The organism is Flavobacterium sp. 1355, from assembly GCF_017833415.1.
Taxonomy (GTDB): Bacteria; Bacteroidota; Bacteroidia; order Flavobacteriales; family Flavobacteriaceae; genus Flavobacterium.
In genome coordinates, this window is the sequence record NZ_JAFICC010000001.1 from 1 (window position 1) to 115,343 (window position 115,343).

At 34.3% G+C, this 115,343-nt stretch carries 102 protein-coding genes (1 of these 102 running past the window's edge); 49 read left to right on the forward strand and 53 right to left on the reverse strand.

The genetic code is table 11. The features are described from left to right. Positions 1-144 precede the first annotated feature (144 nt). From JOD96_RS00005 to rsfS, 7 genes are all read right to left on the reverse strand, one after another. The gene (locus tag JOD96_RS00005; RefSeq protein WP_209562216.1) at positions 145-924 is read right to left on the reverse strand and encodes a superoxide dismutase; all 780 of its coding nucleotides are present in this window, start codon (positions 922-924) and stop codon (positions 145-147) included. A 7-nt stretch (positions 925-931) separates the two neighbouring features. Continuing rightward, positions 932-1,201 carry an acyl-CoA-binding protein gene (locus JOD96_RS00010; RefSeq protein WP_209562217.1) on the reverse strand — a complete coding sequence of 90 codons (270 nt, stop codon included), beginning with the start codon at positions 1,199-1,201 and terminating at the stop codon, positions 932-934. Next, positions 1,202-1,855: a phosphatidylserine decarboxylase family protein gene (locus JOD96_RS00015; protein WP_116751145.1), complete on the reverse strand. Its 654-nt coding sequence runs from the start codon at positions 1,853-1,855 to the stop codon at positions 1,202-1,204. Then, positions 1,845-2,735 (reverse strand): phosphatidate cytidylyltransferase, encoded by an 891-nt coding sequence (locus JOD96_RS00020; RefSeq protein ID WP_209562218.1) that lies wholly within the window; start codon positions 2,733-2,735, stop codon positions 1,845-1,847. Before JOD96_RS00020 ends, JOD96_RS00015 begins: the two co-directional genes overlap by 11 nt. Position 2,736: 1 nt before the next feature. Then, positions 2,737-3,345, reverse strand: coding sequence for a lactate utilization protein B/C (locus JOD96_RS00025; RefSeq protein ID WP_209562219.1), 609 nt, complete (start codon positions 3,343-3,345; stop codon positions 2,737-2,739). Between the two features lie 116 nt (positions 3,346-3,461). After that, positions 3,462-5,387, reverse strand: a complete 1,926-nt coding sequence (gene ftsH, locus JOD96_RS00030) for an ATP-dependent zinc metalloprotease FtsH (RefSeq protein ID WP_209562220.1) — start codon at positions 5,385-5,387, stop codon at positions 3,462-3,464. Between the two features lie 15 nt (positions 5,388-5,402). Beyond that, on the reverse strand, positions 5,403-5,774 hold the full coding sequence (gene rsfS, locus JOD96_RS00035; RefSeq protein ID WP_007809313.1) for a ribosome silencing factor: 372 nt from the start codon (positions 5,772-5,774) through the stop codon (positions 5,403-5,405). Between the two features lie 93 nt (positions 5,775-5,867). Between rsfS and JOD96_RS00040 the strand changes: the two genes are divergently transcribed. Further along, the gene (locus JOD96_RS00040) at positions 5,868-6,596 is read left to right on the forward strand and encodes a biotin--[acetyl-CoA-carboxylase] ligase (RefSeq protein ID WP_209562221.1); all 729 of its coding nucleotides are present in this window, start codon (positions 5,868-5,870) and stop codon (positions 6,594-6,596) included. 135 nt (positions 6,597-6,731) lie between these two features. Here the strand turns inward: JOD96_RS00040 and JOD96_RS00045 are convergent, their stop codons facing one another. Beyond that, complete coding sequence (locus JOD96_RS00045) at positions 6,732-7,124, reverse strand: SRPBCC family protein (RefSeq protein WP_209562222.1); 393 nt, start codon at positions 7,122-7,124, stop codon at positions 6,732-6,734. 152 nt (positions 7,125-7,276) lie between these two features. Beyond that, positions 7,277-7,921, reverse strand: coding sequence for an orotate phosphoribosyltransferase (pyrE, locus tag JOD96_RS00050; RefSeq protein ID WP_209562223.1), 645 nt, complete (start codon positions 7,919-7,921; stop codon positions 7,277-7,279). A gap of 7 nt (positions 7,922-7,928) precedes the next feature. On the opposite strand from pyrE, the gene JOD96_RS00055 reads away from it, so the two are divergent. Then, a complete protein-coding gene (locus tag JOD96_RS00055; protein ID WP_209562224.1) occupies positions 7,929-8,555 on the forward strand; it encodes an NUDIX hydrolase in 627 nt (208 codons plus the stop codon). A gap of 1,061 nt (positions 8,556-9,616) precedes the next feature. Here the strand turns inward: JOD96_RS00055 and JOD96_RS00060 are convergent. After that, positions 9,617-11,344, reverse strand: a complete 1,728-nt coding sequence (locus JOD96_RS00060; protein ID WP_209562225.1) for a M14 family metallopeptidase — start codon at positions 11,342-11,344, stop codon at positions 9,617-9,619. 242 nt (positions 11,345-11,586) lie between these two features. On the opposite strand from JOD96_RS00060, the gene JOD96_RS00065 reads away from it, so the two are divergent. Together JOD96_RS00065 and JOD96_RS00070 are read left to right on the forward strand one after the other, a co-directional pair. Then, a complete protein-coding gene (locus JOD96_RS00065; protein WP_209562226.1) occupies positions 11,587-12,936 on the forward strand; it encodes a DEAD/DEAH box helicase in 1,350 nt (449 codons plus the stop codon). Between the two features lie 223 nt (positions 12,937-13,159). Next, the gene (locus tag JOD96_RS00070) at positions 13,160-13,606 is read left to right on the forward strand and encodes a hypothetical protein (RefSeq protein WP_209562227.1); all 447 of its coding nucleotides are present in this window, start codon (positions 13,160-13,162) and stop codon (positions 13,604-13,606) included. Positions 13,607-13,757: 151 nt separating this feature from the next. Here JOD96_RS00070 and JOD96_RS00075 read toward each other — a convergent pair whose 3' ends face one another. The 4 genes from JOD96_RS00075 to JOD96_RS00090 all read right to left on the reverse strand — a co-directional run bounded on the left by JOD96_RS00075 (position 13,758) and on the right by JOD96_RS00090 (position 16,900). Next, complete coding sequence (locus JOD96_RS00075; RefSeq protein WP_209562228.1) at positions 13,758-14,336, reverse strand: PhnA domain-containing protein; 579 nt, start codon at positions 14,334-14,336, stop codon at positions 13,758-13,760. 176 nt (positions 14,337-14,512) lie between these two features. Then, entirely contained in the window at positions 14,513-14,971 is a 459-nt protein-coding gene (gene coaD / locus JOD96_RS00080) for a pantetheine-phosphate adenylyltransferase (protein WP_209562229.1), read from the reverse strand. A gap of 111 nt (positions 14,972-15,082) precedes the next feature. Beyond that, the gene (locus JOD96_RS00085; RefSeq protein WP_209562230.1) at positions 15,083-15,775 is read right to left on the reverse strand and encodes a DUF421 domain-containing protein; all 693 of its coding nucleotides are present in this window, start codon (positions 15,773-15,775) and stop codon (positions 15,083-15,085) included. 153 nt (positions 15,776-15,928) lie between these two features. Further along, positions 15,929-16,900, reverse strand: a complete 972-nt coding sequence (locus JOD96_RS00090; protein WP_209562231.1) for a D-alanine--D-alanine ligase — start codon at positions 16,898-16,900, stop codon at positions 15,929-15,931. A 358-nt stretch (positions 16,901-17,258) separates the two neighbouring features. On the opposite strand from JOD96_RS00090, the gene JOD96_RS00095 reads away from it, so the two are divergent. Beyond that, on the forward strand, positions 17,259-17,882 hold the full coding sequence (locus JOD96_RS00095; protein ID WP_209562232.1) for a PASTA domain-containing protein: 624 nt from the start codon (positions 17,259-17,261) through the stop codon (positions 17,880-17,882). Next, the gene (locus JOD96_RS00100) at positions 17,872-18,915 is read left to right on the forward strand and encodes an RluA family pseudouridine synthase (RefSeq protein WP_209562233.1); all 1,044 of its coding nucleotides are present in this window, start codon (positions 17,872-17,874) and stop codon (positions 18,913-18,915) included. The genes JOD96_RS00095 and JOD96_RS00100 overlap by 11 nt, the downstream gene beginning before the upstream one ends. A gap of 170 nt (positions 18,916-19,085) precedes the next feature. Here JOD96_RS00100 and JOD96_RS00105 read toward each other — a convergent pair whose 3' ends face one another. The 10 genes from JOD96_RS00105 to JOD96_RS00155 all read right to left on the reverse strand — a co-directional run bounded on the left by JOD96_RS00105 (position 19,086) and on the right by JOD96_RS00155 (position 28,369). Further along, positions 19,086-20,327 (reverse strand): ATP-binding cassette domain-containing protein, encoded by a 1,242-nt coding sequence (locus tag JOD96_RS00105; RefSeq protein ID WP_209562234.1) that lies wholly within the window; start codon positions 20,325-20,327, stop codon positions 19,086-19,088. Positions 20,328-20,337: 10 nt separating this feature from the next. Then, positions 20,338-21,192, reverse strand: a complete 855-nt coding sequence (locus JOD96_RS00110) for a sulfurtransferase (protein ID WP_209562235.1) — start codon at positions 21,190-21,192, stop codon at positions 20,338-20,340. A gap of 10 nt (positions 21,193-21,202) precedes the next feature. Continuing rightward, positions 21,203-22,051 (reverse strand): ThuA domain-containing protein, encoded by an 849-nt coding sequence (locus tag JOD96_RS00115; RefSeq protein WP_209562236.1) that lies wholly within the window; start codon positions 22,049-22,051, stop codon positions 21,203-21,205. Between the two features lie 12 nt (positions 22,052-22,063). After that, the gene (locus JOD96_RS00120) at positions 22,064-22,453 is read right to left on the reverse strand and encodes a DUF1398 domain-containing protein (protein ID WP_209562237.1); all 390 of its coding nucleotides are present in this window, start codon (positions 22,451-22,453) and stop codon (positions 22,064-22,066) included. A 25-nt stretch (positions 22,454-22,478) separates the two neighbouring features. Then, positions 22,479-23,471, reverse strand: a complete 993-nt coding sequence (locus JOD96_RS00125) for an alpha/beta fold hydrolase (RefSeq protein ID WP_209562238.1) — start codon at positions 23,469-23,471, stop codon at positions 22,479-22,481. A 118-nt stretch (positions 23,472-23,589) separates the two neighbouring features. Next, a complete protein-coding gene (locus JOD96_RS00130) occupies positions 23,590-23,994 on the reverse strand; it encodes a hypothetical protein (RefSeq protein WP_209562239.1) in 405 nt (134 codons plus the stop codon). Between the two features lie 10 nt (positions 23,995-24,004). Then, positions 24,005-24,442, reverse strand: a complete 438-nt coding sequence (locus JOD96_RS00135; RefSeq protein ID WP_209562240.1) for an acyl-CoA thioesterase — start codon at positions 24,440-24,442, stop codon at positions 24,005-24,007. A gap of 69 nt (positions 24,443-24,511) precedes the next feature. Continuing rightward, the gene (locus JOD96_RS00140; protein ID WP_209562241.1) at positions 24,512-24,886 is read right to left on the reverse strand and encodes a hypothetical protein; all 375 of its coding nucleotides are present in this window, start codon (positions 24,884-24,886) and stop codon (positions 24,512-24,514) included. A gap of 10 nt (positions 24,887-24,896) precedes the next feature. Then, positions 24,897-26,648 (reverse strand): Na+/H+ antiporter, encoded by a 1,752-nt coding sequence (locus tag JOD96_RS00150; RefSeq protein ID WP_245188312.1) that lies wholly within the window; start codon positions 26,646-26,648, stop codon positions 24,897-24,899. Positions 26,649-26,680: 32 nt separating this feature from the next. Continuing rightward, complete coding sequence (locus tag JOD96_RS00155) at positions 26,681-28,369, reverse strand: WG repeat-containing protein (RefSeq protein ID WP_209562242.1); 1,689 nt, start codon at positions 28,367-28,369, stop codon at positions 26,681-26,683. A gap of 350 nt (positions 28,370-28,719) precedes the next feature. Between JOD96_RS00155 and dnaK the strand changes: the two genes are divergently transcribed. Beyond that, the gene (gene dnaK / locus JOD96_RS00160) at positions 28,720-30,606 is read left to right on the forward strand and encodes a molecular chaperone DnaK (RefSeq protein WP_209562243.1); all 1,887 of its coding nucleotides are present in this window, start codon (positions 28,720-28,722) and stop codon (positions 30,604-30,606) included. Positions 30,607-30,803: 197 nt separating this feature from the next. Here dnaK and JOD96_RS00165 read toward each other — a convergent pair whose 3' ends face one another. Beyond that, complete coding sequence (locus tag JOD96_RS00165; protein WP_209562244.1) at positions 30,804-31,406, reverse strand: transposase; 603 nt, start codon at positions 31,404-31,406, stop codon at positions 30,804-30,806. A gap of 179 nt (positions 31,407-31,585) precedes the next feature. Between JOD96_RS00165 and corA the strand changes: the two genes are divergently transcribed. The 12 genes from corA (at position 31,586) to JOD96_RS00225 (ending at position 52,343) form a co-directional block, all read left to right on the forward strand. Further along, positions 31,586-32,659: a magnesium/cobalt transporter CorA gene (gene corA, locus JOD96_RS00170; RefSeq protein ID WP_209562245.1), complete on the forward strand. Its 1,074-nt coding sequence runs from the start codon at positions 31,586-31,588 to the stop codon at positions 32,657-32,659. Positions 32,660-32,721: 62 nt separating this feature from the next. Then, positions 32,722-34,815: a phosphate acetyltransferase gene (gene pta, locus JOD96_RS00175; protein ID WP_209562246.1), complete on the forward strand. Its 2,094-nt coding sequence runs from the start codon at positions 32,722-32,724 to the stop codon at positions 34,813-34,815. A gap of 99 nt (positions 34,816-34,914) precedes the next feature. Further along, positions 34,915-36,099, forward strand: coding sequence for an acetate/propionate family kinase (locus tag JOD96_RS00180; protein WP_209562247.1), 1,185 nt, complete (start codon positions 34,915-34,917; stop codon positions 36,097-36,099). An 18-nt stretch (positions 36,100-36,117) separates the two neighbouring features. After that, entirely contained in the window at positions 36,118-36,543 is a 426-nt protein-coding gene (locus JOD96_RS00185) for a DUF3995 domain-containing protein (protein ID WP_209562248.1), read from the forward strand. Between the two features lie 69 nt (positions 36,544-36,612). After that, positions 36,613-39,357 carry a LuxR C-terminal-related transcriptional regulator gene (locus JOD96_RS00190; RefSeq protein ID WP_209562249.1) on the forward strand — a complete coding sequence of 915 codons (2,745 nt, stop codon included), beginning with the start codon at positions 36,613-36,615 and terminating at the stop codon, positions 39,355-39,357. 243 nt (positions 39,358-39,600) lie between these two features. Then, entirely contained in the window at positions 39,601-42,603 is a 3,003-nt protein-coding gene (locus JOD96_RS00195; protein ID WP_209562250.1) for a SusC/RagA family TonB-linked outer membrane protein, read from the forward strand. Positions 42,604-42,607: 4 nt separating this feature from the next. Beyond that, positions 42,608-44,068, forward strand: coding sequence for a RagB/SusD family nutrient uptake outer membrane protein (locus tag JOD96_RS00200; RefSeq protein WP_209562251.1), 1,461 nt, complete (start codon positions 42,608-42,610; stop codon positions 44,066-44,068). A gap of 71 nt (positions 44,069-44,139) precedes the next feature. After that, entirely contained in the window at positions 44,140-45,513 is a 1,374-nt protein-coding gene (locus JOD96_RS00205; protein ID WP_209562252.1) for a glucoamylase family protein, read from the forward strand. Positions 45,514-45,598: 85 nt separating this feature from the next. Beyond that, complete coding sequence (gene bglX / locus JOD96_RS00210; RefSeq protein WP_209562253.1) at positions 45,599-47,899, forward strand: beta-glucosidase BglX; 2,301 nt, start codon at positions 45,599-45,601, stop codon at positions 47,897-47,899. A 119-nt stretch (positions 47,900-48,018) separates the two neighbouring features. Further along, on the forward strand, positions 48,019-48,804 hold the full coding sequence (locus JOD96_RS00215) for a glycerophosphodiester phosphodiesterase family protein (RefSeq protein WP_209562254.1): 786 nt from the start codon (positions 48,019-48,021) through the stop codon (positions 48,802-48,804). 49 nt (positions 48,805-48,853) lie between these two features. Beyond that, positions 48,854-50,785: a family 43 glycosylhydrolase gene (locus tag JOD96_RS00220; RefSeq protein WP_209562255.1), complete on the forward strand. Its 1,932-nt coding sequence runs from the start codon at positions 48,854-48,856 to the stop codon at positions 50,783-50,785. Between the two features lie 169 nt (positions 50,786-50,954). Beyond that, a complete protein-coding gene (locus JOD96_RS00225) occupies positions 50,955-52,343 on the forward strand; it encodes a M20/M25/M40 family metallo-hydrolase (RefSeq protein ID WP_209562256.1) in 1,389 nt (462 codons plus the stop codon). Between the two features lie 66 nt (positions 52,344-52,409). Here the strand turns inward: JOD96_RS00225 and JOD96_RS00230 are convergent, their stop codons facing one another. From JOD96_RS00230 to JOD96_RS00305, 17 genes are all read right to left on the reverse strand, one after another. Beyond that, on the reverse strand, positions 52,410-52,709 hold the full coding sequence (locus tag JOD96_RS00230; protein WP_209562257.1) for a hypothetical protein: 300 nt from the start codon (positions 52,707-52,709) through the stop codon (positions 52,410-52,412). Between the two features lie 4 nt (positions 52,710-52,713). Beyond that, positions 52,714-53,166 carry a hypothetical protein gene (locus tag JOD96_RS00235; protein ID WP_209562258.1) on the reverse strand — a complete coding sequence of 151 codons (453 nt, stop codon included), beginning with the start codon at positions 53,164-53,166 and terminating at the stop codon, positions 52,714-52,716. 82 nt (positions 53,167-53,248) lie between these two features. Continuing rightward, positions 53,249-53,536 (reverse strand): YiiX/YebB-like N1pC/P60 family cysteine hydrolase, encoded by a 288-nt coding sequence (locus JOD96_RS22500; RefSeq protein WP_262898509.1) that lies wholly within the window; start codon positions 53,534-53,536, stop codon positions 53,249-53,251. Further along, positions 53,533-53,922 (reverse strand): YiiX/YebB-like N1pC/P60 family cysteine hydrolase, encoded by a 390-nt coding sequence (locus tag JOD96_RS22505; RefSeq protein ID WP_262898510.1) that lies wholly within the window; start codon positions 53,920-53,922, stop codon positions 53,533-53,535. The genes JOD96_RS22500 and JOD96_RS22505 overlap by 4 nt, the downstream gene beginning before the upstream one ends. Before the next feature lie 96 nt (positions 53,923-54,018). Then, on the reverse strand, positions 54,019-54,855 hold the full coding sequence (locus JOD96_RS00245) for a hypothetical protein (RefSeq protein WP_209562259.1): 837 nt from the start codon (positions 54,853-54,855) through the stop codon (positions 54,019-54,021). A gap of 22 nt (positions 54,856-54,877) precedes the next feature. After that, the gene (gene kdsA, locus JOD96_RS00250) at positions 54,878-55,696 is read right to left on the reverse strand and encodes a 3-deoxy-8-phosphooctulonate synthase (protein WP_209562260.1); all 819 of its coding nucleotides are present in this window, start codon (positions 55,694-55,696) and stop codon (positions 54,878-54,880) included. 275 nt (positions 55,697-55,971) lie between these two features. Next, entirely contained in the window at positions 55,972-56,301 is a 330-nt protein-coding gene (locus JOD96_RS00255; protein WP_209562261.1) for a hypothetical protein, read from the reverse strand. 22 nt (positions 56,302-56,323) lie between these two features. Further along, a complete protein-coding gene (locus JOD96_RS00260; protein ID WP_209562262.1) occupies positions 56,324-56,776 on the reverse strand; it encodes a 2-dehydro-3-deoxyphosphooctonate aldolase in 453 nt (150 codons plus the stop codon). 95 nt (positions 56,777-56,871) lie between these two features. Then, entirely contained in the window at positions 56,872-57,558 is a 687-nt protein-coding gene (locus JOD96_RS00265; RefSeq protein ID WP_209562263.1) for a lysoplasmalogenase, read from the reverse strand. 11 nt (positions 57,559-57,569) lie between these two features. Then, positions 57,570-58,841 carry a sterol desaturase family protein gene (locus JOD96_RS00270; RefSeq protein ID WP_209562264.1) on the reverse strand — a complete coding sequence of 424 codons (1,272 nt, stop codon included), beginning with the start codon at positions 58,839-58,841 and terminating at the stop codon, positions 57,570-57,572. Between the two features lie 65 nt (positions 58,842-58,906). Then, on the reverse strand, positions 58,907-59,182 hold the full coding sequence (locus tag JOD96_RS00275) for an ATP-dependent Clp protease adaptor ClpS (protein ID WP_209562265.1): 276 nt from the start codon (positions 59,180-59,182) through the stop codon (positions 58,907-58,909). A 35-nt stretch (positions 59,183-59,217) separates the two neighbouring features. After that, positions 59,218-60,051 (reverse strand): 50S ribosomal protein L11 methyltransferase, encoded by an 834-nt coding sequence (gene prmA / locus JOD96_RS00280; protein WP_209562266.1) that lies wholly within the window; start codon positions 60,049-60,051, stop codon positions 59,218-59,220. Positions 60,052-60,221: 170 nt separating this feature from the next. Then, the gene (gene tpiA, locus JOD96_RS00285; RefSeq protein ID WP_209562267.1) at positions 60,222-60,974 is read right to left on the reverse strand and encodes a triose-phosphate isomerase; all 753 of its coding nucleotides are present in this window, start codon (positions 60,972-60,974) and stop codon (positions 60,222-60,224) included. A 57-nt stretch (positions 60,975-61,031) separates the two neighbouring features. Then, positions 61,032-61,532, reverse strand: a complete 501-nt coding sequence (locus JOD96_RS00290; RefSeq protein WP_209562268.1) for a TlpA family protein disulfide reductase — start codon at positions 61,530-61,532, stop codon at positions 61,032-61,034. 313 nt (positions 61,533-61,845) lie between these two features. Beyond that, positions 61,846-62,466: an alpha/beta hydrolase gene (locus tag JOD96_RS00295; protein ID WP_209562663.1), complete on the reverse strand. Its 621-nt coding sequence runs from the start codon at positions 62,464-62,466 to the stop codon at positions 61,846-61,848. 136 nt (positions 62,467-62,602) lie between these two features. Beyond that, a complete protein-coding gene (locus tag JOD96_RS00300; protein ID WP_209562269.1) occupies positions 62,603-63,724 on the reverse strand; it encodes a BT_3928 family protein in 1,122 nt (373 codons plus the stop codon). Between the two features lie 81 nt (positions 63,725-63,805). Continuing rightward, entirely contained in the window at positions 63,806-64,345 is a 540-nt protein-coding gene (locus JOD96_RS00305) for a DUF1599 domain-containing protein (RefSeq protein ID WP_209562270.1), read from the reverse strand. A 256-nt stretch (positions 64,346-64,601) separates the two neighbouring features. Between JOD96_RS00305 and folP the strand changes: the two genes are divergently transcribed. Both folP and JOD96_RS00315 read left to right on the forward strand, forming a co-directional pair. Further along, on the forward strand, positions 64,602-65,441 hold the full coding sequence (gene folP, locus JOD96_RS00310; RefSeq protein ID WP_209562271.1) for a dihydropteroate synthase: 840 nt from the start codon (positions 64,602-64,604) through the stop codon (positions 65,439-65,441). 126 nt (positions 65,442-65,567) lie between these two features. Then, a complete protein-coding gene (locus JOD96_RS00315; RefSeq protein ID WP_209562272.1) occupies positions 65,568-66,200 on the forward strand; it encodes a hypothetical protein in 633 nt (210 codons plus the stop codon). 48 nt (positions 66,201-66,248) lie between these two features. Here JOD96_RS00315 and rlmH read toward each other — a convergent pair whose 3' ends face one another. The 3 genes from rlmH to JOD96_RS00330 all read right to left on the reverse strand — a co-directional run bounded on the left by rlmH (position 66,249) and on the right by JOD96_RS00330 (position 68,795). Continuing rightward, positions 66,249-66,722: a 23S rRNA (pseudouridine(1915)-N(3))-methyltransferase RlmH gene (gene rlmH, locus JOD96_RS00320; protein WP_026982293.1), complete on the reverse strand. Its 474-nt coding sequence runs from the start codon at positions 66,720-66,722 to the stop codon at positions 66,249-66,251. A gap of 163 nt (positions 66,723-66,885) precedes the next feature. Further along, a complete protein-coding gene (locus tag JOD96_RS00325) occupies positions 66,886-67,188 on the reverse strand; it encodes an antibiotic biosynthesis monooxygenase family protein (RefSeq protein WP_209562273.1) in 303 nt (100 codons plus the stop codon). Between the two features lie 191 nt (positions 67,189-67,379). Further along, positions 67,380-68,795 carry an adenosine deaminase gene (locus JOD96_RS00330; RefSeq protein WP_209562274.1) on the reverse strand — a complete coding sequence of 472 codons (1,416 nt, stop codon included), beginning with the start codon at positions 68,793-68,795 and terminating at the stop codon, positions 67,380-67,382. A gap of 52 nt (positions 68,796-68,847) precedes the next feature. On the opposite strand from JOD96_RS00330, the gene JOD96_RS22510 reads away from it, so the two are divergent. Further along, a complete protein-coding gene (locus tag JOD96_RS22510) occupies positions 68,848-68,970 on the forward strand; it encodes a hypothetical protein (protein ID WP_262898511.1) in 123 nt (40 codons plus the stop codon). A gap of 122 nt (positions 68,971-69,092) precedes the next feature. Here the strand turns inward: JOD96_RS22510 and JOD96_RS00335 are convergent, their stop codons facing one another. From JOD96_RS00335 to JOD96_RS00350, 4 genes are all read right to left on the reverse strand, one after another. Continuing rightward, positions 69,093-69,377: a GNAT family N-acetyltransferase gene (locus JOD96_RS00335; RefSeq protein ID WP_209562275.1), complete on the reverse strand. Its 285-nt coding sequence runs from the start codon at positions 69,375-69,377 to the stop codon at positions 69,093-69,095. Positions 69,378-69,383: 6 nt separating this feature from the next. Further along, positions 69,384-69,779 (reverse strand): OsmC family protein, encoded by a 396-nt coding sequence (locus JOD96_RS00340; RefSeq protein WP_209562276.1) that lies wholly within the window; start codon positions 69,777-69,779, stop codon positions 69,384-69,386. Between the two features lie 2 nt (positions 69,780-69,781). Further along, entirely contained in the window at positions 69,782-70,663 is an 882-nt protein-coding gene (locus JOD96_RS00345; protein ID WP_209562277.1) for a pirin family protein, read from the reverse strand. Positions 70,664-71,015: 352 nt separating this feature from the next. Beyond that, positions 71,016-72,116: a DNA alkylation repair protein gene (locus JOD96_RS00350; RefSeq protein ID WP_209562278.1), complete on the reverse strand. Its 1,101-nt coding sequence runs from the start codon at positions 72,114-72,116 to the stop codon at positions 71,016-71,018. 246 nt (positions 72,117-72,362) lie between these two features. Here JOD96_RS00350 and nadC point away from each other — a divergent pair, with 246 nt between their 5' ends. The 5 genes from nadC to priA all read left to right on the forward strand — a co-directional run bounded on the left by nadC (position 72,363) and on the right by priA (position 77,918). Then, the gene (gene nadC, locus JOD96_RS00355; protein ID WP_209562279.1) at positions 72,363-73,220 is read left to right on the forward strand and encodes a carboxylating nicotinate-nucleotide diphosphorylase; all 858 of its coding nucleotides are present in this window, start codon (positions 72,363-72,365) and stop codon (positions 73,218-73,220) included. Positions 73,221-73,311: 91 nt separating this feature from the next. Further along, positions 73,312-74,241, forward strand: coding sequence for a YihY/virulence factor BrkB family protein (locus tag JOD96_RS00360; RefSeq protein WP_209562280.1), 930 nt, complete (start codon positions 73,312-73,314; stop codon positions 74,239-74,241). Continuing rightward, positions 74,238-74,669 carry a DUF2147 domain-containing protein gene (locus tag JOD96_RS00365; protein ID WP_209562281.1) on the forward strand — a complete coding sequence of 144 codons (432 nt, stop codon included), beginning with the start codon at positions 74,238-74,240 and terminating at the stop codon, positions 74,667-74,669. Before JOD96_RS00360 ends, JOD96_RS00365 begins: the two co-directional genes overlap by 4 nt. An 18-nt stretch (positions 74,670-74,687) precedes the next feature. Continuing rightward, entirely contained in the window at positions 74,688-75,443 is a 756-nt protein-coding gene (gene bla-B1-FLAV, locus JOD96_RS00370; protein ID WP_209562282.1) for a subclass B1 metallo-beta-lactamase, read from the forward strand. A gap of 24 nt (positions 75,444-75,467) precedes the next feature. Further along, complete coding sequence (gene priA / locus JOD96_RS00375; protein ID WP_209562283.1) at positions 75,468-77,918, forward strand: primosomal protein N'; 2,451 nt, start codon at positions 75,468-75,470, stop codon at positions 77,916-77,918. On the opposite strand, the gene JOD96_RS00380 is transcribed toward priA, so the two are convergent. Then, positions 77,915-78,613, reverse strand: coding sequence for a LytR/AlgR family response regulator transcription factor (locus tag JOD96_RS00380; RefSeq protein WP_209562284.1), 699 nt, complete (start codon positions 78,611-78,613; stop codon positions 77,915-77,917). The two genes, priA and JOD96_RS00380, sit on opposite strands and share 4 nt — an antisense overlap. A gap of 177 nt (positions 78,614-78,790) precedes the next feature. Between JOD96_RS00380 and rpsF the strand changes: the two genes are divergently transcribed. The 9 genes from rpsF to ligA all read left to right on the forward strand — a co-directional run bounded on the left by rpsF (position 78,791) and on the right by ligA (position 100,587). Further along, entirely contained in the window at positions 78,791-79,132 is a 342-nt protein-coding gene (rpsF, locus tag JOD96_RS00385; protein ID WP_026729424.1) for a 30S ribosomal protein S6, read from the forward strand. 5 nt (positions 79,133-79,137) lie between these two features. Then, the gene (gene rpsR, locus JOD96_RS00390; RefSeq protein ID WP_002987043.1) at positions 79,138-79,434 is read left to right on the forward strand and encodes a 30S ribosomal protein S18; all 297 of its coding nucleotides are present in this window, start codon (positions 79,138-79,140) and stop codon (positions 79,432-79,434) included. Between the two features lie 69 nt (positions 79,435-79,503). Next, positions 79,504-79,944 (forward strand): 50S ribosomal protein L9, encoded by a 441-nt coding sequence (rplI, locus tag JOD96_RS00395; protein ID WP_209562285.1) that lies wholly within the window; start codon positions 79,504-79,506, stop codon positions 79,942-79,944. A 101-nt stretch (positions 79,945-80,045) separates the two neighbouring features. Then, complete coding sequence (locus tag JOD96_RS00400) at positions 80,046-83,240, forward strand: carboxypeptidase regulatory-like domain-containing protein (protein WP_209562286.1); 3,195 nt, start codon at positions 80,046-80,048, stop codon at positions 83,238-83,240. A gap of 92 nt (positions 83,241-83,332) precedes the next feature. Beyond that, entirely contained in the window at positions 83,333-83,806 is a 474-nt protein-coding gene (locus JOD96_RS00405; protein WP_209562287.1) for a DUF6495 family protein, read from the forward strand. A gap of 1,227 nt (positions 83,807-85,033) precedes the next feature. Next, positions 85,034-95,416, forward strand: coding sequence for a gliding motility-associated C-terminal domain-containing protein (locus JOD96_RS00410; protein WP_209562288.1), 10,383 nt, complete (start codon positions 85,034-85,036; stop codon positions 95,414-95,416). A gap of 45 nt (positions 95,417-95,461) precedes the next feature. Continuing rightward, complete coding sequence (locus tag JOD96_RS00415) at positions 95,462-96,394, forward strand: type IX secretion system membrane protein PorP/SprF (RefSeq protein ID WP_209562289.1); 933 nt, start codon at positions 95,462-95,464, stop codon at positions 96,392-96,394. A gap of 11 nt (positions 96,395-96,405) precedes the next feature. Next, positions 96,406-98,340 carry an OmpA family protein gene (locus JOD96_RS00420; RefSeq protein ID WP_209562290.1) on the forward strand — a complete coding sequence of 645 codons (1,935 nt, stop codon included), beginning with the start codon at positions 96,406-96,408 and terminating at the stop codon, positions 98,338-98,340. A gap of 240 nt (positions 98,341-98,580) precedes the next feature. Beyond that, positions 98,581-100,587 (forward strand): NAD-dependent DNA ligase LigA, encoded by a 2,007-nt coding sequence (gene ligA, locus JOD96_RS00425; protein ID WP_209562291.1) that lies wholly within the window; start codon positions 98,581-98,583, stop codon positions 100,585-100,587. 112 nt (positions 100,588-100,699) lie between these two features. Here the strand turns inward: ligA and JOD96_RS00430 are convergent, their stop codons facing one another. Next, a complete protein-coding gene (locus JOD96_RS00430) occupies positions 100,700-101,611 on the reverse strand; it encodes a bifunctional metallophosphatase/5'-nucleotidase (protein ID WP_209562292.1) in 912 nt (303 codons plus the stop codon). 48 nt (positions 101,612-101,659) lie between these two features. Further along, on the reverse strand, positions 101,660-102,439 hold the full coding sequence (locus JOD96_RS00435; protein WP_209562293.1) for a 5'-nucleotidase C-terminal domain-containing protein: 780 nt from the start codon (positions 102,437-102,439) through the stop codon (positions 101,660-101,662). Between the two features lie 46 nt (positions 102,440-102,485). Here JOD96_RS00435 and JOD96_RS00440 point away from each other — a divergent pair, with 46 nt between their 5' ends. The 13 genes from JOD96_RS00440 to JOD96_RS00500 all read left to right on the forward strand — a co-directional run bounded on the left by JOD96_RS00440 (position 102,486) and on the right by JOD96_RS00500 (position 114,870). Then, positions 102,486-102,998: a DUF6913 domain-containing protein gene (locus JOD96_RS00440; RefSeq protein WP_209562294.1), complete on the forward strand. Its 513-nt coding sequence runs from the start codon at positions 102,486-102,488 to the stop codon at positions 102,996-102,998. A gap of 16 nt (positions 102,999-103,014) precedes the next feature. Next, a complete protein-coding gene (gene dapA / locus JOD96_RS00445; protein WP_209562295.1) occupies positions 103,015-103,908 on the forward strand; it encodes a 4-hydroxy-tetrahydrodipicolinate synthase in 894 nt (297 codons plus the stop codon). Positions 103,909-104,032: 124 nt separating this feature from the next. Beyond that, complete coding sequence (locus tag JOD96_RS00450; protein ID WP_209562296.1) at positions 104,033-104,827, forward strand: outer membrane protein assembly factor BamD; 795 nt, start codon at positions 104,033-104,035, stop codon at positions 104,825-104,827. Between the two features lie 8 nt (positions 104,828-104,835). Continuing rightward, the gene (locus JOD96_RS00455; protein ID WP_209562297.1) at positions 104,836-105,153 is read left to right on the forward strand and encodes a DNA-directed RNA polymerase subunit omega; all 318 of its coding nucleotides are present in this window, start codon (positions 104,836-104,838) and stop codon (positions 105,151-105,153) included. Positions 105,154-105,160: 7 nt separating this feature from the next. Next, complete coding sequence (coaBC, locus tag JOD96_RS00460; RefSeq protein WP_209562298.1) at positions 105,161-106,369, forward strand: bifunctional phosphopantothenoylcysteine decarboxylase/phosphopantothenate--cysteine ligase CoaBC; 1,209 nt, start codon at positions 105,161-105,163, stop codon at positions 106,367-106,369. A 76-nt stretch (positions 106,370-106,445) separates the two neighbouring features. Beyond that, the gene (locus tag JOD96_RS00465) at positions 106,446-107,333 is read left to right on the forward strand and encodes a DUF4835 family protein (protein WP_209562299.1); all 888 of its coding nucleotides are present in this window, start codon (positions 106,446-106,448) and stop codon (positions 107,331-107,333) included. A gap of 53 nt (positions 107,334-107,386) precedes the next feature. Further along, on the forward strand, positions 107,387-109,039 hold the full coding sequence (recN, locus tag JOD96_RS00470) for a DNA repair protein RecN (RefSeq protein WP_209562300.1): 1,653 nt from the start codon (positions 107,387-107,389) through the stop codon (positions 109,037-109,039). A 12-nt stretch (positions 109,040-109,051) separates the two neighbouring features. After that, a complete protein-coding gene (locus JOD96_RS00475; RefSeq protein WP_209562301.1) occupies positions 109,052-109,573 on the forward strand; it encodes a hypothetical protein in 522 nt (173 codons plus the stop codon). A 19-nt stretch (positions 109,574-109,592) separates the two neighbouring features. Next, entirely contained in the window at positions 109,593-110,783 is a 1,191-nt protein-coding gene (fabV, locus tag JOD96_RS00480) for an enoyl-ACP reductase FabV (protein WP_209562302.1), read from the forward strand. A gap of 124 nt (positions 110,784-110,907) precedes the next feature. Then, on the forward strand, positions 110,908-111,906 hold the full coding sequence (locus JOD96_RS00485) for a glycosyltransferase (RefSeq protein ID WP_209562303.1): 999 nt from the start codon (positions 110,908-110,910) through the stop codon (positions 111,904-111,906). Between the two features lies 1 nt (position 111,907). Continuing rightward, positions 111,908-112,504, forward strand: coding sequence for a dephospho-CoA kinase (gene coaE, locus JOD96_RS00490; RefSeq protein WP_209562304.1), 597 nt, complete (start codon positions 111,908-111,910; stop codon positions 112,502-112,504). 59 nt (positions 112,505-112,563) lie between these two features. Continuing rightward, positions 112,564-114,150 carry a sensor histidine kinase gene (locus tag JOD96_RS00495; RefSeq protein ID WP_209562305.1) on the forward strand — a complete coding sequence of 529 codons (1,587 nt, stop codon included), beginning with the start codon at positions 112,564-112,566 and terminating at the stop codon, positions 114,148-114,150. A gap of 3 nt (positions 114,151-114,153) precedes the next feature. Next, the gene (locus JOD96_RS00500; protein ID WP_116754164.1) at positions 114,154-114,870 is read left to right on the forward strand and encodes a response regulator transcription factor; all 717 of its coding nucleotides are present in this window, start codon (positions 114,154-114,156) and stop codon (positions 114,868-114,870) included. Positions 114,871-114,944: 74 nt separating this feature from the next. Here JOD96_RS00500 and JOD96_RS00505 read toward each other — a convergent pair whose 3' ends face one another. Further along, on the reverse strand, positions 114,945-115,343 hold the 3' portion of the coding sequence (locus JOD96_RS00505) for an acyl-[acyl-carrier-protein] thioesterase (RefSeq protein ID WP_209562306.1). 342 nt of this gene lie beyond the right edge of the window; the window shows 399 of its 741 coding nt (coding positions 343-741); the start codon falls outside the window, past its right edge; its stop codon occupies positions 114,945-114,947.

The window sequence follows — 115,343 nt, forward strand, 5'->3', positions numbered from 1 at the left end:
TAGTGTAGTCTTTTTGTGTACGCTTTATATAGCGTAATTCTTGATCTTTTTCCATAATGATACTTTTTGTGTATCGCTATTTCAGGACTAGACATGATAGAAAGAAAAAAAGCTGATACTAAATGTATCAGCTTTTTTTATGATTTATACTTTTTTGACTTTCTTCAAAGCCTCTATATAATTTTCGTTTACTTTCTCCCAGTTAATGTGCTTATAAAAAGCATCAATATAGCTGCCTTTTCTGTTTTGATAATCAAGATAATAAGCATGTTCCCAAAGGTCAATTCCCATAATAGGGGTTCCTGGAGTCAATGCATTTTTCATTAAAGGATTATCCTGGTTTTCTGTAGTTGTTACCTGTAGTTTTCCGTATCTGTCAACAACAAGCCAAACCCAGCCAGAGCCAAATTGCTTTTCTGCCTGACCTTTAAATTGATTGGTAAGGTTATTAAAAGAACCGAATTCCTTATTAATTGAGCCTACCAGTGTATCCTTTGGAGTTTGCTCTTTTGGAGTAAGAATATTAAAGTAAAGCGTATGATTGTAATACCCACCAGCATTCTGACGAAGTTTGGCATTGCTAAGATCCATTTTTTTAAGAATGTCTTCAATCGACATATTTTCAAATTCTGTAGAAACAATTTCCTTATTCAGATTATTTGTATACGACAAATAATGTTTTGAATAATGTGTTTCTAAAGTTAGGGATCGTATCTCAGGAGCCAGACCATCGTATGAAAATGGCAGTTTTGTCAGAGCAAAAGAACCCGGTTCTGCTTTGACATCGTCAGGAGAACCTATTGTTATTTTCTCTTCTTTTGTTGGTAAAGGAACTTCTACAACTTCAGTTAGCTTATTGTCATTACAAGAAAATAATGCTAGTAATGAAGTTAAAATACTGAAGCGAACAATGCTTTTCTTCATAATAAAATTATTTTGATGTTAGTGAATTAATGATTTCGATATAGTGTTCTTTGGCCTCATCTATAGATATATGACTAATTTGCATCCAGGCATTTGTCTTGAAGGCATCGCGTAAATCAAAATTTTCAGATTGATTGTATACTGCTGTCCCAAAAGTTGCCTGTTTATAATAAGCATAAAGCCTTAGCTGCACATCTTGCGGCAGCGAAGCCTGAGTCATTTTCATTGCAATTTCTACAGCCTCAGAAAAACGGGTATCTAAATCTTTTATGGTCATTTAAGCTTTTGTAGCAATAATGGTTTTTCCTCCAATTGCTTTTTGGTTTAATTCCACATTAATCGGAGTACCTAAAGGTAAAAATAAATCTACTCTTGATCCAAATTTTATAAAACCTGCATCAGTACCCTGAACAACCTGCATTCCTTCTTGTGCATAATTCACAATTCGGCGTGCCAGGGCACCAGCAATTTGTCTGTATAAAACCTGTCCGAAGGTTTCATTTTCGATAACTACGGTCGTTCTTTCGTTTTCTTCACTTGCTTTTGGGTGCCATGCAACCAAAAACTTACCAGGGTGATATTTACTGAATTTTATAATGCCGTCCATTGCGTATCGCGTTACGTGCACATTGATTGGCGACATAAAGATAGAAACCTGTAAACGTTTGTCTTTAAAATATTCACCTTCATATACTTCTTCAATTACCACAACTTTTCCATCTACCGGAGCAAGAATATGATTACTTTCTCTAATAGCAATTCTTTTAGGATTTCTAAAAAATTGCAAAATAATAATCAAAATTACAACCGCTGCAATTTGAACAAGCATTCTAAGCCAAGAGATATCAATGAATCTATCAGCAATTAAAAGTACGGCTACAGTAAAAACAGTACCTAATAAAATTGACGGGCCACCTTCTTTATGAAACATAATATAAAATTTGATAAAATAAAAATATAATTGGTGCTACAAATATAACACTATCTAATCGATCTAGGATGCCTCCGTGTCCAGGCATTATGGAACCACTGTCTTTTACGCCTGCAATTCTTTTAAATTTTGATTCGATCAAATCTCCGATCGTCCCAAAAACGCTTACAATTATCGCAATAATAGTCCATATTAAAATAGATTTATTGCTAAAAGCAGGATTTGGCTGAATATAGAATTTTGAAATCAGAAAGCCCGCCAGTACAGCAAATACAACTCCGCCCAAAAATCCTTCAATTGTTTTTTTAGGAGAAACACGCTCAAATAATTTATGTTTTCCAATTGATTTCCCTACCAGATAGGCAAACGTATCGTTTGTCCAGATAAGAACAAATAAGCCAATAATAATCTTTGGATTATAAGCATTGGTACCAAAGGAAATTTTTACAATAAAAATAAAAGGAAGTGTAATATATCCCAATAAGTATAAGTACTTTGAAGAAATGCTTATTTCTTGTACAGAATCATAAAATAAGAACAAAATACATTTTATTGCTATTACAAGGGTAACAGCAAGAAGTACCATGTTTAATTCCTGAATATTGGTGATTAAATCGAAATCTGATTTAAACAAATCATTAAGAAAAGCAGTAGTTTGTTTGTTATAATGCCCAACCAGTACAATTGCAGAATACAATAAACTTCCAAATGAAATCGAAAAGATTTTATTCAGTTTTACTAAATTAGAAAATTCATAGATTGTTATAATTAGAAAAATACCAAAAAAAATAATAAAGCTTTCGGTAGAAAACAAAATAGAGGTTAATAGCAGAGCGATATAAACAGCACCAGAAATGGTTCTCTTCAGGGTTTCATTCATCTTAAAGATCTTCTAAAAGCAATAAATACAAGTTTTTAGCAACACTTCCGTATTGAGTAAAATCTTCTTCTTTAGCTTTTTCGAAATATTTTATTGTGGTGATATTGGTTGGATAGTCTCTTTCGTATTTGCGTTTAATAGCGCTAAGCCCATCACTTTTCATAGCGAGAATCTGGCTTGTTGTAGCTATTATTACAATATTTGCAGGTAATTCGTTTGGTTTGTCCTGTCTGATTTGCTTAGATGAAAATAATATAGATCCCTCATCAGCAATAAGATTTTCGCAGGTTGCCAGTAAAAATTTTGGATTTCTGGGAGAGAAATAAAGTAATTTGTTCTCGTCTAACAAGCTAAATAAACCTGGCTCATAACACAAAACTTCGTTTTCGAACCAATCATTTTCTTCAAGAATGTTTTCAAACTGTTCAGCAACTTCTTGTTTGTTTTCACAATACAAAAATTTACCACCATTTTTTTTAAAATTAAAAATGAATCTTTCATCGATCGATAAATGACTGTCCGGAGTTGTGGTATGTCCTCCATATTCGCTTACATGTTCTTCATCAGAGCCGGCGTCGCTAGAACCAAATATTTTTTTGAAAAAATTCATTTTTATATGAAATACTTTACATGTTAATTGAAAACGTTCAAAGATAAAAAAATCTTAATTCAAAAGACTATTTTGAATTAAGATTTTAAAAAATATTACATATTTGTTTGAATAATTTACGAAACGTATTCTTCTAAATTTTTGTCAAAAGTACGTTTTCCGAAAATTGTTTCTAAGTCATCTTTAAAAATAACTTCTTTTTCTATTAAGATATCAGCAAGCTGATTTAACTTGTCTTTGTTCTCTTCCAGAATCTGAATAGCTCTTTGGTATTGACCTTCAATTAATTCTGAAATTTCCTTATCAATAACTTTTGCAGTTTCGTCAGAATACGGTTTAGAGAAGTTATATTCGCTTTGTCCCGTTGAATCGTAATAAGTAACATTTCCGATTTTATCATTCAAACCATAAATTGTTACCATCGCACGAGCCTGACGTGTTACTTTCTCTAAATCACTTAATGCACCAGTAGAAATTCTGTCAAAAGTTACTTTTTCAGCAGCTCTTCCGCCCATAGTTGCACACATTTCGTCCAACATTTGATCTGTTCTCACGATTTGTCTTTCTTCCGGCAAGTACCACGCAGCCCCTAAACTTTGTCCACGAGGAACAATTGTCACCTTAATAAGTGGTGCAGCATGCTCCAACATCCAGCTTACAGTTGCATGACCCGCTTCGTGAATTGCAATTGCTCTTTTCTCTTCCGGAGTAATGATTTTGTTTTTCTTTTCAAGACCTCCAATAATTCTGTCAACAGCATCAAGAAAATCTTGTCTGTCAACTGCTGCTTTATTGTTACGTGCAGCAATCAAAGCTGCTTCATTACATACATTAGCAATATCAGCACCAGAGAATCCGGGAGTTTGTTTTGCTAAGAAATCAAGATCCAGACCTTCTACTTTTTTGATAGGAGCTAAGTGTACCTTAAAAATTTCAGCTCTTTCGCGAATGTCCGGTAAGTCAACAAAAATTTGTCTGTCAAAACGACCGGCACGCATTAAGGCTTTGTCAAGAACATCAGCTCTGTTTGTTGCAGCCAAAACAATTACGTTTGAGTTGGTACCAAAACCATCCATTTCTGTCAATAATTGGTTCAAAGTATTTTCTCTCTCGTCATTTCCGCCAGACATATTGCTTTTTCCTCTTGCTCTACCAACAGCATCAATCTCATCAATAAAGATGATGGCAGGAGATTTTTCTTTTGCCTGTTTGAACAAATCACGAACACGTGATGCACCAACACCAACAAACATCTCAACAAAATCAGAACCTGATAATGAGAAGAACGGAACCTGAGCTTCACCGGCAACAGCTTTTGCCAATAATGTTTTACCAGTTCCCGGAGGACCTACAAGTAAAGCTCCTTTCGGAATTTTACCTCCAAGATTCGTGTATTTTTCAGGGTTTTTAAGGAATTCTACAATTTCTTGTATTTCCTCTTTTGCACCTTCTAAACCGGCAACATCTTTAAAAGTTGTTTTAATATCTGTTTTTTCATCAAACAGTTTCGCTTTAGATTTTCCGATGTTAAAAATTTGTCCGCCTCCGCCTGCAGAGCCACCAGACATTTTACGCATAATGAAAATCCACACACCAATAATAATGATGATAGGAAGCAAGCTGATCAAAATATCACTCCAGTTATTTTTCTGTAAGAAATTAAAATCTTTTAGTTTTCCTGTAGCGACAGCTTTTTCAAGCTTAGTTTGAAAAATTTGATCGTTACCTATTTCCAAAGTATAATGAGGACCTTTATTTGGTCTTTCAAATATATCTTTAGCTACTTTTTTATTTGCTGCATCTTTTAGTGCAGCTGCTGTTAAATATACTTCAGCTTCAGCTTTATTATAAACGATAACTTTTTCAATTTGCCCTTTTTCTAAAAGTACGTTGAATTTAGAAGAGGTTAACTGAGCAGGTTCGCTTAAATTAGATCCTCCGGTAGCAAAACTTATAAATAAAAAAACTAAAAGTATTGCGGTATATATTAACCAGGGACTTATTTTAAATTTACTCGGATTTGGATTATTATCTTTAGCCATTAGAAAAATTTTTCTTTAGTATTTGTTTTCGATTGTAGTTATTTTGGCGTCACCCCAAAGGCTTTCGATATTATAGTATTCACGAATATGTTTCTGGAAAACATGTACTACGATATGCACATAATCCATCAGGACCCATTCTGCATTATCGGTTCCCTCTACGTGCCACGGTTTATCTTTTAAGTCTTTTGATACTGTTTTTTGAATTGAGTTTACAATGGCATTAACTTGAGTGTTAGAGCTTCCGTTGCAAATTACAAAATAGTCACAAACAGCCGTGTCTATCTCTCTTAAGTCAAGAATATCGATATCATTCCCTTTTACTTCTTCAATTCCTTTGATTATGTTCGCCAACAGAACATCATTATTAATAGTCTTTTTCGCCATGAATTATTTTATATGAATCTGTAAAGTTACCAAAATTTGTGATTATTTTTGAACCTTAACAAAATATTAAATTAAGTTATTTAAATTATTATAATGAAACTAATCAAACTCGATGCCATAGATTCAACAAATGACTTCTTAAAAGCACTGGCGAGCAACGACGAACTGGAGAATTTTACCGTCGTAACTGCTGAAAATCAGACAAAAGGCAAAGGGCAAATGGGAGCCAAGTGGCAGTCTGAATCGGGTAAAAACTTAATTATGAGTGCCTTGGTGAAAGATTTCCTGTTTGATAATGAAAAGGTTTTTGACCTGAATATTATAGTTTCATTAGCTGTAATAGAAACATTAAATTCGTTTGATATTTCTACTTTAAGTATAAAATGGCCAAACGACATTATGTCATACAATAAAAAAATTGGTGGCATATTAATCGAAAATACCATTAAAAGTGATGGCAGGATTGTGTCAGTAGTAGGATTAGGGCTCAATGTTAACCAGACAAATTTCGGAGAACTCCCAAATGCATCTTCTCTGGCATTAATTTCAGGAAAGACTTTTGACAAAGATGTTTTTCCGTTTTTAATTACTGAAAAAATCAAGGAAAAAATTGGTCTTTGGGAAACTAAATCAGCATTTTTTTGGGAGGAATACTTTAATCATCTCTTTAGAAAAGGTGTTCCGATGCCTTTTAAAAATTTAGAAAACCAAAACTTTATGGGAATTATTCAGGGCGTTTCTTCGGCAGGAAAAATTCAAATACTATTAGAAGACGATTCAGTTTCAGAATTTGATATAAAAGAGATTCAGATGCTTTATTAAGAAAAGGTGCTAAGGCGCTAAGGTCTGAGATGCTAAGTTTTTTGCAATTTATTAGACTAAACTAATTTATTTTCTTTTACTAAAAAAAGCCCGATCATTACAATCGGGCTTCCATTTATAAATGATAATTGTTAATTACAATTTTGTCATATTTGTTGCCAAGGTTTCAATAAATTTGCTGATTGGCCCTTTGATCATCATTGCCATCATAGCGTTAAATTCACCATCAAAAACCAATTGAACAGCACTTTCTGAATCAGAAACACTATCAATGTTAGAAACCAGCGTAAACGGAAGTTTATCACTTGCAGCGCCCAATACAATTTTGTTTGGAGCCGTTTTGTCTTTCATTTTTAATTTGATTTCCGGCATCCCTTTCAATCCAAAAATAAAAGCATCTTCGCCGATAACTTCAAATTTAGCAATATTATCCGGCATTAATTTTTCAAAATTCCTAACATCAGTCAGTAAATCAAATAACTCCTGAGCTGATTTTTGAACAGTAACTTTTGGACTTTCTAAGTTCATATGTATATTTTTATTATTTTATTGCAAAGCAAAATAAATCCCAATTTTTAATTCCAAAAAGAGCAAAGCGATTTTTAGAAATCTAAAATCTAAAATCTAAAATCTAAAATCTAAAATCTAAAATCTAAAATCTAAAATCTAAAATCTAAAATCTATTCCTGTCCCCAGGTAGACGGAGATTCATTCCATTCCTGCAAAGCAGACTGTTGATCTTCTGTAATATATTGTTTTTCTACAGCTAAGTTCAACAAATTGTCATAATTGCTCAGCGTATATAAATCGATATTAGCGTTTTTAAAGTTTTCTTCTGCAACATTAAAACCATACGTAAAAATCGCTGCCATGCCTTTAATATTAGCACCTTCATTGCGCAAAGCTTCAACAGCCATCAGACTGCTGTTTCCTGTACTAATCAAATCTTCGACTACCACAACGTTTTGGCCTTTTTGCAAAAAACCTTCCACTTGATTCTGTCTTCCGTGTTTTTTGGCTTCCGGGCGTACATATACAAAAGGCAATCCCAGGCTTTCGGCCACAAGAATACCAATTCCGATAGCACCAGTGGCAACACCGGCAATGACATCTGGTTTCCCAAATTGTTTTTCAATGTTTTTCGCAAACTCATCACGAACGTAATTTCTGATGGGCGGAAATGAAAGAATTAACCTATTATCACAATAAATAGGAGATTTCCATCCAGAAGCCCATGTAAAAGGATTTTCTGGATTCAATTTAATTGCATTTATTTGCAAAAGCAATTCGGCTGTTTTTTCGGCTGTATCTTTATTAAAAATCATACTACAAATGTATAAAGTTTTTGTAAACGACAAACCACTTTTTTTGACAAATGAAATCTCAAAGGAAACAGATTTTCAATTGTTCTTGCTTGAAAGTATTGATATAGAACAACTTATAGTTAAAATTTTTCAAAATAAAATTCAAAAAGCCTGTTTATACCATCCCGACGAAAGTGAAATAATGAAAACCCTAAAAGCCAAAATTCCGGTAAATAAAGCTGGCGGAGGATTGGTTTATAATAAAAAAGGAGAAGTTTTATTCATTTTCAGAAACGGAAAATGGGATCTTCCAAAAGGCGGAATCGAAAAAGGCGAGGAGATTGAAGACACTGCCATGCGCGAAGTCGAAGAAGAAACAGGCGTTGGAAAACTAAGAATTACCAATAAACTACAAAAAACCTATCACGTCTTTAAACGCAACGGCAAATACAAACTCAAAATTACGCACTGGTTCGAAATGCAATCAGATTTTGAAGGAATTCCGCACGGACAGGCAGAAGAAGGCATCGAAAAAGTAGCCTGGCTAAACCCTGTAGAAATAAAAGAAGCCTTAAAAAACTCCTACGAAAACATCAAATTGTTGTTTCAGGAAGAAGAAAATCCAATTTTAAAAATTCCAAACTCCAAAAATTAGGTTTAAAATTCGTTTTTGCGCTTGATAATCTGGGCGTGCCACCATCCCGATAAGAGGGCAAATTCACTTTACGCATATTCGCCCTCTTATCGGGATGCTGTCGGGCTTTCGCTGCTACTTCGGTAGCTTAGCTCTATCCCTCACGCGAGCTGCACTTTGAGTTAAATTTGCTTCAGGTTTAAAGTTTCAAGTTTTTTGCCAGTGTTTTTTTGTCATCCTGAGGAACGAAGGATCACACAAGAAACTCCGTATAGCAACTCTACAATACTTTATCGAGCTACTTTTGTGATCCTTCGTTCCTCAGGATGACAAAATTGTCTGTATTTCGTATGTTTAGATTCTCTGCTGTGTGGTTTTATGTTTTTGCCAGTGTTTTGTCATACTGAGGAACGAAGGATACACTAGAAATTCCGTATAGCAACTCTGCAATACTTTTGTCGGGCTACTTTTGTGATCCTTCGTTCCTCAGGATGACAAGATTGTCTGTATTTGGTATATTTAGATTCTCTGCTTTGTAGTTTATGTTTTTGCCAGTGTGTTTTTGTCATCCTGAGGAACGAAGGATCGCACCAGAAACTCCGTATAGTAACTCTGCAATACTTTGTCGAGCTACTTGAGTGTTCCTTCGTTCCTCAGGATGACAAAATTGTCTGTATTTCGTATGTTTAGATTCTCTGCTGTGTGGTTTTATGTTTTTACCAGTTTTTTGTCATCCTGAGGAACGAAGGATCACACTAGAAACTCCGTATAGTAACTCTGCAATACTTTATCGAGCTACTTGAGTGTTCCTTCGTTCCTCAGGATGACAAGATTGTTTGTATTTGCTATGTTTAGATCAGTCGCTAGCGCAGCCGTCAGGTTCGTGAATATTAAATTTATCTTATTCCGAATTATCTTGTACGACAGAAATTTGTAGTTCAATTGAAGATCTGTTTCAACTTTGTCAAAGTTTAAAACTTTGACAAAGTTCTACGCGTAAAGCTTTGCGATCTTACTTTTTTTGGGCACTCAAAATCAAAAAAATCTTAGCGAGCTTTGCGGTAAAAAAATGCGGTAAAATCTCAGAGCACTCGATAAACAGGATACTGCAAATGCGCCTTTTCATAATAAACAGAATGCTTATAAATCCAGTCCAACTGCGCTTCGGGATTTTTAGCAAATACAGCATCAGTTTGCTTTTTGGTTTCTAATTCAGCTTTTAATTGCGGATTATCGTTTAATAATTTAGCAGCTGTATCTTCAAAAATATATTCAGAATAATGTTCTTTTTGCTGTAAAATAGCATCAAAGAAGTTCCAGTTAAAAAACGAATCAACGCCTTCCGGTTCAAAAGCTTCCAGAAGATATTTTACGCCTTTTTGGTTTGTTGAGACGAGGCAGTCTCCTTTCGCGAAAGCTGTTTTAACTATTTTAGAAGTTACCGTTGTGTTTCTGTGTACATAATGTCCTTCGTATGCAGACGGAACGGTTTTAAAATCGGCAATTTTATAGCTTTCTACTTCAATGATAGTATCATTTTTAAGTGGTGAAAAACTGATGTTATTGTTCTTCAACAACTCAATAATATTCCAATAACCACGCGGAATGATATAAGCAGAGGGTATAACAACTTCTTTTTGTGATTTGAATTCCTTTATATACGGAACATCTTTTTTGTATGGTTTGCTTCGGTCATAGTACAAACGATTTCCGGTTGTGGCATCACTTTTTTTGTAACCCGCTTCATATCCCAGAAACGAAAAAGTTGTTGCTTTTGTGCTGTCCAGTTCCCATTTTAAAGTGTATGATTTTTTCGGCTGATATTGCTCTAAATTTTTCACTCTCAGCTCTTTGATTTTTTGATAATTGGCATCGGTAAAATCCAAAGTCGATTTCATGTATTCGTACGTCATCTTTACACGTTCGGCATATTTTTTCAGCATGTGAGTTTCGATTACAAAACCAATCGTATTAAACAGCGAAGTATAACCCGTTGTATAACGCGGACTATCTACAAATTGCCCAAAACCTTTGTCCGGAGTATCTTTAAAAGAATCAACATAAGGCGTTGTTTCGATTTTCTTTTTCTGTAAATCTTTTACCAGCGCCGGCATCATCTCATTGTTAAGAAAATCGCCCAAAACAGTTCCCAATTTGTTATGCTGCGTCATAATATAAGTCAGTTTGTATTGGTAGTCAGACCCGTTGCTCACGTGATTGTCAATAAAAACATCGGCATTTATTTTCTGGAAAATTTCAACAAAACTTTTTGTGTTCCGGGTATCCGATTTCATCAAATCACGATTCAGATCGTAGTTTCTGGCATTTCCTCTAAAACCATAAATTTCAGGGCCGTCCTGATTGGCACGTGTTGTAGAATTACGGTTCAAAGCACCTCCGATATTATAAACCGGAATGCAGACCAAAACGGTGTTTTTTGGCGCTTTCAGTTTTCCTATAGCCAAATCTCTATAGAATTGCATCGTAGCGTCAATTCCGTCCGGTTCTCCGGCATGAATTCCGTTATTGACAAAAAGAACGGCTTTTGTTTTTTGGATTCTCTCAAAATCAAATTCCTTGTCAGGATTAAAAGTCACCATGTGCAAAGGTTCTCCGGAATCTGTCAAACCCATTTCCTTGATCTGGATTGTTGGAAAATCATGAGCCAGAAGTTTAAAATAAGCTATAGTCCCCTGATATGATGCTGATTGATTTCCGTTTCCTTTCTCAAAAAATGTATCGTATTTTTTACTGTTTTGGGCAAAAGCCGTTATTGTGAAAAGTGAAATGAGAAATGTAAAAAGTTTCATGGTTTTGGGTTTGATAGAAAAGTCAAATATAAAGTTTTATTTGTTTCAAGTTTCAGGTTGATGTGCTTTGTGTTTATTAGTTTCACGCAGATTTTGCAGATTAAGCGGATTTTTATTTTATTGAATTTTAATCTGCCAGATCCGCTATATCTGCGTGAAACAAATCTTTACGCTCTTTGCGGTTAAAAAAAACTTGAAACAAAGAAAACTGAAACTTAAAACCTTTTAATTACTTTTGCAAAATGAATAAAAATCACCGTTCCAACAATATACTTTCGAATTTAGGGATCGAGAGCCTAAACGAAATGCAGGATGCTGCACAAGACGCAATCCTGAATGATAATAATGTTTTACTGCTCTCTCCAACAGGATCTGGAAAAACGCTTGCTTTTTTACTTCCTGTTTTAGAATTATTACAGCCAGAAATCTTATCGGTTCAATGTTTGATTTTGGTTCCGTCACGCGAACTTGGATTGCAGATTGAACAGGTATGGAAAAAAATGGGAACTGAGTATAAGGTAAACATTTGCTATGGTGGCCATTCTATTGATACAGAAATTAAAAACCTGAGCAATCCACCGGCGGTCTTAATCGGAACGCCTGGAAGGATTGCAGATCATATCGACAGAGGGACTTTTCGTCTGGACAAAATAGAAACTTTAATTTTAGATGAATTTGATAAGTCATTGCAATTGGGTTTTCATGAGCAAATGTCTTTTATCATCGGAAAACTTTCTAAATTAAATAAACGTGTTTTGGTTTCGGCTACTTCAGATATTGAAATCCCGAAATATACGAGAGTAATTAATCCGACGGTTTTGGATTTTATTCCGGAAGAAGAAGAAAAGACAAACCTTTCTGTGAAGATGGTAATTTCTCCATCGAAGGATAAACTGCAGAGTTTATTTAATCTGATATGTTCTCTAAAATCGGAATCGGCAATTATTTTCTGTAACCATCGCGATGCCGCTGAGCGTATAAGCGATACCTTAAACGAAAAAGGGATTTATTCGGTTTATTATCATGGCGGTATGGATCAGGACGAACGTGAACGTGCCTTGATTCAGTTTAGAAACGGAAGTGTGAGCTATTTGGTTACAACCGATCTGGCGGCGCGTGGTCTTGATATTCCGGAAATGAAACACGTAATTCATTATCATTTACCGTTAAAAGAAGATGAGTTTACACATCGAAACGGACGTACCGCACGTATGCAGGCATCCGGAACCGCATATCTGATTATTCACGAAAGTGAAAAAAAGCTGGATTATGTGAACTACGACATGGAAGTTCTGGTTGTTGATAATGCTGCAACGTTACCAAAACCACCCGAATATCAGACTATATATATTAGCGGCGGAAAGAAAACGAAGCTTAATAAATTTGATATTGTGGGTTTCTTTTCTCAAAAAGGGAAACTGGAGAAAGATGATTTGGGCCTGATTGAAGTAAAAGATTTTATTTCATTTGCTGCAGTACGATATAATAAAGTGAAAGATTTGCTGAAAAACATCAAAGATGAGAAAATGAAAGGCAAAAAGTTTAAAATCGAAGTGGCCAGAAAGGTGGTTAAGAAAGAAGAAGAAAGGTAGTTTTACCAGATTTTAGAACTTTTTTGGTTAAAATTAATAAATTTTAAAACTGATATTTTGGTCTAAGGTATTTATTATTAATGAGTTATGTTTTAATGATTTGCTCATGTTGTAATTTTAACTAATATTCACAATATAATGTTAAGAAAAAAATGGATTTAGATAGATTTTTTCATAATTTCGGCGCTTATAACATTAGTAAAAATTAACCCCAAATTCCACTATGAAAAAGATTATTACACTTGCCGTATTACTTTTTAGTTTTGTTTCGTTTGCACAAATTAAAGTTCTTGAGACTGTACCAGTTGAGAGATTAGGAAAAGTAAATAACAATTATATTCAAAAAATTGGAGATGAATATACAGTTTATTACACTAGTATTCAGAACGATGATGATTCTTCAACTTTAAGAAAATTTTCATTCAGAAATTTAAATAATGACTACGCTAGTCTTTATAATATTATTATGAATGGTTTCACAGCAAGTCCATTATATGATATTAAATTAGAGTTGCCAAATAACTATATCTGGTTGCACTACACAGGAAGTGCTCTTCCTGAGAAAGCTACAGTTCAGTTTATGGTTTCTAGCAAAGAAACAGCTTCTGCAACAAGCAGTGTTTCTGAGCCATTCGTAAAAGATCAAATCAATAAATTATTCCAAAAATAATTTGTGATATCATAAAAATTAAAAAGGCTGTTCAGATTTTGAACAGCCTTTTTTGTTATGTTTCAAGTTTCAGGTTTCAGGTTGGAAACCTTTGTAGTTTTGAGTCTAAAGCCTTAGAACCTAAGCTACTTAGAACCTCAGAATCTTAAAATTATATTTTCTTCACGTATTGTGTAATAATAACAATCTGCTGGCCATCTACTTTTCCTTCAATATATTCTGCATTTTCGTGGTCCAGACGAATGTTTCTTACGGCAGTTCCTTGTTTGGCTACCATACTTGATCCTTTTACTTTTAGATCTTTTATTAAAACTACAGAATCACCGTGTTCCAGAATCACACCGTTACTATCGCGGTGAACTAATTTGGTGTCATCATCTTCGCCTTCTCCGGTCGCCTGTGCCCATTTTAGTGTATCTTCGTCCAGGTACATCATATCCAGTAATTCCTGTGGCCAACCTGCAGCGCGCATTCTGCTTAGCATTCTCCATGCGACAACTTGTACAGCAGCATTTTCATTCCACATACTATCATTAAGGCATCTCCAGTGATTTAAATCTACTTTTTCCGGGTTTTCGATTTGATCAATACAAGTGGTACAGGCCAATATACTTTCGTCGATTCCGCCTTTTTGAGTTGGCAAAACAGTATATACCTTTAGGTTTTCTGTTGCTCCACAAAGTTCACATTTCGATCCGCTGCGTTTGCCTAATTCTCTTTCTATGCTCATTTTTATAGTCTTAAATTTCGGCGAAAGTACAGTTATTTACTACATTCCACAAATGTTTGAAGGCTAAATTACTATTTTCGTTTTACTTCAAATATTTTTTTCTCGTTATAAAGTTTCAGGATATCTTTTTTAGCGATGTTTGATTTGCTTTTATAATTTTTATCATGTTTGGTATATTATTTCTTAACTCTTACAGCGTTGGGAACCAGCATTTCGTATTCACCGCCATTTCTTAATACATCGCGAACAATGCTCGAGCTAATAAATGAAGTACTTGCAGCGGTTAATAAAAACACGGTTTCTATTTTGGAAAGTTTCCTGTTAGTGTGTGCAATTGCCTTTTCGAATTCGAAATCGGCCGGGTTGCGCAGTCCTCTTAAAATAAAATTTGCATTTAATTTTTTTGCTAAATCAATCGTAAGTCCTTCATAAGTAATCACACTTACTTTTGGCTCATTTTTGAAGGTTTCTTCTATAAAACGTTTTCTTTCTTCGAGTGAAAACATGTATTTTTTTTCGGCATTTACTCCAATAGCAATGACGATTTCATCAAAAAGGGAAATTCCTCTTTTGATTATATCTTCATGACCAAGGGTAATTGGATCAAATGATCCCGGAAATATAGCTTTTCGCATTTTTTTTAAGGTTCTGAGGTTCTGAGCTGCTATCCCGAAGCTTCGGGACTACGTTTCTTTTGGATTTAAAGTTACAAAGGAACTAATTTATTAGTGTTTTTTATTGTTTTTTTATGTTATTCTCAATGTGTTTATTGCTGCAACCCATTCTTCTTTTTTACAAACACTGCATGTTGCTGTTCCGGCTTTTTGTTCTGTAGTATGACCGCAGAAAGTACAGGAATAAATGCCGTCATTTGGAATTATTTTACTTTTTGTACCAAACTGGGAAGGCAAAATAGGGAGGCCATATCCAACATCTTTATCGGCATAATAAAAAACGCTTACTTCGCCACTGGTTTCTATAAAAGCGTGTTTTACCTGACCTAAATGCTCTATTGATTTTATACGGAGTTCTGTAAAAAATTCGTCCTGTGCCAGACTTTCTTTTTTAAAAGTTGATACCGAAAATTTACCCTCACTGATTAAACATTCTGTTTTTCCTTCTATAAATTCCTCAAACTTTTTACTTTTTCCGGTGAGCCATGTAACAGAACGGTATAAAATAATAATGACAGTAAAAACTACTGCGGCAGGAATAATTCCCACGTCTTCATAAAACATAGGATCTCCGGCTGCAGAACCGAGTGCTATAATAATTACAGTTTCGAAAATAGATAATTGTTTTACACCTCGCTTTCCTGTCATTTTTAGTGTCAGCAGTAAAATAATAAACATAACGGTGGAACGAAATATAACTTCCAGCAGGAAATTTTGCGGTAAATTATTAAAAAGTAGTCTTTCCCATTCGAAGATTTGTTTCATTTTTTTAAAGTTGCTAAGGTTTTGAGAATCTAAGTTACAGCGTTTTTGTTTAGTTTCAAAGTTGCAGGTGCAGGAATAAATTTTTTATAATCAATAAGCAAAAAAGGTGCTAAAATCTTAGAATCTTAGCACCTTAGTTTCTTAGTGTCTTTTTTAAGCTATCGCTAACTCAATCGCATTTGTAAACAAATCCTCCAGAGAAATTCCGGCTGCTTTGGCCTGTTGCGGAATCAAACTTTCGGTTGTTAAACCTGGGATTGTGTTCATTTCAAGCATGTATGGTTCGTTATCTACAATAATGAATTCGCTTCGGGAGAAACCCTTCATTTTTAAAACTTCGTAAGCACGCTTTGCTGTTTCTCCCACTTTTTTTGTTAGTTCGTCTGAGATTCTGGCAGGCGTAATTTCTTGTGATTTTCCTTCGTATTTGGCTTCGTAGTCAAAGAAATCATTGTCTGATACGATTTCTGTAATTGGTAAAACGATTACTTCTCCTTTGTAATTGATTACTCCCACAGAAACTTCGGTTCCGTCAAGGAAGCTCTCAATGATGATTTCATTATCTTCTTTGTAGGCCACTTCAATAGCAATTGGCAATTCTGCAGTAGTTTTTACTTTTGAAATTCCGAAGCTTGAACCCGCTTTGTTTGGTTTTACAAAACATGGCAAACCTACTTTTTTTACAATTTCGTCTGTATTGATAACATCGCCTTTGTTCAGGTAATAAGAAATGGCTGTTTTTATTCCGTATGGTTTTAAAACCGATAATAAATCACGTTTGTTGAATGTAAGGGCCGACTGATAATAGTCGCAGGATGATTGCGGAATTCCTAATAATTCGAAATAAGCCTGCATGAGACCGTCTTCACCCGGAGTTCCGTGTATAGCATTGAAAACACAGTCGAAAGTAATTTTTTGCCCGTTTACAGTAACAGAGAAGTCATTCCTGTCGATTGGAAATTCAGCATCATTTTCGTCTACATAAACCCATTTTTCTTTAAAGATATGAATGCGAAATCCGTTGTATTTTGTTTTGTCAAGATATTGATGAACGACGTTTCCGCTGATAAGAGAAATTTTATATTCGCTTGAATATCCGCCCATTATGATGGCAATGTTTTTCATTATGATATTTTTGTTTAAAGTTTTATTTTTCTTTTTATTTTCAGGTTTTGCTGCGAATTTATTTGCTCTCTTTTTGTCAGACTGAGCGAAGTCGAAGTCACCGCAAAGTGATACAGCAAACGGGACTTCGACTTCGCTCAGTCTGACAATGATGTCGAAATCTTCTAATGAAACCTAAAGCCCTAGCCCTGATGGGAGCGGCATCCTTTTGTTTTTTTCTTTAGAAAACAAAAGATACAGCGGACAGCAGGAAACAGCTCCTTAAAAAAAGAGTGTTAACCTTATATTGTTTTAAACAAAATTATCATTTTTTTTGAAACGAAATAGGTTTATCTTTGCGACAACTAAAAATAAATTTATGAGTTTACGTAAGTATTTAACAAGCCGTGTATTTTTTTTGCAAGTATTAAGTGCTGCTGCTATTATTGCAGTTTTGGGTTATTTGTTTATGCATTGGTTGACTTTTACAACTGATCACGGACATGAAATTGCAGTTCCTGATTTATCTAAACTGACTGAAGAGCAGGTTGAAGAAAAGCTGGATGAACTGGACCTGGATTATGTGCTATTGGATAGTGTTGATTACCGAAGTGAATTTCCGAAATTCAGTGTTGTTGAACAGGATCCGCTGCCTGGAACTAAAGTAAAAGAGGGAAGAAAAATATACATTAAAATTAATGCATCGGGATTTTCGTCTGTAAGAATTCCTGATTTAATTGAAAAAACATACCGTGAAGCAGTTCCGACCCTTAAAGCGTTAGGGCTTGAGCCGGGAACGATTACTTATATTCCGAATCTTGGAAAAGATATGGTTTTGGAAATGCGTTACAAAGGAAGAAATTTGAAAGTAGGAGACCGTGTGCTGAAAGCGTCTAAAATCGATTTGGTTTTAGGTGACGGAAAAGCAACGTATGTAGATGATAGTCAGGCGACAGACAGTTTAGCAACGCCAGATGCAGAAACCCCAAAAGATGAACAATAATATTGAAAATTTAGATCTGGAAGACGAATTATTCGAACATTACAGATTTGAAGTACCTAAAGGTCAGGCGCTCTTGCGTATTGATAAATATTTAATGAATTTGATTCAGAATGCGACCCGAAATAAGATTCAGAATGCCGCAGCTGAAGGGAATATTTTTGTAAATGATATTCCGGTAAAATCAAATTATAAAGTAAAGCCTTTTGATGTCGTAACTGTTATGTTATCGCATCCGCCGTATGAAAACCATATTCTGCCGGAAGATCTTCCGTTGAATATTGTTTATGAAGATGACGCACTTTTATTGATTAACAAAGAACCGGGAATGGTGGTTCATCCGGGTCACGGAAATTATACCGGAACTTTGGTGAATGCTCTGGCACATCATTTTGATAATCTGCCAATGAACAGCAGTGAACGTCCGGGGCTTGTACACAGAATCGATAAAGATACTTCGGGACTATTGATAATTGCCAAAACCGAAGCGGCAATGACGCATCTCGCCAAACAATTTGAAGCCAAAACTACAGAGCGTGAATATATTGCACTGGTTTGGGGGAATGTTGCCGATGACGCAGGAACAATTGAAGGAAATCTGGCAAGACACTTAAAAGACCGTATGCAAATGGCTGTCTTTGCTGATCCTGAAATAGGAAAACCGGCGATTACACATTATAAAGTTTTGGAGCGTTTTGGCTATGTGACTTTAATTTCCTGTAAGCTGGAAACGGGAAGAACACATCAGATTCGTGCGCATATGAAGCATATTGGGCATCCTTTGTTTAATGACGAACGGTATGGAGGGCATTTGATTTTGAAAGGAACTACGTTTACAAAATACAAACAGTTTATCGAAAATTGTTTTAAAGCATTGCCACGTCAGGCTCTGCATGCCAAAACACTTGGTTTTGTGCATCCTACTACGGGCGAAATGATGCGTTTTGATACAGAAATGCCGGATGATTTTAAGGATTGCCTCGAAAGATGGAGAAATTACTCAAAATCGCATAATATGGAAGGGGAAGACAATTAGATAATTTTTATATTATAAAAAGCTCCTGTTTGGGGGCTTTTTTGTTTTTTACCATTAAGATATTAAGTGAATTAAGCTTTTGACTTATTCTTTCTTTTTTTTTGTCATTAGTTAGATTAAGCGTAAAACTTAATTTACTTAATATCTTAATGGTGTAAAAAAACTTATGTTTAATTCAGTTCTGAATGATATTTTATTTTGCCGACAGATCCGGTTGGTGTTGGTACAAGCTCAAAAACTGAAGTAGGGGCGAGGCCTGATTCTATACGATGTGAAACATAAATTATACTTACATTCGTTTCTTGTTTTATGGTATTTATCAGCTGAATTACCAAATCTACATTTTCGTCGTCGAGGCCTTCTACCGGTTCGTCCAGAATTAGTAAGGGCGGATGTTTTAAAACAGCGCGAACAATTAATACTACTCTTTGCTGACCAATAGAAAGGTCTATAAAACGCTTTTTGCGCAGGTGAGTCATTTCTATCACTTCCAGCCATTGTGTTACAATTTGCTGCTGATGTGTTGTTGGCTCCGTATATAAACCAATAGAATCAAAAAAACCAGAGAGGATCATTTGTTCCAGAGTGTGGCTTTTTTGGAATAAATCGGTCATTGAGGTGGCGAAGATTCCAATTTGTTTTTTGATATCCCAAACGCTTTCTCCACTTCCTTTTTTTCTTCCGAATAAAAATAAATCCTGTCCAAATCCCTTTAGGTTGTCTCCTGCTATCAAAGATAAAATAGTGCTTTTTCCAGATCCGTTTGGGCCAATTAATTGCCAGAATTCGCCTTGCTTTATAGTCCAGGAAATGGCATCGAGAATTTTTCTTTCATCGTAGCTTACGGAAACATTTTCCAGTTTTATTAATACACTTTCGTGAAAGGAATGCTGCTCCGACGCTTTTGGGATTTCTGTTGTGTTTAAGGTTTTAAAATGGCTTTCGGTTTTTAAAATGGGGTGTAATACAAATGAATTGTCTTTGATCTGTGCTTTGTTGGGAACAAAATTAAGTATATCGGTAATACGGTTTACTATTTGTATAATGGCAATATCATTTGTTAAATCCTTTAAAGATTCTGCTAAAATTACCCTGGAGGCCTGATCTAAATGATCAAACGGATTATCGAAAATGATAAAATCAGGTTTTTGATTGATGCAGTATTTTAAAAATTCTTTTTTGCGTTCACCGGATGAAAAAGTTCTCAACTGTCTGTGCGATTCAGGAGCAGCTTCGACGGAGTCATATTGATATTCTTTTTCGATGAATTTCTCGATCGCTATATCCGAAAAGAGAATTCCTTTTTGATTGTTAAAAACGGCTAGTTCTTCTTTGGCGTTGCCTGTAAGTAAGGTATCTATAAAAGCTTTTTTGTTTACCTGATTAGATAAAAGGATATCCCAATGCTGCATTTCTTTTGTATTATTTATTTTCTTTGAGCGCCATTTCACGGCCGTTTCTTGACCATTCACTCCATGATCCTACATATAATTTCGGAATAGGGATTCCGGCATAATCCATTGCAAGCAAGGTATGACAGGCTGTAACGCCAGAACCACAATGAACAATAATATCTTCGGATTTTAAATCGCCTAAAACTTCGTTGTATTTTTTGTTTAATGCTTCGCGGGAATGATAAAAACCATCTTCGTTTAAGTTTTCAATAAAAGGAACATTGATTGCACCCGGAATATGTCCTGCAATTAAATCAAGAGGTTCTGTGAGACCATCAAAACGGTTTTTGTCCCTTACGTCAATTACAATATTTTTGCTGTTGTTTCGGGCTCTTTCTACTTCTTCAATATCGGCTAAAAGTAACTTCCATTCCTGAATTGGATATTTTTCTGTTTCTTCAAAATGTTCTGTTTCTGAGCTTACAGGAAAACCAATTTTTATAGCGGCTTGTATGCCGCCATTTAATACCTGAACTTTTTCATGTCCGGCTGCGCGCAGCATCCACCAAAATCGGGCTGCGGCGTTGGAACCGTTTTTGTCATCATAAACTACAACATGACTAGTAGGAGTAATTCCAATTTTTGAAAGTACTTGGGAGAACTTCTCAAAAGAAGGCAAAGGATGTCTTCCGCCTTTTGCAGGTTCAGTTCCTACTGTTGCCAAATCCTTATTTAAATCTACATATCGAGCATCTTTTAAATGTTCTTTTTTATAATTTTCTTCAGCATTTAATCCGGCGCGGGCATCAATCAATACGGTTGATTCTTGCTGTAGTTTTATAAGTTCTTCTGGATTTATGATGGGTGAAAGTTTATGTGTCATTTTCAAGTAGTTATTTTTTTGAATTTCCCAGCCACAGTATCCCATTTAGAATTAGGTTGCTTTCGGGTTCATTTTCAAACGTGTATGATAATGTTTTGTTAGTTCCGTGTTCATAATCAATATCATTATGGCCCATGTTTACATAGAGCATTTTGTATTTTTTATTGGTCCATACTACAGGGTAATAGCCGTCGTGCCAGATTTCATTTGGCTTTGGTCCGGTTCCCAATGGAAAACTGGATTCATCAATTGCCAGTAAAATTTCAATATCCGGATTCTTTTTAAGATCATTGTTCCATCTGTACCATTCATTTGGAGCTGATTTAAATTTTTCTGGTATATTTTTAATTATCTGATGTTGTTTTTCAACTCTTAAAATTGCTGCTGTTGGCCTCCATGTATTGCTTTTATATTCGCCTGAACCTAAAAACTCATTATGGTACCAATCCCAATTTTGCGAATAATCGGAATCATTTAATGCAAATGCAGAAAAATGAAATCCCATAAAACCGCCTCCATTTTTCATGTATTTCTTAAATGCTTCTCTCTGATTTGCGTTTTCCGGTCTTGTGTCCAAAAATAAAACTACCTGATAATCTGCAAGAAATTTTGCATTTAGATTATCCCAATTGCTTGTTGAATCGTATACAAAATGATTTTGTTGTGCTACTTTTGGAAACCATTTATTGGCTTCGTGAACAAAACTTATGTGCGCCTGATCGTTTTTTGCGGTATAAAAAGCAATTACTTTAAACGTAGGTTTATTATCTTGGGAATACCCCGAAAAACAAACAAAGAAAAATACAAACAGTAAGCTGTGTAAGAAAATAAAATAAACGCTTTTTGGAGTTTTTACCATCAGATTTTCTTATTAACCTGGGATTTTTTCGATCAAAATTTCAGCTCCGCTCAAATCAAAATAAGTGCAGGTCATTTCGATGATATCGACACGCCATTTAGCAATTCCGCATTGAGCACAGTGATTGCAGAAAGTCATATAATCTGTTTCTCCACTCTGATGTTTAAGAAGTAATTCGATAAAAAGTTCTTTGTTTGCAAAATGGGCCACTTTTATTTCAGCATATTTTTCATCAGCGATTACACTGTAATTATTTACGCCGTAATATTCAGTATGCCCATCATTTACAAAGGTATCATATCCTTTTACGCCCAGTATGATAAGGTCTTGTATATAATTTGGAAAATCGGCACCGCTTTTTACTTTTGCATGTGCTTCTTTTATTTGTTCGATTGTAAACATATATTCTGGTTTTTGAGATTAAAGTTTATTGTTTCAAAAATACAATTAATGGTTTTATAAATTGATCAAAAGATTCAATATGTGGTAAATGTCCAGTGTTGGGAATTTCAACTAATTTTGAGTTTGGAATTGTTTTTTGGGTCTTTTCCCCCAATTCGGCATAATTTCCCATTGTTTTTTTGATTTCTTCGGCTACCAACTGCTTTCCTATTGCGGTTTTATCCCTTGTTCCGATAATTAAGAGTGTTGGGCTTTTGATATTTTTAAATTCGTATAAAACAGGTTGTGTAAAAATCATATCGTACATAAGGGCAGAGTTCCATGCCACTTTGTTATAATCGGGAGCTGTGGTCCATCCGGCAGCCAGTTCGGCCCATTTTTGAAAATCAGCATTCCATTTGCCATCATAATAATTTGTCATTTGATATTTTTTGATGGCTTCATAGTTTTGTTTTAACTCAGATTCATACCACCAGTCTACAGGTTTGTAAGGCACGACCAGTTTCCAGTCCTCAAGCCCGATCGGATTTTCTAAAACTAATTTTTCTGTAGTTTCAGGATACATTAATGCAAATCTTGTTGCTAACATTCCGCCCATAGAATGCCCCAAAATAGTGGTTTTTTTGATGCTTAAATGATCAAGTAATTTTTTGGTGTTTTCTGCAAATTGCTGGAATGTATATTGTAAGTTGTCCGGTTTAGAAGATTTTCCGAAACCAATCTGATCGGGAACAACTACGCGGTAACCTTCTTTGGTAAGTGCTTTTATCGTACTTTCCCAATAAGCGCCATTAAAATTTTTGCCGTGAAATAAAACTATATTTTTGTTATTGTAGTTTTCAGGCTTTATGTCCATATATGCCATTTTAAGAGTCTGGCGCTGATTATTTACTTCTAAATAATGAACAGGGAATGGATATTCATAATTGGTTAAATTAATGTCTAGTGCTTTTATATTTTCCTGCTGCGAAAAAACGAGAAAGGGAAGTAAGAGTATTAAGAATTTTATATTTTTCATCTTAGTATATTTTTTAAAACCTGGAATTATAATAAAATTAAGGCTTCCCGTTTTAAAACCAAAAATTAAAATCTTAAAATTATCAGAAAAAAAGTTAGGCAATAACTTCTGAAAAATATTAATTCAAAATAACAGATTCAATCAGCCACTTATCTTTTACTTTCTTCAGATTAAATTGAATTGGCATAGCAATATCCTGATTTGGTGTTACTACAATGAGTGCTGTAGAATCTGTTATTTCTTTTTCATAATAAATGGCACCTCTTTCTCTATCAAGAAATCTTGATTTTTGATCATCCGGAATGCTTTTTTCCATTTTTTTGAGCGTTTCTAAAATGATGAGATTCTTTTTATTCGGAATTAAAAAAACTTTTGCAGATTTAAAATCAAAGCGGTTTGTTGCAGCCAAATAAGCTGCAACAATTTCTTTTGGAGATTTGTTTTCTTTCTGAGGTTTTTCTTCGGGAGATTTACAGCCTGTCAGGAGTATCAGAATAACGAAAAAATTAATTAAATGCCTCATTTAATTAATTTTAGAGTCCCACAAAATCATCGCTTTTTGGAAAAATACTTAATGCTTCTATAGCAATTTCTGGAGTCGGAGAGGCTAGTTTTCTAAGTTTAGTATCCATCCACGCTCCATCTACAGTAATTACGGCACAAAGCGTATCATCTTCTTTTCTGAATTCATGAATAATAGACCAACGCGAAGCATCGGCTTTCATTTTTGAAGTTTTGGTATGAATAAAAATCTTATCTGAAAGTTTTAATTCTTTTCTGAAGATACATTCTTCCCTAAACAAAACAGGCCCAAAACCCTGTGTTTGCATTACTCTTAAAGTTAAACCTAATTCTTCTAGAATTTCGATACGATGTTGTGCACCAAAATCATAATAAGCACTGTGACGAACGTGAAAATTTGGGTCAAGATCTGACCAGCGAAAAGATAATTCTTTTATAAATGAAGCCATTTTGTAATTGTGATTTAATGAGAAATCGAAATTACGAATAAAAAACAAATCAGTTATTGATATGAAACCTTATTTATAAGATTCTCTATATTGATTTGTGTGATGTGGAAATTCTTCTTCATAAAATGGATATGGAATTCCAATTATGTTAATTTCAAATCCTTCAGAATCCATACCCTCAATATAACATCCGATTCCTTTAATTTCTATTTCTTTTTGATTGTATACTTTTAAAGCTGGAATAGTTTGAGTTGAAATAAATTTATCTTCTGAATATTCTTCCCTTTTGATTGAATTTATTTTACAATACTTACTGAAAAAAGAATAGTTTAAGTTTACATCATTAAAATTGATTTTTCCCAATACTACTCCCATAGGCGCATCGGCTTTTTCAAGATTAGAACTCCCTATTTTTTTATTGTCGAGAAAAATATTATAGCTCATTAAAAAATATTTATAGCCTCATTGTAGCTAATTCAGCTTCAAGCTTGTCAAAGTTTTCTTCATTTTTATCTACAACGTAAGGTTTCAGTTTTTGGCATTCCTCTTCGGTTTCAAAAAGCATTTTAAAAACAACTTTTGTCTGATTATCTGCAACTGGTTCAAAAGTAGTTAAAATTTGAAAAAGCGGTTTTGAATGACGTTTCCATGCGATAAGATTTGGCTTGTCAATTTTTATGAATTCACATTCATTTTCAAAATTTCCTCTTTCAGGACCGTGCATTGTAAATTTCCATTTTCCGCCTTCGCGAAAATCAAAGTCATGAAAAGTATTGGTAAAACCTTTTGGTCCCCACCAATTTTTTAAATGTTCGGGTTCACTCCAGGCTTTAAAAACAAGTTCCTGAGGAAAATTCAAAATTCTTGTAGTTACAATTTCTGATTCCGGCGTTGTCAAAATAATTTCCGATTTCATTTTGATTGATTTAAAATTAATTTTTCTTATTTTAATCTCTTCTTTCGCATTCAGCCTTTTTACAATCCATGGCAATGTAAGTCCCTGGCCAATTAAAGTTAATAATACTACAGCGACCGAAATAAAAATAATAGCATTTCTTTCAGGAAAAGGAGTTCCGTCTTCGAGGAATTTAGGGAGACCAATTGCAATGGCAAGAGAAACAATGCCACGCATTCCTGACCAGCTTAAAATTATGCTATTATTAAAATCCAAAAGAGCATGCTCGCTGACTTTTCTTCTTCCGTTTGTATTCTGAAAAGCTTTCTGAAGGTTGATTTTCTGAAGAAATATCCTTCCCATCCTGATTAATAAAGCAACGATTGTAATAATTGCTGCATAGCCTATGTACGGCAGTACCATATCATTATCAATATATTTCAAAATGTAACGAAAATTAAGACCGATTAAAATAAATATCAATCCGTTTAAGAGAAAAATAATTAAATCCCAAAGACCTTTTGAATTATTTTTTAAATTTTCAGGAAAAATTTTATTGCTGAACCTGGCGATTCCTATTCCCAAAACAACAACAGCAATTACGCCCGAAACATGCAGGTGTTCTGCAACAAGATAAGCAACAAAAGGCATAAGTAATGTAAAACTAATCGTTACATTGATGTTTTTATGAACTTTAGTAAGTATAAAAGCAACTATTTTGGCAAGTACAAATCCAACCAGAAAACCACCTGCAAGCAATACTATGAAATCTATTGTGGCTTTCCAGATTACAAATGCAGAACCCATGACTGCTGCAACGGCAAAGCGATAGGCTACCAATGCAGAAGCATCATTTATAAGGCTTTCGCCTTCCAGGATCGTTATTGTTTTGTGTGAGATTTTTAAACCTTTTGTAATGCTGATTGCGGCTACGGCATCTGTAGCAGAAAGAATGGCTCCCAAAACAAATGATAAAGGCCAGCTCATTCCCGGAATCAGATAATGGGCTACAACCGCAATTCCTAAGGCAGTCATAAAAACCAAAGAAATTGCCAAAGCACCAATTGTATTGAGATTTATCTTAAAATCTCTGGGAGAAATATTAAAAGACGCATCGTATAAGAGTGGCGGGAGGAAAATAAGAAAAATGATTTCCGGATTAATCTCAATTTCTTTCATTGTTGGAATAAAACCGATAGCTACACCAACAATAACAAGAAGAATAGGATAGGGCAGTTTTGATTTGTCAGCAAATGCAGAAAGGCCTATAACAATTGCTAAAATAAAAATGATGATGGTGTAGTTTTCCATTATTTTGATTAGAAAAAATTCAAAAGGTTTAGTTACTTAGTTGGTAATAAGTTAACTATTGATTGCTGATAATCAATTAAATAATTACTTTTCATGCCCGTTATGCTCTGTAAACCTGAGTATATATTATTAAAATAATACCTGTCTGATAAATCTTTGTAGGGCTGCATCGGGATAATTATTTTTCCTTCTAAGCTGCAAACACCCATTGTTGAATATTTATACATCATGAAATAAGAACCACCTAAATATTTAAAATAAGCATATTCATAAGGCAATATTTCTGTTTTAGTCTGAATATTAAGAAGACTCAGTTCAATCTTTGTTTTTTTCTTTCCAACAATTATAAAGTTGGGATGAAAACTTTTCTTTATTTCATCATATTTAGTATCAATCAATGGTTTGAAATTATTGTCCAGTAAACCAAATTTTTTGTTTTTTGTGATGATAAAGTACTTATTTTCTTTTGCATCATAATCGTGATCTGTGGGTATAGTCACATCTCCATAAAGACTAGGTTCTTCAATTCCATATTCAGGAACTATTTCATCATAAATAATCTCAGTTAATCGCTCACCTTTGGCTGATAAAATCCCTTTTTTGCCATTTAGCACGACTTTAAAAAAAGCGAACCCGGAACTATTTTTATTGAAATAAGCTTCAGTTTTATCATAAATAAACGGAATAATAACTTTGCCATCACTATCTATCACACCGGCTTTGTTATCAATTTTCACTTCTGCCATATATTGATCAGAAGAACCAAAAGAATTAGAATCAAAAATAAAGTCAGTTTTTTGATTTAAATCCTTATCAAAAATCGCTGTTTTATTTCCTTTTTGAATTCTGAAAGTTTTACCGTAGTCAGAAATTCCGTCGTAGGTTTCCTTTAAAAGAAGTTCTCCTTTTTTACTGTATAAATTATATTTTTTGCTTTTGATAACAATTAATCTGTCGTTTTGTTGAGGTATAATGTATTCATATTGTATCGGCAGAACAAGTTTGTTTGTAGCTAATTCAACCAGTCCCTGATAATAGTATTTGTTTTCAACCTTTGCTTGTACTATTGCAAAACCATTATTTAGGTTTTGTACAATATCGCCAAATTGTGTAGTTTCTTTTTTTGGTTTTGAAATAGGTTTTTGAGTATAATCAGGCTCTCTTGTTGCGCTGTTATCTGATGTTTGGGGTTTATTTTTTAATTGCTCTCCTTGTGGAGAAAAGAACAATTCTTCATTTCCCAAATTTGCAATTACAATAGAGTCCTGTATTACTTCCTTTCTAACTCTTTCTTTTATACTTTTTTTCTCTTCACTATTAATGTAATCGTATTTTACAGGCAAAATTGATTTTCCCGTATTAGAAATTAAGCCGTATTTTTCGCCAATTTTCACACGATAATTTTCATGAAAACCAAACATTGAAGTTGTATAACTTGTATTAAGCCCATCAATATTATCATAAATGGACGGAGTTATTTCTTTGGCACTATCGTCTAAAATCCCTGACTTCTTATCTTTAATATAAATCGCGTAAATCAAAAGAGGTTTGACAGAAACGGTGTCAAAAGCAGATAAAGCCTGATATTTTTTAGTTTTTAATAACGCCTGGTAGTCTTGTTTAGATAACTCCCCTTTATTATTATAAGTTAATTTTTTTTGTGCGCAAAGCGTAGAAGCTATTATAAAGGATAATAATAAGTATTTAATCTTGACTATCATTGTTATATCTATTTAATGGATGGGTATTTAATTTTTCTCTTACTGTTTTTTGCGAATGTAAGTAATTTAATAATACTCATAATGATAATTTTTTGTTATGAACAGGGTGTCCTGACTGTGATATCAGAGACAGCCACAAAAGATACAGCGTATATGAGGTATGAGCTTCTGATAATGACAGTTATGCGAGGTTATGCCATTCGTGTCAGGTTTTAAAAATGTCATGTTGTCAGATGATTTTAAGGCTGGACATTAAAACTGACAATTTACTTTGGTTTTTTATATTGGCACAAAGATTGACTTATGCCACCTGAGTTATAAAATGTATATCAAAATTAAATATATAAAAAATGGGTAAAATAATCGGAATTGACTTAGGTACGACGAACTCTTGTGTTTCTGTAATGGAAGGTAACGAAGCAGTTGTTATTCCTAACGCAGAAGGAAAAAGAACAACTCCATCTATCATCGCTTTTGTTGAAGGTGGCGAAATTAAAGTGGGTGATCCTGCAAAAAGACAAGCAGTAACGAATCCTACAAAAACGATTGCTTCTATTAAACGTTTTATGGGACACACTTTTGCTGAAACTCAGGAAGAAGCAAAAAGAGTTCCTTACAGTGTTGTAAAAGGTGACAACAATACGCCACGTGTGGATATTGACGGTCGTTTATACACTGCTCAGGAATTGTCAGCAATGACACTTCAAAAAATGAAAAAAACTGCTGAAGACTATTTAGGTCAAACTGTAACTGAGGCGGTTATTACTGTTCCTGCTTACTTTAACGATGCACAACGTCAGGCTACTAAAGAAGCTGGAGAAATTGCTGGTCTTAAAGTTATGCGTATCATTAACGAGCCAACTGCAGCTGCACTTGCTTACGGATTAGATAAAAAAGGAACTGATCAAAAAATTGCTGTTTACGATTTAGGTGGAGGTACTTTTGATATCTCTGTTCTTGAATTAGGAGACGGTGTATTCGAAGTATTGTCTACAAACGGAGATACTCACTTAGGTGGAGATGATTTTGACCAGGTTATTATTGACTGGTTAGCTGACGAATTCAAATCTGAGGAAGGTATTGATTTACGTTTAGATCCAATGTCATTGCAACGTTTGAAAGAAGCTGCGGAGAAAGCTAAGATTGAATTATCATCTTCTGCTGAAACTGAAATCAACTTACCTTACGTAACTGCTACTGCTTCTGGACCAAAACACTTAGTAAAAAAATTATCTAGAGCTAAATTTGAGCAATTATCTGATACTTTAGTAAAACGTTCTATGGAACCAGTTGCTAAAGCATTAAAAGATGCAGGTTTATCTACATCTGATATCGACGAAGTAATCCTTGTTGGAGGTTCTACTCGTATGCCAAGAATCGCTGACGAAGTGGAGAAATTCTTCGGTAAAAAAGCATCTAAAGGTGTTAACCCTGATGAGGTTGTTGCTATTGGAGCTGCTATTCAGGGTGGAGTTTTATCTGGAGATGTAAAAGATGTATTGTTACTTGACGTAACACCTCTTTCTTTAGGTATCGAAACTATGGGTGGTGTATTGACTAAATTAATCGAGTCTAACACAACTATTCCAACAAAAAAATCACAAGTTTTCTCAACTGCTGCTGATTCTCAACCATCTGTTGAAATTCACGTATTGCAAGGAGAAAGAGCAATGGCTGCTGATAACAAAACTATCGGTCGTTTTCACTTAGATGGTATTCCACCAGCACCAAGAGGAGTTCCTCAAATCGAGGTAACTTTTGATATCGATGCAAATGGTATCATCAAAGTTTCTGCAACTGATAAAGGAACTGGAAAATCTCACGATATCCGTATCGAAGCTTCTTCTGGATTAACAGCTGAAGAAATCGAAAAAATGAAAAAAGATGCTGAAGCTAATGCTGATGCGGACAGAATTGCAAAAGAAAGAGCTGAGAAATTGAACGAAGCTGATAGTACTATTTTCCAAACTGAAAGTCAATTGAAAGAATTGGGAGATAAACTTACAGATGAGCACAAAACAGCTATCGAATATGCTTTAACTGAATTGAGAATGGCTCACCAATCTCAAGATCTTGACGCTATCCAAAAAGGATTAGACAATGTAAATGCAGCTTGGAAAACAGCTACAGAAGCAATGTACGCTCAAGGTGGTGATCAACAAGGTCAACAAGCTGCTCCACAACAAGAGCAATCTGGAGACAATGTTGAAGATGTTGAATTCGAAGAAGTAAAATAATTCTTCTTTAATAATAATGGAAACCGGACTAGTGATAGTCCGGTTTTTTTGTGGATTTATTTTTACGTTGAATTAAACCCGACAAGTTTTAAAACTTGTCGGGTTTTCTTTGCGGATTTTGATTGTGATATTGTTTTCTATAATCGTTACATGTTAAACCGGACAGGTTTTTAAAACCTGTCCGGTTTGGAATCACTTTATAAATTCAGAAAGTGCTCTAAAGAATCAAATTGCTCATTTTTACTATGTGAGATTTTTAAACCCTCAATATTTTCAAATATAGAAATTACTTTTTCACGTTTTAATTTAGTTGGTTTTTCAGAAACGCAAGTTAAATAAGAACTCCACGGATATTCTATAGGATGTTGACAAAATCCATGATTTACAGGGTTATAATGAATGTATTTTATCACAGATCGCAAATAATATTCATTATCAATTACTTTTCTTTTAAATGATCGTTCAAATAGCGCTCCATGTCTATTATATCCTTTATTGATCGCTTTTGTGTAGGCGTTAAATAAATTACCAAAGGATTGATATGGTGCAATAATCTTTTTGTTTCCATTTTCTTGCTGATTTTGTAGAATCTCTTCATTTGTTTTAATTCTAATTAGCAAATGAAAATGATTTTTGAGTAAGCACCAAGCAAAAGTTTCAGCAATTGGGTCAATATGCTTATTATATAAAGTTAAAAAATATTCATGATTTCTATTTTCTTTAAATATATTTTCACTGTTAATTCCTCTATTATAAATATGGTAATATTTTCCAAATTCGAGTGGTTCAATTATTTGCATGATTGGTTATCCGTTCACAAACCGGACAGGTTTTTAAAACCTGTCAGGCTTTATTAAAAGTAGTAAAAATAAGACAATTAATTAATTAATCGTATTTTGAATTATCTTCATCTAAATGATAAATGTCATTTCCCATTCGGATTCTTTTTCGTAATATTACTATTGTAAAATTAGCATGAATGAGAAAGATTAAATACAAAAAAGGACGCAAACTGCAGCCTGTAAGTTTAGAATATACAGGTACGCATAAGGATCATCAAACAGAAATGCAACTTTTTGTTTATGACGATAATGATGTAGTTGAATATGAAAAATTTACGTCACTGGCATTAAATTCTTGTTTTGATTATACAAAAAATAACTGGCTGAATATTCACGGATTAAATGATATTAATCTCATGAAAACGCTAGGCGTTCATTTTAAACTCGATGATTTTTTACTGGCTGATATTTTAAACACAACCAAAAGAACCAAATTAGAAGAACAGCCGAATATTTTATTTTTTAATATAAAGTCTCTTTTGCCTTCTGAATATTCAGATAATATTAGTGTTGAGCAAATCAGTTTTATTCTAAAAGAAGGCATTTTAATTTCTTTTCAGGAAAAACGAAGCGACTTCTTTACGCACATACGGGAACGTATCCGCACACATGCAGGAATTGTAAGGACAAAAAAAGTAGATTATTTGCTATATCTGCTTTTAGATGCCGTTATGGAGAATTTCTATATTACTCTGGAAGATGAAGAGGATAAGGTAGAAGAGCTAATCAATATGACCAAAAAAGACGCTAAACCAATCATTTTGGAAAAAATTGAAAATCATCGCGATAATTTAAATTTTTTAAAAAGATCTCTCGTACCCCTTCGTGATTCATTGTATTACCTCAAAACAATTAAAGATGATGATACCAATAATGGACTAATTCAGAAAGAAACATTTAATTTTTTTATAAGACTTCATCAAAAAAGTTTAGAACTTTTAGAGCAGATTGATTCAGATATGAGCTCATTAGAAAGTGCTTCTAACTTTTATTTTTCAGAACAAAGCCGGAAAATGAATGAGATAATGAAAACGCTGACCATCATCTCAGCCATTTTTATTCCGCTTACTTTTATAGTCGGAGTATACGGAATGAATTTTGAATATATGCCTGAACTTAAGGAACGAAACGGGTATTTTATTGTCATGGGAGGCATGTTTTTGCTGGTCATTGCCTTGATTATCTATTTCAAAAAAAGACGCTGGTTTTAACGTTTGTTTCGGTGTAAAAAATTGGGTTTGTAGTACATTTGTTAGAATCAAATAAGATAATTATGAGTAAAGCAGTATATATTGCCACAAGCGATCAGAACAGCGGAAAATCGATTATTACACTCGGTTTAATGAGTATTCTGATTGGTAAAACGGCAAAAGTGGGTTATTTCAGGCCGATAATTGAGGATTTTATAGATGGCGAGGTCGATAATCATATAGAGACAGTGTTATCACATTTTAATCTGGATATAAAAATTGAAGATGCTTATGCCATTACTAAAAGCAAACTGATTAAGAAGAAGAATAAAGGTAAAATAGGCGAAGTTTTAGATTTGATTATCGAAAAGTATAAGCGCCTCGAAGAACGTTTTGATTTTGTTTTAGTAGAAGGAACGAGCTTTACCGGAGAAGGGACTTCAATTGAATTGGATTTAAATGTTTTAATTGCCAAAAATCTTGGAATTCCGACCATAATTATTGGTTCAGGAATTGGAAAAACTTTAGAAGAACTCGTGGATAGTCTTTATCTCGTGTATGATTCATTTAAAGTAAAAGAGGTAGAAGTTTTGTCTGTATTTGCAAATAAAGTTCAGCCGGAAAATATTGATCTTGTTACTAAAAGCCTTCAAAAAAGTCTTCCATCAAATGTTTTGGTCAATACAATTCCATTGATTTCCAGCCTGAATAATCCTACCATGCAGGAAATTGTAAACGTATTAGATGCAAAAGTTCTTTTTGGAGAAAATTATCTAAACAACGAAATCGGGCATTACAGTGTAGGGGCAATGCAATTGCACAATTATTTAGTTCATTTAAACAATAATGCGCTCGTCATTACACCTGGTGATCGCTCGGATATTATTTTAGGAGCGTTGCAGGCAAATGAGTCAGCAAACTATCCTACTATTTCCGGAATTATTCTAACCGGAAACATTATTCCCGAAGACAGTATTTTAAAACTTATAGAAGGGCTTTCTGCAATTGTACCCATTATTGCTGTAGATGGCGGAACTTATCATATTACTAATAAAATTGGAAGTATCAGATCTGAAATTTATGCCAACAACACACACAAAATAGAAACATCGATTACTACTTTTGAAAAGTATGTTGAAATCGAAGCGCTGTCGGAACGATTAATCACTTTTGAAGCAGAAGGTATGACACCAAAAATGTTTCAGTACAACATGGTAAAAAGGGCTAAACAGCACCGTAAACATATTGTCCTTCCGGAAGGAAACGATGACAGGATTATTATTGCAGCTTCGAGACTGCTAGATATGGATGTAGTTGATATTTCTATTATAGGAGACAAAAAACAAATCGAAAATAAAATTACAGAGCTTGGAATTAGTTTTGATTTTTCTAAAGTAAAAATTATAAACCCAATAGAATCTGAGCTTTATGAAGACTATGCCAATACCTATTATGAGCTAAGAAAGGCGAAAAATGTAAGTATCACTATGGCAAGGGATTTAATGGAAGACGTTTCTTATTTTGGGACTATGATGGTGTATAAAGGCCACGCTGACGGAATGGTATCAGGCGCTGCCCATACTACACAACATACCATTTTGCCAGCCTTACAATTCATAAAAACCAAACCTAATTCGTCAGTAGTTTCGTCTGTGTTTTTTATGTGTCTTGAAGACAGGGTTTCCGTTTTTGGAGATTGCGCCATTAATCCAAATCCTACAGCAGAACAATTGGCAGAAATTGCCATTTCATCTGCAGAATCAAGTTTAGCTTTCGGAATTGAACCTAAAATTGCTATGCTTTCATACTCATCAGGATCATCAGGAAAAGGAGATGAGGTAGATAAAGTACGAACTGCAACAGCCATTGTTAAAGAGAAACGTCCTGATTTAAAAATTGAAGGACCAATTCAGTATGACGCTGCAGTTGACCTAAGTGTTGGAAAAAGCAAAATGCCAGATTCTGAAGTGGCAGGGCAGGCGAGTGTTCTTATCTTTCCCGATTTAAATACCGGAAACAATACGTACAAGGCCGTTCAAAGAGAAACAGGGGCATTGGCAATCGGACCAATGCTGCAAGGTTTAAACAAGCCTGTAAACGATTTAAGCCGTGGCTGTACCGTAGACGATATTATAAATACAGTTGTCATTACAGCGATTCAGGCACAAGGATTGTAAATTCAATTAAAAATGGAATAAAAATAAAAAAGAGATTATTAAGTCTGCTAAAAAAAACTTAGCAACTTAGAGACTTAGTATCTTAGCAACTTTAAAAAAATGAAAATACTAATTATAAATTCAGGAAGTTCCTCAATAAAATATCAATTAATGATTATGCCGGCAAACGAAGTAATTTGCACAGGTATGATTGACAGAATTGGATTGGAAACATCCAATATTACTTTTAAAACGGCTACAAACTCTTATGAAGAAATATTGCCGATTCCCACACATAAAATTGGTTTGCAAAAAGTAGCAGATTTGTTGCTGGATCCTGAAACGGGAGTAATAAAAACAACTTCAGAGATTACTGCGGTAGGACACAGAGTGGTTCACGGTGGCAGTTATTTTTCTGATACAACAATAATTACCGAAGAAGTTAAAGAGAAAATAAAAGAACTGTCAGAACTGGCCCCACTTCATAATCCGGCACACTTGGTTGGAATAAATGTAGCAGAAGAAATATTTTCTGAAGCAAAACAAGTAGCAGTGTTTGATACAGCTTTTCATCAGACAATTCCGGTTGAAGCACATAAATATGCCATTCCAAATTTCCTTTTAACTGAACATAAAGTTCGCGTATATGGTTTTCACGGAACAAGTCATAAATATGTTTCAGAAAAAGCAATTAATTATTTAGAAAAGGATTCTAAAATAATTACCATTCATTTAGGAAATGGCTGCAGTATGGCAGCTGTAAAAGACGGAAAAAGCATTGATACAACAATGGGGTTTTCGCCGGCAAATGGGTTAATAATGGGAACCCGCGCAGGAGATATCGATCAGTCCGTTATTTTTTATCTGGTAAAAAGTCTGGGCTATACACCAGACGAAGTGAATTCAATTTTATTAAAACAAAGCGGAATGCTTGGTTTGACAGGTTACAGCGATTTGCGTGATATCGAAGCCAAAGCTCAGGAAGGAAATAAAGATTGTGAACTGGCTTTACTTATGAATGCATACAGAATCAGAAAAACAATCGGTGCGTATGCTGCGGCCTTAAACGGATTGGATGCCATTGTTTTTACAGCCGGAATTGGCGAAAACTCTTCTTATATGCGTAATTTAATCTGCACCAATATGGATTATTTTGGAATTCAAATCGATACAGCAAAAAATCAAATTCGCTCCAAGGAACTAAGAGAAATCAATTTAGCAGATTCAAGGGTAAAAATTTTAGTCGTTCCGACTGACGAAGAATATGAAATTGCAAATCAGGTTTTTCAGTTATTAGAAATCTAAATTTATAATATATCTTTAATGGTAAAAGTTATAGCGCTAGTATTATTTTTAATATTTCTTTTTCTTTCTTTAATCCATTTTTACTGGGCTTTTGGAGGAAAATGGGGCACAGAAGGTGTTTATCCAACGCCTGATGATAAAACACCGCCAAGAAATCCGGGAATGATTGCGACAGTACTAGTTGCCATAGCATTGTTTGGGTTTGGTATTTTTTATTTAATAAAAGTTGACATTCTCTCTATTCAGCTCTCCCCAGGAATTAATAAATACGGTCTTTGGGTTTTGATGACCATATTTACTTTAAGAGCAATTGGAGATTTTAAATATATCGGTTTCTTCAAAAAAATAAAAAATACCAAATTCGGACAAAATGATACCAAATACTTTGCTCCATTATGTCTCATAATTGGCATTTTGACGCTATTGGTTGCGGTATTAACATAAAACCTCTCCCTTTTTTTCACTAGAAAATTAAATATTTGTGAGTATCTTTGGATTTAAATCCGAATTATCTTGAAATCGATATTTTTTAAATCAGTTTTCTTCTTTTTCATTGTTTTACAACTTCAGGCACAAGAATTACTTCCCTTCGTAGAAAACTATAGTAAATCTGATTATCAGGGAGATAATCAAATCTGGAATGTAGTGCAAGGAAATGATAATGCGATGTATTTTGCAAATAATCATTATTTGCTCCGATATGACGGAGTAAAATGGGAAAAATATACACTTCCAAACAAAACCATTATTCGGTCTATTTTAATTGAAGGAGATAAAATTTACTCAGGCTCCTATAAAGAATTTGGTTACTGGTATAGAAAAGACGGCACTATGCATTATGTTTCTATTACCAAAAATCTCCGATTGTTTGATGAAAAGGACAATGAAGAAATCTGGAAAATATTCAGATATAATGGTTCCTTATACTTTCAGTCTTTTAACGATGTTTTTATTTATAACGGAAAGACAATTAAAAAAATAAAATTTCCCTTTCTGATTTCCTATTGTTTTGCTGTAGATAAAAATCTTTATGTAGCGTCAGTTCAGAAAGGAATTTTTAAAATGAATGGCAAACATATCGCCAACCCAAAAGGTTGGGATATCTTAAAAAACACAGTAGTTCATGCTATTGAAAAGTATAAAAACCAAACCTATATTTTTACACAGAAGAAAGGTGTTTTTATTGCTGAAAAAAATGGACTAAAAGCATGGAATAACCCATTAAATGAAATTTTAAAATCGGCTACGATCAATGTTGCGAAGTTTATAAAAGGCAATAAACTTATTATCGGAACCGGAAACAGAGGAATTGTAATTTTAGATTTAACAACCAATCTGTATAAAAATATAGAAAGACAAAATGTTCTCATGAACAATTCAATACTAAGTATAGGATTAGACAGGGAAAATGATCTTTGGCTTGGTTTAGATAACGGAATTGCGCATGTAGAGGTCAATTCCCCAATATCCATTTTTTATGACAATTCAGGAATTCTGGGCTCTGTTTATTCTGTAGCAACAACCAGTAAAGGATATCTTATTGCCTCAAACCATGGTGTATTTGAATATGGTTCAGGAAAATTTAGTATGATGCCAAATACCCAAGGGCAAGGGTGGAATATTGCTAAAATTAATGATAGGTTTATTATTGGACATAATGATGGAACATTTTCTTATCAAAACGGTTCTCTGAGCCGATTAAATAATGTAAGCGGGGGGTGGAATTTATCAAAAAGCAGTATCAACAACACCTATTTTCAATCTACTTATAGCGGCATCCTGGTTTATGATAATCCATCAGATTTATCTCAATATAAACTAATTAAAGGTTTGGCAAAACCAATTAAATATGTAGCCCAGAACAGGCGAAATGAAATTTGGGCAGCAGATAATTACAGGGGTTTATATCGTGTTTTACTTGACGATGAGTACAAAACAAAGAAGATAGAAAACGTTACACAGCAAAGTAATATAAAAAACGATTTTGGAATTAAGATTTTTGAGTTTAGAAAAGAAATACTTTTTCTTATAGATAATACATGGTACACGTATAATTCGATTTCTAATAAACTGGAAGAAAATGAATTATTCAATACTAATTTTAAAAATGTGTCTGATGTTGTTGCAATCGACGAAGATCATTTTATGGTATTGCAAAACGGAATTTTATATCATATATATGCCCAGGGAAATAAATTTATCTGGAATATTATTCAGGAAAAATATTATAAAGGAAAACTCATAAATGAAAATCTAAGGATTTTTAAAAATCAAAACCATTATTTATTCAATCTTGATGACGGTTTTATTTCGCTTCAGCTGGAATATGAGAACAAGCAAAATGCCAAAATTAAGATAGAAGCCTTTAGCGATAATACTTTAGTCGCAAATAATCCTAAGATTAAATTTAATACAGAATTAAGGATTAATGTAATATCAGGGATTTATGGCGCAAGCAGGCCTAATTTATTTTATAAATTAAATAGTAATAAGGAGTTTCTGCCAATTTCAGATGGCTTAATAGTTCTTAATAACCTAAGCAGTGGATTTCATTCAGTAGAAATCTATAAACACGACGGAGCTACTTATGATCAGGTTTCAGATTTTAAATTTAAAGTTGCAGAACCCTGGTATTTTTCTTTCTGGATGGTTTCGCTCTATATTTTAATCATAGCATCAGTATTATTTTTATACTATAAGTGGAATAAGTTGAGATATATCCAAAAGTTAAAATTGCAGGCAGAGGAATTAAAACATCAGCGTGAAATTTTAGAAATGGAATTAAAAACAGAAAACGAACTAAATCTGCAAGAATATGAAAAACATATTCTCGAACTGGAACTGCAGACAAAATCCTCTGAAGTTGCAGGCAAATCACTTTCTATAGCCAAACAAAGTGAAATGATTGAAAATATTCAAAATATTCTGGACTCAGAAAAAGATTTTAATAAGCTTAAAAGTGAAATAAAAAAGGCTATTAAAATAAATGAAGTGAATAAACATGAGTGGGAGATTTTTGAAACCAACTTAAATCAAATTCACAATGAATTTATAATAACGCTCACCAAAAAGTTTCCAAACCTTACACCTAAGGATGTAAAATTATGTGTTTATTTAAAAATGAACCTTTCTTCAAAAGAAATTGCCCCTATGATGAACATTTCATTTAGGGGAGTGGAACTGCATAGATATCGTCTGAGAAAGAAATTAAACCTTACACAAGACGAAAACCTCTCAAAATTTTTATTAACTCTGTAAGATTGATATGTGTTTTCTAAACATATTATATTTTTACACTTCTTTTTTTATATAATTCTAATACATCATTACTACATCATAACGTAATGTTAATAGAAAGCTAATTACTGTTAATTATTTGATTTTAATAGAGTTAATAATAGTTTTTGATGTAGTGATGTAGCTATGTAGTAGTGCTGTATGATGTACTACAACGTTGTAATTGTTTAATTTGGCTCTACTAACTTAAACGATACATTCTGTATGAAAAATTTTATTTTTAGCTTTTTAGCGCTCTTACTGCTTCCGGCATATATGTCTGGACAAGCAATTAAAGGAAAAGTTTTAGATAGCAGTGGTATGGGAATTCCAGGTGCAATTATTAGCGCACCCGAATCCAGAACTTCTGCTGATGCTGATTTTGATGGTAATTTTACAATTAATGCTAAAGTTGGAGAGACATTAAAAATCTCAATGCTTGGTTTTGACTCAGTTTCTGTACCTGCAACTTCAGGACCAATGACAATTACACTAAAAGAAGCGGGTGACACTGCATTAAAAGAAGTAGTTGTTATCGGATACGGTACAAGAAAGAAAATTGATAATACTTCGGCTGTTAGCTCAATTAAGTCTGAGGAAATTACTAAAATGAAGGTTGCGAATGCTTCACAAGCTATACAAGGTAAAGCTGCAGGGGTTCAGGTATCGACCTCAGATGCCCCGGGAAGTACTCCTTCAGTTGTGATTAGGGGAGCCGGTACTGCATTAGGAGGAAGAAATCCTTTATATGTTGTAGATGGTATGCCAACTGATAATATCAATAACATTAATAGTAATGATATTACATCTTACGAGATTTTGAAAGATGCTTCTTCATTAGCTATTTATGGAACAAGAGGTGCAAATGGTGTAATTATGATTACAACCAAAGCCGGTAAAGGAAAACTTACTGTAGATGTCGAAAGTTTTGCAGGATTTAGAACTCCTCTAAAAGATGTAAAAATGGCAAACAGCGAAGAATATGTTCGTTATAGCAATGCAGCCTTTATAAATGATTACCCACAAGGAAGATTCTCTGCAAATCAACCTTATAATACTAATTGGTTTGATGAGATCACAAGAACAGGATCTTACACTCAAAATAATCTTGCGATTTCGGGATCTTCAGAAAATATAAAATACTTTTTTAGTGTTGGAAATTATGAAGAAAAGGGAATTCTTAATGGTTCTGATTATGGACGTACTACGATAAGAAGTAATAATGAGTTCAAGCTTTCAGAGAAAGTTAGAATAAGTCAAAATTTAAGTGTTAGTACTATAAAAAATACACCAATGCCATTGAGTGCTTTTACTAATGCTTACAGACAATCTCCATTAGTTCCTGTGCGTTATGCCAACGGAAAGTATGGTGTACCATTTGTTTCAAATGGAATTGTAGACCAAACCGGAGCATCATTTAATAATGTTGGTAACCCAGTTGCGCAATTGGATTATACGGATGAACAGCAACAAAGTGTTATTTTACAAGGTGGATTAAAACTAGACTATGATATTATAAAATCATTAAAATTTACTTCTCAATTTAATGGAGAATTTTATACCTATAAACAATATAATTATGTTGATAATAAGGCGCTCTGGTCAGCAGCGGATCCTACACGTGTAGAATCGGATTACCCTGTAAGTTTGAATATAAACACTTTAACAAGAGGTAGAGACCAATATTTTAACTGGAATTTATCTAATTACTTTACTTATAATAAAGTTTTTGCAGAAATTCATGACGTTGAAGTTACTGCTGGTATTGAAGCTAATGTTCAAGGGACCAGAGAGAAATTAACTATTGATAGAAAAAATGTAAACCCAAATTCCAACTATTGGTCTTTAAAGGATATAAATGTTGCAAGTTCAGTAACAGGTTATAAAGATGAAGCTTTAAATCAAAGACGTTTAGCATCATATTTTGCACGTTTTCAATATAAATTGTTAGACAAATATTTGGTTACTGGTACTGTAAGACGTGACGGATCATCACAATTTGCAGAAAACAAACGTTGGGGGACCTTTCCATCAGTTGGTCTAGGTTGGATTGTATCTAAAGAAAGCTTTTTAAGTAATGTAGAGCCGATCAACTTATTAAAAATCAGAGGATCATGGGGTAGATTAGGAAATCAAAATGTACCACTTAATACTCAAGTCTTTACTTCTGGAGTAGATTATCCAGATCTTGGTTCCGGTACAACAATTAATTCTCAGGTAGATCCTAATTTATCATGGGAGATTGTAGAAGAACTTTCAGGAGGTTTTGATTTTGAGTTATTGAACAATAGATTAAAAGGATCTTTTGATTTATACGATAAAAAAACAACAAATACAATTTTGAATGTTACTCCGTATTCAACTTCAGGAATTACATTAGCCACACCAGCACATGTTGGAGAAGTATCTAATAAAGGTTATGAAATTACATTACGTTGGGATGATAGAATAAATGATAACTTAAGTTATTGGGTTGGAGGTAATTTTTCTCATAATGAAAATGAATTAACTAGTCTTAAAAATGTTCAGTTAAATCCAATTATTGGAGGAAGTTTAGGAAATAGCCAAAACACAAAAATACTAGATAATACTTCAGTAGGACAGCCTTTAGGTAGTTTCTTTATGTATGAATATGCTGGTATTGATCCAACAAATGGGCAAATGCTTTACTATAAGGCTAATGGAGATAAAGTTGTTCAAACAGGATTAGATGAACTTAAAGACAAGAAATATGTTGGTTCTCTTTTACCAACTTCTACTTATGGGGTTACTTTAGGATTAAATTATAAAAATATAGATTTTTCTGTAGACGGTTATGGAACAGGAGGAGCAAAAGTATACAATGGTAAAAAAGCACAACGTTTTGGAGGTGAAAACATAGAGGCTTCGGCGACTCGTGATTTCTGGACGCTAACTAATACAACAGCTTCTAATCCCGCACCTTCTAATGCAGTACCATATGCTTCAACTTATTACTTAGAATCTGCAGATTTCTTTAGAATCAATAATATTACTTTAGGATATAAACTACCACTTAAAGAAGATCAGTTCATTAGCTTTTGTCGAATATATGTAAATGCAATCAATCCGTTTATTTCTCAAAAATTCTCAGGATTCTCACCAGACGTTACAAGTGATGGTAAGCTAGTTGAAGGTACTCAAGGGGTTGAGTTAGATGCTTACCCATCATTGAGATCATTTGTTATAGGTGCTAATTTAAAATTTTAATATTATGAAAAGATTATATATATCAATATTTGTACTGTCTGGATTATTTTTTTCAGGTTGTTCAGATGATTTCTTAGATGTTAACCCTACCGAATCAATTCCGGCTGATGTAGAGTTGGTTAATAATGATGCAGGAGCTAAAAGTTTTGTAACAGCAATCTACAATCATTTTTTAGGCTGGGAAATGTCTTCTTTCGGTTGGAATGCGGTTTCAAGTATCATTTCAGATGATGCAGATAAAGGTTCTGATCCCGGAGATGCTGGTGGTGATAAAGATATTATCGATGCTTTAACTTATAATGCTTCAACCGCATCATTTCAATCTACTTGGAATGCTAACTATGCCGGAATAAACAGATGTAATCAGGCTTTAGAGATTTTCCCCAAACTAGATAAAGTAACACCTGCTTTAAAAGTAAGATTAGAAGGTGAGGCTAAGTTTTTTAGAGCTTTTATGTATTTTACTTTAGTAAAAGGATACGGTGGAGTTCCTATAGTAGATCATGTGCCTCTTCCAGTTTCAGAGGACGATAGACTAATGCAGTTAACTCGTAAATCACCTGCAGAAGTTTATGCTTTTATAGAAAAAGATTTAAATGATGCAATAACAAATTTGCCAGAAAAATCTGCTTACGGGGCAGAAGATAGAACTAGAGTTTCTAAAGGTTCTGCGTATGCTTTGTTAGCAAAAGTAAGTTTGTACCAAAAGAAATGGCAACAAGTAATTGACAATTGTGATAAAGTAACAGGATATTCTTTAGTTGATGATTATTCTTCTTTGTTTAAAAAAGAGGGAGAATTTGGTCCGGAATCAATTTTTGAGATTGATGGAATAGGTGGAACTTCAAGCCCTGGATTTGGAATTGGTAATTATTCAGTTTCTCAGGCTCCGCGTGGAGCTGGAGGATGGGGATGGGGCTTTAACACACCTACAGAAGGTCTTGCAAATGCTTATGAAGCAGGTGATGTTAGAAGAGCCGCAACTATTATTTTCAGAGGTTCAGTTTTATATGATGGAAGAGAAATACCTCAATCTGTTGCAAACCCTAGGTACAATTATAAAGCTTATTCATCAGATTTTTATAATCAGGAATTCACAGATACAAATCTTAGATATTTAAGATATGCAGAAGTAATATTAATGAAAGCTGAAGCACTAAATGAATTAGGTCAGACAGATGCAGCGATTCCATTATTAAATCAAATTAGACTTAGAGCTAAAGTAGGAGAAACATCAGCAGTTTCACAGGGTGATGTGAGAATAGCAATTTGGAAAGAAAGAAGATTAGAATTTGCTTTCGAACATGACCGATGGTTTGATCTTGTAAGGACAGGTCAGGCTAAAGCAGCCATGGCAGCAGATGGAAAAACTTTTGTTGAAGGAAAACATGAGTTATGGCCTCTTCCGACTTCATTTATAAGAGAAGCGGCGGGACTTTCCCAACAAAACCCTGGGGGTTACTAATTAAATAACAAAATCACTCCTTTCAAAACTTTGAAAGGAGTGATTATTTATGAATTCCATAATTTTTTATAATGATTAGAATTTCACTTTTATTAATAACTTTTACTTTTTTCAGTTGTGGATCAAATGCGGACAAAGGAAAAGAAGATGCAACAGAGAACACTTCTGAAGTCAAATTGACGGACGAACAGCTTTTGGATGTTGTTCAAAAACAAACTTTTAAATACTTCTGGGATTATGCTGAACCAAATTCAGGATTAGCGAGAGAACGTTTTCATCCTGACGGAAATTATCCTGAAAATGATGCTCATATTGTAACAACCGGAGGTTCCGGGTTTGGACTAATGGCTATTGTTTCCGGAATGTCAAGAGGATATGTTACCAAAGAAGAAGGGGTAAAAAGACTAGATAAAATTGCCGATTTCCTTGCAAAAGCAGATCGTTTTCATGGAGCATGGTCACACTGGATTGACGGAAATACAGGAAAAGTAAAACCATTTGGAACTAAAGATAATGGAGGAGATTTAGTCGAAACATCATTTTTAATTTCAGGAATGATTACGGTTCGTGAATATTTAAAAACCGGAAATGAAAAAGAGAAAGCCGTTGCTGCCAAATATGATGCACTTTGGAAAGGTGTGGAATGGAAATGGTTTACCAATAATAAAGATGTTTTATACTGGCACTGGTCACCAAACTACGAATGGCAAATGAATTTTGCTTTAGAAGGCTACAACGAGTGTCTGATTACCTATATTATGGCGGCATCTTCACCAACACACGCCATTGATGCAAAAGCATATCATGATGGATGGGCAAGAAGCGGAGGCATTGTGTCTGCAAAAACAAAATATGGTATTCCGTTAATTCTAAAACATAACGGGGCAGAAGAATTTGGCGGACCCTTATTTTGGGCGCACTATTCTTATGTCGGTTTAGATCCAAATCAGTTAAGTGATAAATACGCCAATTATTTTGATCTCAACAAAAACCAAGTTGAAATCGATTATAAATACTGTATCGAAAACCCTAAAAAATATAAATATTACGGAGCTGATTATTGGGGATTAACAGCATCATATTCCAGAAATCCGGATGGTTCTGTTGGTTACGATGCACACATGCCGAGTAATGATAAAGGAGTTATCTCACCAACAGCAGCGATTGGTTCTATTGTTTATATGCCAAAAGAATCTATTGCAGTAATGCGCAATTTATATGAAAATCATAAAGCGGAAACCTGGGGAGAAGCCGGTTTTTATGATGCAGTAAGTTTAGAAAATAACTGGACAGCAAAACGATATTTAGCAATAGATCAGGGCCCCGAGGTCGTAATGATTGAGAACTATCGCTCAGGTTTATTATGGAAATTATTTATGAATGCCCCTGAAGTAAAAGAAGGATTAAAAAAACTTGGTTTTAAATCAGGAAAATACGGGATTTAATGCATCAATATAAAATATGTATTGGCGCGGCAGCCATTGATGTTTAAACAGATTAAAATGAATACAAACAAATAAATAAAATAGAATGAAAAACAAATTAGTCTTACTTTTTTTAGGATGTGCTGTTTTGGGTTATGCCCAGAAAAAGAATACTAAAAATACAGTTAAAATTAAACCAAAGTCTGAATTTGTGGCAGAATTAATTTCTAAAATGACTTTAGACGAAAAATTGGGTCAGTTAAACTTACCTACATCAGGTGATATTACTACAGGACAGGCGAATAGCTCGAATGTGGCAAAAAACATCGCTGAAGGTAAAGTAGGAGGTTTGTTCAACATTAAATCCGTTCAAAAAATTAAGGAAGTTCAAAAAATTGCTGTTGAACAAAGCCGTTTAAAAATTCCTTTGCTTTTTGGAATGGATGTTATTCATGGTTATGAAACTACATTCCCAATTCCGTTAGGATTGTCTTGTACTTGGGATATGAATTTGATCGAAAGAAGTGCTCAGATTGCAGCTCAGGAAGCGAGTGCAGACGGTATCAACTGGACATTTTCGCCTATGGTTGATATTTCCCGTGATCCTCGTTGGGGAAGAGTTTCTGAAGGTTCTGGAGAAGACCCGTATTTGGGAAGCCAAATTGCAAAAGCAATGGTAAACGGATACCAACAACACGATCTTTCTAAAAACAACTCTATTTTGGCGTGCGTAAAACACTTTGCCTTATATGGTGCACCAGAAGGCGGACGTGATTATAACACAGTTGACATGAGCCATATCAGAATGTTTAATGATTATTTCCCTCCATACAAGGCTGCAGTTGATGCTGGTGTAGGTTCTGTAATGGCTTCTTTTAATGAAATTGACGGAATCCCTGCAACTGGAAATAAATGGTTAATGACAGATGTACTAAGAAAAAAATGGGGCTTTAAAGGCTTTGTAGTAACAGATTTTACCGGAATTCCTGAAATGATCGAACACGGAATGGGTAATCTTCAGGATGTATCTGCACTATCTCTTAATGCCGGTGTTGAAATGGATATGGTTGGAGAAGGTTTCTTAACGACATTAAAAAAATCTTTGGACGAAAAAAGAGTTACTATGGCGCAGATTGACAACGCTGTAAGACTTATTTTAGAAGCTAAATATGACTTAGGATTATTTGAAGATCCTTATAAATACTGTGACGAAAAAAGAGCAAAAACAGAAATCTTTACGTCAGCAAGCAGAAAAGAAGCACGTCAGATTGCTGCACAATCACTGGTCTTGCTAAAAAATCAAAATCAGGTACTGCCACTTAAAAAATCAGGTACAATTGCACTTATCGGACCATTGGCAGACGCTAAAGAAAATATGCCTGGAACCTGGAGTGTAGCGACAAAAATGGAAAATGCTATTTCATTATTAGCAGGAATCAAAGAAGTTGGAGGAAAAGACGTTAAAGTTTTATACGCCAAAGGAAGTAATCTGGATTATGATGAAACTTTTGAAACCAACGCCACAATGTTTGGTAAAACATTACACCGTGACGCACGTTCTAAAGAAGAATTATTGGCAGAAGCACTAAAAGTTGCCAATCAGTCAGATGTTATTGTAGCAGCACTTGGAGAGTCTGCAGAAATGAGTGGAGAATCGAGCAGTCGTACAAATTTAGAAATTCCACAAGCACAAAAGGATTTATTACAAGCCTTATTAAAAACAGGAAAACCAGTTGTTCTGGTATTGTTTGACGGTCGTCCTTTAGTATTGAAAGAAGAGAACGAAACAGTTCCGGCTATTTTAAATGTTTGGTTTGCTGGTACCGAAGCAGGATATGCAATTGCAGATGTTTTATTTGGAGATGTTAATCCATCAGGAAAATTAACAACAACATTTCCAAGAAGTGTAGGCCAGGTGCCAATTTATTATGCACACAAAAATACAGGAAGACCACTTTCTAACACAGAAGGAAAATTCGAAAAATTCAGATCAAATTATATAGATGAAAGAAATGAGCCATTATTCCCATTTGGTTTTGGGTTAAGCTATACCAGCTTTGACTATTCAAATGTAAAAATTTCATCAGATAAAATGAACTTCAACGGAAAACTAACTGTTTCTGCTGATGTAACAAACACAGGAAATTTTGACGGAAAAGAAACGGTTCAATTATACATTAGAGATTTAGTTGGATCTGTTACAAGACCGGTTAGAGAATTAAAAGGTTTCCAAAAAATAAGCCTTAAAAAAGGAGAAAAACAAACGGTGACTTTTGACATCACGGTAGAAGATTTAAAATTCTATAATTCTGATTTACAGTTTGTAGCTGAACCTGGACAGTTTGATGTTTTTGTTGGAACAAATTCAAACGCAGATAAGAAAGTTAGTTTTGAGTTAACTAAATAGTTGGTTAAATTGATTAGTATGCCCTTCGCAAGTGGTTAGGCGAAGGGCTTTTTTTTAAGCAAAAAACAAATTTTTAAAGCTAAGCAATTAGTATTCTAAATTATAATTAACTCAACAATATGAATACTTTTAAAATATCCCGGGTATATCTTTTTATTTTTATTTTGACTGTTTTATCAGCCTGCAATACAACAAAAAATGGTGTGGTAGCACATCGCGGTGCATGGAAAAAAAATAATTTGCCCGAAAATTCAATCGCAGCACTTCGAAATGCCATTGATTTGAAAACAGCAGGTTCAGAATTCGACGTTTGGATGACAGCAGATGATTCACTTGTAATAAATCACGATCCACATTACAATAAAATGCTGATCGAGAAAACAAATTATTCTGATTTGATAAAGTTTAAACTTTCAAATGGAGAGAAGCTGCCAACATTATACGAATATATTTCAGAAGGCAAAAGAAATAACAGACAGACTCTTTTGGTATGCGAAATAAAACCTTCGGAAATAAGTAAAGAACGCGGAAAAAAAGTAGCCTTAAAAACAGTCGAAACGATAAAGAAACTCAAAGCTGAAAAAATTACCTGCTATATTAGTTTTGATTACGAAATACTTAAGAAAATCAGACAGGTAGATTCCAAAGTCGTTTTGCAATATCTGGAAGGAAATAAATCTCCGAAAGAAGTAAAAGAAGATCATATTTCAGGTATAGATTATCATTACTCCGTTTTTAAAAAACATCCCGAATGGATAAAGGAGGCAAAAGATAATAAAATCATTCTGAATGCATGGACGGTGAATGAAGCTGCGGATATGGACTGGATAATTGAAAATAAATTTGATTATATCACAACAAATGAACCTGAACTTCTGCAACAAAAACTGAAAGCTAAAAAATAACGCTTATTTCTAAAATAAAAGCTATTAGAAATCATTAAAAAAAGACAAAATGAAAAGAAGATATTTAGTAATGTCAAGAATATTTTTGTTGCTCTTAATTTGTTTTAACATAAATATTCGGGCACAAAAAACACAGCTTCCCGGAAAAACAGAATGGTTTGATCCTAACAAAGCAGCTACAACTTATTGCAATCCCATAAATATTGGATACAACTACACAACTCAGAATCATAATGGTATTCCGATTTCCCGCCGCTCCAGTGCAGATCCCGTAATAATTACTTACAAAGGAGAATATTATTTGTTTGCGACTAATCAGGCTGGATTTTTCTGGAGTAAAGATATGTCTGACTGGAATTTTGTTTACGGAAGTTTTCAAAGAAATCCGGGTGACGATGATCAATGCGCACCAGCAGCGTGGGTAGTAAATGATACTTTATTTTATGTAGGCTCTACATGGAAAAAAGATCATCCGGTTTGGAAAACCGCAGATCCTAAATCTGGCAGATGGACCAGACACGTAGATAAAGCAATGCTGCCAACCTGGGATCCCGCAATTTTTCAGGACGATGATAAAAAAGTGTATATGTACTACGGCTCAAGTGGAAAACTACCGCTTGTGGGGGTAGAAGTTGATTATAACACCTGGCTGCCAAAAGGAAATCAGGCAGATTATGCACCACTTTATGCTGCAACAGAAGTAGAAGATATACAAAAACCGTACGGACAGGCAAAAGCAGTTGTAGGATTAGATCCTTCACAACATGGCTGGGAACGTTTTGGGCCAAATAACGACATGGAACCTGCACCGTGGGGAAATTTTATTGAAGGTGCATGGATGACCAAACACAACGGAAAATATTACATGCAATATGGGGCTCCGGCCACAGAATTTAAAGGCTATGCAAATGGTGTTCACGTAGGTGATAATCCGTTAGGGCCTTTTGTATATCAGAAACATAACCCAATGTCTTATAAACCGGGAGGTTTTGTAATTGGGGCAGGACACGGAAATACTTTTGCAGATAATTTTGGTAATTACTGGAATACCGGAACTTGCAAAATATCCATAAAAGATCGTTTTGAGCGTCGTATAGATATGTTTCCTGCAGGATTTGATAAAGATGATGTAATGTATTCTATCACTTCTTATGGCGATTTTCCAATTACATTGCCTACAAACCAAAGAAACCAGGAAAAAGGCGCTTCATCAGGATGGATGTTGCTGTCTTATAAAAAAACGGTTACAGCTTCTTCTTCTGAAGATTGTATGGAAGTGGAGACAAACCGAATGGACAATGGAGGAAAAAAAGTATATGAAAAATTTTGCTACACTCCAGAAAACCTTACAGACGAGGACATTCAGACATACTGGTCGGCTAAAACAAGCAATCCGGGCGAGTGGCTGCAACTTGACTTAGGGAGAAAAATGCAGATCAATGCATTGCAAATCAACTATGCAGACCACAAAGCCACACAGCATAACAAAGCAATGGATATTTACTATCAGTACAAGATCTACATGTCTAATGATGCTGTAAACTGGAAACTGGTTGTAGATAAATCTAAAAACGATAAAGATGTACCTCACGATTATGTAGAATTAACCAAAGCTATCGAAGCCCGTTATATCAAAATGGAGAATATCCATAACGCATCGGGATTATTTGCTGTATCAGATTTCAGGGTATTCGGAAATGGACTGGCAGAAAAGCCAAAATCAGTTTCAGATTTCAAAGTAAAAAGAAATACAGCTGATTCGCGTAACGCTATTATTTCGTGGAAAAAACAGTCAGATGCTATTGGATACAATATTTATTACGGAATAACTCCTGATAAGTTATACAACAGCATTATGGTGTACGGAAATAATTCTTATGATTTTAGAGGTCTTGATAAAGGAACAAAATATTATTTTACAATTGAGCCTTTTAATGAAAATGGAATTGGAGAAAAAAATAAGATTATCGAAGTAAAATAATTTTAATTTAGTAAAAATTTAAAAACCTCTAATTGTAGAAAGTAAATTCGCAATTAGAGGTTTTTTTTGAGAAAAGCTTTAGGAAAAGCCCTTTGAGTTGTAAAGAATTTTGTTCCTTTGTTCTGCTTGCAAAAAAAGTGAGCGATAACCCAAAAATGCTATAAAAACCATGAAAAAAACGATTCTTTTAACTGTTTTAGTTTTAAACGGATTGACATCTTTTGCACAATCAAATGATGAAAAAAACATTAAATTATTCTATAAAAAAGCCTTAACCGAGTCAAAATGCTACACTTGGTTAGAATATTTATCTAACGATATCGGAAGTCGTTTGTCCGGATCTGCAACTGCTGCAGAAGCCGTTCAGTACACTAAAAGCCAATTAGAAAGTTTAGGACTTGATAAAGTATACCTGCAGGAAGTAATGGTGCCACACTGGGTACGTGGAGAAAAAGAAACTGCTTTTATCTTAGACGGAAAAGTAAAAACAGTTGTGCCAATTTGCGCCTTGGGAGGATCTGTAGCAACTCCGAAAACCGGACTGACAGCAGAAGTAATCGAAGTGCAGGGAATCAATGACCTTGCTGCTTTGGGAGATAAAATAAAAGGAAAAATTGTGTTTTTTAACAGACCAATGAACCCTGAAAACATTGAAACTTTTACATCTTACGGAGCATGTGTTGACCAAAGATTTGCAGGAGCAAAAGAAGCAGCAAAATTTGGCGCGGTAGGGACAATTGTTCGTTCTATGAATCTGCGTTTAGATGACTTTCCTCATACAGGTGCTCAAAGTTACGGTGATTTGCCAAAAGAAAAATATATCCCAACAGCTGCCATCAGTACAAACGGTGCAGAATTGTTGAGTGCTACCTTAAAAAACAATCCGGCTTTAAAATTTTATTTCAAACAATCGTGTGAAACTTTACCAGACGTTTTATCTTATAATGTAATTGGAGAATTGACAGGGACAGTTAATCCATCAAACATTATGGTTGTTGGCGGACACCTGGATTCATGGGATTTGGCAGACGGTTCTCATGACGATGGAGCAGGAGTAGTACAAAGTATGGAAGTAGTGCGTATACTTAAAAACTTAAACTACAAGCCGAAAAATACTATTCGTGTTGTTTTATTCATGAATGAAGAAAATGGTGGAAAAGGTGGTGCCAAATATGAAGAGGTTTCTAAGAAAAACAACGAAAACCATATTTTTGCTCTGGAAAGTGATTCAGGAGGATTTACCCCAAGAGGATTTTCTATCGAAGCTGATGAGACTAACCTGAAAAAAATACAAAGTTACAGAGACTTTTTTGAGCCTTATTTAGTTCATAGTTTTACAATTGGACATGCAGGATCAGACATTAGTCATTTAACCTCAAAAAGTATTGTAAAAGCAGGTTTAAAACCAGATTCACAACGTTACTTTGACTATCATCATGCAGCAAACGATAAATTTGATGCCATCAATAAAAGAGAATTGGAGCTGGGTGCAGCAACAATGACTGCTTTGATGTATTTATTAGATCAAAACGGAATCGAAACTCCTAAAGCAAATTAAGGATTTCTTTAATAAAAGTAAAAGCTGCAAGTTCATTCCTGCAGCTTTTTTTTGTAAAACAAAAAACTAAATTACAAGAAAATAATACAATAAAGTTACCGGAATATTAGAAAGTAATATCAGGATTTTAGTCCCGATATCTTTTCGTTGCTCCCTCAGTTTTATAAAATTATCTGTTAGATGAAAAAGCATGATAGCATTCAAGATTATAGCAGAGACCACAAATGGAGACGCAATAACGAGAATATTAGAATTTTCGTTCGAAAGGATATATATAATAAACAGCAATGTGCTAACCGTAAAAGTTCCTATTGTTAAGTCAATTGATTGTGTTTCTTCGAATGTATTTTTATTAATGGCTTTCATTAGTTTAAATATTAAAAGTTTTTTGAATAGATTGAATTGATGTAAACAACATTTTAGAGAAGTCCAGATAATGAAACGGAAGCGCATACTTTCCTCTTTTATATTGTTGAACGAAATAATTAATCTGCTGAGGATAAAAAAGCGTTCCCGATAAAATCACCATAAACAGATATAAGCTTCTTTTACCATTTCCGAAAAGATAATATTGCATTCCAATTTCATCTGCAACCGAGACTCCTGTATCGGTTAGTACATGAATAATGTCATGATCTTCCAGTTTTTCCTGAATATCAAAATGGTTCCTGTGTAGAAAATTACCCAGCCCCAACCCCAGACTTCCATCCGGATAATTCAGCAATTGCGTTTTGTCAATATTCCAGGGTTTATTCTTTTTAAAATATTTCTGATAAGGTATTTTGCTGTATTCGTATAATTTTTCAATAAACTGGTCTCTCATAATTAGTTTTTAAAAGTTCTTTGAAATTCAAAGTAAGTTGATAAATAAAAAGCTAATCAGATCATAATTAGCTTTAAGCTTTTTAATAAGTATCTATAACGGTTTTTAGCAAATCAGAATCAGCAAGGTTAGAAGGAGCAACAACCTTTTCATTGAGCGGAATGTCATTTCCATATCTTTCCTTTACTATTTTTTGAACCCTTTCATCACCGAGGTTAAAATCTTTCAGCTCCTGTAGCTTTGATAATTCCATACCCGCTGCATTTTTATAAATTTTCCACACCAATTCAGAACAATAGATTCTGTTATCAGTCCATTCAAAATACGGATCATATTCCTTACCATCAAATTGCTGGCTGTAGGCTTTCATTTTTTGTAAATTGCAGGAGTCAAAACACGATCATTTTTTAATCTCTTAACGACATATTTGTTCCCTTTTCCATGACCAATCCAGTCTTCCAGCGGAGTAAGCTTAACCGGCTGAACGGCTTCAAATACAAACCATTGTCCATTGATGTCGTAAATAATCCCACAATGCGAAAATTTAGAATTTGTTGCAATACGAACCGCTTCACACTGTTTAGATTCTGAGGTTTGAAAAATAATATCACCATCCTTAAATTTACTTTCAACTGCTTTTTCCAGCTTTTTTCCGGTAAACGGATTATTCGGGAAAACTTTTAAGGCCACAAACAAGGCACATCCAAAACTCAGGATAAAAGTGATAACCGGAAATAGATATTTTTTACTTTTCATAAAACATATTTTAAAGTACTTTGAAGTACAAAGTAAATGATAAAAAAAATAGCTGCCAAATAAATTGACAGCTATTTTAAATATTTTGTAATTATACTATACTTTAAAAATTCCGCCTACAGTAATAATTCTCTGCAAGAAGAAAAAGTGCTGTGAAGCTTTATCATCATTACTTCTTGTAGTTTTGATATCATGCATATCAATATAACCACCTTTTAGCTCACCCTGAAGATAAAAGTGTTTAAAGAAAGTAAAGTTAATACCTGCTTTTGCAGATAAACCATAGCCCGAAATATGAAAATCATCATGGCGGTCTTTTCCTAGAAGTTTAGTATTTGTTTTTGGATATAAAACTCCGCCACCAATACCTTCGGTCAAATTAATCTGAACTTTATCTATATTCGGCAATCTGAACAATTTTGAGATATCATCATGTCTCGCAATTTCTGTATTGATGTAGTTTAGACCATCTGTATGCTCATACGTCAGAAAAGTTTCATCTGTAAAGTTTACAGGAGTATTGTCGTAGTTTCCAGTATGGACAGGACCATCAATATAACCCGAAACATTTGCAGTCTGGTTCTGAGTCATTACATATTTCATGTGATCAACACCAATAGCAACACTATAATGATCTGTTATAAAATATCCAAGTTGCAGGTTAGTCTGCGGTATTGTCATGTTTACAGGGTTTACATAATCAACATGCCACCCTTTTGGTTTGTCATGGGCAGCCATATTATCAACCCTAAAGTTATAATCTTTTCCACTAAAAGTGACATCAGATTTTGAATAGCTATCTCTGTTTCCACCCCAGGAAACGAAGAATTTTCCTTTATTATGAGCGGTATATTTCTCTACTGTAATTTCATCCTGAGCAAAAGTGTTTAAAGACACACAAGCCAGAAAGAAAAATAAAAATTTTGTTTTCAACGAACGTTATGTATTAAAAAAATTAAAATGAGTTAACTGTTTTTCTAATGGCAACCAATTTGTTCATCAGACCTTCAAAATAGTCCAAATGCAACATATTAGCACCATCACTTTTAGCATTAGCAGGATCAAAATGCGTTTCGATAAAAATACCATCAACACCTACCGCAATACCAGCTTTGGCAACTGTTTCGATCATATCAGGTCTTCCGCCCGTAACACCCGCAGTCTGGTTAGGCTGTTGCAAAGAATGCGTAACATCCAGAACTGTAGATGCATATTGCTGCATAGTAGGAATTCCTCTAAAATCAACAATCATATCCTGATAACCAAACATAGTACCACGATCAGTAACCATCACATTTTCATTGTTACAATCCAATACCTTTTGTACAGCATGTTTCATGCTTTCAGGACTCATAAATTGTCCTTTTTTCAGGTTTACTACTTTTCCTGTATTTGCAGCCGCAACCACAAGGTCAGTCTGGCGTACAAGAAAGGCAGGAATTTGCAGAACATCAACATATTGCGCTGCCATATCAGCATCTTCATTCGTGTGAATATCCGTTACAGTAGGAACATGAAAAGTTTCAGAAACCTTTCTTAATATTTTCAAAGCCTTTTCGTCACCAATTCCCGAAAAGCTGTCAATTCTAGAGCGGTTTGCTTTTTTAAAAGATCCCTTAAAAACATATGGAATCTGAAGTTTGTCGGTAATACCAACTAATTTTTCAGCAATTCTAAGAGCCATTTCTTCTCCTTCAATAGCGCAAGGTCCCGCCAGTAAAAAGAAATTTCCGCTATCAGTATGCTTAATTTGTGGAATATTGTGTATGTTCATAGTATGAATTTTTTGACTGTGCAAAGGTAGTTATGATTTATGAGTTTGAGATGAAGATTTAAGAAATTTTTATGAAGCTCATCCTGCTATCCGCTCCAATATTTTTCTCCAAAACCTTTTTTTCCAAAGTCTGTTCAGGAGCTTCCTCCGGTCGCTCTGACCAGCCAGGAAAAAACAGATTTTAGAGAAAAATGATTTCCACTCCTATCAGGGCTAGGCCTAAGTGGAATTAAGTAAATTTAAGTTAATTTTTTGCTCTGTTTTAAAATGAAATTCTAGCAGATTTTAGCTTGTTGCTTTTCCTTATATCGCTTGATAAAATATTGCACTGCAATTGTAATTAAAAGCAGGAATGCAAAAAGAAAATTAAAAGCAACAATTCCTAACATTACCAATCCACATCTGTTTTGATACTCAGGGTTTCCGTTTATGTTTTCAGAAGCAATATAAACGGATAGTATCGACAGCGGTATTTGTAAAATTATATTGATTAATGATATATAGACAAATTTTAATTCTATTGTTCCTTTAATCGCTTTGTAACCAAATATAATTTGAGATAACAAAGGTAAAACGAGTAGTATAAAAGGTGAAACTCCGTACATTTCTACAGTTGATTTTAAATTTCTACCCCTTCTTTAGCGTTAATCCCATCGGAACCATCAGAATTCCTTTTTCATAAATATTCAGATAAAGTGTAATAGGCTTTTTTTGTCCTTCCCAGGTTAGTTCATATACATTAAGGAAACCGGCTCCCATGTCACTTCTTTTGGTAGGGAAGGGACAGCACGTTTCTAAACGTTTATACGTTATTTTTTCTCCATTAGGTCCAGCCAGGGCATTTAAAAAACGGGTTTCGTTTAATGTTTCATCTCTCGTATTCCTGTAAAAAATATTTACCGGATAATCAGGATCATAACCGTATTTTTTGTCCTTACTGAATAATGTGATGGCAAAAGTATTGTCTTTCTTCAAAACCAGATCAGGCGCATTATCATCTACATTTTTCAAAGTAGATTTAGTACTGACGCAGGAAGTTGCCGAAATAAGTAAAACGATAAACAGCGCTATTTTTTTCATATCCAAAGCATATTTTGTATTACAAATGTAAGAGGTAAAACCGGTTTTTAAAATAATCTATAGTAAGAAAATATCAGAAAATAATTCTAAATGATTTAGTTTTCTATAACATGATTATCATTAGAATGCAATTTTAAGATACCAGTTACAATCAGATATTGTGCCACAAGATAGGTTAACATTATAATAAACGAACTTTTTTGAATCGGATTATAAAATTTGTTGACAGCCAGAATACTATCTGAAAGCACAAACACAACCGCACCAATAAAAACATATTGATTTCCGCTTTTTTTCCATGTCAGTAAACCGCTGAATGCAAAGAATAACATTAATGAAATAATAGAGGCATAGACAATTACAGGAATTTTTAAATCACCTAAAGCCGGCAGTAAAGCAGACAGCATTCCGATTAAATAGGCGAGAATTACAACACTTCCTATTAACAAAAACACTTTATTACTTTTGATGGTTTTGGTCTGTTTATTAAACAGTATGCAATAAAAAATATGTGAAATAAGAAAAGATACCAGCCCCAGAATAAAATAAATTTCAGCAATATTGGCAAATAATAAGATAACATCACCAATCCAGGAAAACAACAAAGCGACTAAAAGTATATTTTTGGACGCGAAATTTCTATAAAAATAAACTCCAAGTCCCAATAGCGGAACAAGGATTGGCTTTAAATAAAAATCCATATGTGTATTTCCTGAAAATAAAATAAAAAGATAAACGATACTGAAACCAATATAAATTTTAAGAAACGAAGTATTTTTCATAGGCTTGCGAGTTATGAATTGACAAGTTGATTTTGTGGAACCTTAAAATCGACAGCAACAAAGTATACAGCTGCAATAAAAGAAAAGGTCAAATACCCAACAATAATATAAGTGGCAAATGAAAAAACATGGTTCAGACCAAACCAATCGCCATAAAAAGTTATAATTGCAATAGCGGTAAGAAAACGAAAACCTTCCCAGAAAACAGCATATTTACTTTTATCCATCAACTCACTGTAGCTGTAAATTGTAATCAGGATAAAAAAACCGTAGACAAAAATATTTGGCAAACCAATTTTAGCAATATTATCAAATAAATACGTTACAAATAAAAGCGTTATTAAAACCTGCGCTACCGACCAATAAATTAATTTTTGAGAATTTTGCGTTCCATATTTATCAAAATCAAAAACATTTTCAATTTTGTTTACCGGATATAGTTCTTCAAAATTTTCCGGACGCCAGCCTGTAGGTTTAAACCAGATTGTAAATTTGTCTTTCCATTTTGGAGTGCGCCAGGCATCTTTAATCAATAAAGTCAAATGCTGAAAATTAATACGGATCGGGTTCCAGGTATTAGCCGGTCTTGTGATGCCAAAAACAGGAGGCACATTGTCCAGCTCTTCCTGAAAAGTGCCAAAAAGCTTATCCCAGAAAATAAAAATCTGCGAATGATTTTTGTCTAAATATTCAGGATTGATAGCATGATGTACACGGTGGTGTGATGGAGTAACCAAAATATGCTCAAGAAACCCCATTTTTTTGATGTGTTTGGTATGATACCAAAATTGCAAAAACAAATGAAGCGGCAGCGTAATCGCAATTACAGAAGCAGGAACACCTAGTAATGCTGCAGGAATAAGTAAAAAAGTAAATAAATTAACGAGACTGGCAATAGGCTGCCGCAAAGCACAAGCCAAATTAAACTCTTCGCTGCTATGATGAATTGCATGTTTATTCCAAAGAAAATTAATCTGATGTGCCAGTCTGTGGCTCCAATAGCCATAAAAATCAATTACAAAAAAGGCAATGAAATAAGATAGGACATTGGCTTCTAAATGTTGTAAAGCGATTTTGGAAACCATCCACTCGTAGGAAATGAAAGTAAGGCTCAGACCCAAAACGTCTTTTACCGAATTGGTAATTCCGGAACTAATACTGGATACGCTGTCTATTAAAGGAGCAGTATCGTTCTTTACATAAATGCCGTATATTTTTTCGATTATGATTAATGCTAAAAAAACTGGCGTTGCTATAATTAATATTTTTCCATATTCCTCCATAAAAAAAACATTCAATTTTAATCAAATATAGAATAAAATTGAATGTTTTTTAAATTATTCTCAATTTAAACGATCTCAGCGCTCAATCCGGCTTCTAATAGTTGTGTGCATTGAGGTTTTAATTTGTCAATCGGGCCTGTTTTTACAGTGCATTTCCCGTTATAATGTACGATTAATGAACATTGTTCTGCCTGTTCTGCTGTATGGCTGCATACACGCATTAATGTTTCTATTACGTGATCAAAAGTATTTACATCGTCATTATAAACTATGATTTCGTTATTGAAACCTGTGGCTTCTTTTTCACGAACTCTTTCTCTTACTTTTTCTTTAGTACTCATTTCTTAGATTTTTTGTACTTGTAATTTACTTCTAACTAATTTACGTATTTTAATGAAACCCAGTTGTTCCTTTGAAATTTTTTAACGTAAGTCAGTCCTTTTTCTGTACATGAAGCATCAATAAAAGGAATGTCTTCTTCATAGAAACCGCTTAAAAGCAATAATCCTTTTGGGTTTAAACAATCCACATAAACCTGCATATCATTCAATAAAATATTGCGGTTAATGTTCGCAATAATCAAGTCGTATTTTTTGCCCTCCAATAAAGCGGCATCGCCTTCATAAACGCTAATATGTTTGCAGTTATTGCGTTCAGCATTTTCAATAGAATTCAGATAACACCAGTTATCGATATCAATAGCATCAATTGGCTGAGCCCCTTTCATTTCGGCCAAAATTGCCAAAATTGCTGTTCCGCAGCCCATATCCAGTGTTTTTAAGCCGGTAACATCAATCTCTAATAAATGCTGGATCATCATATGAGTAGTTTCATGGTGGCCGGTTCCAAAACTCATTTTTGGTTCGATTACGATATCAAATTCAGCATCTGTTTTTTCATGAAAAGGGGCACGTACATGGCATTTTCCGTCGACATCAATAGCTTCAAAATTCTTTTCCCATTCCTCGTTCCAGTTTACCTGATCGATTTCTTCAACAGTATATTCAATTTTAAATTCGTCAGATTGTAAAATATAAATGTCATCCAGAATAGTTGAATCCCACAAATCTTTCTTTACATAAGCCGAAATTCCGGTTTCTGTTTCGGTAAAAGTTTCAAAAGCCTTTTCTCCTAATTCAGCAATTAAAATTTCTGACCCCGGTTCTTTTGGTTCAATTGTAAAATGATACCCTAAATATATATTTGACATAAATAATTTTTTTGCAAAGGTAAGAATACAAAGCAAAAGTTGTTTATAAATCTAAACGAACATTGTTAAAATTAAAAAGCGTTCGCTGTGCGAACGCTTTTTTATATAAGCATTTTAAAATCTAAAATCTATCCCGTCCCGAAGCCTCGGATCGGGACTAAAATATAAAATTAGATAGCCGTCACGATAGCTAAGAAGTCCTCAGCTTTTAATGCAGCACCTCCAATAAGACCACCATCTACATCTGGTTTTCCAAAGATTTCTTTAGCATTATCCGGTTTTACAGAGCCACCGTATAAAATAGAAACTTCATCAGCGATGTCAGCTCCAAAAGCTTTACGGATAGTTTCTCTGATAAATTCGTGCATTTCCTGCGCTTGTTCCGGAGAAGCAGTTTCTCCTGTTCCGATAGCCCAAACCGGCTCATAAGCTAAAACAACTTTAGACCATGATTCTTTTGCGATATGGAAAATTCCGTCACGCAATTGGTTTTCAACAATATTGAAATGATTTCCGGACTGACGGTCTTTTAGTTCTTCACCAAAACAGAAAATTACAGTCATATCATGTTTCAAAGCAGTGTCTACTTTGCTTGCGATTAAAGCATCTGTTTCGTGAAAAATAGCGCGGCGCTCAGAGTGACCCAGAATTACTGTATTTACACCAATACTAGTTAACATGTCTGCAGAAATTTCTCCTGTAAAAGCTCCGCCTTCAGCCTGATGAACGTTTTGGGCAGCAACACCAATCGTAGTGTTTTTTACTTTAGCAGCAGCGGCCTGTAAGTTTACAAATGTTGGAGCAACAATCACCTGTGCAGTTGTTTGTGCTGGTATTTTTGTAATTAATTCACTTAATAATTCTTCAGTTTGTCCTGCGTTTTTGTGCATTTTCCAGTTTCCTGCAACAATCTTTTTTCTCATTTTGGTAGTTTTTATTATTCTTTTAATTTTTGTTTTTGTGGTAATTTGTGAAGCTGTTTAAGCTTGATTTAAACTTTTTAAGGTTTCATCGATTTTGTCAAAATCAGTTTCAACAGCACGATACAAAACAATTTTTCCGGTTTTATCTATAATAATATATCTCGGAATCCAGTCAAGATCAATTGCTTTTCCGAAAACACCTTTCATACCGTCGTTCATCATAAAATGATCTCCTTTTAATTCGTGTTTTTCAATTCCGGCTTTCCATTTTTCTGCTGTTTTATCAGCAGATAGAAATAAGTAGGATACATCAGGATTATTGGCTTGCAATTCTTTTAGTTTTGGCATAGCTTTTACACAATCGCCGCACCAGGAAGCCCAAACTTCGATTACCAGTGTTTTTCCTTTATATTTTTTAAGAATGTTTTTAAATGTAGCCTGATCTCCCTCCAGGGTTAATAATTTTTCAGACACAGCCTCTTTAGAGAAACTTGTTTTTTGAGCCTGTGTACATGAAAAAGTAACAAAGGCAATAAGGATTAGGGATATTTGTTTCATATGAAGATTATAAAATTTTATTCGAATACTCAATTCACAAAGTTAAACAAACAAATCGAATGCCAAATGGAGATTAACAAAATTTGAAGAGTCGTTTATTATGTAACAAAACATGGAATTTTGGTTAGAAAAAACGAATTGAAATCGTAATAGTTAGCCTGAAAAATGAAAAAACTTAGATGTAATCTTTTAAGGAAGTGAAATTCAGAGAATATTTTTTTGTTTTTATGGCTTTTTGGGGACTGAAAAACGTCAGCTTCAAACAAAAAAATCTTCAATACTATTGAAGACTTTAAGATGTTTTGAGGAAATATTAGTTCAATTCATAATTACCGTTTGCCAATTTTTTAGAAGGAAAAATCCATTCGTCTAAAGCTTTATATAAAAAACCATGTTTTAGATTTGTATTTAATTCAATTTCTGTGAAATGATTAATTTTTAGTTTTGAAGTTTCCTTTCGTTTAAGGGCAGAAACACCATATATATCCGACTTTTCATAAATCGTCAGAATGTTTCCGCAAAAATTGATGTCTGGAATCTCTTCTATATCCGAATCCCGGAAACATCCGATAAAAACAAAATTCACATTTGGATTAGCCAGATAAGTCGACACGTATTGTGCGATATAACCACCTTTTGAAGTTCCGATAACAGTTATCTTGTTAGGCGCAATTCCTTTTTTCAACAGTGTTTTGATTTGTTTTACAACCTTTTCTGCATAATCAGATGCATTTGTGTTTTTCTTTCTTTTTTCGCTAAAAACAATAAAATTATCTTTTCTGAATGATTCTAAAATTTTATCGTATTCTGCTTTTCCATATTCAGGATGAGCTGCATTCAGGTCGTTTTCTTCGATAAATTTATTGTGAAGAAAAAAAATATAAGCCTGATCTGTATTTTTTGTCTGACCAAAACTTAAAATAGTAAACAGCATTATGAACAGAGCAATAATAACTTTAAAGAGTTTTTCATCGATTGAGAATGTTGAATTTGTAATCAAATATAGATAAAAAAACGCCAATACTCTTAGAGAGAATATTGGCGTTGATAAAAGTTTTTGCTTAATTCTTTTACAAACTATAAGCAATATCAGATAATTTTAAATCATCAACATCGTTATAATGAAGTTTCTGCACTACAGTTCCTTTATGTAAAACTACAATGCTAGGATTGGCTCTTTCAACTGTTTTTAAAGTGGTTGCGTCGCAGAAATAAAAATCAACGTTTAGACCATATTGTTTTTTTGCTTTTGCAATTTCGTCTGCACCCGAAGCTGTCATGGCAATTACTTTGTATCCTTTTGCTTTTGCTTCCTGATTTACTTTTTCGAGCTTTTGCATTCCTTCCGGAGAAGATAAAGTTAAATCGTAAGTAACGAAAATTACCAGTTTTGGCTCTTTCAATAATTCTTCTTTATAATCAGAATCATCTTTTACCATAGTAAAATCGTGAATTGGCGGTACATAGCCTTCTGTAATTATTTTATCTTTTCTATCCACGAAAGTGGCACCCTCAGGAATATTCATCAAATCTTTTTCAGTAAATTCTTTATCCACTCCGTTTACTTTGTAGATAAAAACCATTTCTACAACCGATTTTGGAGCACCATCAGGAATTCTCATTCCGTCTTCAATATTATTGCCCACTTTAAAAGGACGAAAATCTTTTATAGGATTATGATTTAAAACCCAAACTGCCATAATTACACATAATACAATGCTTGCCAAAGCAATTATGTTGGTTACTAACTTTGAAAACAGCGGTTTTACCAATTTTTTGTTGATGAATAAAATCAAAATAAAGAAAAGCAAAACAACATCTTTTGTAAATGACTGCCAAGGTGTTAAGTGCAGCGCATCCCCAAAACAGCCACAATCTTTTACAACATCAAAATAAGCCGAGTAGAAGGTAAGGAACGTAAAGAAAACAATTAAAAGCAAAAGAGCCCAAATGGTTGTTTTTGCTTTATAACCAACCAATAACATTACGCCTAAAACTACTTCTAAAATCACCAAAAAGATCGCTAATCCTAAAGCTAAAGGTTCTAAAAAAGGCATATTAAAAACCGGTTCACTAAAATATTCGGCCAGTTTATAAGAGAAACCAACAGGGTCATTTAGTTTAATTAATCCTGAAATGATAAATAATACGCCGACAAACAAGCGTGAGAATTGAGTAATGATGTTTTTCATATTTTGTGTTTTTTTTGCCACGAATTTCACGAATGAGCACGAATTAATTTGTGTAAATTCGAGAAATTCGTGGCTGAAATATTATTTTAATGGATCAAGTATGAGAGCAAAAACAGAATAATTAATCATATCCTGATAATTGGCGTCTATACCTTCAGATACTAAAGTTTTTCCTTTATTATCTTCAATTTGCTTTACTCGAAGTAATTTCTGAAGAATCAAATCGGTCAGTGAACTTACACGCATTTCGCGCCATGCTTCACCATAATCGTGATTTTTGGCTAACATCAATTCTTTGGTTAATCTAACCTTTTCATCATATAATTCAGTTGCTTTTTCTACATCAAGATCCGGCTGTTCTACAACGCCCAATTCTAATTGTATTAAAGCCATGATAGAATAATTTATAATTCCGATGAACTCTCCTTTTTCGTCTTCATCTACCTTACGAACTTCGTTTTCCTGTAAACTTCTGATTCTTTGTGCTTTTATAAAAATTTGATCTGTCAGCGACGGCAGTCGTAAAATACGCCAGGCGCTCCCGTAATCTTTCATTTTATTGATAAACAAGGTTCGGCAAACCGTGATTACATTATCAAATTCAAGGGAAGTATTCTTCATTTATTGCTGTATATTTGCTAAAATTTCTTCAAAAATAAGGATAAAATTAAAGAGTTTCAAGTTTCAGGTTTTCTTTGTTTCAAGTTTTTTCTAAACAAAGTGTTAATGCCAAAACTTGAAACTAAAAAAATGTTTCAGGTTTCAGGTTTCAAGTTGAAGTACATTGCGCAAGCTGAGTAACTTGAAACGTGAAACAAGAAAAACCTGAAACAAAATTCATGAAACTTGAAACGTGAAACAAAAATAACTACACATTATGTTGATTAACTGCAAAGGCGAACTTATAGATTTATCGATTCCTAAAGTAATGGGGATTTTGAATGTGACACCCAATTCTTTTTTTGACGGTGGAAAATACAAAAACGAACAAGAAATCATTTTGCAGGTAGAAAAAATGCTTGCCGAAGGTGCCGATTTTATTGATATCGGAGCCTACTCAAGCAAGCCAAGTGCAGCGTTTGTAACAGAACAAGAAGAAACAGAACGAATTATTCCTGTAATCGAATTGATTTTAAAGCATTTTCCTAAAGCATTATTGTCAATCGATACTTTTAGGGCAGAAGTTGCAAAAGCTAGTATAGAAAGCGGCTCCGCCATTATAAATGATATTTCGGCAGGAGAACTTGATGATAAAATGTTTGACGTTATTGCCAGATATAATGTTCCGTATATCATGATGCACATGCGTGGGAACCCGCAGACTATGCAAAGTTTGACGCAGTACGACGATATTGTAAAAGAAATACTTTTTTATTTTTCTGAAAAAGTTCAAAAAGCGACAAGCATGGGAATTAATGATTTAATTCTCGATCCTGGTTTTGGTTTTGCCAAAACAACAGATCAAAATTATGAAGTGATGCAAAAAATGGAACTTTTTAATTTGTTGGAATTGCCTGTTTTAGCAGGTATTTCAAGAAAGTCAATGATTTATAAAACACTTAATAGCACACCGCAGGAAGCCTTAAACGGAACTACATTTCTAAATGCAATTGCTTTGACAAAAGGGGCTAAAATCCTGCGTGTTCATGATGTTAAAGAAGCTGTGGAATGTGTTACTTTGTTTAATAAAATAAATTCTAATAAGAATAACCAATAAATTTGTCATTCCGAGGAACGAAGAAATCACACTGGAAACTCTGCAAACAAAATCGCCAATCTTTGTCGATTACTAGTGTGATTCCTTCGTTCCTCGGAATGACAAACTTTGTTTAAAAGAAATAAAATGAAATACTTTAGCCTAATTATCATCTTTGTCCTTTTCTCCTGCGGAAAAAAAGAAGACGTTTTACTTCCAAAATCAAACGTAACAATTGTAAAAGATGTAGAGGATCTTTCGCCAATTTATATCTTTTTTAAAACAGAGGGAAAAGATACAATTGCTGAAGTAAACCGAAAGAGCAGCATAATTTCCACCAACTGGATTTTTAATATTGACAAACGCCTGCCTTTAAAATTGGTAATTCCGGAAGTAATGAAATTGCAGGAAAAAAAGCGTGCCGACAGCGCCCATAAAAAAGAAAAAGCCGAAAATTATTATTCCTATGCAGATTCCATTGGAAAGAATTTAGCCTTTTTGCCTTTCACGAAAGTGTATTACAAAATGGAAAAACCAAATAAAGAAAATTTTGTATTTTATTTTAGAAAAGGAAAAGAGAAAGTTTTGGTAGGTAATAAGGAAATAAAAATATCAGAAATATTACAGCATTTTTATAGTATAAAGTTTGAAAGAGTGCCAGATGTGGTATTTTTATTTGATAAGAACATGAGCTATGAAGAATATATACAAGATAAAATTTTACTGCAAAAATATGTGTCTTACAATCTTGATAAACTTCCGGTAGAATTCATCTTCTAAAAACTTGAAACTTGAAACAAAGAAAACCTGAAACAGAGAAACAAAAAACTACTGGTGATGATAAGGTTCATTTCTTAAAATCGTAAATCCTCGATACAATTGTTCGATAAAAAACAAGCGAACCATTTGATGCGAAAATGTCATTAGCGAAAGCGAAATTTTTCCCTGCGCTTTGCTGTAAACCGTGTCTGAGAACCCGTAAGGCCCGCCAATTACAAAAACTAAAGTTTTGATTCCGGAGTTCATTTTCTTTTGCAATTCTTCAGAAAAACCGACGCTGGAGAAGTTTTTTCCGTTTTCATCCAGTAAAATCAATTGATCAGTAGGAGAGAGTTTAGATAAAATCAATTCGCCTTCTTTTTCTTTTTGCTGACTTTCAGATAAATTTTTGACATTTTTGATGTCTGGAATAATCTCCAAATCAAATTTGATATAAAACGACAAACGTTTAGTATAATCGTCGATTAAAGTCTGCAGCGATTTGTTGTCGGTTTTGCCAATGGCGATAAGTTTGATGTTCATTTTTTTATTTTTTCGCTACGACCCGAGCGTTAGCGAACGGGCGAAGTAATTGCACGAATTTTATTTTAGTTTTTTGCCACAGATTGCACAGATTTTCACAGATTAAAAAAATATTAACAGTTAAATAATCTTTTTAATCCTTTAATCTGTGGCAAATAAAAGGCTATTTTTTGTTCTCAAAAACAGTTTTAAAATGCTCTACGATAGGGAATGGTTCGTAATAATGATGCAAAATCTTCTTCCATTCTAAATATGCTTCAGAAGTTCTGAAACCTATTGTATGATCTTCCAATGTATTCCAGTCAACCAATAAGAGATATTTATTTTCGACTTCAAGACATTTCTGTAACGTATGACCCAAATATCCATCAACTGAAGAAATATATTGACTTGCCTTTGCAAAATCAATTTCGAACTGAGTTAATAAATCTCGTTTTATATAAAGAAAAGCGGCTTCTAGAATCATAGTTTAATAAGATTATAAATTCATTTTATCTGCTCGATCTGCTAAATCTGCGAGAAAAAAAATAATCTCTCGCAGATTTAGCAGATCGAGCAGATTTTATTTTTTAATATTTAGCGATTAAAAAATCTGCGCTAATCAGCTTTAATCTTGTGTAATCTGCGTGAAATATTTTTACACAAATTTCGACAAGTTTAGTTTTTAGAAAATTTTGCTTCAAAAGCTTTAAATCTTGTATCTAAATCTTTCAGTAATTGTTTTTTTACAGAAGCGTCCTGAATAAAACTGTAATTAATACTATTGTAAACATATTGTTTTATTGTCGCGTACGAAACATCAGGATATCTTTTGGCTAATAAAACATATTGCTCTGTCATATTGGTTCTTAAAATTCCGGCATCATCTGTACTAATAACAATAGGCACATTGAACTCTTTATAAAGCGTAAACGGATGTCTGTTTTCTTTTACTTTCAAAATGAATTCGTTACTTACCAGATTAATTTCAATTGGAATATTGTTTTTTGCCATATAGCGTAATAAATCATACGAATTGGCTTCGTAAGCGATATCAACGCCGTGACCAATTCGGTTTGCTCCTGCAACATAAATTGCATCATTAATATGCCAGGTTAAATCTTCCGGCTGAACTAAACCTAAAGTCAGCTCACCTGCGTGAAGTGTATATTTCACGTCAGGAAATTTCGAATGGCAATATTTGAACATCACCATGTGCAGCCAGTAATCTTTCATGGAGTTTTCACCGTGTTCAGGAGAAACAATATTTACTCCTGCAACCAATTTGCTGTCGCTTGCAGAGATAAAGGCAATAGTAAGGTTTTTAAACAAATCTACCGGATCCATAAAACGAAGCACAAAATTTTGATAACGCATCGTGAATTTTTCGTCATCCATTTTTAAATCTTTATGCAGTTTTGCAATGAAGTTTGTATTAAAATCTACAGCATATTTTTTGGCATCTTTTTGCTGAATCGCTTTGTATAATTCGTCTAAAAGTTTCAAAACTGCTTTTTCGTCTTTTTGTACAGCAGCCTGACGCAGTTTTGTATTGAAATCAGTCAAATCTGCGACATTCATATCACACGGAATTGTTGATAACTGTGTTTCAATATAACTTACATTTTCTGCAATGGCACGTTTTTTTAATTCAAGCATTCCTTCCGCAAAGTGACCTGGAATTGTGGGTTCGAATTTCTGAAAAGAGTCAAAAAACAAATCGTCAGATGGTACAGATCCGTTATAATCTTTAGCCGACCAGGTTTGCATAACCTGTTGCTGATAAAAATCCAGTTTTCCTTGGTTTTTTAGAGAAGAAAAAGTCTGCCAGTTTCCTTGTGCGGGTTTTGCTTTTGAAACTGCCATAGTTTCCAGATTCAAATAAAAATCTTCTGCAATGGCTCTTTCCAAAAGAGGTTCTGCATAAACTGATCCCGAAAAATGATGGTGTAAATCGCCCCCTTTTGGCATTTGCTGAAAAAAAGCTGTTAAGAGAGCTTCATTATTTCTGTTTTTTTCTAAATAACTTTCAGCCGATTGAGAAAAGCCGATTTGTGCTATAAAAATACAGAAAAGCGTAATTATCCTTGTCATACTCTAAGTTTAAATTACATGCAAATGTAAGAGTTTTGGAGGAGATTTGAAAATGTGTTTTGGGATTGATGTTTTGGGACGTGAATTTAACCGCAAAGTTAGCAAAGATTTTACGCAGTTCTGTCATCTCGACGAAGGAGAGATCACACAAGAAACTCCGCAATCAAAAGCGTAATCTTTGCCGGGCTACTAGTGTGATCTCTCCTTCGTCGAGATGACAACTAAACGAAAAAAAGACGCACAGTAGTGCGCCTTCTTAAAAATCTTAGAACCTTAGTAACTTAGAATCTTAGTCACTTAAGAAAAAAGTACATCATGAATTTCCTCAACCTTATCAAATACGCTTTTTGCAAAAGGGCAAAGCGGAATAATCTTTAGATTATTTTGGCGGGCATATTCTACGGCAGCCATTACCAGTTTTTTTCCAACACCTTTTCCGTTAAATTCTTCATTTACTTCTGTGTGGTCGATAATAAATTTTGAATCTCCTGCCCAGGTATAAGTCATTTTCCCTGCTTGTTTTCCGTCTTCTACAGCTTCAAAATAGCCTCTTCTTGTATCGTTTATTTGTTGTATTTCCATGATAAATTATATTAATGTAGTTTTGATTTCTATTGTGTTTGTTAATGTTTTATGAATCGGACAGCTGTTTGCGATTGTTTCTAAACGCTGTCTTTGTATTTGGTCTACCACGCCGGTTACTTCAATTTTTCTGGTAAATGAAGCTATATTTCGTTCAGAATCTCTTTCAAAATCAATTTTGACATTTATTTCAGAAACATCCCACTGTTTACGATTAATGTACATTCGTAAAGTAATCAGAGTACATGAGGCCAATGATGCGGCCAAAAGCTCTGTGGGATTAAAACCTAAATTTTTGCCTCCAACTTCCTGTGGTTCATCTGCGATGATAACATTTTCGCTGGCAGTTGTTATCTCGGTGCGGTATAAACGTGTATCTATTTTTGCTGAAACTGTATCCATATTTATTTGATTCTTGGTTCTGGTAATGGTACAAATTCGGTTTCACCCGGAACTTTAGGAAACGTCTGTGCCGTCCAGTCCTGTTTGGCTTTTTCAATCAATTCTTTATCAGAGGAAACGAAGTTCCAAAAGATAAAATGCTCTTCAGGAAATGGAGTACCGCCAAAAATATATACAGTTGAGTTTGCAGTGATTTCAAATTCACATAAACTGCTGTCGCTGGTAATAAGGATTTGTTTAGGATCGTAAATGTGTTCGCCGCTTTTGATGCTGCCTTCTAAAATATATAATCCACTTTCTCCAAATAAATCTTTTCCGATATTAATTTTTTGAGTGGTTTCACTTTTAATTTCAATAAAATACAGCGGACTGTAAACAGGAACCGGGGATTTTTTTCCGAATGCTTCGCCGGCAATTAATTTAAATGAAACTCCATTTTCTTCCCAAGCCGGAATATCCTGAGCTTCGACATGTGTAAAATTAGGATCCATTTGTTCCAGTTCTTTTGGCAGTGCCACCCAAATCTGTAATCCGTGAAGCATTTTGTCAGAATGTCTTAAGTATTCAGGTGTTCTTTCAGAATGTACAATTCCTTTTCCGGCTGTCATCCAGTTTACAGCACCTGGTTTTATTTCTAATTCTGTTCCAAGACTATCACGGTGCATAATACTTCCTTCAAACAAAAATGTAAGCGTCGAAAGTCCGATATGAGGATGCGGCGGAACATCCATATTTTGATATTGGTTTAAATGTGCCGGTCCCATATGATCGATAAATACAAATGGCCCAACGGCTCTTTTTTCGCGGAAAGGCAATAATCGCCCTACCATAAAATTGCCAATATTGGCGGCGCGTTCTTCGATGATTAAATTGATGTTTGACATGTGGTATTGTTTTATTTGAAAGCAAAATTACAGTTGTTATAGAAATCTGTAACTTAATTTAGATTAAGAAAAGTTGTTTTTGGTATTATTTATAAAAGTAAGAAATACAATTATAAAGATTTCATTGGAATTAAAAAATATAACACAATTGCACGAATTAAAACAGATTAATTGTTGAGAATTATTACAATTGTCAGACTGAGCGAAGTCGAAGTCCCGTGTGCTGAATCACTTTGCAAGACTTCGACTTCGCTCAGTCTGACAATGCGGTGAAAGATTACTCGTTTCTCAGAATTGATAAAAATCTTAAAAATCAATTAGTTGTAAATTAAATGAAATTCGTGTTTTAAATCTATTCAATCAATTCAAAATCCAAAACTTCACTTTCAGTTCCATTAATAATAATAGACAATTGATGTGCTCCCGTATGAAAAACTCTTGTTGTAATTAATTTAAAAGACTGGTTTCTTTCGATTTTTGTTAATTGATTCGGCTGATATATTTTTTCACTGATTTTGAAAACTTTTTTTGCCAAATGCCCTTTTGCTTTTTTGTAATGAACAGCGTATTCTAAACGTACTGTTTTTGCCTCTTTATTTTTATTGTTTAAGTAAAAATGAAACTGCAGGTAATCTCCAATTTTTACAATTGGGGTTTTAATTTCAAAAGACGAAAGCTCAATATTAGCACTTTCTAAACCAAAATGATTTAAAACTTCCGGATGTCCCTGTTTTAATAAAGTTCTGCATCCATGCTTTATAATGCCGTCAGTTTCTTTGCTGTGGCCTTTCCATTTTGAGGCAATTTCAAGCACAATTTGTGGATTATCTTTGGCAATGTCGTTTAAGTTATTTGCAACACTTCTGCGGACATATTCTGAAGGATCATTTTTTAAATTTTCCAGAATTGGAAGAATAGAAGCCGGGTCTTTCTTAAGAAAAGGAATTGCCATCGCCCAGGGTAATCGGGGTCTTGAACCTTCGCTGGCCAATCTTCGTACATGATGATTTTCGTGCAAAGACCATTTTATCATTTCATCGATCATTTTTTCTTTATATTTTAAAATGAACGGACGGACTGCAAATTCACAACTGATGAATTGTGTTATTGAAACAAAGGCTTTTGCCGAAGTTTTAAAATCGTCCAAGCCGTATATTTCGATATAATCGGCAAAAAAAATGAAAGCCAGATTGCCCTCAGTAAAACTATTCTTCTTTAAGTTTTGGATGATTTTATCAATTAAAGAAACGGCTTCAGGAAAATTCTCCGGCATAAACTGATGCAAAACCACTGTGGTATGTTTCATTCGTTCTTTCCATTCTTTTTGAGCAAAATCACCCTCATAAATGGTTTCTATAAATTTCTTTTTATCGAACGAAGGATGAACTTCGGCAACAGCCTGACCAAATTTTTCGTAAAAGGAAACCGAATAAATATCTTTAATTAAACCCATAATTTTGTTTGATTGAAGCTCAAAGATATTTAATGTTTTTAATATTAAAAAGGTAGATTTTAGAATAAATTATTTATGAAAACCATTCTTTTAATAAATAAATCAAGAATGTTTCTTTATCATAATTTTACCTACTTTTCTTGTTATATTAAAGTATTTTTTGAATGTCTCTCGATTTTTAGAACTTGTTTAACTTTCAATTCCACAAAATAAGTTTTACTTTAGCATCTTATAAAATTTATAAAAATGATTAGCGATATACAATTTCAAGCCGAATTAAAATTATTAATAAGCAATGCCATTCGTGAGGATGTGGGCACAGGAGATTACAGTTCATTGGCCTGTATTCCTGATACGGCACATGGTCAGGCTAAATTACTGGTAAAAGATCAGGGAATAATTGCGGGCGTTGAATTGGCAAAAATGGTTTTTGAACATGTAGATCCTAAGCTAAAAGTAAAAACTTATATAGAAGACGGTACACATGTAGAATATGGAGAAGTAGTGTTTGAGGTTTCGGGAAGCTCACAGTCAATTCTAAAAGCCGAAAGAGTAGTTTTGAACACGATGCAGCGTATGTCTGCAATTGCTACAAAAACAAATCAGTATGTTGCGCTTTTAAAAGGAACAGGGACTAAAATATTAGACACAAGGAAAACGACCCCAAATTTCAGAGCTGCAGAAAAATGGGCTGTAAAAATCGGAGGCGGAGAAAATCACCGTTTTGCACTTTATGATATGGTGATGTTAAAAGACAATCACATCGATTTTGCAGGCGGAATTACACTTGCAATTAAAAAAACAAAAGCATATCTTAAAGAAAATAACCTGGATTTAAAAATTATTGTTGAAGCCCGAAATTTAGATGAAATCAGAGAAATTTTATTGAGTGATGGCGTTCATAGAATTCTTATTGATAACTTTAATTATGAAGATACAAAGACGGCAGTAAAATTAATTGGAAACAAATGCCAGACAGAATCTTCGGGTAATATAAACGAAAAAACCATTCGTGAATATGCTTTATGCGGTGTGAATTATATTTCATCGGGAGCATTGACACATTCAATTTATAATATGGACCTGAGCTTGAAAGCTTTTTAAGTGATTGGTTTTGAGTTATAAATTATGAGTTAGGTTTGTAATCTAAAATCTGGCCTCAATCCCGGGGCTTCGGGACTAAAATCAAAAAAATATGTCGAAAGAGATAGAAGATCGGATTGAAAGAATTCCGCTGTTGCGCTCTGTGGTGCGGGGCTTAAAAAGAATAAAGCTTCCATGGCTGGAAGGTTTTTCGCTATACGATTTACTGGAGTTGTACGTTTTAGGAATTCTTGAAGGAGCGTTTTCCTATCATGCCAGTGCGGTTTCTTTTAGCTTTTTTATGGCTTTGTTTCCGTTTACCTTATTCATTCTGAATTTAATTCCTTTTATTCCTATAGAAGGATTTCAGGCCGATTTTCTGCTTTTTGTACAACAGGGAGTTCCTCCAAATACTTATGATGCAATTAGTAAAATTATTACAGATATCTTAAATAATAGTCACTCGGGTTTACTTTCTTCGGGATTTTTATTGTCTATTTTTTTAATGGCAAACGGGATCAACGGAATTTTGAGCGGTTTTGAATCGTCAAAACATGTTTTTGATAAAAGAGGTTTTTTTAGCCAGTATCTGGTTGCATTGGCAATTTCATTGGTTATGACAATAATATTGTTTGTAACGGTGGCAACAATTGTCGTTTTTGAGGTTTTAATTCAGAAAACCATCATTCAGGATGTACTAAGTGATAACATTCCACTAATCATTTTGGGCCGATATGTGTTTGTAATGTTGATGATTCTTATAACTACTTCAATATTACTTCGTTATGGTACAAAGCAGTACAATAAAGTGCCTTTTATTAGTATTGGATCAGTTTTTACAACAGTGTTAATTGTTATATCTTCGTTCTTTTTCGGGATTTGGGTTATAAAATTTTCAAAATACAACGAACTTTATGGTTCAATTGGTACATTATTAATTCTAATGTTTTATATTTGGATAAACTGTATGATTCTGCTTTTGGGGTTCGAATTGAACGCTACGGTCAGAAAATTAAAACAAAAAAAAATAAATATATTATGAAAAATTGGATGTTAACGATCGGTATTTTCTTTTTTGCATTAGGCACAGTTCAGAGCCAAAGTGTAATTGGAAAATGGAAAACTATCGATGATGAAACGGGAGAAGCAAAATCAATTGTAGAAGTTTACGAGAAATCGGGTAAGGTTTACGGTAAAGTCGTAGAAATACTTCGCGATAGTCACAAAAAAGATGTGTGTACCAAATGCGAAGGTGCAGAAAAAAATAAACCAATTTTGGGGATGGTTATTATCAACGGTCTTAAAAAAGACGGTAAGGAATATAACGGAGGAAGTATTCTTGATCCTACAAACGGTAAAAAGTACAAATGCTATATCACATTAGATTCTGCTGATAAATTGAAACTGCGTGGTTACGTTGGAGTTGCCATTATGGGAAGAACCCAATACTGGACACGAGTTAAAAATTAATTATATTTAAAATAAAATATGCGAAAATTAGTGTTGATAGTCTTATTTCTGGCCATCTTGCCAAATAGTTTCGGACAATCTAAAAATTCTGCATTACCCATAAGTCATCTAACAGGTGACTTTTATGTTTATAAAACATTCCATGATTACAACGGAACGCTGATTTCGGCCAATGCCATGTATCTTGTAACCAACAAAGGCGTTGTGCTCTTTGACGCTCCGTGGGATGAAACACAATTTCAGCCGTTATTGGACAGTATAAAAGCAAAACATAATAAGGAAGTCGTTATGTGCTTTGCAACGCATTCTCATGACGACAGGGCAGGAGGTATTGCATTTTACAAACAAAAAGGAATTAAAACCTACACAGGAAAACTTACCGATGAAATTTTAAAGAAAGAAAATAAGCCAAGAGCAGAATATATCGTGCCAAATGATACGCTATTTACCGTTGGGCAATATAAGTTTGAAGTGTTTTATCCCGGAAAAGGACATGCACCAGATAATATTGTGGCCTGGTTTGCTAAAGAAAAAGTACTTTATGGAGGTTGTTTTATAAAAAGTGCTGCTGCAAAAGATTTGGGTTACCTGGGTGATTCTGATGTAAAGCAGTGGGAAAAATCGATTAAAAAAGTAAAATCGAAATGCAAAGCACCACAATATATTATTCCTGGGCATGAAGACTGGACTGATACGCAATCTCTGGATCATACTTTAAAATTAGTTCAGGAATATAATAATGAAAAAGCGTCTGGTAAATTAAATAAAAAGTAATTTTACAGACCATAAAATCTTTACATGTATTTCGTCGAAGTTATTTTACCGCTTTCTTTAGCCAAAACATTTACTTACAGGGTTTCTGAAACTGAATTCCATTTTATAAAAAAAGGAATGCGGGTTGCAGTGCCTTTTGGAAAAAGTAAAATGTACACAGGTCTGGTTATGGATATTCATGAAAATGCTCCAAACTTATATGAAGCTAAGGAAATCCATCAGATTTTGGACGAAATACCCATTGGTACAGAAATTCAGCTTAAGCACTGGCTTTGGATTGCCAATTATTATATGTGTGGCATTGGAGACGTGTATCGTGGTGCGTTCCCTACAGGGTTATTGTTGGAGAGCGAAACAATTATTTCGCACAAACCAAATGTTACAGTAAATGACAGTGAGCTTTCTGATGATGAGTTTTTAATTTATGAAGCTTTACATCATCAAAGTTCTCTTAAAGTTCAGGATATCGTTTCGATTCTGAATAAGAAAAATATACTTCCGGTCCTGCAAAAAATGATTTTAAAAGATATCATTGTTTTAGAAGAGGAAATAAAAGAAAGCTACAAACCTAAACTGATTCGTTATGTGAAATTGCACAGCCAATATGAAACAGACGAAGGTTTGGAGCAGTTATTACAAGTGCTTAAAAGTGCTCATAAGCAAAAAGAAATTGTTTTATCCTATTTTCAGTTAAGAGCTTTAGAAAAGAGTCCCGTTACAGTTAAAAAACTAACAGAGGTTTCAGGCTCAACTTCTACCGTTATAAAAGCTTTAATCGAAAAAGAAATTCTGGAGGAATATTTTATACAGCATGACAGGGTTTCTTACGAAGGCAAAGCGTCTGAAAAACAATTGCTGCTAAGTGAAGCGCAGGAAGCAGCTTTTGATTCTATAAAAAAGAATTTAAGCGAAAAGGAAGTTTGCCTGCTTCATGGCGTAACCTCAAGCGGTAAAACAGAGATTTATATAAAACTTATTGAAGAGTATTTAAGCTCGGGAAAACAAATTCTGTATTTACTTCCGGAAATAGCGCTTACGACCCAATTAGTTTCCAGATTACGACTTCATTTTGGAGACAAAGTAGCCGTTTTTCATTCCAAATATAGCAATAATGAAAGGGTAGAGGTTTGGAAACAAACGCTTGAAAACTCAGAAAAGGCTCAAATTGTCATTGGCGCGAGGTCGGCTTTGTTTTTGCCTTTCGCCGATTTAGGGTTGTTAATTGTGGATGAAGAGCACGAACAGACTTTTAAGCAAGTTGATCCTGCACCCCGATATCATGCGCGTGATTCTGCAATAGTTTTAGCTAACCTGCATAAAGCCAAAGTGCTTTTAGGATCTGCAACACCAAGTATAGAAACCTATTTTAATACACAAACTGACAAATATGGTTTGGTATCGCTTTCAGAACGTTATAATAATGTACGAATGCCTGAAATTGTTTTAGTCGATTTGAAGGATAAGCACTTCAGAAAAAGGATGACAGGGCATTTTAGTGATGTGTTAATAGAAGAAATTGCTGAAGCCTTAACTTTGGGCGAGCAGATAATTTTATTTCAAAACAGACGAGGATATTCTCCTATTATAGAATGTTTGACTTGCGGACACGTGCCACATTGCCAGCAGTGTGACGTGAGCCTGACTTTTCATAAGCATAAAAATCAATTACGCTGTCATTATTGTGGTTATTCCATTTCAAAACCAACACATTGTCATAGCTGCTCTAGTGTAGATATGACTACAAAAGGATTTGGTACAGAACAAATTGAGCAGGAATTAATGTCTCTTTTTCCTAAAGCTAAAACATGGCGAATGGATCAGGATACGACGCGTGGTAAATTTGGTTTTGAAAAAATTATAGATTCTTTTAAAAACCGTGAAATAGATATTTTAGTCGGAACACAAATGCTGGCCAAAGGTTTAGATTTTGATAATGTAAGTCTTGTCGGTATTATGAATGCTGATAATATGCTGCATCATCCTGATTTCAGAGCGTTTGAAAGAAGTTATCAAATGATGACACAGGTTGCCGGAAGAGCGGGGAGAGCTGATAAACAAGGGAAAGTAATAATTCAAACCTATAACCCAAATCATAATACAATACAACAGGTTACAAACCATAATTATTTGGGGATGTACAAAGAGCAATTGTATGACAGGCAGATTTATAAATATCCGCCTTATTTCAGGATTATAAAACTGACGTTGAAAAACAAGGATTATGATAAGTTAAAAGAAGGTGCTATGTGGTTGTATCAGGTTTTGAGCCAGAATCTTGATATGCCTGTTTTAGGCCCGGAAGAACCGGCAATTAATAGAATCAGAAATGAATATATCCGTACAATCCTAATTAAAATTCCTCAGAACCTGCCATTGGGAGGTACAAAAAAAACTATTCAGAAAATGTTGAATAGTTTTGAGGCCGTTGCTCAGTACAGAGCTATAAAAGTGACTATAAACGTCGATTTTTATTAAGATGAGGTAGAAAGCGCTCTTACCAAATCTTCTTTCTTATTTCTGCTTAAGGGGATTTTGGTAATACCAATTTCTGCAAATTTACTATTAAAACGTTCAACCTTATCTATGTTAATGATATAGGATTTGTGTACGCGGATAAATTTGTCCTTTGACAGATCATTTTCAAAAGACTTCATGGTAGATAGAACGAGATTGCTGTCGTCTTCGGTAACTACTCTTACATAGTCTCCAAAAGCTTCAATCCATTTAATTTTTGAAGTGAAAATTTTCAGTTTTTTAAGATTGCTTTTTATAAAAATATGTTCGCCCTCTTCTTCCTTTACTTCTTTTTTAAGTAAATGCATGTCGATTGCTCTTTTTACAGAAGCATTAAAACGATCTACTGCTATTGGTTTTTGTAAATAATCGGTAGCATCATAATCAAAAGCTTTCAAAGCATATTCTGCTTTTGAAGTAATAAATATAATCTGGGGTTTAGATTTTAATCCGTCAAGGAAGTCAAAGCCATTGATAACAGGCATTTCAATATCTAAAAAAATTAAGTCAATATTATTTAAAGAGATACAGCTTTTGGCTTCTATTGCATTAGAAAAATCCCCAACTAAGTGCAAACCTGGGTGATTATTAACTAATTTTGCAATAATTGTCCTTTGTATAGAACTATCATCAACAACAACACAGTTTAGTTTCATAACATTTAAATTTAGAATAAATTCAGGATAGCAATAGTAAATGTATTATTTATTTGGTAAAAAAACTAAATTCAGCGGTTATTTTTTGCATTATAACGAATAAATGCAAAAAAGTGTTGTGTATATAAATTTAATGCTTACTTTTGCACCCAATTTTAACAAATAAATATTGTATTTATGAATCATTATGAAACTGTTTTCATTTTAAATCCCGTTTTATCTGAAGTTCAGGTGAAGGAAACAGTAACGAAATTTGAAGAATTTCTTACTAGTAGAGGAGCTGAAATGGTATCGAAAGAGGATTGGGGTCTGAAAAAAATGGCTTACGAAATCCAAAACAAAAAAAGTGGTTTTTATCACTTATTCGAATTCAAAGTAGCTGGAGAAGTTCTTGTAGCTTTTGAAACTGAATTTAGACGTGACGAAAGAGTTATGCGTTTCTTAACTGTAAGTTTAGACAAACATGCTATCTCATGGGCTGAAAGAAGAAGAGCCAAATTAAAATCTACTAAAGCTTAATTATTATGTCTACAATAGAGCAATCTGCAAAAGGAAAAAAAGACGGAGATATCAGATATTTAACGCCTTTAAACATTGAAACTAACAAAACTAAAAAGTATTGTCGTTTCAAAAAATCAGGAATCAAATATATCGATTATAAAGATGCTGATTTCTTATTGAAATTCGTTAACGAGCAAGGAAAAATTCTTCCACGTCGTTTAACAGGAACTTCATTAAAATACCAAAGAAAAGTTTCTGTAGCTGTAAAAAGAGCTCGTCACTTAGCTTTAATGCCATACGTGGCCGATTTATTAAAATAGTAAAAAAAAACAAAGTTGTTGGTTTCCCGTTAGACGGAACCTAACTTCTAAAATTATAAGGACAACAACATGGAAATTATTTTAAAACAAGACGTACAAAACCTAGGGTTTAAAGATGATGTAGTATCTGTAAAACCAGGTTACGGTCGTAACTTTTTGATTCCTCAGGGATTTGCTGCTTTAGCAACTCCTTCTGCAAAAAAAGTATTAGCTGAAAACTTAAAACAAAGAGCTCACAAAGAAGCTAAAATTGTTGCAGATGCAAAAGCAACTGCTGAAACTTTAAAAGCTCTTGAAATTAAAATCACAGCTAAAGCTGGTGGAGAAAAACTTTTTGGTTCTGTTACTAACATTGATATTGCTGAGGCATTAGAGAAATCAGGTAACGCTATCGATAGAAAATTCATCACAAGCGGAATCGTTAAACGTACAGGAAAATACAATGCAAGCATCCGTTTACACAGAGATGTTATCGTTGAATTGCCATACGAGATTATCGCAGAAAAATAACAACTTGTTAACTTATTGTTAATAAAATATAAAAATCACTCTTCGGAGTGATTTTTTTTTGACTAATTTTGAGGGAAATAACTCACTCAAAATCAGAAAAAATGAAAAAAATCTTTGTATTGTTGTTGTGTATTTTCGGTTTTACCGTCAGTGTAGCGCAGACTACAACATCGAGTATTAAAGGGATTGTAAAGGGTTCGGCAAACGAACTTTTGCCGGGAGCTACTGTTTTGGCAGTCCATACTCCGTCGGGTACTAAATATTCTTCCCTGTCTAATGAAGACGGAAGATTTAATATTTTGAATATGAGAATTGGAGGGCCATACAAAATTACTGTCAGTTTTGTTGGTTACCAAAATCAGGAGTATAATGATGTTTATCTCGATTTAGGAAAAGTATTTAGCTTAGATGTAGACTTAACAAGTGAAAGCCAGGCTCTGGAAGAAGTAAAAGTGGTCTCTAAGAATAAAGTTTTCCAAAGCGGAAGAACAGGTGCAGAAACAACAATTGGCAGAAGAGAATTAACAGCTTTACCTACGATTTCAAGATCAGCAGAAGATTTCACCAGACTGGAACCAACAGCAAGCGGTGGTTCATTCGGGGGAAGAAATGATCAGTATAATAACTATTCTCTGAATGGAGCTATTTTTAATAACCCGTTCGGACTCGATGCAGCAACCCCTGGCGGGCAGACTAACGCTCAGCCAATCTCATTAGATGCAATCGATCAGATTCAGGTAGCAACTGCTCCTTATGATGTTACTTTGTCAGGATTTACAGGAGCTTCTGTTAATGCTGTTACAAAATCAGGAACTAACGAGTTTCATGGTACTGCCTATGCATTTTACAGAAATCAGGATTTAACCGGAAGTAAAATCAAAGGACAGAAAATATTTGTACCTTCTTTAGAGCAAACTCAGGCAGGATTTAGTTTGGGAGCACCAATTATAAAAGATAAATTATTCATTTTTGGAAATTTTGAAATTGATAAAAGGACTGACTTAGGCTCTAATTTTATCGCCAATAACAATGATGGTATTACCGGAATTAATGAATCCAGAGTTTTACAATCAGATTTAGATGCCGTTTCAAGTGCTTTGATGGGGTTAAAAGATGCACAGGGTAATAATTTTAATTATAATCCGGGAGCTTATCAGGGTTTTATCCATGAATCGAATTCTACTAAAGGGATTATAAAACTGGATTGGAATATTAATGATAACAATAAACTGGCTGTTATTTATAATTTCCTTGATGCTTCAAAAGATAAGCCTGCACACCCAACCGCTTTAGGATTTAGAGGGCCAAATGCTTCAATACTTCAGTTTCAGAATGCAGGATATCAGATTAATAATAAATTAGATTCATTTTTATTAGAGTTAAACTCAAAATTTAGTGAGTCTGTTTCTAATAAACTTCAGGCTGGTTATACTTATTTTAATGATTTTAGAGATCCGTTTTCGTCTCCGGCTCCTGTAATTAATATTCAGGATGGATCAGGGGCAAATTATATTATTGCAGGTCATGAACCATTTTCTATCAATAATACGCTTAAGCAAAAAGTAATTCAGATTACCGATAATCTTACTTACACCAGCGGAAACCATGCCTTTACTTTTGGTTCTTCTTTTGAGAAATTTAATTTTGAGAATTCATTCAATCTGGCAGGATATGACAATTTTGGAAATCCAAATGGTTATGCGGGAACTTTTTTTACTCCTTACTCAAACGTACAGGCATTTTTAGATGACGCGGCTAGGCCTTATGCTACTAGTATTGTTGCTCAAAACTTTCAGTATGCACAAGATATGGCAGAATCTAAAAGCAATTTTGCTGTTGGATCAGATGGCGGATGGAAACTGGCAGAACTTAATGTAGGTCAATGGGCATTTTATGCTCAGGATGACTGGAGTGTTGCTGATAATTTTAAACTGACAATTGGTTTAAGAGCAGATAAACCTTTGTATTTCAATACTGATGAGTTGATTCAGAAATATATTGACACTGATAATGGTGGAGCCGGACGAGATAATAATATAGATTATTATGATCCGGAAACTGGTAAGGCGGTTAAATTGATTTCAACAGATTTACCAAGCGATAAGATTTTATGGTCGCCAAGGCTTGGTTTTAATTGGGATATTAAAAATGATGCAACCTCACAACTTCGAGGCGGATCAGGAATTTTTACCGGAAGAATTCCTTTTGTTTGGTTAGGAAACCAGGTTAGTGGTGCAGATGACAGCTTTTTCCAGATTATGGATCCAAATTATAAATGGCCGCAGGTTTGGAGAACAAGTGTAGGTTTTGATCATAAATTTGAAAGTAATTATGTTTTGACAGTTGATGTATCTTATAATAAAGATATTAATGGTGTTCATGTGCAAAACTGGGGCTTAAAAGATCCGACAGGAACTTTGGGCGGTGTAGATAACAGATTGATTTATACTGCTGCGGATAAAGGAGCTAATAATGCTTATGTAATGACAAATTCAGATAAAGGATTTGCTTTTAATAGTTCTATTAAGCTTCAAAAAACTTTTGAGAACGGATTTTATGCAAGTTTGGCTTATAATTATTTGATTTCTAAAGATGTAAATTCTATTGAGGCTGAAATTACAGGTGATGCTTTTGCATTTAACCCTGCACTAGGAAATGTAAATAAAGATGTGCTTTCTAATTCTAAATATGGAGATACGTATCGTTTTATTGGGGTAGCTTCAAAAAAATGGAGATATGGGAATGATAAATGGGCAACAACGCTGTCTACTTTTTTTGAATATGCTCAGGGTGGACGTTTTAGTTATACTTATGGAGGAGATATAAATAATGATGGTTCTGCGGTGAATGATTTAATTTATGTTCCTACCTCTGCTGAAATTGCACAAATGACATTTTCAGGAGCAGGACAAGGTGAGGCTTTTGATAAATTTATTGAGCAGGATGAATACTTAAGAGACAGAAGGGGTGAGTATGCAGAGCGTTACGGAGCAATTTCTCCATGGAGAGGAAAATGGGATCTGAAATTTTTGCAGGACTATAATTTCAGGGTTTCATCCGCCTCAGAAAAAAAGAACACCATTCAGTTTAGTGTTGATATTTTGAATGTTGGGAACTTAATTAATTCGGATTGGGGAGTAGTTCAGGTGCCTACGAGTGTACAGCCGATTGGCGTGACTGTTGCAGGAAACACACCAACTTATACTTTTACTAATACTCAGACCAAAACGTTTAACTATGATGCTAGTTTAACATCAAGATGGCAAATGCAATTTGGTATTAGATATATTTTCTAATAGATAAAGATGTTGTAAATTTGCCCCCTCATTTGAGGGGGCTTTTTTTTATATAAATAAGCCATTTAACATTATAATTTTGAAAAGCAATAATGAAATACGCAAGACTGACAAAAGAACAATTTGATGAATTACATGCAGAATTTTCAAGTTTCCTTGCAACGCAGGCAATTGATAAGGCAGAGTGGGATTCGATAAAAGAAAATAGACCAGTAGTAGCAGAACAGGAATTGGATGTTTTTTCTGATTTGATTTGGGAAGGTGTTTTATCAAGAGCAGAGTTTTTGGAACATTTTTCTAAAAATCATATTTTTCTGTTTCAATGTTTTGAAACTTATGTTCAGTCAATTGTTTTAAAATCATTGGTTCCGGAAACTGACTTTCTTACTAAAGATGGTTTACAATGGCTAAGTGATAATATGTTTACTGAAAACATAGAAATGAAAGTAGGAAAAAAAGTATTTACTGAAGATCGTAACTCTTCTATCTTTGATTTAATTCAACAGGGAGCGTTTTTAAGTGATGGGCAACTGTTCAAACAGATTAATACGATTATTGAATCGTAAATTGTACGATTATTTTTTAATTAAATAGGTAAATGATTGGTGTTAAATTATTTACCTATTTTTATTTTTTTAACTTTTGTTTAATCTTTTTTATTTTTCTATACCCGTATTTTTACGTGTTTTTTGTTAATATTGAAGGAATTAATTAATTTAATTAGATTATGTAAGTTTTACTTTTCAAATATATTTTTTTTCTTAAAAAAAGCATAAAAAAATTTCTTAAAAGTAATATTAAACTTACATATTTATTTTATTATGAAAAATACTTGATTTTTTTGAGATATCAATAATCGATTACTTTTCTGTGAAAAACACTGTATTTATTAGGTTTCCAAGCGTTTGTGTAATTAGTACGGTTCTCGCTTTTTAAAAAAAATAAGAATTTTATGTTTGTTTTGTATTTTAATTTTTATTATTTTTAATCAAAGAAAGTTAAACAAACAACGTTTTTTGATTTGCCTAATAATATATCAAATTCATAATGATGATATATTTTTTAAACAATAATCATAACCCAGTTTACTTCTTGTTTTACAACGGTAATTTTAGAATTTAATTTATTTTGCCTATGGAATTGACAAATACTCTTTTACTCAAGTTTGCGTTAGTAACTCAAATTATTTTAGCTTTATATTTTTTGATTTCGTACACTTTAAAGTTTATTGTTAAAATAAATTTTGGTGTATTGGCAGACTTGTTTTCTAAATTTAAATATTTCGTCAGTTTAAAATTTTTATTATTAAACCCATTCAATGGTTTTGTAATAAAAATTTGTTGTGACCTGATGACTTCAGGATGCAATAAATACCCCCGCTTTCATGATTCAATTTAATATTAAGTTATTCTAAAAACTTAATTTATTAATGGACAGCCTAATCAACTTCTGTTAATATTGTTTCATACATTATATTATAGAATTCCCCCCAATTCTAGAAATCTAAATTTTATCGATAAAATTTAGTACAAGCAACAAATCACTCCATCAGGAAAGCTGATAGAATCAGTATGTCCTGTAAGTTCAAAAAAAGAATTATTTAGAAGAATTTATTAATGTATGCGCAATGCGTACGGAATTGTTATGTGATTTATGCAGAAATCTAATTTGAAGCCCTTAGCTAAGGTTTTAAGTTTATTCTAATCAATTTATTATTAGTGTTTTTTTAATTGCCTAGGCATCGTGCCTATTGCAACAGGTATTTTATTGTCCATTTTCTAATCTTCCAAATTATGAAAAAAATCTTTACTTTTTGTAATCTCATTCATGAGAAGAGATTATTCGGACTATTATTTTTATTCTTATTATGTAATAATGCGTTTTCGCAATCGGTTTGCAGACCAACATCGCAAACTAATAGCCAGGGCGGATTATTATGTGTAGGATTAGATGTAGATAGTCCCGCTAATGCCTATGATAATGACGCAGGCTTAGCAACGTATGCGACACTAACCAATGCCGTCGGGCTTGGCTGCTTTGTCGAAGAAACATTGACTTTTAACCAAACGGCAAGAGCCGGAGATGAGGTGTTGATTTATTTTGGGACCGGTAATGGTTTATTAGATGTTTCATTACTATCTAATGCCTCAATTCAGGCAAAATTATCCGGAACAAATGTTGGCGCAAGGACTTCACTAAACAGTCCTCTTTTGAATTTGAATTTATTGAATGGCAATGGTGTTGGGGTAGCACGTTATACTCTGACCGGCGACGCCAATCAAATTCAGATTCAGGTCGGAGGGTTACTTAGTTTATTAGTGAGTCTGAGGATTTATGATGTTCGTCTGGATTTTGCAAAACCTACAGTAACAGGTGGTTTGAACCAAACAATTTGCTCGGGCACTTCAGCTAACCTTACAGCAACACCTGTAGCAGGAACAACTTTAGCGTGGTATAGTTCTGCAACGTCTACAACGGCTTTAGCTACTGGAAATACTTTTACCACACCGAATTTAACAGCTAATACAACTTATTATATAGGTGTTACAAGAGCAGGTGGCTGTGAAGGAAGCGATCGTTTGCCGGTTGTAATTAATGTTTCGAATCCGATTGCACCTGTAATCAATACTTCTGGAACTTCTTTATGTTCAGCAGGGGCCACACAACAGACAACATTATCGGTTTTAAATCCTATTCCCGGAACTACTTATTCCTGGTTTTCTTCTTCAAGCGGGGGAGTAGCTTTAGCCTCGGGAACCACATATTCGCCAACAGTTCCTGTTGGTACAACCAATTTTTATGTAGAAGCTTCGATAGGGTCTTGTTTGAGTCCCGCAAGGGCTCCGGTAACTGTTGTATCTACTGCTATTCCGGCGGAACCAACTATCTTAACACAAAGTGTAACTATACAATCTGGGCAAAACGCCACCTTAATTGCGACAACATCTGAACCGGGAGTTCTTTTAAATTGGTATGACGTTCCGACAGGAGGAACTGCAGAGGCGCTTAATTCGCCAACATTTACCACTCCTATACTAACTGCCACAAAAACGTATTATGTTGAGGCACAAAACGGTTCAGGAAATTGTGTAAGTATGGCAAGAGTTCCTGCAATGGTAACAGTTATTCCGTCTGCTTTAGGAGGATGTTTAGAAGCAAATAGCCAGCAGACTACAGTAAATGGTTTGTGTTTATTATGTACATCATCAAATCCTAATAATTCAGTTGACGGAAACCCAGCTACCGCGGCACGATTAACACTTCCTGTTGGATTACTAAACGGATGGATTCAACAGACACTTCAGTTTAATAATCCTGGAAAAGCAGGAGATATTGTTGATGTAGAACTTGAACTGCCTGGTGGTTTGGCAGATCTTGCATTATTAGGCGGAGTAAGTTTAGCTACTTATAATGGAGCTACTTATAACAATGACAGGGTTTTTATTAATGATCCTTTGGTAAGTTTACAATTATTAACAGGAGACCGTTTTAGAGCGAGCGTAGTGGCAGGAGCTAATTTTGATCGTGTAGAAATTCGCTTTGGCGCTGTTGTAACAGTACTAACAAGCTTAGATATTTATCAGGCTACTTATAGATATAAAGCACCCGCTATTACCGGAAATACAACTATTTGTACCGGACAAACTACGACATTAACAGCTGCACTTGCAGTTGGTGAAACAGTAAATTGGTATAGTGCTGCTACAGGCGGAAGTTCATTAGCTGCTACTGCTGCATTCACAACTCCGGCTTTAACAACAGCAACAACGTATTATGTTGAAATAACCAGAAATGGTTGTGTAAACAGTGAACGTTCTGCCGTTTTAGTTTCAGTTAATAATCCTGTTGCACCATCTTTGGTTGCTGTTCCGGCAAGTTTATGTTCTGGTCAGGCTTCTACAATTACAGTTCAGTCACCGGTTGTGGGGACCACTTACAATTGGTATGATGCGGCTTCAGCAGGAAACTTATTATTTACAGGAACTTCATTTACAACTCCCGCTTTAACAACAAATACCAGTTATTATGTTGAAGCTGTTATTGGGGATTGTATATCTCCCACCAGAACTGCGATACCGGTTACTGTAACCCCATTACCTGCAGCTCCAACTGCAGCATCTACTACAGTAATTATTCAGACGGGTCAAAATGTAGCACTACAGGTAAATCCGGTAGCGGGTATTGATAATGATTGGTATGATGTACCAACCGGCGGAACCGCAATAGCTGTTGATACCGACACATTTACTCCTTCTCCGGCTTTGACTGCGAATAAAACGTATTATGTTGAGGCAAGAAGTAACGGTTCAAATTGTTCGAGTACTACGAGAACTGCTATAAATGTTGTGGTTATCAATACTGTGAGCAGTTGTTTACAGCCTAATTTGCAAAATGTAACAAGAGATCCTGGCTTATTATGTGTTGCCTGTACTTCGGCAAATGATTCTTTTTCTGTAGACGGAAACATTAATACTGCTACAACTCTTTCAATACCTGTAGGAGTAGCAGGAAGTTATATACAACAAGAATTGATTTTTCCTACTGCTGGAGAAGCAGGTGATATTATAGATGTAGAATTAGAGATTCCGGCTGGACTTCTTGATATAAGTGCGTTATCTTATATTAGTTTAGCAACCTATAATGGAGGGACTTATAATAATGACAGAATAAATATCAATAACAATTTATTATCTATACAATTATTATCAGGAAATAGGTTTAAAGCGAGTTTTACTACAGCAGCTACATTTGACAGAATTGAAGTTAGATTAGGTGGAATAGCTACTTTATTAACGAGCTTAAATATTTATGGAGCTTCTTACAGGTTTCCAGATGCAGTTATAACAGGAAATGCTGCTCCAATTTGTTCAGGACAACAAGCAACATTAACAGCAACGGCTCCGGGAACACAAACTCAAACATTTACCTGGTATGATGCACCAACAGGTGGTGCGATTGCGGCTGTTAATCCTACAATTCCATTAACTGCTACAACAACCTATTATCTGGAAGCTGCACGAGCAGGTTGTGTTAATAGTGTTCGTCAGCTTGTTACTGTGAATGTAAATCCATATTCTACTGCTGCGGATGTTGTAGTTACAAGTCCAATTGAAGCAACTTGTGCAGGAGAAGCAGTGATTGCTCCAACAACTGCTTTAGCTGGTGCCGAGTTCAGATATTACACAGATCAGACTAAAGCACAAGAAATAATAACCGGAAGTGTTATTGGAGGGGTTACATTTACTAAAAATCCCGTTACCGATGCGCTTTCGCTGAGCGGACTTACAGCTGCAGGAGTGCCTTATAACTATTTTATATCTGTTTCAAGCCCAACTACCTGCGAAAATGACATTAATACTCTACAGCCAGTAAATGTAACTATTCCAACGCAAACGCCTTTAGTGGTTACATCGCCATTAATTGCCTGTGGTAGTGCAGATCTTACAACTGCTATCACACCGTTTGATACAACAGGAAATACAATATATACTTTTTATGACGCATCCAATAATGTAATAAATCAGGCTGCGGCAACAAATATAACTACAAGTGGTGTTTACTCCATTCAAGCTCAGGGTAACGGAGTTACTTGTCCATCTGTTATACTACCAGTAACAGTTACAATTAATCCGTTGCCAAGTTTGAGTGTTATTCCTTCGATTTCTATAAATGCCGGAAATGCTGTTGCCTTAAATGCAACATCTGATGGTACTCTTGCCTGGTTTGATCCACAAGGAAATGCCATAACAGGACCTCCATTTTCAACAGGAATTTTAAATACACCTGGAATATATACCTATACAGTAGTAGCAAGCAATGCTAACTGCTCAAGAGCAGGGACTGTTTCTATAAATGTTATTGATCCAACTAGTTGTCAGGATTTAACGCAAAGAGTGTATGCAAATGCACAAACATCAGGTTCGATTGTGACAGGAACTGTGTCTGATGGCGGAAACGCAGTTGATGGAAACCCTCAGACTTTTTCTACTATTACCACAGGAGTAGGATTATTAGGAGTGGGAACAACGTGGCAAAATTTAACATGGCCAGCGAATATCGTGAAAGGAACTCCTGTTACTATTAAACTAGGTTCCGAATATAGTGCAGTGGCATTAGGACAAAATTTATCAGTAATTGGAACCAAAGCCGGAGTTGATATCGGAACAATGCAGCCTGTTTCAAATTCATTATTGAATTTATTATCAGGAGATAATGCATTTGAATTTAGTTTTGTTCCATCAGATGCTACAGGGCCGCAGGATTATGACGGAATCAGAATTCAGTCAGCATCAATTTTAAGTGTGGCTCAAAACACAAAAGTTTTTGATGCTTATTATACAAGATCAGTACCAACTGTTGCCTGTACTCCTGGTGATATTGAGGATATATATTATGGCGCAACAGATCTTGGAATAGGAGTGCTAACAGCAACAGTTGGTGTTACCGATCCATGGAATGTAGCTGATAATGACGTTACAACATTTGCTACTATGTATAGTGGTGCAGGAGTACTTGCATCTGCAGATTTGACAGTTGCATTTAAAACACCTTCGATTGCAAGTGATACATTAAGAATTGTGGTTTCGAAACCAGCAGTTCTTCTGGATGTTAATGCCCTTACTGGTTTTAGTATTCAGCGTTATTTAGGAAATGTTGCCGTTGGAGCTCCAATTCAAAATACAAGTTCATTACTTAGTATACGATTATTGCCAGGAAATACAATGTCAATGGTACTTGTAAATTCTCAGCCTGAACCTTATGACCGAGTTAGAATCCGTTTTGGAGGAGTTGCAGGTGTGCTAGAATCTTTAAGAGTTCATACTGTTGAACGTGTAGCCAACACAGAAGTTATAGGAGCAGACCCTAATAATAAAGTGATTGTTTGTCCGGGCGCAGAGGTTACGCTGCAAATACCTGAAGAAGATTGTTCTAAATACGTTTGGTATGATGCACCTACAGGAGGAAATGTAGTAGCAAACGGAATAACATACACAGTTCCGTCAACGTTAGCTTCTGGAATCTACAGATATTATGTACAGCCAGTACGATATGGATGTGAATCTTTTGCCAGAGGAGAAGTAGTCGTTGAGGTTAGAACGTCAAGCCCGGTAAATGCTTTGACAAATATAACGCTAAACGGAGCAGCTACAACCTCAATCTGTTCTCCAACCGGAACAGTAACATTAGCAACAGGTCTGACTGGAACTCCAGTATTAACAAGTCCAATCTACTATTGGTACAGTTTTGATGGAACAACCAGTCAGTTAATTTCAGGAGAAACAACGGCTCAATTAGTTGTTAATGGTTTAACTCCGGGGACTTATACCTATTATGTTGGAGTTAGTTCAAATGAATTTTGTGAAACTGCAGCAGCAGACAGAAAACAAATTACATTTACAATATTATCTCCTTCTGTCGCTACCGATATTTCTGTTGATGATACAGCAGTATGTCATGATGTGCCAGCTTCTTTAACACCAACTGCAAGCACATTGACAAATCCAATATTTACTTGGTATCTGGATCCTAATAAAGCTCAACCTATAACAAACGGAGCAGTTATTAGTGGTGTAACTTATGCTATAAGCAGTACAGGTGTATTAACAACCACAGGTTTAACCCGCGCCTTGAGCCCGGTAACATATTATGTGGCAGTTTCCAGTAACACTACATGCGAAAATATTGCTGGTACGCTTCAATCTGCGACTATAATTATAAATGATCCTAATACGCCAACAACAACAGACGCCACTCAGGATTTCTGTTTAGTGGATGCACCAACCTTTGCGAGTATTCAGGTAAATGAAACTAATGTAATTTGGTACAGTGCCGTAACAGGCGGAACCGCTTTTGCTTCAACAGCTGCTTTAACGAGCGGAACCTATTATGGTGGTATTTTAGACCCTATAACTAGCTGTGAAAGTTCAGTTCGTTTGCAAGTAACGATCAGCGTTACTGATCCGGGAACACCGACAACAACAGACACGACACAGGATTTCTGTTTAGTGAGTGCACCGACATTTGCAAGCATTCAGGTAAACGAGGCTAATGTGGTTTGGTACAGTGCTGCCACGGGAGGAACAGCTTTTGCTTCCACAGTCGCTTTGACCAGCGGAACCTATTATGGTGCAATTATAGATCCGGTAACCAATTGTTCAAGTAATACAAGACTGGCGGTAACGATCAGCGTTACCGATCCGGGAACACCGACTACAACAGATACCACACAGGATTTCTGTTTAGTGATTGCACCGACATTTGCAAGCATTCAGGTAAACGAAGCCAATGTAGTTTGGTATAGTGCTTCAACAGGCGGAACAGCCTTTGCTTCAACAGCCGCATTAACAAGCGGAACCTATTATGGGGCAATCGTAGATCCGGTAACCAATTGTGCAAGCAATACAAGACTTGCGGTAACAATTAGCGTTACTGATCCAGGCACACCGACTACAACAGATGCTACTCAGGATTTCTGTTTAGTGGATGCACCAACATTTGCAAGCATTCAGGTAAACGAAGCCAATGTAATTTGGTACAGCGCTGCAACAGGCGGAACCGCTTTTGCTTCAACAGCCGCATTAACAAGCGGAACATATTACGGAGCAATCGTAGATCCTGTAACCAATTGTGCAAGCAATACAAGACTTGCGGTAACAATTAGCGTTACCGATCCGGGAACACCGACAACAACCGATGCTACTCAGGATTTTTGTTTAGTAAGTGCACCGACATTTGCAAGCATTCAGGTAAACGAAGCCAATGTAGTTTGGTACAGCGCTGCAACAGGCGGGACAGCTTTTGCTTCTACAGCGGCTTTAACCAGCGGAACTTATTATGGTGCCATTTTAGATCCTACAACTAGCTGTGAAAGTTCAGTTCGTTTGCAAGTAACAATTAGCGTTACCGATCCGGGCACACCGACAACGACAGACACGACACAGAATTTCTGTTTAGTAGATGCACCAACCTTTGCGAGTATTCAGGTAAATGAAACTAATGTAGTTTGGTACAGCGCTGCAACAGGCGGAACCGCTTTTGCTTCTACAGCGGCTTTAACCAGCGGAACTTATTATGGTGCTATTTTAGACCCTATAACTAGTTGTGAAAGTTCAGTTCGTTTGCAAGTAACAATTAGCGTTACCGATCCGGCAACGCCGACAACAACAGACACCACACAGGATTTCTGTTTAGTGAATGCACCAACATTTGCAAGCATTCAGGTAAATGAAACTAATGTAATTTGGTACAGTGCATCAGCGGGCGGAACGGCTTTTGCTTCAACAGCCCCTTTAACAAGTGGAAGCTATTACGGGGCAATTATAGATCCGGTAACCAATTGTGCAAGCAATACAAGACTGGCAGTAACAATTAGCGTTACCGATCCGGGCACCCCGACAACAACAGACACTACTCAGGATTTATGTTTAGTAAGTGCACCGACATTTGCAAGCATTCAGGTAAACGAAGCCAATGTGGTTTGGTACAGTGCTGCAACGGGAGGAACTGCTTTTGCTTCTACAGCGGCTTTAACCAGCGGAACTTATTATGGTACTATTTTAGATCCTACAACTAGCTGTGAAAGTTCAGTTCGTTTGCAAGTAACAATTAGTGTTACTGATCCGGGAACACCGACAACGACAGACACGACACAGGATTTCTGTTTAGTTAGTGCACCGACATTTGCAAGTATTCAGGTAAATGAAACTAATGTAATTTGGTACAGTGCCGCAACGGGCGGAACAGCTTTTGCTTCAACAGCCGCTTTGACCAGTGGAACCTATTATGGGGCAATTATAGATCCGGTAACCAATTGTGCAAGCAATACGAGACTTGCGGTAACGATCAGTGTTACCGATCCGGGAACACCGACTACAACAGATGCTACTCAGGATTTTTGTTTAGTTAGTGCACCGACATTTGCAAGTATTCAGGTAAATGAAACTAATGTAATTTGGTACAGTGCTGCAACAGGTGGAACCGCTTTTGCTTCAACAACTGCTTTAACCAGCGGAACCTATTATGGGGCAATTATAGATCCGGTAACCAATTGTGCAAGCAATACAAGACTGTCAGTAACCATCAGTGTTACTGACCCGGGTATACCGACAACAACAGATACTACACAGGATTTCTGTTTAGAAAGTGCACCGACATTTGCAAGCATTCAGGTAAACGAAGCCAATGTGGTTTGGTACAGTGCTGCAACGGGCGGAACAGCCTTTGCTTCAACAACTGCTTTAACCAGCGGAACCTATTATGGTACTATTTTAGACCCTACAACTAGCTGTGAAAGTTCAGTTCGTTTGCAAGTAACGATCAGCGTTACCGATCCAGGCACACCGACAACGACAGACACGACACAGGATTTCTGTTTAGTTAGTGCACCGACATTTGCAAGTATTCAGGTAAATGAAGCCAATGTAATTTGGTACAGTGCCGCAACGGGCGGAACAGCTTTTGCTTCAACAGCCGCTTTAACAAGTGGAACGTATTATGGAGCAATTATAGATCCGGTAACCAATTGTGCAAGCAATATAAGACTGGCAGTAACCATCAGTGTTACTGACCCGGGTACACCGACAACAACAGACACGACGCAGGATTTCTGTTCAGTAAATGCACCAACATTTGCGAGCATTCAGGTAAACGAGGCTAATGTGGTTTGGTACAGTGCCGCAACAGGGGGAACCGCCTTTGCTTCAACAGCGATGCTAACAGACGGAACGTATTACGGAGCAATTGTAAATCCTTCCGGTAACTGTGAAAGTGTAACAAGACTGCAAGTTACTGTTACAATCGGAAATCCGGCAGCAACGCCTACAACAACAGATGCTACGCAAAATTTCTGTTCTTTAAATTCACCAACAGTTGCTAATATTCAAGTAAATGAAGCAAATGTGATTTGGTATAGTACTGCAACAGGCGGAACTGCAATTCCTGCTACAACTGCTTTAACAACAGATACTTATTATGGAGCAGTAACAAGCGTTACAGGTTGTGAAAACCCAGTTAGATTAGCGGTTCAGGTAAATGTAAATACACCAGGTATAGTTACAACGCCTAATACGACTCAAACATTTTGTTTGTCTGCAAATCCAACAATTGCAAATATATTAGTAAATGAACCAAATGTAATTTGGTACTCTTCTGCAACAGGCGGGACACCATTGGCGGCAAATGCAGCTCTTACGGCGACTACTTATTATGCAGTAGCATTGAGTAACAACTCAAATGGATGTATTAACGTTACTCGTTTGGCAATAGCTATAGAATTTGAAAATGATGCTCTTGTACAGCTTACGACAAGTGATAATACACCATGTGTTTTCCAAAATGTAACCTATTCAATTGCAAACGGAAAATCAGATTATGTGTGGTCAGTTTCTAATGGAACAATAACTTCCGGCGGAGGAAATACAGATGGCTCTGCAACAGTATCGTGGTCAGATGTTGGCCCGGGAACAGTAACGGTTACGTATACTAATAACTGTGACGAGACAACTACAAAAACATTAAATGTTACAGTAGCATCATGTTCAGACTTAACGATAACAAATACAGTTAGTAATCCAACACCAAACTTTGGAGAAGAAATTGTCTTTACTATAAAAGTTAATAATGTTGGAGAAGGACTAATTAACAATGTACTTGTTAGTGAATTAATTCCAAGTGGATATACTCTTGTGTCATCTTCTGCATCAAGCGGAGTGTATGATACGGCAACACAAGTATGGACAATTCCTAGTTTACCAGCAGGAACAAGTGAAACTCTTGAAGTGAGAGTTCTGGTATTACCTAGTGGAAATTACAATAATGTTGCAACAATAGAAATCTCAACTCCTTTAGATGTTGATCCGACAAATAATTCAGCTACAGCCTTAGTAGATCCAATTTGTTTGACAGTGTATAATGAGTTTACTCCAAATAATGACGGAGCAAATGATCTTTTCAGAATTGATTGTATCGAAACGCATCCAAATAATGAACTTAAAGTTTTCAACAGATACGGTGCGTTAGTATACAGCAAAAAGAATTATGAAAATGATTGGGACGGCACTGCCAATGTATCGGGAGTTATAAATAGAGGAGATATGTTGCCAACAGGTACTTATTTTTATTTGATAGACACTGGAGACGGGACGATTAAAAAAGGATGGTTATCTATAATGAGATAACACTATTTAATCACATCTAATTAATTTAACTAAATAAGTATCGTTATGAAACTATATATAAAATCATTAGAAACATATTTCATTTTAATATGTTCTTTTATCACGTTTTGTGTCAGTGCGCAACAAGATCCGCAATATACACAATATATGTACAATACTATGGCCGTAAATCCTGCTTATGCAGGGTCTACGGGTAGTTTAGAAGCAACGCTTTTACATCGTTCCCAATGGGTAGGAATATCAGGAGCACCTGAAACACAATCATTCTCAATTCACGGACCACTTGCAAATGAAAAAATTGGTCTTGGATTAAGTGTTGTCAATGATAAAATTGGACCTTCGAACGAGTTGTACCTGGATGGAAATTTATCTTATTCAATACCTCTTGGATATGAAAAGCGATTGGCTTTTGGATTAAAAGCCGGTATGCGTATGCTAAATATAGACTGGTCAAAAGGACGATATTATAACAACAACGATGTCCTGTTAAATCAAAATATTGAAAATCAGGCAAAGTTGGCTGTCGGAGCTGGTGTTTATTACTACACTGACAAATGGTATTTAGGACTTTCGGTTCCTTCTTTTATTCAAAGTAATTATTACGATGATGTGCAGGAATCTATAGATTATGATCGAATGCATTATTTTTTAATGGGAGGTTACGTGTTTGATTTGAATCCAAATTTAAAATTCAAACCGGCATTTTTAGTAAAAGCGGTGAGTGGGGCTCCAATTACGGCCGATGTTTCAGCAAACTTCATGATAGCCGAAAAATTTGTCATAGGTAGTGCTTACAGAACAGATGATTCTGTTAGTATACTGGCAGGTTTTCAAATATCGAGAAGCTTTTTCATCGGGTATTCTTTCGACTACACTATAAGTGAACTCAACAAGTATAACGATGGTTCACATGAAATCATTCTGCGCTATTCGTTTAATAAAGGTGAAAGCAAAATCAAATCTCCTCGATTCTTCTAAAAACAAAGTCTATGAAAAATATATATATCCTAAGTTTAGTACTGAGTTTTACGGTTAGTTTCGCTCAGACTAATTTAAAGAAAGCGGATGCCCTGTTTAGAAATTATTCATACGTAGATGCTTCAAAAGCCTACGAAGAAATTTTGCAAAACATAAAAAAGCCGTCAGCACAAACGTTAAAGAATACAGCAGATTCGTATTACTTTATTTCAGATGCAAGAAATGCACTTAAATATTACAAAAAGTTATATGAAGTTCAGGGAAATAATTTGACAGACATTTATTATTTGCGTTACATACAGTCTTTAAAAGGAGTAATGGATTATGATGAAGCAAATAAAGTGATAAAAGAGTATCTGGAAAAAAAGGGAGATAAAAACGAAATCAACAGATATACTGCCCAAAAGAAACAACTGGACAGTTTGTCTAAAACTAAATCTCTTTATAATGTAAAAAATCTCGATATCAATACCAGTAAATCTGATTTTGGGGCTACTAATTTTCAGGATAAAATTGTGTTCACATCCGCAAGGGATACCACAAAATTTAGTGAAAAATTATACACATGGAATAATCAGCCTTTCTTAAATCTTTATGTTGCAGAAAGAAATCCCGCAGACGGAAGTTTGTTTAATGAAAAATTGTTCTTAGCAAACGTTATGAGCAAGTATCATGAAGCAACAGCAACTTTTGACAGCAGTGGAAAGACTATTTATTATTCGACAAATATTGTCAAAAAAAATAAACTGGTTGTAGATGAAAATAAGATTAATAATTTTCAAATCATCAAAGGCCAGATAGTCGATAATAAATTAGAAAATTCCGAATCTGTGTTTTTTGACAGCAATGACTATTCAGTCGGACACCCTTCATTGAGTGAAGACGGAGAATGGCTTTTCTTTGCATCAGATATGCCTGGTGGTTATGGTGAAACAGATTTGTATTACGTAAAAATTGCGGCTGACGGTACTATGAGTTCTCCTGTAAATTTGGGGCCAAAAATAAATACACTTGGTAATGAAGTTTTTCCATTCTTTAGAAACGGAACTCTTTATTTTTCTTCAGACGGACATTACGGAATCGGAGATTTAGATGTATATGAAAGCATTTTTTTAGCCGATGGAACATTTTCTGTTCCTCGCAATTTAGGAGCCCCAATAAACAGTAATAAGGATGATTTTTCTTTTATTATTGATAAAACGGATAGTTTTGGTTACGTCTCTTCTAATAGAGAAGGAGGGAAAGGCGACGACGATATTTATTCTTTCACCAAAGGAAAACCGGTCTGCAACCAGAATATTTCAGGTATTGCTGTTGACAGAAAAACAAAACTACCTCTTACTGATGTTGTAATTATGGCATATAACTCTTATAGCGATGTTCTTGCAGAAACAAAGACAAATTATGAAGGCAAATATGCAGTTGTGGTTCCATGCGGTAAATCAGTCAAAATGATTGCTGCAAAACCCAACTATAGCAGTGACGATAAAACAGTAGAAACAGGAACCGAAAACGAAGGCGAAATTAAAAATATCAATTTTGAACTGAGCAACTACGACGATCTTGTTGTAAAGAAAAAAGGAGTAGAAAAAGTAGATGTTAACCCAATTTATTTTGATTATGATAAGTATGATATTACTCCGCCGGCAATAGAAGAATTGTCAAAAGTCGTTTTTATCATGCGTAAATTTCCTAACATCCGAATTAAAATTGAATCACATACAGATTCTCGCGGAAAAGATGCTTACAACCTCAAACTTTCTGACAACAGAGCTAAATCAACAAGAGATTATATTGTCTCTCAGGATATTGATGCCTCACGAATAGAAAGCGCAATAGGGTATGGTGAAAGTAAATTAGTCAATAAATGTAAAAATGGAGTTAAATGTACAGAAGAAGAACACTTGTTAAATAGACGTTCCGATTTTATTATTATTCAAAAATAATTCTATATTATGTCCTAATTGATTGATAATCATTGAGAATATAGAATATAAAAACCATTTGGAAGTTGGTTTTGATTCATTCTTTTAAGAATAATGGACAAGAAGAAAATCAAGTTGCATTTATTTGCAGCTTGATTTTTGATTTTTAAAACTTTTTGTTTTTGATGTTTTTCAACGAAAATAATCCTAATTTTGATTTAAAGTTATTCTAAAATACAATCCGCATCATTTTAATATTATATGACTATTCAAGAAACAATCCAGGCTTTAAGAAATGAACTTAACCAGCACAATTACAACTATTATGTACTTGATAATGCCACAATTTCAGATTATGATTTTGATGTTAAATTAAAAGAGCTTCAGGATTTAGAAAGTAAACATCCTGAATTTTTTGATGAGAATTCGCCAACACAAAGAGTAGGAGGAACAGTTACAAAGAATTTTAAAACAATTCCACATCAATACAGAATGTATTCTTTGGATAATTCTTATTCTAAAGATGATTTGACCGATTGGCAAAACCGTATTCAAAGGGTGTTAGGAAATGTCGATTTACAATATACATGCGAATTAAAATACGATGGAGCATCAATTAGTATTACATACGAAAACGGAAAACTAGTTCAGGCATTAACACGCGGAGATGGTTTTCAGGGTGATGAGGTTACCAATAATATCAAAACAATAAAGTCCATTCCCTTACAGTTAAAAGGAAATTATCCCGAGAAATTTGACATTCGCGGAGAAATTATCCTTCCCTATTCAGGTTTCGAAAAAATGAATCAGGAATTAATTGAGATTGGAGAAACTCCATACTCCAATCCAAGAAATACTGCATCAGGAAGCTTAAAGCTCCAAGATAGTGCAGAGGTTGCAAAGCGCCCTTTAGAATGTTTATTATATTTTGTAACAGGTAATAATTTACCTTTTTCTTCCCAGTTTGAAGGACTGGAATCTGCAAGAAAATGGGGTTTTAAAGTGCCAAATGAAGCAAAATTGGTCAATAATTTAGAAGAAGTTTTTGATTTCATTGATTACTGGGATGTACATCGTCATAATTTGCCATACGAAACAGACGGAGTTGTGGTGAAAGTAAACAGTATCCAACATCAGGAAGAATTGGGTTATACCGCAAAATCGCCACGTTGGGCAATAGCGTATAAATTCAAATCAGAACAAGTATCAACACAGCTAAAATCTATTTCATATCAGGTTGGACGTACCGGTGCCATCACACCAGTTGCAAATTTAAAGCCTGTACAGCTGGCCGGAACTATCGTTAAGAGGGCTTCATTGCACAACGCAGATCAGATTGAGAAATTGGATATCCGTATAAATGACACCGTTTTTGTTGAAAAAGGAGGAGAAATCATTCCTAAAATTATTGCAGTAGATTTAGAAAAACGGCCTGAAAACTCAGAAAAAACACATTACATCACCTATTGCCCGGAATGTCATACCGAATTGGTAAGAAACGTTGGTGAAGCCAATCATTATTGCCCAAATTTTTACGGTTGCCCTCCACAGATTATCGGACGAATCCAGCATTATATTTCGAGAAAAGCTATGGATATAGGAGGTCTTGGCGGAGAAACAGTAGCACTACTTTTCAAAAATGGCCTGGTGCATAATTATGCAGATTTATACGAATTAAAAGTAGAAGATATTTTGCATTTGGAAAGAATGGCTCAGAAATCTGCGGAGAATTTAGTCAAGGGTGTAGAAGAATCAAAACAAATTCCTTTTGAGAGTGTTTTATTTGCGCTCGGAATACGTTTTGTAGGCGAAACAGTGGCTAAGAAACTAGCAAAACATTACAAAAATATAGACGCATTGAGCAAGGCTTCTTTAATGGAGTTGATTTTGGTTGATGAAATCGGTGACCGAATCGCCAGAAGTGTAGTTGAGTTTTTTGAAAATGAAGAAAACAGAACAATAATTGAACGTCTGAAAAATTATGGTGTACAATTTGAAATAGTTGAAAAAATTAATCCCGATGCTACTGATAAATTTGTTGGAAAAACGTTTGTTGTTTCGGGTGTTTTTGCTCAGTTTTCAAGAGATGAGCTAAAGAAAACAATTGAAGACAACGGAGGAAAAGTAGGAAGTTCAATTTCTGCAAAAACCGATTTTGTTGTGGCGGGAGATAATATGGGGCCGGCAAAATTAGAAAAAGCCAATAAGTTAAAAATCCCAATACTTTCTGAGGAAGATTTTATAACTAAATTAAATGAAAGTGAATAAATGAAAGTGAATAAAGATAAAATCCTGTTCTGTACAATTAAACATATTGTGCAGAACAGGATTTTTTTATTATTTATGTTGAATATTTTCCTAGAAAACTAAAACAAAAAAACTATACAATAATTGATTTTCCCTGATTAGTGTGCGCTTTATCCTTATCAAAATAAAAATCTATCCTTCCTAAATTGATTCCATAGCAGCCAACCTGATTAACTAAAACATTTTCACCTGCTTTATTTTTTACAATTGTAGGTTTATCTAAAAATGTATGTGTGTGTCCGCCAATAATCAGATCAATATCCTGTGTTAATTCAGCTAATTTTAAATCACAGATTTTATCTTCCCCATTTCCATACTTATAACCTAAGTGAGAAAGACAGATCACCAAATCACACTTCTCTGTTTTCTTCAGTAATTGTGTCATATCCTGGGCAATTTCAACAGGATCATTATAAACAGTTTCCTTGTACATTTTTTTGTCAACAAGTCCTGCAAGTTCAATTCCAAGACCAAAAACGCCAACTTTTATTCCATTTTTATGAAAGATTTTATACGGTTTTACAAGTCCGTTCATGACCGTATTTTTAAAATCATAATTAGAGTTGATAAATTCAAAAGTAGCATGAGGCATTTGTGCATACAAACCATCAAGACCATTGTCAAAGTCATGGTTTCCTATTGTAGATGCATCATATTTCATCATACTCATTAACTTAAACTCAAGTTCACCACCATAATAATTAAAGTAAGGAGTGCCCTGAAAAATATCTCCTGCATCTAATAAGAGTACATTTGGATTTTCTTTTCGAATAGTCTCAATAAGAGCCGCTCTGCGAGAAACACCGCCTTTATTTGCATTACGCGGATCATCCGCCGGAAAAGGGTCGATATGACTGTGTACATCATTAGTATGCAAAACAGTTAAGTGTTTTATATCGTTAGTTTCAAAACTGCTCAAAGACAAACCTAAGCTTAATAAAGCAGTACTTGCAGCCGTTTTTTCGATAAATTCTCTTCTCTTCATTGGATATGTTTTTTTGCGTAAACGCGGGTAATTTATTTCTAGAAAATGTTATTCTTCAGTAATTCTGATATCTCTTGGCACCGGAATCGTATCGACTTCTTTAAAATAATCAATCAACACATCACGAAGTTTGTAGTTTAAATCAAATTTTTGAACATTCTTGGCAAAGAAACTCATATTGTCCCCGCCATTTGCCAGATAATCGTTTGTTGCAACATAATAAACCTTGTTGATGTCAAGAGACTTTCCCTGAACCTGAATATTTTTTGCCGTATTATCTTTAGCAATCGTAAAAGTCATTCCGGATAATGGCTGCGGTTTTTTCTCCTTAATTATATAGGCAGCAATATCTGCAATCTGCTCTCCTTTCATAGCCAGCACTACCAAATTGTTTTCAAAAGGCATGATTTCAAAAGCGGTTCTGCTCGTCACATTACCTTTTGGAAGAATGGCTCGGATTCCGCCATGATTTAAAAGGCATAAATCGATAGTTTTATTCTCACGTTTTTTGAAAACTAAATTTCCTCTTTTTACGCAAACATCAGCCATTAGGCAACCTATTGTTGTCTGCCATTTGCCAGTGCTTTTGTCTAATGTTTCTGGACAAAACGCCAAAACGCTGTCCAAATCTTTGTTGATATGATTACGATAAGGAGCAATAAAATTTTCAATTGCAGGAGTTTCTGCTCCTTTTTCATCGACAGGAAGCTGTTTTCCTTCTATCTTCGTTAAGTTGTAGTTTTTCTGACTGCAGGAAGTAATAAAAAAAACTGTTAAGAATATAACAAAAAGTTTTAAAAATCCGTTATACTTTTTTAGTTTTACCATCTTAAATGCGACTTAAATAATTAATTTTGTAATTCGTAAAAGTACTATGTTTTTAAATTATATAAAGGAATTTTTTGTAAAAAAATCATTAAAAAATAACTTACATAATGTAAAAAACGAAGTCTTTACAAGTAATGTGCAAACAATTGGTTTGCTGGTTGATGAAAGTGAATTTAGACATTCGGAAGAATTAATAAAAGAATTAATTTCCAATGGAATCAACCCTGACAGCATAAAAATTGTTGTGTACAGAAGTAAATTCGATAAGAAAGAAACCTATTTAAGACCAACTTTTGGTAAAAAACATATCAATTGGCGGGGAGAAGTGACCGTAGATTTTCTGACTGAATTTATTGACACAGAATTTGACCTTTTGATAAGTTATTATGATACCGAACAATCAATCCTGATGATGGTAACAAATAAATCAAAAGCGAAATTTAAAGTTGGTTTTGCATCAGTCGACAACAATTTAAACCGATGGATGATAGAAACCGCTATAGAAAATTATAAACTTTTCGTTTCAGAATTGTTCAAGTATTTAAAGAACATTAAATAAAAATATAAACTAGAATATGCAATCATTAATAGGAACTGGTGTTGCTCTTGTAACCCCATTTAAAAAAGATTTCTCAATTGATTTTGAAGCATTACAGCGAATTGTTAATTTTTCGATCGATGGAGGAGTTGAATATCTTGTAGTAATGGGTACAACAGGAGAAAATGCTACCCTGACACAAGCCGAAAAAGAATTGGTTATTAATGCAGTAATCGATTTTAATAAAGGAAGGTTGCCACTTGTACTTGGAGTGGGAGGTAATAATACAATGCAGGTTGTTGAAGAGTTAAAGACAAGGGATTTTTCTGCATTTGAAGCAATCCTGTCTGTTTCTCCTTATTATAATAAACCAACACAGGAAGGAATTTACCAGCATTATAAAGCAATTGCCGAAGCTTCTCCTGTTCCTGTAATTTTATATAATGTTCCGGGGAGAACCTCTAGTAATATGTTGCCATCAACAGTAATTCGTCTGGCAAATGATTTTGATAATATTGTAGCAATAAAAGAAGCAGCGGGAGATATGGCCCAGGCCTTACAACTGATTAAAAATGCACCAAAAGATTTTCTTGTGATTTCAGGCGATGATATGATTGCACTGCCTATTGTTTTGGCCGGAGGAGCAGGTGTTATTTCTGTAATTGGACAAGGATTTCCTAAAGAATTTTCAGAAATGATACGCTTAGGACTTAACAGAAAAGTAAATGAAGCTTTTAAAACACAATACTTTTTATCAGATTGTATCGATATGATTTTTGAACAGGGAAATCCAGCCGGAATCAAACAAGTCTTTAAATCGCTTAGTATTGCTGAGAACACCGTACGTTTACCATTGGTTTCAGTTGATGAATCATTAGCGGACAGACTAAATGATTTTGTAAAAAAAAGCATCAAAGTAGAGCAGGATTAAGGGTATTTTATTGTGCCAAAAAAATATTTTGTAGTAGCTAAATTAATAACTAAATTTGCCACCGGAACTTCGGTGTGATTTTGCTTTGGCACAATGCCTGAGTAATCATAATAAAAGTAATAAAATGAAAAAAATAGTATCCCTATTAATTGTTGTTGTCCTTTTTTGTTCTTGTAGTGATTACCAAAAAGCTTTAAAAAATGAAGATGTTGCGGCTAAGTTTGAGATAGCAACTAAAATGTATGAGGCAGGAAAGTATAATAAAGCGATTCGTCTTTTTGAACAATTAGCGTCTACTTACAGGGGTAAGCCTCAGGCAGAAAAATTGTTTTATATGTATTCTCAGTCTTATTACAAAACAAAACAATATTATTTGGCAGGTTATCAGTTCGAAAGCTTTGTTTCTGGATATCCACGAAGTGAAAAAGTACAAGAAGCTGCTTTTCTGGGTGCTTACAGTTATTCAAAGTTGTCACCTGTATATAGTTTAGATCAGACAGATACAGTAAAAGCTTTAGAAAAATTACAGGCATTCATTGATAATTATCCAAATTCAGAATATGTGCCTCAGGCAAATGAGGTTGTAAAAGACCTGAATGGCAAACTAGAGAAAAAGGCATACGAAAATGCAAAAGGATACAATACAATTTCAGACTATAAATCGGCTCTGATTGCTTTTGATAACTTTATTGCAGATTTTCCAGGAACACCTTTCAAAGAAGATGCATTATTCTACAAATATGATTCTGCATACCAATTAGCAATAAACAGTATTCCGTCAAAAATGCAGGAACGTTTAAATATAGCTAAAGTATCTTATAACAACTTAATTAAGTTTAAAAGCGATACAAAATATAAAAAACAGGCAGAAGAAATGAATGCCAGAGTTGAAACAGATTTACAAAAATTTACTAAATAAATAAAGTCATGGATTTAAAAAAGACGAATGCTCCTGTTAATACAGTAACTTATAATAAAACAGTTATTGAAGAGCCAACAGGAAATGTGTATGAGGCAATTACCATTATGGCTAAAAGAGCAAACCAAATTAATTCAGAAATAAAAAAAGAATTAACTGAGAAATTAGAAGAGTTTGCTACTTATAATGACAGTCTTGAAGAAGTTTTTGAAAATAAAGAACAAATCGAAGTTTCTAAATTTTACGAAAAATTACCTAAACCTCACGCTTTGGCAGTTCAGGAATGGTTAGACGGTAAAACATACCACAGAGGTTCAAACAAATAATAGTATAATGTCAGTTTTAAACGGGAAGAAAATTTTACTGGGAGTTTCCGGTGGAATTGCAGCGTATAAAACAGCATCATTAGTACGACTTTTTATAAAAGCAGGTGCACATGTCCAAGTGATAATGACACCTGCTTCTAAGGATTTTGTAACTCCACTTACGTTATCTACGTTATCAAAAAATCCTGTACACTCCAGTTTCTTTAATCAGGATGATGAAGATGCAGTATGGAATAATCATGTCGAATTGGGACTTTGGGCTGATTTGATGTTAATTGCTCCCGCTACTGCCAACACATTGTCTAAGATGGCAACAGGAAACTGTGATAATCTTTTAATTGCAACTTATTTATCGGCCAAATGTCCAGTCTATTTTGCTCCGGCAATGGATCTGGATATGTATAAACATCCCTCTACAGTCTCAAGTTTTACTGCTTTGAGACAATTTGGAAATGTTATAATCCCGGCAGAAAGTGGCGAATTAGCGAGTGGATTGTCTGGAGAAGGAAGGATGGCAGAACCTGAAAATATAATCGCATTTCTTGAAGCTGATTTAGAAAGTAAATTACCCTTAAAAGGAAAAAAAATATTAATTACTGCCGGACCAACATACGAAGCAATAGATCCTGTACGTTTTATAGGAAATCATTCTTCAGGAAAAATGGGTTTTGATATTGCAAATACAGCCGCAAATTTGGGTGCCAGTGTGATTTTGATTTCAGGACCAACTCATTACAAGGCAAAAAATGCAGCTATAGAGGTTATAAATGTTGTGTCGGCACAAGAAATGTATGATGCATGCCATATTTATTATAACGATGTTGATGTTGCCATCGCAGCAGCAGCAGTAGCCGATTATAAACCTAAGACAATTGCCTTGCAGAAAATAAAAAAATCTCCTGATGAGTTTGCAATTGAGCTTGAAAAAACGAAAGATATTTTATTATCCCTTGGTGCTATCAAACAAAATCAGTTTTTGATTGGATTTGCATTAGAAACTGAAAATGAAATTGAGAATGCTAAGTTGAAAATTCAGAAAAAAAACTTAGATTTGATAGTTCTAAATTCCTTGCAGGATGAAGGGGCCGGTTTTAAAAAAGAAACCAATAAAGTAACATTTATTGATAAGAATTTTAAAATCGAACCAATGGAATTAAAATCAAAAGAATCTGTTGCAGCTGATATTTTGAATAAAGTAATTTTGCATTTTTCGTAACAGCAATGATTTTAAAATCAAAAAAACTGAATTTAATAGCGAAATTTTAGTCGCTAAAAGCAAATAGTATCTTGGTATGAATAATAAAGTCGTTATTTTTTTAGTATTTTTTATTTTTGGTGTTACGCAGGCGCAACAGTTAAACTGTACCGTAACTTTAAATACTGAAAGGCTTCAAACTCCAAATCAGCAGGTTTTTAAAACGCTTCAGAGTTCTTTGTCTGAATTTGTGAATAAAACAGATTGGACGGGATCTGTTTTAAAACAAAACGAAAGAATCAACTGTTCGATGTATATCACTTTATCCTCATACAGCTCAAATCAGTTTTCTGGTACAATTCAAATCCAGGCATCAAGACTTATTTACAATTCAACTTATTCATCACCTATTTTCAATTTTAATGACAAGGATTTTAATTTCAGTTATACTGAATATGAGCCTTTGTTGTTTAATCCTACGGTTTTTGAATCTAATTTAATTTCTGTAGTTTCATTTTACAGCTATATGATTTTAGGTATAGATGCCGATACATTTCAGATGGGAGGAGGAACTTCTTATCTGGAAACTGCACAAAATATAGCAAACGTTGCACAGCAGGGAGGTTTTAAGGGCTGGAGCCAGACTGACGGACTTCAGAGCCGTTATTTTCTGATTAATGACATGATGTCTCCAACCTATAGTGATTTAAGACAGACAATGTTCTTATATCACTCTGGCCTGGATAATATGAGCCAGGATTTAAAAGCTTCAAAAGAAAAAATAAAATCATCGCTATTACTTATAGGAAAGGTAAATGCTGTTAAACCAAATGCTTTTTTGACCCGGGTCTTTTTTGATGCCAAATCAGATGAAATTGTTTCTGTTTTTTCGGGTGGGCCAAGCATTCCTATTACAGATTTAACAGATGTTTTGAATAAAGTTTCGCCATTGAATACCACTAAATGGTCGCAAATCAAATTTTAATTTGATTTTTGATTTTTACAAGCTTTCTTAACTTATATTTTATTATTTTTCATATGATCACTTCACTGTCTATTAAAAATTATGCTCTGATTGAGAAACTTTCTATTGATTTTTCAAAAGGTTTTTCTATAATTACGGGTGAAACTGGGGCAGGTAAATCAATTATTTTAGGAGCTTTAGGTTTGGTTTTAGGAAAAAGGGCCGATTTAACTTCCTTAAAAAATAAAGAGGAAAAATGTGTAATTGAGGCGCAGTTTGAAATCTCCAAATACAATTTGGCAGCTTTTTTTGAAGCAAATGATCTCGATTATGAAGAAGAAACTATCATAAGACGTGAAATTTTACCTTCGGGAAAATCACGTGCTTTTATTAATGACAGTCCGGTTAATCTTCAGGAATTACAGGATTTAAGTTTGTTTTTGATAGACATTCATTCGCAGCAGCAAACTCAGGAGTTGTCTGATGAAAATGTTCAATTTAAAATAATTGATGCCATTGCAAATAATTCCGAAACGATCAATTCGTATCAGAAACTTCTAAAAGAGTACAAAACAGATAAATCAAAACTAAATGCTTTGTTGAAAAAACAAAGCGATTCTGGCAAGGAACAAGAGTATAATACTTTTTTATTGAATGAATTAGTTACCGCCAAACTCAAATCTGGAGAGCAGAAAGAATTGGAAGCTGATTTTGAAAAACTAAATAATGTTGAAATTATAAAAGAATCAATAGAAAAATCTCTGTCTATTGCCAATGAAGAGCAATTTGGCGTTTTTCATAATCTTAATGAAATCAAAAATGCGCTTCATAAAATAGTTTCTTTTTCTCCTGATTATCAGAATGTTTTTGAAAGAATTTCAAGCCTAACAATCGAATTTGATGATATTTCAAAAGAATTAGAAAATGTTTCAGAAAAATTATTAAATGATCCTGAAAAGTTAGAGCTGACGAATCAGAAACTGCAATTAATTTATAATCTCCAGAAGAAGCATCAGGTTTCTTCTGTAGAAGAGTTGCTTCAGATTCAGGCAGATTTAGAAACAGCTGTTATCGAATTAGGTAATATTGAAGAAGAAATAGCTGCGTTATCAAAATCAATTGAACAAAAAGTTCAGGAATTAGATGCTTTTTCACATACAATACATCAAAACAGACAAAATGCAATTCCGGTTCTGTCAAATCAGTTAATTTCGATTTTAGAAACTTTAGGAATGCCAAATGTTCGTTTTAAAATAGAACTTATACCTTCTGAAACTTATTTTCAAAATGGAAAAGACGAATTGCAATTCCTTTTTTCAGCAAATAAAGGAACTGATTTCGGGTTATTGAAAAAAGTTGCTTCCGGCGGAGAAATGTCACGTATTATGCTGGCCGTTAAGGCAGTTTTGGCAAAATACTCCAAATTACCAACTTTAATTTTTGACGAAATTGATACTGGTGTTTCAGGAGAAATTGCAATCAGGATGGGCGAGATTATGAAAGAAATGAGTACTGCCATGCAAATATTTGCCATTACGCACCTTCCGCAAATAGCTGCAAAAGGTGATTCGCATTTTAAAGTTTTCAAATCAACCGTTGATAATGATACGCAATCTGAACTAAAATTGCTGTCTCAGGAAGAAAGAATTGTAGAAATTGCCCAGATGCTTTCGGGGGCCAACATCTCAAATTCAGCATTAAACCACGCAAAAGAATTATTAAATTAAGAATACTGAAATATGGAAAGTTTGAGTCATTATGAAAACCAATTTATAAAAGCCGATTCATTAATATCTGAAGGTAATATCGCTGATGGAAAAGAATTATTAGAAGAAATATTAGCACAGTATCCTGACTTTGGAAAAGCTCATAATCATTTAGGCTGGATTTATTATAATAAATTAAGTAATTATGATAAAGGAATTTATCATTATAAACTAGCCATGAAATTCGAACCAAAATATCCCGCACCTTATCTGAATTTTACTTATTTGCTTATTGATATAGGACGATATGCAGAAGCTAAAGAGCACATTAGCTTTACGATGAAAAATTTAGAAAACGTAGATCATTCTTCTTTTAACAGCGAATTAGGAAGAATGGCAGAATATGAAAGCGAATATATTTCGGCTTATAATTATTATAAACTGGCCAAAAAAAATGCTCTGAATCCAAATTTTATAGACAATATGAATGCTAACATGAAAAGGGTTAAGGATAAAATGTCTATTTTTGAAAAATTAAAACTAAAACTCAATTAATACAATAAATAATTACAAGATGATTATAGAACCTAGAATGAGAGGATTTATTTGTTTGACTGCCCATCCTGAGGGAGCTGAACAAAATGTTAAAAATCAAATCAAATATGTCAAATCAAAAGGAGAAATCAATGGAGCTAAAAAAGTTTTAGTGATTGGTGCTTCTACAGGTTTCGGGCTAGCTTCAAGAATTACTAGTGCTTTTGGTTCTGGTGCAGCAACAATTGGAGTGTTTTTCGAAAAACCACCGGTTGAAGGAAAAACAGCTTCTCCGGGATGGTATAATTCTGCAGCATTTGAAAAAGAAGCTCATAAAGCGGGTTTATATGCAAAAAGTATCAATGGTGATGCATTTTCAAACGAAATAAAAAGAGAAACTCTTGATTTAATAAAAGCAGATTTAGGACAAGTAGATCTTATAATTTATAGTTTGGCTTCTCCTGTGCGTACAAATCCTAATACAGGAGTTATGCACCGTTCAGTTTTAAAACCAATTGGACAAACCTTTACAAATAAAACTGTTGATTTCCATACAGGAAAAGTGTCTGAGGTTTCTATTGCTCCGGCAGTTGAAGAAGATATTGAAAACACAGTTGCTGTAATGGGAGGTGAAGACTGGGCTATGTGGATTGATGCTTTAAAAAGTGAAAATTTATTAGCAGAAGGCGCTACTACAGTAGCATATTCATATATTGGACCATCATTGACAGAGGCGGTTTACCGTAAAGGAACTATTGGCCGTGCAAAAGATCATTTGGAGGCTACAGCATTTTCTATCACTGACAGTTTAAAATCTGTTGGAGGAAAAGCGTATGTGTCAGTAAATAAAGCTTTGGTTACTCAGGCGAGTTCAGCAATTCCGGTAATTCCTTTATATATTTCCCTTTTGTATAAAATTATGAAAGAAGAAGGAATTCATGAAGGTTGTATCGAGCAGATTCAACGTTTGTTTCAGGATAGATTATACAACGGATCAGAAGTTCCAACAGACGACAAAGGAAGAATCAGAATCGATGATTGGGAAATGCGTGATGATGTTCAGGCTAAAGTAGCTAAACTTTGGTTAGAAGCAACTACAGAAACTTTACCGGAGATAGGAGATTTAGCAGGATACAGAAATGATTTTCTAAACTTATTCGGATTTGAATTTGAAGGAGTTGACTACAAAGCAGAAGCAAATGAGGTAGTTGAGATAGAAAGTATCAAATAAATACAGATTACGATAAATGAAAAACCATCAACCAAAAGTTGATGGTTTTTTTGTGAATATACCATATCTTTGTTAAAATTTTTAGATTAACAATAATTACTACTTTAATACCTCATATTCCATTATGATTTTTTCTTTAATTATACCCGTGTATAATCGCCCGGATGAAGTTGATGAACTTTTAGAAAGCCTGACTAAATCTGATTATAATGAAGCATTTGAAATTGTTCTGGTCGAAGACGGTTCATCAATACCATGCAAAGATGTTGTAATGAACTATCAGGGAAAACTCAATATTTCCTATTACTTTAAAGAGAATTCAGGGCCTGGAGATTCAAGAAATTTTGGAATGCAAAAGGCGAGAGGTGATTATTTTATCATTTTTGATTCAGATTGTATTATTCCGCCCAATTATCTGACTGAAGTTAGAAAAGAATTAAATACACAATATGTAGATTGTTTTGGAGGGCCGGATAAAGCGCTTGCCAGTTTTTCGAATATTCAGAAAGCGATTAACTTTGCTATGACCTCATTTCTTACAACCGGCGGAATTCGTGGGGGCTCAGAGAAGATAACTAAATTTCAGCCCCGAAGTTTTAATATGGGGATTTCAAAAAAAGCGTTTGAGGCTTCAAAAGGCTTTGGTAATATACATCCGGGAGAAGATCCTGATCTTTCGATTCGTTTATGGAATTTAGGTTTTGAAACCAGATTGTTTCCCGATGCTTTTGTTTATCATAAACGTAGGATAGACTGGGAAAAATTCTCTGTTCAGGTACATAAATTTGGGATTGCAAGACCTATATTAAATAGCTGGTACCCAGAACATAATAAGCTGACATTCTTCTTTCCGACAGTATTTATTGTAGGATTGTTAATAGCTTTTTTACTATTAATATTCAATTTTGATATTTTTTTACAATTATATTTTGTATATTTCGTTATAATTTTTCTTACAGCAAGTATTCAGAATAAAAGTATTAAAATTGGATATCTGTCTGTAATAGCAGTTTGGAAACAATTCTATGGTTATGGAACAGGATTTTTAGAATCATTCGTTAAAATTATTCTTTTAAAGAAAAAACCACAAGAAGCTTTTCCTCGTATGTTTTTTAAAGTATAGTATGACAAAAGTTATTGGCTTAACGGGCGGAATTGGCAGTGGTAAAACAACTATTGCTAATTATTTTAAAGAATTAGGAGTTCCTGTTTATATAGCTGATGACGGAGCCAAAAATGTAATGCAGTCTCAAAGTATAATTGATAGTATAAAAGAAACTTTTGGGAATGCCATTTTTGACGATACTATTTTAAACAGGGCAAAATTAGCAGAGATTGTATTTAATGATAAGGATAAACTAAATCAGTTAAATAGTATAGTGCATCCGGCCGTTAAAAGAGATTTTGAGGCATGGTTATTGGAACATCAAAATTATGAATACGTTATTTACGAAGCTGCAATATTATTTGAAAGCGGCCGATATAAAGAATGTGATTTAATTATAACAGTTACTGCTCCCGAAGAAGTGAGGATAGACAGGGTCTTAAAGCGAGACAATACCACAAAAGCTCAGGTTTTAAGCCGCATGAAAATGCAATGGAATGATGAAAAAAGAATTTCCGGAAGCAATTTTGTAATTAATAACGATAATCTTAAAAATGCTAAACAAGAAGTTGTTAAAATTCTTAAAATTTTGAATATTAAACAAAATCAGTCTTAAATGTTAATATTTGGTTAATGTATTATTTAGTATATTGTTAAAATATTAATTTTGTTTCGATGAATAAATTATTTTTTAGAATACTTGTTTTGCTAATGAGCTTGTCCTTAATAGGGATAATTCTGGTTCAGGTATATTGGTTTAACTCGTCTTTTAAGAATAATGACGAACAGTTTAAATATCATGTAACCCAAGTAATTGGTAATGTTGCTGATAAGCTTGAAAAGCAAGAATTGTACAGTTTTGCCGATCAGGTAAACAAAATAAAAGACAGTACAGGTAAAATTCCAAAAAAAGAAGATTTACTTCAGGTTTTATTTGTTCAGAGAAATAAAAAGACAAATAAAACTATTGTATACACTAACACGTTAAGTGCTGAGGATTATGATATGAATGGATCACTGTTTAATAAAAAATTCAGCAGTGAAAGATTTAGGAATTTCAGTTCAAAAAGAGTTACTGAAATCTATAACAATAATAATGGTATTGATAATAATGTTCTAGGACAAAGTATTATACCGGATATTAAAATTGAAAAAACAGGCAGCCTTGATATTTTAAATAAGGTACAGCAGGAGATATCAATAAAAGATGCTGCAGATGCTTTACCTCTTGAAGAAAGAATCTCCAAAGAGAAATTGCACGGACTTCTTAAAAAAGAACTTGAAGAATACGGTGTCAAAACTAAATTTGAATTCGGGGTTCTAAATAGCGGTCTCGCAACTAAAGTCAGATCAGATGCCTTTCATTATGATAAAGATGCAAGTTACCACGTGCCCATCTTTACTAATAACGAAGGAAGTAGTAAATATGAATTGTATATTACATTCCCTCACAAAAAGAAGTTTTTATTATCTGAGCTATTAAGCATTACCATACTATCAATAATTTTTACACTAATTATTATAGTAGCTTATACAAGTGCATTGAATCAATTATTACGTCAAAAACATATTTCTGAAATCAAAACAGATTTTATAAATAATATGACGCATGAGTTTAAAACTCCAATTGCGACAATTAATTTGGCTCTGGATGCAATTAGAAATCCTAAGATTATTGAAGATAAAGAGAAAGTCTTTCGATATCTGCAAATGATCAGGGACGAAAACAAAAGGATGCATGCTCAGGTAGAGAATGTACTTCGAATTTCGAAATTAGAAAAAAGAGAATTAGATATCACTAAAGAACCAACTGTAATTCATGATATAATTGATGATGCAATTGAACACGTAAATCTAATTTTAGAAGATAGAAAAGGAACTGTTGTTAAGCATTTTAATGCGGCCAGAACAACTTGTTTGATAAATGAAGTCCATTTTACAAATGTCCTTGTAAATATTTTAGAAAATGCAATAAAATATTCTCCTAATACTCCTGAAATTGAAATTTTTACAGAAAATGTCAAGGACGTAATACTGATAAAAGTCAGAGATCATGGTTTGGGTATGAGTAAAATAGCTCAAAAGAGAGTTTTTGAGAAATTCTACAGAGAGCACACGGGAGATTTGCATAATGTAAAAGGACACGGTTTGGGTCTTGCGTATGTAAAAAGAATAGTTGAGGATCACAATGGTCAAGTATATGTTGAAAGCGAAAAAGGAAAAGGTAGCACCTTTATAATAAAAATACCATTAATAAATTAAAATATGGAAAATAATAACAAAAGAATACTTTTAGTAGAAGATGACCTAAATTTTGGCGCTGTTCTTAAAGATTATCTAATGTTAAATGACTTTGAAGTTACTTTAGCTAAAAACGGTATGGAAGGGTTCGAAAAATTCAAAAAAGATGTATATGATTTATGCATTCTGGATGTAATGATGCCTTATAAAGATGGTTACACTTTAGCGAAAGAAATTAGAGAAAAAAACAGCGAAGTGCCTATTATTTTTTTAACAGCAAAATCTATGAAAGAAGATGTGTTAAAAGGATATAAAGCTGGTGCTGATGATTATTTAAATAAACCTTTTGATTCAGAAGTTTTATTAATGAAAATTAAAGCAATTATTCAAAGAAAATCTGCTGACACAAAAGCTGAGCAAGTTCAGTTTGAATTTAATATTGGTAAATTTCACTTAAATTCAAAATTAAGATTCCTGACTTTTCAGGATGAAGAGCCAATCAAATTGTCACCAAAAGAAAATGAATTGCTTAAAATGTTAATTCTTCATGAAAACGATTTGATGCCAAGAGAATTAGCATTGACTAAAATCTGGAGAGATGATAACTACTTTACTTCAAGAAGTATGGACGTTTACATCGCTAAACTTAGAAAATATCTAAAATCTGATGAGGATGTAGAAATTTTAAATATTCATGGTGAAGGTTTCAGACTAGTTGTTAAAAGCAAAGTAACTGAATAAATTAATTCGACTTCACTTAATAAAAATATAAAGCTCTGAGAAATCAGAGCTTTTTTATTGTTCAAAACAGAATCTTATTTCCAGTTTAGCTGCAAGGCAAAACATGTTTTGTCTTCCTTCGTAATGCTGAAAGTTGTGTCAGCTTCTGTTTCACTTTCATGAATTACGACATTGTCATTTAGTGATAGTTCTTTCATAAAATTCATTTCGAAGCTTTTAATCTGTTGTTTTAAGATTTTTTCAGGTTCAACATGATCTAGACACCACTCCAGGTATTTTACATTATTTGCATGATTTACAATATCCAGATCTGATAAATACACCGTTTTTTCAAATACAGATTCTTTTTCAGGATTTACATTTATTTTAGAGAACCCTTCCAGTGTTGCTCTTTTTTCAGGAAAAAGTTCAAAGTGTTCATATGGCAAAGCCAATCCCTCAGGACGGCGTGTTCTAGTGTTAAATACAGCCCA

Coding starts and splice junctions, on each gene's coding strand:
- JOD96_RS00005 (WP_209562216.1), bottom strand. CDS start 924: ATGAAGAAAAGCATTGTTCGCTTCAGTATTTTAACTTCATTACTAGCA.
- JOD96_RS00010 (WP_209562217.1), bottom strand. CDS start 1,201: ATGACCATAAAAGATTTAGATACCCGTTTTTCTGAGGCTGTAGAAATT.
- JOD96_RS00015 (WP_116751145.1), bottom strand. CDS start 1,855: ATGTTTCATAAAGAAGGTGGCCCGTCAATTTTATTAGGTACTGTTTTT.
- JOD96_RS00020 (WP_209562218.1), bottom strand. CDS start 2,735: ATGAATGAAACCCTGAAGAGAACCATTTCTGGTGCTGTTTATATCGCT.
- JOD96_RS00025 (WP_209562219.1), bottom strand. CDS start 3,345: ATGAATTTTTTCAAAAAAATATTTGGTTCTAGCGACGCCGGCTCTGAT.
- ftsH (WP_209562220.1), bottom strand. CDS start 5,387: ATGGCTAAAGATAATAATCCAAATCCGAGTAAATTTAAAATAAGTCCC.
- rsfS (WP_007809313.1), bottom strand. CDS start 5,774: ATGGCGAAAAAGACTATTAATAATGATGTTCTGTTGGCGAACATAATC.
- JOD96_RS00040 (WP_209562221.1), top strand. CDS start 5,868: ATGAAACTAATCAAACTCGATGCCATAGATTCAACAAATGACTTCTTA.
- JOD96_RS00045 (WP_209562222.1), bottom strand. CDS start 7,124: ATGAACTTAGAAAGTCCAAAAGTTACTGTTCAAAAATCAGCTCAGGAG.
- pyrE (WP_209562223.1), bottom strand. CDS start 7,921: ATGATTTTTAATAAAGATACAGCCGAAAAAACAGCCGAATTGCTTTTG.
- JOD96_RS00055 (WP_209562224.1), top strand. CDS start 7,929: ATGTATAAAGTTTTTGTAAACGACAAACCACTTTTTTTGACAAATGAA.
- JOD96_RS00060 (WP_209562225.1), bottom strand. CDS start 11,344: ATGAAACTTTTTACATTTCTCATTTCACTTTTCACAATAACGGCTTTT.
- JOD96_RS00065 (WP_209562226.1), top strand. CDS start 11,587: ATGAATAAAAATCACCGTTCCAACAATATACTTTCGAATTTAGGGATC.
- JOD96_RS00070 (WP_209562227.1), top strand. CDS start 13,160: ATGAAAAAGATTATTACACTTGCCGTATTACTTTTTAGTTTTGTTTCG.
- JOD96_RS00075 (WP_209562228.1), bottom strand. CDS start 14,336: ATGAGCATAGAAAGAGAATTAGGCAAACGCAGCGGATCGAAATGTGAA.
- coaD (WP_209562229.1), bottom strand. CDS start 14,971: ATGCGAAAAGCTATATTTCCGGGATCATTTGATCCAATTACCCTTGGT.
- JOD96_RS00085 (WP_209562230.1), bottom strand. CDS start 15,775: ATGAAACAAATCTTCGAATGGGAAAGACTACTTTTTAATAATTTACCG.
- JOD96_RS00090 (WP_209562231.1), bottom strand. CDS start 16,900: ATGAAAAACATTGCCATCATAATGGGCGGATATTCAAGCGAATATAAA.
- JOD96_RS00095 (WP_209562232.1), top strand. CDS start 17,259: ATGAGTTTACGTAAGTATTTAACAAGCCGTGTATTTTTTTTGCAAGTA.
- JOD96_RS00100 (WP_209562233.1), top strand. CDS start 17,872: ATGAACAATAATATTGAAAATTTAGATCTGGAAGACGAATTATTCGAA.
- JOD96_RS00105 (WP_209562234.1), bottom strand. CDS start 20,327: ATGCAGCATTGGGATATCCTTTTATCTAATCAGGTAAACAAAAAAGCT.
- JOD96_RS00110 (WP_209562235.1), bottom strand. CDS start 21,192: ATGACACATAAACTTTCACCCATCATAAATCCAGAAGAACTTATAAAA.
- JOD96_RS00115 (WP_209562236.1), bottom strand. CDS start 22,051: ATGGTAAAAACTCCAAAAAGCGTTTATTTTATTTTCTTACACAGCTTA.
- JOD96_RS00120 (WP_209562237.1), bottom strand. CDS start 22,453: ATGTTTACAATCGAACAAATAAAAGAAGCACATGCAAAAGTAAAAAGC.
- JOD96_RS00125 (WP_209562238.1), bottom strand. CDS start 23,471: ATGAAAAATATAAAATTCTTAATACTCTTACTTCCCTTTCTCGTTTTT.
- JOD96_RS00130 (WP_209562239.1), bottom strand. CDS start 23,994: ATGAGGCATTTAATTAATTTTTTCGTTATTCTGATACTCCTGACAGGC.
- JOD96_RS00135 (WP_209562240.1), bottom strand. CDS start 24,442: ATGGCTTCATTTATAAAAGAATTATCTTTTCGCTGGTCAGATCTTGAC.
- JOD96_RS00140 (WP_209562241.1), bottom strand. CDS start 24,886: ATGAGCTATAATATTTTTCTCGACAATAAAAAAATAGGGAGTTCTAAT.
- JOD96_RS00150 (WP_245188312.1), bottom strand. CDS start 26,648: ATGGAAAACTACACCATCATCATTTTTATTTTAGCAATTGTTATAGGC.
- JOD96_RS00155 (WP_209562242.1), bottom strand. CDS start 28,369: ATGATAGTCAAGATTAAATACTTATTATTATCCTTTATAATAGCTTCT.
- dnaK (WP_209562243.1), top strand. CDS start 28,720: ATGGGTAAAATAATCGGAATTGACTTAGGTACGACGAACTCTTGTGTT.
- JOD96_RS00165 (WP_209562244.1), bottom strand. CDS start 31,406: ATGCAAATAATTGAACCACTCGAATTTGGAAAATATTACCATATTTAT.
- corA (WP_209562245.1), top strand. CDS start 31,586: ATGAGAAAGATTAAATACAAAAAAGGACGCAAACTGCAGCCTGTAAGT.
- pta (WP_209562246.1), top strand. CDS start 32,722: ATGAGTAAAGCAGTATATATTGCCACAAGCGATCAGAACAGCGGAAAA.
- JOD96_RS00180 (WP_209562247.1), top strand. CDS start 34,915: ATGAAAATACTAATTATAAATTCAGGAAGTTCCTCAATAAAATATCAA.
- JOD96_RS00185 (WP_209562248.1), top strand. CDS start 36,118: ATGGTAAAAGTTATAGCGCTAGTATTATTTTTAATATTTCTTTTTCTT.
- JOD96_RS00195 (WP_209562250.1), top strand. CDS start 39,601: ATGAAAAATTTTATTTTTAGCTTTTTAGCGCTCTTACTGCTTCCGGCA.
- JOD96_RS00200 (WP_209562251.1), top strand. CDS start 42,608: ATGAAAAGATTATATATATCAATATTTGTACTGTCTGGATTATTTTTT.
- JOD96_RS00205 (WP_209562252.1), top strand. CDS start 44,140: ATGATTAGAATTTCACTTTTATTAATAACTTTTACTTTTTTCAGTTGT.
- bglX (WP_209562253.1), top strand. CDS start 45,599: ATGAAAAACAAATTAGTCTTACTTTTTTTAGGATGTGCTGTTTTGGGT.
- JOD96_RS00215 (WP_209562254.1), top strand. CDS start 48,019: ATGAATACTTTTAAAATATCCCGGGTATATCTTTTTATTTTTATTTTG.
- JOD96_RS00220 (WP_209562255.1), top strand. CDS start 48,854: ATGAAAAGAAGATATTTAGTAATGTCAAGAATATTTTTGTTGCTCTTA.
- JOD96_RS00225 (WP_209562256.1), top strand. CDS start 50,955: ATGAAAAAAACGATTCTTTTAACTGTTTTAGTTTTAAACGGATTGACA.
- JOD96_RS00230 (WP_209562257.1), bottom strand. CDS start 52,709: ATGAAAGCCATTAATAAAAATACATTCGAAGAAACACAATCAATTGAC.
- JOD96_RS00235 (WP_209562258.1), bottom strand. CDS start 53,166: ATGAGAGACCAGTTTATTGAAAAATTATACGAATACAGCAAAATACCT.
- JOD96_RS22500 (WP_262898509.1), bottom strand. CDS start 53,536: ATGAAAGCCTACAGCCAGCAATTTGATGGTAAGGAATATGATCCGTAT.
- JOD96_RS22505 (WP_262898510.1), bottom strand. CDS start 53,922: ATGAAAAGTAAAAAATATCTATTTCCGGTTATCACTTTTATCCTGAGT.
- kdsA (WP_209562260.1), bottom strand. CDS start 55,696: ATGAACATACACAATATTCCACAAATTAAGCATACTGATAGCGGAAAT.
- JOD96_RS00255 (WP_209562261.1), bottom strand. CDS start 56,301: ATGTACGGAGTTTCACCTTTTATACTACTCGTTTTACCTTTGTTATCT.
- JOD96_RS00260 (WP_209562262.1), bottom strand. CDS start 56,776: ATGAAAAAAATAGCGCTGTTTATCGTTTTACTTATTTCGGCAACTTCC.
- JOD96_RS00265 (WP_209562263.1), bottom strand. CDS start 57,558: ATGAAAAATACTTCGTTTCTTAAAATTTATATTGGTTTCAGTATCGTT.
- JOD96_RS00270 (WP_209562264.1), bottom strand. CDS start 58,841: ATGGAGGAATATGGAAAAATATTAATTATAGCAACGCCAGTTTTTTTA.
- JOD96_RS00275 (WP_209562265.1), bottom strand. CDS start 59,182: ATGAGTACTAAAGAAAAAGTAAGAGAAAGAGTTCGTGAAAAAGAAGCC.
- prmA (WP_209562266.1), bottom strand. CDS start 60,051: ATGTCAAATATATATTTAGGGTATCATTTTACAATTGAACCAAAAGAA.
- tpiA (WP_209562267.1), bottom strand. CDS start 60,974: ATGAGAAAAAAGATTGTTGCAGGAAACTGGAAAATGCACAAAAACGCA.
- JOD96_RS00290 (WP_209562268.1), bottom strand. CDS start 61,532: ATGAAACAAATATCCCTAATCCTTATTGCCTTTGTTACTTTTTCATGT.
- JOD96_RS00295 (WP_209562663.1), bottom strand. CDS start 62,466: ATGCTGTTTACTATTTTAAGTTTTGGTCAGACAAAAAATACAGATCAG.
- JOD96_RS00300 (WP_209562269.1), bottom strand. CDS start 63,724: ATGAAAAACATCATTACTCAATTCTCACGCTTGTTTGTCGGCGTATTA.
- JOD96_RS00305 (WP_209562270.1), bottom strand. CDS start 64,345: ATGAAGAATACTTCCCTTGAATTTGATAATGTAATCACGGTTTGCCGA.
- folP (WP_209562271.1), top strand. CDS start 64,602: ATGTTGATTAACTGCAAAGGCGAACTTATAGATTTATCGATTCCTAAA.
- JOD96_RS00315 (WP_209562272.1), top strand. CDS start 65,568: ATGAAATACTTTAGCCTAATTATCATCTTTGTCCTTTTCTCCTGCGGA.
- rlmH (WP_026982293.1), bottom strand. CDS start 66,722: ATGAACATCAAACTTATCGCCATTGGCAAAACCGACAACAAATCGCTG.
- JOD96_RS00325 (WP_209562273.1), bottom strand. CDS start 67,188: ATGATTCTAGAAGCCGCTTTTCTTTATATAAAACGAGATTTATTAACT.
- JOD96_RS00330 (WP_209562274.1), bottom strand. CDS start 68,795: ATGACAAGGATAATTACGCTTTTCTGTATTTTTATAGCACAAATCGGC.
- JOD96_RS22510 (WP_262898511.1), top strand. CDS start 68,848: ATGTGTTTTGGGATTGATGTTTTGGGACGTGAATTTAACCGCAAAGTT.
- JOD96_RS00335 (WP_209562275.1), bottom strand. CDS start 69,377: ATGGAAATACAACAAATAAACGATACAAGAAGAGGCTATTTTGAAGCT.
- JOD96_RS00340 (WP_209562276.1), bottom strand. CDS start 69,779: ATGGATACAGTTTCAGCAAAAATAGATACACGTTTATACCGCACCGAG.
- JOD96_RS00345 (WP_209562277.1), bottom strand. CDS start 70,663: ATGTCAAACATCAATTTAATCATCGAAGAACGCGCCGCCAATATTGGC.
- JOD96_RS00350 (WP_209562278.1), bottom strand. CDS start 72,116: ATGGGTTTAATTAAAGATATTTATTCGGTTTCCTTTTACGAAAAATTT.
- nadC (WP_209562279.1), top strand. CDS start 72,363: ATGATTAGCGATATACAATTTCAAGCCGAATTAAAATTATTAATAAGC.
- JOD96_RS00360 (WP_209562280.1), top strand. CDS start 73,312: ATGTCGAAAGAGATAGAAGATCGGATTGAAAGAATTCCGCTGTTGCGC.
- JOD96_RS00365 (WP_209562281.1), top strand. CDS start 74,238: ATGAAAAATTGGATGTTAACGATCGGTATTTTCTTTTTTGCATTAGGC.
- bla-B1-FLAV (WP_209562282.1), top strand. CDS start 74,688: ATGCGAAAATTAGTGTTGATAGTCTTATTTCTGGCCATCTTGCCAAAT.
- priA (WP_209562283.1), top strand. CDS start 75,468: ATGTATTTCGTCGAAGTTATTTTACCGCTTTCTTTAGCCAAAACATTT.
- JOD96_RS00380 (WP_209562284.1), bottom strand. CDS start 78,613: ATGAAACTAAACTGTGTTGTTGTTGATGATAGTTCTATACAAAGGACA.
- rpsF (WP_026729424.1), top strand. CDS start 78,791: ATGAATCATTATGAAACTGTTTTCATTTTAAATCCCGTTTTATCTGAA.
- rpsR (WP_002987043.1), top strand. CDS start 79,138: ATGTCTACAATAGAGCAATCTGCAAAAGGAAAAAAAGACGGAGATATC.
- rplI (WP_209562285.1), top strand. CDS start 79,504: ATGGAAATTATTTTAAAACAAGACGTACAAAACCTAGGGTTTAAAGAT.
- JOD96_RS00400 (WP_209562286.1), top strand. CDS start 80,046: ATGAAAAAAATCTTTGTATTGTTGTTGTGTATTTTCGGTTTTACCGTC.
- JOD96_RS00405 (WP_209562287.1), top strand. CDS start 83,333: ATGAAATACGCAAGACTGACAAAAGAACAATTTGATGAATTACATGCA.
- JOD96_RS00410 (WP_209562288.1), top strand. CDS start 85,034: ATGAAAAAAATCTTTACTTTTTGTAATCTCATTCATGAGAAGAGATTA.
- JOD96_RS00415 (WP_209562289.1), top strand. CDS start 95,462: ATGAAACTATATATAAAATCATTAGAAACATATTTCATTTTAATATGT.
- JOD96_RS00420 (WP_209562290.1), top strand. CDS start 96,406: ATGAAAAATATATATATCCTAAGTTTAGTACTGAGTTTTACGGTTAGT.
- ligA (WP_209562291.1), top strand. CDS start 98,581: ATGACTATTCAAGAAACAATCCAGGCTTTAAGAAATGAACTTAACCAG.
- JOD96_RS00430 (WP_209562292.1), bottom strand. CDS start 101,611: ATGAAGAGAAGAGAATTTATCGAAAAAACGGCTGCAAGTACTGCTTTA.
- JOD96_RS00435 (WP_209562293.1), bottom strand. CDS start 102,439: ATGGTAAAACTAAAAAAGTATAACGGATTTTTAAAACTTTTTGTTATA.
- JOD96_RS00440 (WP_209562294.1), top strand. CDS start 102,486: ATGTTTTTAAATTATATAAAGGAATTTTTTGTAAAAAAATCATTAAAA.
- dapA (WP_209562295.1), top strand. CDS start 103,015: ATGCAATCATTAATAGGAACTGGTGTTGCTCTTGTAACCCCATTTAAA.
- JOD96_RS00450 (WP_209562296.1), top strand. CDS start 104,033: ATGAAAAAAATAGTATCCCTATTAATTGTTGTTGTCCTTTTTTGTTCT.
- JOD96_RS00455 (WP_209562297.1), top strand. CDS start 104,836: ATGGATTTAAAAAAGACGAATGCTCCTGTTAATACAGTAACTTATAAT.
- coaBC (WP_209562298.1), top strand. CDS start 105,161: ATGTCAGTTTTAAACGGGAAGAAAATTTTACTGGGAGTTTCCGGTGGA.
- JOD96_RS00465 (WP_209562299.1), top strand. CDS start 106,446: ATGAATAATAAAGTCGTTATTTTTTTAGTATTTTTTATTTTTGGTGTT.
- recN (WP_209562300.1), top strand. CDS start 107,387: ATGATCACTTCACTGTCTATTAAAAATTATGCTCTGATTGAGAAACTT.
- JOD96_RS00475 (WP_209562301.1), top strand. CDS start 109,052: ATGGAAAGTTTGAGTCATTATGAAAACCAATTTATAAAAGCCGATTCA.
- fabV (WP_209562302.1), top strand. CDS start 109,593: ATGATTATAGAACCTAGAATGAGAGGATTTATTTGTTTGACTGCCCAT.
- JOD96_RS00485 (WP_209562303.1), top strand. CDS start 110,908: ATGATTTTTTCTTTAATTATACCCGTGTATAATCGCCCGGATGAAGTT.
- coaE (WP_209562304.1), top strand. CDS start 111,908: ATGACAAAAGTTATTGGCTTAACGGGCGGAATTGGCAGTGGTAAAACA.
- JOD96_RS00495 (WP_209562305.1), top strand. CDS start 112,564: ATGAATAAATTATTTTTTAGAATACTTGTTTTGCTAATGAGCTTGTCC.
- JOD96_RS00500 (WP_116754164.1), top strand. CDS start 114,154: ATGGAAAATAATAACAAAAGAATACTTTTAGTAGAAGATGACCTAAAT.